The sequence below is a fragment of the Acinetobacter sp. CIP 101934 genome (assembly GCF_000369585.1).
GTDB classification, from domain to species: Bacteria; Pseudomonadota; Gammaproteobacteria; order Pseudomonadales; family Moraxellaceae; genus Acinetobacter; species Acinetobacter schindleri.
This window is the reverse complement of the sequence record NZ_KB850094.1, coordinates 259,477-374,819: the sequence shown is the minus strand read 5'-3', so window position 1 is coordinate 374,819 and position 115,343 is coordinate 259,477. Positions and strand designations below refer to the sequence as shown.

Below are 115,343 nucleotides of genomic sequence, written 5' to 3'. Positions count from 1 at the left end.
AATTGGCAAGCCATCACATGACCATGAACCACAATAGAATACCTTACGGCCCTGATCCAGATGACGTTGCTGTAATTCCTTGTTCAAGGCTACAGTATGCGCATCAACCACTGCGCGGGTCAGTGTCACAGAAGAAATAATTTTCTTAGGATCGATATCAGTCACCGGACGCCAGGTCTGGAATACCGGAGATTTACCTACTAATGTTGGTTCAACCGCATTGAGCCATACCGTGAACTGCTGACGGGTAAACTTGCGGTCCATCATATAGCTTAGTACTGCCCAGTCTTTACGTTTCGGCGGCATCACGCTGGTATCGGTATGAATCACCAATTGCCCCTGCTCAAACTGGAATTTTTTTAATAATTCAATATCTGTTGCAAACTGGTCTTTATCAAGAAATTCCTCGATCTTGTTGGTGGGTGTAGCAACGATGACACGGTCAAATAACTTGGAATAACCCGCCGCATTTTCTACACGGACCTGATCACCCTGCTGTTGTACCAGCGTAGTTGCTGCACCACTGACAATGTCGATGCCTTCAATCAGTTTATCCACCAAGGCTGGTGTACCGCCCTGCATACGTAATAATGCATCGCCATCTGTCAGTTGACGTAGGAAAATCAATAACGGCTTGGCTGGCCATTCACCAATGGTTTTTGGGTTACAGGTACAGATGGTATACAGTACCGGCATCACCGCACCATGCCAGAATACTTCTTCAATATCATTGCGATTAATAAATTCTGCCAGGCTGATATCCTGATTTTTAGATTTAAAGAATTTGTTCAACGCTGTTTTTAGTTGTAATAAACCTTTAACCAGACGCCAGCCATACTGCTGAAGACCTTTACGGTTATTGATAATCGGAAAGTTACCAATCCGGCTACGCGAAGTCGTCAGCCAGGTTTCAGTCCGGTCCTCAAATAACCAGCTGCACGCCATATAAGTGCGTACCGGATAGGTCTTGATCCCCAGATGAGTCGCAAGACTTAGCGTATTTTTCCACAAGTACGGATTCATCACACGCAAAGGAGCATCGACCAATCCACCTTCAAACTCGAGGCTGTGACTGTCCATGCCGCGCCCTTGCAGCGCTTCAAAAATAGTGATGTGATGTCCTGCATCCTGAAGAATTCTGGCTGTAGCCAGTCCGGCCATGCCACTACCAATTACTGCGATATCCAAACTGATCATCCGTCATTGAGAAACTTTTAGAAATTATGTACCAAGCCTGCCGTAATTAGGCTATTAAAATCTTCCAGATTGCATTTTTTTCAGATGGACTAAAGCGCTTGAAAATTCATAATTTTTTACATTTTTAATATAAAAAGTTAACACTGTTTAAATTTATGCTTTTATTAATATTTTTTGTATTTTTATAAAAATTCCCCTTTAAAAACAATATATTTAAATTAACCAATTTTTTAACTTTCGTTTTACAAAAGATACAAGAAGCGCTATAATTTTCTGCATAATAAAATGATAACTTCATCGCCCTCCACAGTGTTGAAGTTATTTAAAAAATCTTATAATCAGAAGAACTTACAGCGCATAACTATTTAAGAGCCTCTGCACTGCAGAGGCTTCTTTCTTTCTGGACTGACATTTTTATTCAGCAGCTACCGGAATTTCTCCAAATTTACCCTGATTAAAATCCTGGAAGGCTTGGACAATTTCTTCCTTGGTATTCATCACAAAAGGACCATAACCTTGAATGGGTTCCTTCAAGGGTTCACCAGTCAAGACTACGAATTTGCTGTCCTGATAAGCCTGAATCTGGATTATAGGATCGCTATCCTGAGCAAATATCACAATAGAACTGTCCAGAACTTTCTGGCCGGCATTCACTACCAGCTCTCCACTCAATAGCACCAGCAAAACATTATGACCGGCAGGTATCTGCAGCATCGTTTCATAATCTGCTTTGAGTTCACCATCCCAGACATTGACCGGACTAAAGGTATGCGCCGGACCATGATGCCCATCAAGTTCACCAGCGATGACCCGGATATGCCCGGCACCTTCATCCATTTCAATCCGGGGAATATCAGTTGCCGTCAGTGCCTGATAACGCGGTATAGTCATTTTGTCTTTGGCAGGTAAATTTACCCACAGCTGGACCATTTCAAACAGACCACCATTCCGGGCAAAGTCTGGAGAATGAAATTCTTCATGCACCACGCCTGCACCTGCAGTCATCCACTGTACATCACCTGCCTGAATCGTACCACCACCACCGCCAGAATCCTTATGCGTTACTCCACCCTGATAGGCGATTGTCACGGTTTCAAAACCACGGTGTGGATGTGAACCGACACCCTGCTGCACCGTAGTCGGATCAAAATGATACGGCGCTGCATAATCCAGCAACAGGAATGGACTGATGACCTGACCAAGACGGTCATAAGAAAATAGATTTTTGATCGGAAATCCATCACCGACCCAATGCATGTGCTGACTACGGTAAACGCCTATGACTTTTTTCATCTTTTACTCCTATCTGAATAGGATAAACATGTATTCATTGTATGCGTTGCGGATAACTATCGATACTAGGCCAATGAAATGCAGTATCCCAAATATAAGACAATACTGGTGTCAGTACTGGTACCCTACAACTGGTTTATACCTTATGTAAAAGCCAGCGTCGGGTGATGAAAAACTGATCGAGCATCTGGTTGAAGGCTTGCTTGCCACAGCCGAAAGTCATCAAGGCTATATGATTTAATTGTCCTTTCATTTTCGAATAACCATAAAAAAATCCAGCGCTGAAGGCTGGATTTTCTTATGGTTGATAAAGATTTGTCGAATTAGATTTTACCTACCAGATCGATTGAAGGAGCAAGAGTCGCTTCGCCTTCTTTCCATTTTGCAGGACATACTTCACCTGGATGAGCATGTACGTACTGAGCTGCTTTTACTTTACGAAGCAGTTCCTGCGCGTCACGACCGATACCACCTGCGTTGATTTCAATGATCTGGATTTTACCATCCGGATCAATCACAAAAGTTCCGCGGTCAGCCAGACCTTCAGCTTCGATCAGCACTTCAAAGTTTTTCGCCAGAGTCCAGGTTGGATCGCCAATCATTGGATACTGGATTTTACCAATCACGTCAGACGTGTCATGCCAAGCTTTATGGGTGAAGTGCGTATCCGTGGATACACCATAGATTTCTACACCTAATTTCTGGAATTCAGTATATTGATCAGCAAGATCGCCTAATTCTGTTGGACAAACAAAAGTGAAGTCAGCAGGATAGAAGAATACAACAGACCATTTGCCTTTCATGTCCTGCTCAGATACTTCAATAAATTGACCATTGTGATAAGCAGTTGCGTTAAATGGCTTAACTTCAGTATTGATTAAACTCATGTGATTTTTTCCTATCAGTTCGCGGGAATTCATTCGATGAACTAAGAATACGCAAAAACCAATAATAGATAAAACCGTAACTTTTTATAAAAACTATCGGTTTTTTAGATTTATAAATTCTATTAATTTTTTACTTATTATCTTTTATTCCAATTTAACTCCAGACCTCTACCGAGAAAAATGCTGTAAAGAATCCCAAACTGACTGCGCCAAAGCAGATACATGTTTTTGCGGAAAATCCTTGACTCGACCTGCCAGCCAGGCACGGCAATAGCTTTCTGTCGCGCCAATTACTAAAGAGGTCAGTAAAGCAGGTGGGACAGCTTGCAGACAAGCGGCATCTGACTGCTGGGCCAGCCATTTCTTTAAATCCTGATTGCGCTGGCTGGTACGCTGTTCAAGATCTTGACGCAAGTCGGAGGTATGTACCACATGATGGGCCGCATAGAGAAAATGGGCAAAATCTGGATAACTGATGACCCAATCAATATAACTTCGGATAATGGCATGAATACCCTGTTCAGCACTTTTCGCTTGGGATAAGGCATCTAAACGTCGGCTGGACTGATCCTTTAAAGCGGCTAGATACAGCGCAGCTACGATCCCATCCTTGTGATGAAAATGATGATAAATTGCGCCAACACTGGTTTCTGCTCGATCCCGAATCATTTCAATTGTCGTTGCAGCTATGCCACTTTGTAAAAATTCCTGTAGCGCACAATTCAGAATTTGACGCTTTAAGGCCAAGCGTCCCCCTGGATAACTCCCTTCCAATACATCCATACCTTGCATTCTCCTTAATGTGCTCGGCACCGTTAATCATTAACTTGTCTATTTTAAACACTTTTCTTGTGAGTCCTGCAAATACAGAATATTATTCTGTATGAGGATCTTATTATTATTCACCTCTTACGCAGGATCGCGATCATGAGCCAGGCTCTAAAAATATGGAAAACCTTTCACAAAAAACCAGGTGGTAAATACATATTTTCCAGATTACTTTGCATAAAAATACCTTATTTCAGCAGTATTTCCCCATTGCTCGAAACGCTTGCTCCGTATTATTGCGAAGTGAGCATGAAGAAACATGCGGCTGTACTCAATCATCTAGATACAATCCATGCGATTGCCATATGCAATCTGGCTGAACTGGCAGCAGGTACCATGACCGATGCCAGCGTCCCCAAAACCCATTCCTGAATTCTAAAAGGTATGCAGGTCGAATATCTTAAAAAAGCAACGACCGATTTAAGAGCCATTGCCACACCTGCAAAGTTAAATGTTGAATGGCATGAAATTGCTGAATACCAGGTTAATGTTGAGGTTCTGGATATGGCACAAGAAACCGTATGCCGTGCCCTCATCACAATGTGGGTATCTCCTAAAAAGAAGAAAACAAATAAACGTGTTTAAAAAAACCCGTCGGATGACGGGCTTTTAAGGATGCTTTTCTGCTTTAAATTTTAATCAAAATGGTAAGTCATCATCCAGGTCTGCTGCAGGCGCTGCAACTGGAGCTGGTGCAGATTTTGGCGCAAAACCGCTTGGGTTATTATTGCCATAGCCATTACCACCCGCAGGTGCATTATTGAAGCCACCTTGCTGTGGTGCATTATAACCTTGTTGACCAGCATTGTTATTGCCATAGCCGCCCTGGTTATTGTTGAAACGTGGCTGTGAAAAACCGCCATTGTCTGACTGTTCACCTTGAGGACGGCCAGAATCCAGCATTTGCATCTGCTCACCACGGATTTCTGTAGTGTAACGCTCTTGACCACTTTGGTCTGTCCACTGACGGGTACGTAGTGAACCTTCGATATAGACTTTAGAACCTTTACGTAGATACTGCTGTGCAATTTCACCTAAACGGTTATGCAGCACAATGCGGTGCCATTCTGTTTGCTCTTTACGCTCACCAGTGTTCTTATCCGTCCACGAATCACTGGTCGCGATAGAGAATTGAGTGAGAGAACCCCCATTCGGGAAAGTTTTTGTTTCAGGATCTCGACCTAAAGTACCTACTAAAATAACCTTATTTACACCACGCATGAGACCTATACTTCCTATTTGTTTCTATATTTTACTTTATAAGAGTTATGCTTAAATGGCTACCTCTTTACCCAACAAGTGCGTTAATTGTTGTCGCGCAGTATCATTAATCTGCTGTTTATCAACCTTGACGTAGGCCACTTGCTGTTCAGGCATCACCACGACTTCTTCAATACCATGAATAGATAAAAGCTGTGAAGTCCATTCATCTGTTTGTCGATTTTCAGGCAGGCTTAAAACCAGGGACGAAAGATAGCGCGGCTGAGCCAGACCAAAACTAATGAGCAGCCAAATTATAGCAACCGCAGTCAAAATACTCCAACCCATGGAAGTATCATTCAGCAACAAAAGTTGTCCGCCTAGCGTACCGCCAAAGAAGGCGCCGAGGAACTGACTGCTGGCATTCACGCCCATCGCTGTTGCCTTGGACTGAATTGGCGCAACCTTGGATAACCACGATGGTAATAAGGCTTCCATTACATTGAAGGCAATAAAGAAGATCCCTAAACCAGTGAGCAGGATATATTTCGATTCAAAGCCAAAAATCAGTACCAATAGGCCAACGATAATTCCCGCAATTGCAGTCAGGAAAATACCACGCATTTTGCGGTATTTTTCCGCCAGAATAATGCTTGGAAAAGCAAAGAACAGACTAATTACGAGTAAGGGCAGATATACCCAGCCATGACTGGCCAAAGGAATATTAGCGAACTCAATCAGTTGCGAAGGCACATAGATAAACATTGCCGTTAATAATAAATGCAGGCTAAACACAGAGACATGCAGGCGATTTAGGTCGCCCATTTTTAGAACTTGTTTCAGCTGGATCAAATACCCCTGCTGAAAATTACGATGATGACGGGTCACTTTTGGCACCATCAGCAGCATCGCAATTGCCGCCAACCCCATTATGGTAGTCACCCAGAACAGCCCTGAAATACCCACTAGACCCGTTAACCAAGGGCCTAAGGTAAATGCCACCACAAAAGATAAGCCGATACTCATGCCCATGGTCGCCATGGCTTTCATGCGGTTTTCTTCACGGGTCACATCGGCAAGCAATGCCATGACCACTGCCGAAACCGCACCGCCGCCCGCAATGGCACGCCCAATAATCACGCCATAGATTGTGTCCGACATGGCGGCAATTGCACCACCCAGAGCAAATAGCAATAACCCGATGACCACCAGCGGTTTGCGACTGAAACGGTCTGCAATCAGGCTAAACGGAATCTGTAGAATGGCCTGAGTCAGACCATAAACCCCCACTGCCAGGCCAATCAGTGCCGGCGTAGCATATTCATATGACTGTCCTGCAACCGAAAATACAGGGATAATCATAAACAACCCCAGCATGCGCAGTGCAAAAATGCTGCTAAGCGCAAAGGTTGAGCGACGTTCTAGGGCATTCATCATAAATTATGGCAGTTCAATTGATGGATCTTCAGGCGAAGATTATAGGACATTCGGCCGGGATGGATGCAGGAATTTTATTTGAAATAAAGATGATGCTGATCTAAAAAATAAAAAAGCGCAACCGAAGCTACGCTTTTCATTCAGGGGCAGCGCTTTATTTGTCTAAAGCTGCCTGACGCTTCTTGTACTGAATCGAGGCAAATACTGCCCAGACAATAAAGGCTACACCGATCAGACCGGTTACCACTTCTGGCACATGCAGACCGGTTCCGCTGGCAATCATAATGAAAGCCAGTGCACCGATGGCATAATGCGCACCATGTTCCAGGTAGATATAAGCATCCAATGTGCCCTGCTCAACCAGATAAATCGTCATTGAACGGACAAAGATCGCACCAATTGCCAGACCAAGCATGATGATGACCACGTCTGAGGTAATCGCAAAGGCACCGATCACGCCATCAAAACTGAATGAGGCATCTAGGACTTCTAGATAGAGGAAACCACCAATACCGGCTTTCACTACACCCGTCGGTACGCCATTTTCATCATGACGAATGGCATTGCCTTCTTCATCGACTTCCGGTTCACCACCGAGCATATGGCTCAGAACCTGCACACCGATATAAATCACGATGCCCCAGATCCCCGCCATAGTCACTGCCAGACGCTTAGCTTCATCGACATTGGCTGCCATAATTAACAAGGCTACCAGTGCGATAAAGACCGACATCGCCGGTACATTGGCCAGATTGGACAGACGGCGTTCCACCCGTCTGAACCAATGCGTGTCTTTTTCTTCATCCAGGAAGAAGTTCAGGAATACCATCAACAGGAAAGCACCACCAAAAGCAGCAATCTCAGGATGATGTGCCATTAAACGTGCTGAATATTCTTTCGGATCATTCAGGGCCAGACGTACTACTTCCATAAAGCCCAGGTCTGCAGTCACTGCAACAATGACCACCGGGAAGATCAAACGCATCCCGAAGACTGCAATCAGAATACCGACTGTCAGGAATAGCATTTTCCAGAAATGATCCCAACCCCGTAGGACTGAGGCATTGACAACCGCGTTATCAAAGGACAACGACACTTCCATAATCGCCAGAATAGCGGTAATGGTCAGCGCTGTGAGCATGGTTTGCAGGCCTGCGTCAGGACCATGGGTATAACCCCAATACGCAGACAAACCAAGACACACGATCGAAAATGCAATCGAGAAACCAAAATGTTTCAACATACACAACGACCTTGGATAAATTAAATAAATGTATGGCTGCGAGAGAGCAGCAATACGAATAGGAAAAGTTAAGCTAATTATGAAACTTTTAGCGCATAAACCAAAGCACTTCCTGAGCTGTTTTATCTTATTTTCTGTTTTTAAAATTTGCCGATCTTTTAAACAGCCCGATCTTTGCTATAGTGCCGCATGGTTTAACTTGAACTGCGAAGGATTTTCAGCATGAGTTTTTCACAAGAGGTATGGCAACGTAATCTCGGACTTTATCAGAAGACCCTGGCCCTGCCCTTTAATCAGCAACTGGCGCAAGGTACTTTAAGCCGCGAAGCCTTTAGTCATTATGTGATTCAGGATGCGCATTATTTACTGGCCTATGGCCGTGCACTGGCCGTGTGTGCCGCCAAAGCTTTTGAAGCGGACGATGTAATTCAGTTTGCCGAGGCAGCCAAAATTGCGATTGTGGTGGAACGTAGCCTGCATGATGGCTTTATGCAGGATTTCGGCATTAGCAAAGAGCAGTTTGAAAATACCCCGCTGACTCTGGCGTGTCATCACTATACCTCTTATCTGACTTCGACCGCCTGGTCAGAAAGCTACCCGGTGGTGCTGGCCTCGTTGCTGCCTTGTTTCTGGATTTATGCCGAAGTTGGTAAAGATATTGTCGACAACTCTGCGCTGAATAATCCGTATCAGGCTTGGGTGAACACCTATTCAGGAGAAGAATTCCACACTGCGGTGCGGAATGTGATTGCGACCGTTGACCGTGTTGCGGCACGTGTCGATGCCGATACACTAGAAAAAATGCATACAGCCTATACCCATGCAGCGCGTCTGGAATGGTTGTTCTGGGACAGCGCATTTGAGCAACGCCAGTGGCCTGGTCTGGATTGATACAAGCTGAATTCAGCCCTGTTCAATACGGGGCTTTTTATTTTTTCTACAAAATTCTAAATAATACAAAATAATTTTAATTTTTATCTTGGATCAAAACTCCGCAATGCTACGCACTCTGTGTTTTTTACAGAGCTTAAATCCATGTTCAAATGCTTTTATTAAAAACAGGGCCAAAATTTTAATCAGAAAAAATACCTCATACATTTTTAACTTATTGCTTTGGTACTGATCTTTTGACCAATCACCGACATAACTTGACGTTTAAAATACTTTTATTTGCACTTGAACATTTTTCATCCGGTATCATATAAGGGTTTTTGATGAATATTCTAGGATCATTGCATGAGCCAAAGCCACATCCGTATTCGAGGCGCACGTACCCATAACCTTAAAAATGTGAACCTTGATATACCACGCGACAAGTTTGTGGTGATTACGGGACTGTCTGGTTCAGGTAAGTCCTCACTGGCATTCGATACCCTGTATGCCGAAGGTCAGCGCCGTTATGTCGAGTCATTGTCTGCCTATGCACGCCAGTTTCTGTCCCAGATGGAAAAACCGGAAGTCGATTCAATAGAAGGCTTAAGTCCGGCCATTGCGATCGAGCAGAAGTCGACCAGCCACAACCCGCGTTCAACCGTGGGGACTATTACTGAAATTTATGACTATCTGCGTCTGCTGTATGCTCGCGTCGGTACACCTTATTGTCCAGAACATGACCTGCCGATGGTCGCGCAAACCGTGAGTGAAATGGTGGATGCGGTAAAAGGCTTGGAAGAAGGTACTGGCCTGATGCTGTTGGCACCTGTCGTACGTGAACGTAAGGGTGAATATTCCGCATTATTTGAACAGTTACAGAGCCAGGGTTTTGTACGCGCCCGTGTGGATGGCGAGATCATGGAAATTGATCCTCCGCCAGAACTGGATAAAAAGAAAAAGCATACCATTGAAGTGGTGGTTGACCGCTTTAAAGTCCGTGATGATCTGGGTAACCGTATTGCCGAGAGCTTTGAAACTGCACTTCGTCTGGGTGGCGATATTGCCATTGTCTCGCGGATGAAAGGCGAACGACCAGATCGTGTTTTCTCAGCCAAACATTCCTGCCCGAAATGTGATCGTGCGGTGGCAGAACTGGAACCACGTCTGTTCTCGTTCAATAATCCATTTGGTGCCTGCCCGGTTTGTGATGGCCTCGGTACGCGTAGCCATTTTAGTGCAGATAAACTGATTCCAAATCCTGAACTGAGTATCAGTCAAGGCGCAATCCGGGGTTGGGACCGTCAGCGTCCATATTATTACAGCATGATCGAAAAGGTCGCCAATCACTTTGGCTATTCGCTGGATACGCCGTGGAATCAGCTCGAAGCCGATGTTAAAAAGAAATTCCTCTATGGTACCGGTCGTGAAAAGATTGACCTGAGTTATATTGACGAACGCGGTCGCCGTCATAATCGTGTGATTGCTTTCGAAGGTGTACTGCCGCATTTGGAACGCCGTTATCGTGAAACTGAAAGCAATTATGTTCGTGATGATCTGGCACAGTACTTGTCCAATGCCGCCTGTGATGCCTGCGATGGTTCACGTCTGAATGAAATTTCACGTAATGTCAAAATTCTGGACAAGACCATTGCTGACATTACCCGCATGTCGATTGGTGACGCCGAAAGCTACTATCAAGGTTTGAATCTTGAAGGTGCCCGCGGTGAAATTGCCGATAAGATTTTTAAGGAAATCCGTGAGCGTCTGCACTTCCTGGTGTCTGTTGGTTTAAATTACCTGAGTCTGTCCCGTTCAGCTGAAACTTTATCTGGTGGTGAAGCACAACGTATCCGTCTGGCTTCTCAGATCGGTGCCGGTCTGATGGGTGTCATGTATGTGCTGGATGAACCCTCGATTGGCCTGCACCAGCGTGATAACGACCGTCTGCTACAAACCTTGGTACGTCTGCGTGATCTTGGTAATACGGTATTGGTCGTTGAACATGATGAAGATGCGATTCGTGCCGCCGATCATATTATTGATATTGGTCCAGGTGCCGGCGTACATGGCGGTCATGTGATTGCTGAAGGAACCTATCAGGAACTTGCTGAACATGAAGATTCCCTGACTGGTAAATATCTGTCTGGCAAGCTGAAAATTGAAGTGCCAAAAAAACGGACCCAACCACCAAAACCGGAAGAACAGATCAGGCTGATGGGTGCAGCAGGCCATAACCTGAAAAATGTCGACCTGACCATTCCATTAGGGGTGATGACCTGTGTCACGGGTGTATCAGGTTCAGGTAAATCGACGTTAATTAACCGCACCTTGTTACCACTAGCAGCAACACAGCTCAATGGTGCGACTACTCAGACCTCAGAGAAATTTGATTCGATCGATGGTCTGCAATTCCTGGATAAAGTTGTAGATATTGATCAGAGTCCGATTGGACGTACACCACGTTCCAACCCAGCGACTTATACCGGTCTGTTTACTCCGATTCGTGAACTGTTTTCACAAACACAGGAAGCCAAGGCACGTGGTTATGCAGCCGGCCGTTTCTCGTTTAATGTGAAAGGTGGTCGCTGTGAGGCCTGCGAAGGCGACGGTATGATCAAGGTGGCCATGCACTTCCTGCCGGATATGTATGTGCCTTGTGATGCCTGTCATGGCAAGCGTTATAACCGTGAAACGCTGGAAGTAAACTACAAAGGCAAGAACATTTCTGATGTACTGGAGATGACTGTTGAAGATGCCATGCATTTCTTCGATGCCATTCCAGTGATTCACCGTCGCTTGGAAACCTTGCATCAGGTTGGCTTAGGTTATATCCGTCTGGGTCAGTCTGCGACAACACTTTCTGGTGGTGAAGCACAGCGGGTGAAACTGGCACGTGAACTGGCCAAACGTGATACCGGCCAAACCCTGTATATTCTGGATGAACCGACGACTGGCCTGCATTTCCATGATATTGCCAAATTGCTAGATATCCTGCATCAGCTCCGTGACAAGGGTAATACCATCGTGGTGATTGAGCATAACCTGGATGTGATTAAGACTGCGGACTGGATCGTGGACTTAGGTCCTGAAGGTGGTTCAGGTGGTGGTATGATTATCGCGGAAGGTACGCCTGAAGAAGTGGCAAAGAGTAAGACTTCGCATACCGCGCGGTTCTTAAAGCCGTTATTGAAATAAGGAATCTCCCCTAGCCCCTCTTTTTAAAAGAGGGTTAGGGCGGATTCTAAAGAATTAGATTTTGCTAAAACGGTGATTTATTCATCGTTTTTTCATTTTAAAAACATGGATATATAAATTAAAAGACATTAAAAATATATGAACTAAACCTCAGCCACTGCATTACGTCCTTGACCTTTAGCCACAAACAAAGCCTTATCCGCTTTGGTAAACAGGCTGATCCAGGACTGCGCACCTATCGCCACCCCCACACTGACCGAGACCTGAATCTGATCACCATTTTCACTTAAAATATAAGCATCCTCTACTTCGCTTCGAATCTTATCGGCAATCTTACGGGCATTATCGAAGTCAATATTTTCAATCAGAACCAGAAACTCATCCCCGCCATAACGTACCAGTAAATCAGAAGTACGGACATTGTCCTTCAGGCACTGCGCCACAAACTGAATGACTTCATCTCCGATAATGTGTCCATGCTGATCGTTCACCTGCTTAAAGTGATCAATATCAATAATCATCAAACACGTCTGACTAAACTGTGAAGGATGTGATTCCAGAAAACGAGTGTATTCCTCCAAGGCGAACCGATTCGCCAGTCCGGTTAAAGGATCGGAATGAGCAATATTTTTAAGCCTAAATTCTAAGGCATCACGTTGCTGCAACATCTGTTGCAACCTTTGAATGGCAGTAAATAAGGATTCAGATTTAGTATGGGCATTCGATGATAAAGCTTTGGTATCACCATTTTCCGAAAGCGTAAACAGAATTTGACGCGCTTCTATCAGCGGCTGAAATACACTTTTACGTGCAAAAATCATCGTTGCAATTGCTGCTCCTAAAGACACAAATGAAAGTAAAACTGTCCAGAGCAATTGCTGCAAATGAGAAGATTTTTCCCGCTCTGCAACCTGATTACTGTACTCAAGCAAATAGCTTTGCAGGTCAACAACGGTAGCAAATTTATCAACCATCGCATTGGTGAGTTCTGTTCCTGTCAAATGATAAGGAACCTGCTGAATGCTCTCTTCCACCAGACTTGAAACGATTGGTAAGCCTTTTTGAATAAATACCGTATCGACAGCATTATGCAACCGGTTGAATTCTTCAGTCTTGTCCTCTTCCGGCTGCAATGTGCCGATTAAATCCCAAAGATAATGGATCCGATATTGGAGTTGCATGGCACGGGTCAGGTTTGCCGCAGGAATCGGTTGGTCGAAAGTCACATAAGCCATGATTATAGAGGCGGCACGCCCTGCCTGATCCCTCAAGTCAGATAAAAATAAAATCTGAGAAATAAAATTATTTTGTGAGGTAGAGGTGGTATTAGAAGCAATTACTACTCCTTTTAGGATAGTGCGACAACTGTCCCAGGCCTTAAACATTGCAGCAATCGCCTGATCAAGTGCTTGAGCATTACGCTGTTCCCAAGGAATTTTTGCATAGCTATCGATGTGTAAACGTCCCTGCTCCAGACTTGGTCGAACCGCACTTTCCAAACGTTGACTTAAATGCGGGAAGCCCACTTGCTGTAATACTTTTGCTGTATGCTCGAACTGCTGATCTACTTCTTTACGGTAAATTTCGAGTTCTTGTTGTCGTTGGTGAATTTCTTCAGGCGTACTGGAAAGGACTTTATTGGCAGGGGCTCTTTCCTTGGAAATTTTATTGGCCAGAATGGCAACTTCTTGCAAGGCATGTAATTCGTCAGAAGTACGCACAGCCTTAAGGTAACTTTGAGTGCTATTCACAATGAGAGGAATGCAAATGAACAGCAGACATAGAATAATGACAGACATTGCGCAATAAAGATGTTTACTGATTTGTTCAGAGCGCAGAGTATTCATTGTCTTAGCGTACGCCCTCAGACTAATAATAAAGTATTTGATTTATGTTAATTATTATACAAAAAATCCATTTCTTCAGAAAGAAAAAAATTCTTTATATTAAATGCTTTTATATAACTTTACTGAACTCAAAAGTCATATAGATCTTAATTTATGTTCTTATATTTAAAGTAAAAATTTTTAATTTCAGCAAATAACCAGCAGATGTATCAAATAGTTTCAAAAAAAATTGAAATTCGTATTGTTTACTGTTTACACATGCAACAATTAAGTGCATAATGCACCGCATTAGGGCGAATTAAATTTTTCCTCAGCAGATATTTTAATTTACCCGCAAATTTTGGCTAAAAAACCCCAATTTTCATTGAAAATTGGGGTTTTTTTTACCTATTTCATTTTTTATATAATATCTCACTAAAGGTAATGCACCATTATGGTGCTTTCATTTCTTTTAAAATATACTTTGATTTGTTTAATATTTATACTTATTGATTAGTCTTTATCCCCCTTCACTCATCTCTACTTAAGTTTCAGGCAAAAAAAAGCCCAACCTTGGGGAAAGCTGGGCCGATAAAACACAAAATTCGTGGAGAATCAGGTCAAATAAAGAATTTAAGTAAATACATTATCTAACTTGATGAATTAATTATCGTAACTTTCATGTAAAATGTAAAGCATATTAAATTAGTTGGATTTGATATTTGTGTGTTTTTTACACAAAATCAGATTTAATTTAAATAAAAAATAAATTTAATGAATTAGAAAAGAATTATTGAATCAATTAAATAAGTGATCTAGGCATTTTTAATCATTTATATGGAGAGGTTTGACTCTATAGAATTGGTTTTTCCAATTCTTATATACATTTGAATTAAATTAAACAATAACTCCCCTATTATAAATGTGAATTTTCACGTGTTTTATATTATTTCTTTTTATTTAGGTAATTATTTGTTCTATCAGTATTTTTTTAAGACTAAGCAGTTGAATAATAAATTCACAATCTTTACAAAAACATAACAATTAGAAAATTCATATTTGTATGATTTTAAAAGATTTATTGACTTAATAAATTGTTACAATACAATTAACCCCTGTTTTACCTCCCTTTTGAAAAACGGTAATAATCATGAAAAAACTAGGTTTAGCCACTGCTTTATTATTAGCGATGACCGGTGCTCAAGCATATCAATTTGAAGTTCAAGGCCAGTCAGAGTACATCGACAATACGGTAAATGACAAAGACTTCACTGGTGCTGTTCAAGGTACTTACTATCTCAAGGACGTTGATGCTTCTAAAGGTCCTTTAGCTGAAGCAGCATTCCTAAACCAAGCTTCTAACGTGTCTTTAGCTTATACATACGGTGAATACGATGTAGCGGCAGATACTCGAGTTTCAGAAGAAGGCGTAAACCAAACTTCTCATACTTTCGGTGCGAAAGGTGAAGCCTACATTCCAACTAAACTTGTTCCAGCATATGCAAGCGCTTCTTATAGCCATACTATTACTGACGGTAAAGATGGCCAAAAGAATGACAATGGCGATCGTTATGCATTAGAAGTGGGTGTATTACCTATTTCTAACTTCCTGGTTGCAATAGGTTATACAAGTGTTGCTGACCAGACTTCTTATGATGCTTTCAACATGTTTAACAATGGTGTTGCCAAAGCTGCTCTTGAGTCATCAACTATTGCCGAAGATCAAGATGCAATTACTGCACGTACTAAATACGTAGGTGCAATCGATGGTACGAATATGTCTATCGGTTTTGAATCTGGTTTAGTTTACGGTGAAGATACTGCTTATAACCTAGGTACAACGCTTTACCTCAACCCTAAACTAAGCGTTGGCGTTTCTTATATGGAATCTAGCTATGCAGGTTCTCCAGACAAAGCTCTAGGTGCAAACGTTAATTACTTCGTTACTCCAGCAGTTTCTGTAGGTGCTAGCTACGTTAATGCTAACTACGAAACTAAAAATGCTAATCTAGATCAAGATGTTGCAACAGATACCCAAACTGTTGGCTTAAATGCTAAATTCCGTTTCTAATTTCCGATTAGATTCTGAATACAGAAAAAGGACACTTTATGTGTCCTTTTTTTCTTGCTCTGATTTTCTATGCGGTAAATGAGAAATATATTGCAGCCCCACCAGTCGAGAGACAATCAGTGCCAGATACATCACGCCAAAGAACATCTGGATCATAGCGAGCATTCTGGCAAATGGACTCACTGGCATGGTATCCGCCAATCCTGTCGCGGACTGCACACTAAAACTCAAGAACAGCAAATCTAACCATGGCTGATAAGCTTGTAGATCTGGATCAGCAAAACTATAGGGAACTAATAACTGACAGATACTATAAAGAAAAGCGAAACCCCAAGCCATCAAAGTAAAGGCTGCGCCTGCCGCAAATAATTCATCTTTGGTCAGGTAACGGTCATGAAACATATAACGCAATAAACCATAGGATGCACTAAAATAAGCACATGCTTCAAAGGCATGGGCGGTAATTAAGACCCAGACTTGTTTCATCCCGAATAAAACCAATGATGAAAAAAATAGCGCACCAACAACGAAACTTAATCCCAGTAAGGTAAATACGGGAGTTTGACGAATGACCCTGGCGATCACCAGTAAAACTAATACGCCTAGTACCCAAGTTGCAGCCCGATAAGGTGCGTATTCATAGCTCAGTACTGACAGGATCAGAATGATGAATTGCAGACAAAGCAGCCATGCAGAAGGCAGGCGCTTAAAGGTCGTCCAGCACATTAACAAAGCTTGCTTCATCTAATCCTTCTTCTTCATGACACGACAATCTGCAGTTTTATTGTTATCTGCTCAAACTTAACATGTAATCATGTCATATGCAGAGCAGTGCTTTGTATCAAAATGATGTATTCATTTAAAAATATAAATCGTTAAATCACATCTAATTTTTTAGTTTATTAATATAGATTTTTACTTCATCCTTTTAGGAGCTAATCATCTATATTTTTATTAAAGAATAAATGAAATTTTTATAAAGGCTCTTCCATAAATCATTTTTTAATCATTAAAAAGAAACTCCCTCATCCTAACCTTCTCCCAGAGGGAGAAGGAACTTTCAAAATTCATTAAATATGAAGATGACGATCATTTTTTGACTTATGAAAGATATCTATTATTTATAAATAAGTTAAGGGATTATATCGTTATAAAATTTTAAGATAAACCGAATAAAAAAGGACACAATATGCATCCTTTTTTATTCGGTTTATTAGGTTAATTAAGCGACAGCACCACTTAGCGCACCCTGCTCAAGAAGTGTAGATGCCGTTCATACTGATCCAAAATATCCTGCAAAAGATCTTCCCGGGTCCATTCCATCACATCATAGTTTTGCCCACCTTCATTGAGGAAGACTTCAGCCTGAAAATATTGTCCTGCATCTTCATCCTGAGATGGCATAAAACTTGGCGGTAAGATCTGGCGTGCAACCACTGCATAAACGAAATTCGCTTCATCCTGATGATCTACTCGTAAGCAAAGCCCCTGCTCTATTTCATCAATGATGACGGCATGATGACGGCGTTGAAACTCTTTCTGAATACTTAAAAATGCCTGTCTGACTTCCGACTGGATATACGCTGTCACTTCCTGTTCATTATGAGCATAATGCATGATGAGCCCCAAACGCTGCTGCCAGCTACGCGGATTATGAATTGCTCGTGGTGTAATTCGGGCTTCTTGTAATGCATGCATTTTGGTGACTTCTAGCCGCAGTGCTTTGATCAGCCCCCAACTAATCACCAACATGATCAAGGTAAAAGGCAAAGCACTCAACATGGTGGCCGATTGCAGTGCAGCCAGGCCACCTGCATATAACAGCACAATTGCCAGTAAAGCCATGATCACTGTCCAGAACAGACGCTGCCAGGTCGGAGACTGATCAGATTTCGCAGTCAGATAATCGGTAACCAGTGCACCAGAGTCAGCCGAAGTGACGAAAAATAACATCACCAAGAATGTGGCGACTACACTCATCACTGCCGAGAAAGGCATCCCCTGCAGAAATTCAAACAGTGCCACAGATGAGTCACGCTGTACTGCCTGCATCAGGTTAATATTCGCTTCATGCAAAATGCTGTAAAGCGCAGCATTGCCCATAAAGCCCATCCAGATCAGGGTAAAGCCGGTTGGAATCAGTAAAACACCCACGATAAATTCGCGAACGGTTCGACCTCGAGATACCCGGGCAATGAACATCCCGACAAATGGTGACCAGGAAATCCACCAGGCCCAGTACATAATGGTCCATCCGCCAATCCAGCCATTAGGCTGATAGGCATACAGATTAAAGGTCATACTGAATAGACCAGACACATACTGTCCGACGTTTTGAATAGTCGTTTGCAGCAGATAAATAGTCGGTCCTGCCAGAAAGACAAAAAGTAATAGTCCCAAAGCCAAAACCAGATTCAGTTCGGATAGGCGCTTAATCCCTTTATCCAGACCAAAAAATACCGAGAGTGAAGCCATCGCACTGACAATAATAATCAGGATGACTTGTACTCCAGTACTTTGCTCAATGCCAAACAGATAGTTCAGACCAGAATTGATCTGTGTTACTCCGAAACCCAAAGTGGTGGCGACACCAAATACGGTTCCAATCGTTGCGAAGATATCGACACCATCCCCGATCGGGCCGTAAATTCGCTTGCCAATTAAAGGATAAAGTGCAGATCGTATTTTCAAGGGCAGCTGATGCCGATAGGCAAAATAAGCCAAGGATAATCCGACCAGTGTATAGATCGCCCAGGCATGGAGTCCCCAGTGAAAGAAGGTCACACGCATGGCCTGCTGTGCCGCCTGAATAGTTTCAGGTTCACCCGATGGCGGAGTGACATAGTGCATTACCGGTTCAGCAACACCGAAGAACATCAGCCCAATGCCCATGCCAGCCGTGAACAGCATGGCAAACCAAGAGGCATTGTTATAATCCGGCGTGCTATGGTCCGGACCAAGCTTAATCTTGCCCATGTCCGATAATGCAACAAAAATCAGCAGAATCAGAAAAATTGCAACAGAGAGTACATAGAACCAGCTAAAAGAGGTCGTCACCCACTGGTTCAGTTGCTGCGTCATCAGTTCAAACGAATTAGGTGCCAGGACCACCATTAAAAGAAATAGTCCAATGATGATGACAGTTGTTAAAAACACACGAGGATTCACATTGGAATACCAGGATGTGGTTCTGGAAGACATATCCACTCCATTTTTGCTTTTTATTAATCAGACCAAATCGGTCCCACATACATTACTCAAAAAGAAAACTTGAATAAAAAAATGTATTTCGATCACATATCGAAACCTAAGCAATATGATAAGTTATTGTTCTTATTCGCTTGGTTGTACTCCTGTGTCCTTCTCGTAACATGTCATAGAAAAGACTTGATCTTCTATTTTTGCCAAAATCTAAAAATCCAGCTATGCAATAAAGGAACAAAAAAATGAACTTCTTCATGAGCGTTGGTATCTACAGGCAATAAAAAAAGTCCCTTGCGGGACTTTTTTTATAGGTGATCAAATCATCTTAGTGATCAGAGGCACCTGAGATACCGATACCTGTTTGTGAACGTACAAACTGTGCATCGAAAGCTTTGCGTTCTGCTTGAGCCTGAGCCGAATTATCCGTCACAGAGAACAACCAGCAGCAGAAGAACGACAATGGCATTGCAAAGATTGCTGGACCATTGAATGGGTTCACTGCAGTTTCTGCAATACCCAGCGTGTCTACCCAAACTGCTTTAGACAGTACGATCAGTACCACTGCAGTTACCAGACCAACGATACCGCCAATCACCGCACCACGAGTGGTCAAGCCTTTCCAGAACATCGACAGAACCAGTACCGGGAAGTTGGCACATGCCGCAACCGAGAATGCCAAACCGACCATGAAGGCAACGTTTTGCTTTTCGAACAGAATACCCAGAATCATCGCGAAGATTGCAAGACCAAGCGTCGCGATCTTAGACATACGCAGTTCAGATTCAGGCGTGGTTTGACCTTTCTTCAATACGTTGGCATACAGGTCATGTGAAATCGCAGAGGCACCTGATAGGGTCAGACCCGCGACTACCGCAAGAATCGTTGCGAACGCAACTGCAGAAATGAAGCCCATGAACAGGTCGCCACCCACTGCATCTGCAAGGTGAACCGCCGCCATGTTGTTACCACCTACAAGCTCTAGCTTGCCAGTGACTGCCATTTTTGCAATATCCAGGAATTGCGGGTTATTCGATACATAGAGAATCGCACCGAAACCAATGATGAAGGTCAACAGGTAGAAATAACCAATAAAGCCTGTCGCAACAACCACTGATTTACGTGCTTCTTTAGCATCTTTTACCGTGAAGAAACGCATCAGAATGTGTGGCAGACCTGCTGTACCAAACATCAATGCAAGACCAAGAGAGATTGCATCGACTGGGTTAGACGCCAAGCTACCTGGACCCATGATTTTAGCTGCATCAGCAAGGTTCAGATCATGTACTTTCGAATAGACACCAATCGCCTGTTCGAACATGTTGGTAAAGCTGAAGCCTACGCCTTTCATGACCATGAATGCCATGAAGGTCGCACCAGATAACAGCATCACTGCTTTAATGATCTGTACCCAAGTGGTTGCCAGCATGCCACCGAACATCACGTAAGCCATCATCAGTAAACCGACAATAACAACTGCAATATTATAGTTCAGACCGAATAGAAGCTTGATCAGCTGACCTGCACCCACCATTTGTGCAATCAGGTAGAACGCTACTACAACCAAGGAGCTTAATGCAGCCAAAGTACGTACCGGTTTTTCCTGTAAGCGGAAAGAGACTACATCTGACAGGTTATATTTACCCAGGTTACGCAGACGTTCTGCTACCAGGAACAATACGATCGGCCAACCCACCATGAAGCCCAGGGAATACAGCAAGCCATCGAAACCAGATAGGAATACCATTGCGGAAATACCCAGGAAGGATGCTGCTGACATATAGTCACCGGCAATTGCCAGACCATTCTGGAAACCAGAGATCCCGCCCCCCGCAGTATAAAAATCTTTGGTATTGGTGGTTTGCTTTGCAGCCCACTTGGTAATAAAAAGTGTTGCCCCGACGAAAATCAGGAACATGATAATCGCAGGCCAGTTGGTTGCCTGCTGTTCAGCTGCCCCTAGGTCAGGTCCAGCAGCTGCCATACCTGAAGCCATTGTAGTTGCAGCAAGGGCGATAAGAGAATTCCATTTCTTCATCTTAATGAGGTCCTTTTTCATGAGCAATTGCTTCTACTTCACGCATTGCTTCTTCAGTCAATTGATCAAGTTTGTTATTGGCAATGTAGGAATACACACCACACAAGATAAACGACAGGACAATAATCCCTAGACCTAACGGTATACCCCAAGTCGTCACACCGCCAGAAACAGAACTCATTAGAAATTCTTTGTTATAACCAACCAAGAGCATGAAACCCACGTATACAAACAACATGATTGCCGTAAGTGTCCAGCTAAGACGACTTTTTTTGGCGACCATTTCCTTGAATTTGGGATTTTGTAGAATCTGTTCTACTTGTCTCTCATCCATAAATATTCTCCTTGCTATGCCCAACCTTAGGCATCCATTTTTTAATTCGAATTATCACCTGTACAAATTAACAAGCTTCATAGGTGGTTGTAATTTAGACTTTGGTCGTTAAAAAATAAGCAATTTGAACGCCTGCGTTCATGATGCTGTATCATAGCCGCATGCTCAGTACACTTCAGGCAATATGAACAGTTGGCTCATCATAGGGGTACTCACCCTCTATATCGCATTACTCTTTGTTTGTGCATTTTTCGGGGAGAAACACGCCAGTCGTCTCAGTACTCGTGGACGCATGCTATTGTTTAGTTTAACTTTAGGTGTCTACTGTTCTTCCTGGACCTTTTACGGAGCAACAGGTGCTGCAGTACGTGAAGGGATTATTTTCCTGCCCATCTACCTCGGCCCGCTGCTCTTTGTCGCGATTGGTTATGACATCTGGCGCCGGTTGGGACGAGTACGTCAGCACCATGCCATTTCCTCGATCGCGGATTTTGTCGCGGCACGTTATGGTAAAAGTGGACCACTGGCTTCACTGGTCACCATTCTGGCAGTCATTGCGATTATTCCCTATCTGGCCTTGCAATTGCGTGCGATTGCCCTAAGTGCATCCGTGATTCTGGAGCCTTCAGCAGGCATCGCCAGCACCACCAATAGTGTACTGTTCCTGACTGGAGTTCTGGCTATCCTGGCCATGATTTTCGGTACGCGACAGATTGCCAATACCGAACAGCATGGCGGTCTGATGCTGGCAGTCGCCTTCGAATCTTTCGTTAAGCTGTTTGCATTACTGGCAGTTGCTGGTTTCTTCATGTTTGCTGCACCAGAAAATTTGTCGCAGATTACGGGTGATATCAAAACCACCTTCCATGAAGTGCAGCTGTTTGGCGTACCAGAAAGTTTCTGGGTACAAACCCTACTCGCGGCATTGGCGATTATCTGTTTGCCGCGTCAGTTCCACGTGGCCGTGGTCGAACTGCGCGATGAAAAGCATATCCGTGGCGCCCGCCGCTGGTTTGCAGTTTATCTGATTCTGACTACCATCGCGATCATTCCAATTGCCAGTTGGGCATTGCATGCGGCACCACATTATCTGGCGATTCCAGACGTAGCAGTCCTGTCTTTGCCTCTAAGCTATAATCAGGACTGGCTGACGCTATTAGCCTTCCTCGGAGGATTCTCGGCATCCACCGGGATGTTATTGGTGTCTTCCGTTGCCCTATCGATCATGCTGAGTAATGACTTGATCATGCCGGCGCTGTGGCGTTTTAACCTGATTTCACGCCATGACAAACGTCTGCCACTGGTACTGAAATTTACCCGACGCATCTCTATCTTAGCTGTAATGCTGATGGGCTTCCTGTTCTTCAATTTCTTTAATGATATTGATCAGCTTTCTATCTTCGGTCTGCTGGCCTTTAGTGCGGTGGCACAGTTTGCCCCTGCCCTAATTGGTGGTCTGTACTGGCGGGGTGGCAGTAAACAGGGTGTCTATGCCGGCTTGCTGACCGGTTTTGCTTTGTGGGCTTATACCTTACTGTTCCCGACCATTCTGCGTAGCCTGCCCGAAACATATCAGCAGTTTAGCCACGACTTTCTCAATTATGGTCCATTGGCACTCAACTGGCTTCGTCCTGAAGCATTACTGGGTTTTGAATCCTTTGATTCCTTGACTCATGGTGTGGTGTGGTCACTCGGTCTCAATTTACTGCTTTACATTTGGGTGTCACGCATCTTCCGTCCAAGTGTGGCAGAGCAGATTCAGGCGGAAAGTTTCTTCTACTATGAAACCAAACCCCTGCCTTCACAGAGTCCAACTACTGAAGTGAGCTATTCTCATCAGGATGTGGCCCGTTTAAAAGTCGGTGACCTGATTACGCTGGCCAAACGCATTACCGGTGAAGAACCCACCACGCGTGCATTCAAGCAATTCTGTACCCAGAATAATGTCGAGCTGAATGAAAATAGCAGTGCCAATGGCATGTGGTGGCGCTTTACCGAGCAATATCTGGCTGGCACGATCGGTGCTGCCTCAGCGCGTACCTTATTGACCACTGCGATGGTAAATAACGGTCTGGCTCTTGGTCAGGTTGCCAACATTCTTGACCAAGCTTCCCAGTGGCAGCGCTTTAACCAGAACCTAATCATGACCATGATCGACCATATGACCCAAGGTGTCAGTGTCGTCGATGAAAACATGTGTCTGGTGGCCTGGAACAATCAGTATCTGAAGCTGTTTGATTATCCAAAAGATATTGTCTATGTTGGTTGCCCTATCGCTGACCTGATTCGTTATAACGCCGAGCGCGGTGAATGTGGGCCGGGTTCGGTCGAAGAACATGTGCGTAAACGGATTCACTGGATGCAGGTTGGTAGTGCACATGAATTCGAGCGGATCCGTAAAGATGGCCGTGTGATTCAGATGCGTGGTAATCCGATTGAAGGCGGTGGTTTTGTTACGACCTTTGCGGATATTACCGCCTTCCGTGAAAATGAAGCCGTACTGGAAGCACGTGTGCGTGATCGTACCCAGCAGCTTGCGGATGCCTTGTCCGAACAGCAATTGGCTCGTGAACAGGCAGACAAGGCGAATATGTCCAAAAGCCGCTTTATTGCAGCAGCCAGTCATGACCTGTTACAGCCGATGCATGCAGCACGTCTGTTCAGTACGGCACTGGAACAAAGTGTGCAAAGCGAAGAAGATCGCAAGACCTTACAGCAGCTGGACCGTGCCTTGTATGGTGCAGAAAGCATGCTTTCTGCCCTGCTGGATATTGCCCGTCTGGAAGGTGGAACGATTCAGCCGAAGCGTCAAGCTTATCCATTGCATGATCTGCTCAGTGATCTGGAATTGCAATTCAAGTCGATTGCAGCCCAGCGTGGCATCAAGTTCAGTGTGCATGATGCGCAGTTCTGGATTGATACTGATCCACAATGGATTCGCCGGATTATCCAGAACTTTGTCAGCAATGCGCTCCGTTATACCGCTAGCGGCAAAGTGATTGTGGGTGTACTGCGCTCCAGCAGCAAACCGAATCATATCCGTATTGGCGTATGGGATACCGGACCGGGTATTGCCGAAGAACAGCGGATCAAGCTGTTCCAGGAATTTGAGCGCTGTGGTCATACCTCTCCGTGGGGTGAACAAGGTTTGGGGCTGGGTCTGGCGATTGTGCAGCGTATGACCAGCATGCTGGACTATCCGGTACACGTCTACTCTGAATATGGCAAAGGCTCCTGCTTCATGATTGAAGTACCGCTCACTGAGGCACCAAAAGTCGTGGCGGCTCCAGTGCAGGCAGTACCGTTGAAATCCAAAGCCTTTAAAGTGCTGTGTCTGGACAATGATGAAACCATTCTGGAAGGTATGTCGACCTTGCTGACCAAATGGGGATATCAGGTATTTAAAGCTACAGAGCCTAAACAGGCACAGGAGATGATTGAACAGGAAAATATTCAGGTCTGGCTGGTGGATCAGCATTTGAATCATGACCAACGCGGCCTGGACTTTATCGTAGATAATCGTAAGCCAAATGTACCGGTTGCCTTGATCACTGCGGATTCTGATCCTGAACTGCCACAGCAGCTTAAGGAACTGAATATTGTGCTGCTGAAAAAACCGCTGAAACCTGCTTCATTACGTTCATGGTTATCGGGTTTAAAAATCTCAGACAGTTAAGTGATTATGGTTTCGATAAGTGCCTGTTTTACCGTTTAAAGCAGGCACTTTTTATATTAAATGTCACAAAAAATTTCAATATTTGCATGATTTTTAAGCGTATGTGCCAAAAATATCAGAATCAGGCTAAAAATCCTTACATCAATTGACCAAAAACATCATTTTAAAAATCGCTATGGCAAAACTTCACCATTCCTGACGTGAACCTGTGTGTACTTGGTTACAATATTGTAAGTTATTATTTTATATAAACTAATATAGGATTAACTTGATTGTTTGAACTTTAGTCGTATTTTTTCATGCCCCTATTTCGCTCTAAAAATATGACTTAGAAACGATCAGTATCTATTCATGCCTATATTCTTCATCCGCATGTCAGCTGATCATTTATTACTGCATAAAGGATGACTAATCATGAGCTTAGACGCTATTACTGAGATCAATCAGAGCCGACAGTTTCATCGTCAATACGGTGCCAATGCCATGCTGCCGGCAATCGACTGGAATAATCTGTTTAAGTACAGCAAACTTGATCCTGCTCAAATTGAAGCGCTAGAAACCCTGTATCAATCTGCAGTTCCTCTCGCCCTACAGGTATTTGATGAGCTGCACTTTGATGTGTTTGAGCCTTTTGCCTATAAACCGCAAGGTCTGGGGCTGTTCGAGCGTCTGGCAGAGCAGGAATCGAAGCTGATTCAGTCTCTGGAAACCGAAGCTGCAGATTTAAGTGAAGATACCCGTCATCAGATCTGGAGCATGTTATTGCGCGGTGGTGCGGTACTGGTATTTAAAGCATGGCTGGCCAAGGTTAAAACTGGTGATGACCAGCTGGACACCTCACAGTTTGATGAACTTTCTGAGCTGCTCTTTATTAAAACCTCACCAATCGAGCTGGCAGAGCGCCTACGCGTCGATCCAAAGTCAGAACAGGATCATATTTTCCTGATGTATGGCAATGATGTTTACCTGGATCGCTTTAACAGCCTGGAAACGGCTGCGCTGTTTGTCGACCTGGGTGTGTATGATGCAGCTTTTCTAAGTCTGCGTGACGACCGTGTTGCTGAATACCTGATGTCAAAAGGCTATGTGACTCAGGAACAGATTGATGAACTGCAATGTGCCTTGAACCCGCTGTTCTGTGCGGACCTTACGCCAAAACAGGACTGTATTGCCTAAAAGCAGATATTCAGACCATAAAAAAAGACCTCTGCGGAGGTCTTTTTTGGCGCTTCGAAAAGCTTAAATTTTCTTTTCTTCAATATTCAGCGCATTGATCGCCAAGACAGCCTGGGTACGGTTCTGTACGCCAAGCTTACGGAAGATCGCCGTCACGTGGGCTTTAATGGTTGCTTCCGATACATCCAGTTCATAAGCAATCTGCTTGTTCAGCAAACCTTCTGCCACCATCATCAATACGCGGAACTGTTGTGGGGTCAAAGACTGAATACGTTCAGCCAGTGCAGTTTCATCAGCCGCACGCGGATCAAAGTTCATGTTGGCTGGGAGATTTGGCGGTAACCAGATTTCGCCTTCCAGTACTTCACGAATCGCTTCACCAATATGGCTTGGATGTGCTGATTTTGGAATATAACCCATCGCACCATGTGCAATAGCACGTTGAATGATGCTAACTTCTTCGTGAGCCGATACCACAATAATTGGAAGCGAAGGATATTGGGCACGGACATGCACCAATGCAGAAAAGCCGGAAGCACCCGGTAAATTCAGATCCAGCAGCACAAGATCAGGTTCAGGACCATTTTCCAGGCGTTCATAAAATTCATTGACTGCTGCAGTTTCATGAATTTGTGCTTGCGGTAAGCTATAACGAACGGCTTGAATTAAAGCATGACGAAACAGTGGATGATCATCAACGATTAAAATATTCATAGGACGTGAGAGAGATCTTGTGCACGGTAGCTTATATTCTACCTGTAGTCGGTAGGTCAGCGATATGCAAGACTGTACAATTTTTAAAAATAATATCCAGTTTCGTTACATAAATTCTAAAATATCGGTATTTCACTAATTATTTAATTCTCATCATTTTTTTGTATATGCATTATTAGCTGACTAGAATTCTTATTCTTATTCAATATAAGTCAAAATATCAATGTATTAGTTGCGATTGGCTTTCCAAAAAGCAAATATTTTAGTTATATCTCAAATTTAGATAACTTTTCAGCTTTTCCTTATTTTACACCCATGAGCGCATTTTGGATTAATAGGCTCATTCCGAGACTAACCCGTTTTTAGGTTCCAAAATGTCAAATCAAGATCTACAAAAGCCGCTCAATATCGTTGCCGTTTCTGGCGGTTTAAATCATCCTTCTAAAACTGAAGCGCTGGTACAAGCGATTATTGATGAGCTGGGTGAAGCCACACCTATCAATGTACATTTCATTAAATTCAGTGAAATTGGTCAGTTACTGGGTGGCGCAATCTACCGTAACCAGTTACCGCAACGCGTTCAGGATGATTTGGCAGCTGTAGAAGCAGCGGATGCACTGATTGTCGGTACTCCAGTTTACCGTGCCTCTTTCACTGGCCTGTTCAAACACTTCTTTGACTTTGTAGAGCAAACGGCACTGGTGGATGTTCCTGTCCTGTTAGCAGCATCCGGTGGCAGTGACCGTCATGCACTGGTGCTTGAACATCAATTACGTCCATTATTCAGCTTCTTTCAGGCACAAACATTACCAATTGGTGTGTACGCAACGGATCGTGACTTCACACCTGAATATACCATTCACAGCGAACTGCTTCGCGCACGTATCACACTGGCTGTCGCACGTGCGTTACCAATCCTGGAATGGGCACCAGCCAAAGGTCAACGTGCTGAAGTGATTAAAGAAAAGTCTCAACAAGCCAACCAGAACCTGGGCATCAATAAACAGATCGAACAGGAAGAAGTACTGCCTTCAGCAGCAGTGCCTAGCCTGGATGCAGCAGAGTCCCGCTTACACAGCAAAAAAGCACCAAAAACTCAAGTTGCTTAATGAATAACTTCTTTAGAGGGTGAGAAGGATGTCAAATAATAAACATATTACTTTTGCATATTGGGTTCCAAATGTGAGCGGTGGTCTGGTGGTGAGTAACATCGAGCAGCGCACCGACTGGAGCTATGACTATAATGTACGTCTGGCACAGACAGCGGAAAAGGCTGGTTTTGACTATGCCCTGACCCAGATCCGTTTTACTGCGGGCTATAATGCAGAAAACCAGCATGAATCAGTCAGTTTTAGCCACGGTATTCTGGCCAAGACTGAACGTTTGAAAGTGATTGCAGCGATTCTACCGGGTCCATGGAAGCCAGCACTAGCAGCTAAACAGCTGGCAACCATCGATCACCTGACCAATGGCCGTATTGCAATTAATGTGGTCAGTGGCTGGTTCCGCGGTGAGTTTGATGCGATTGGTGAAGAATGGCCGGAGCATGATCAGCGCTATGCCCGTTCAGAAGAGTTTATTCGCAGTTTGAAAGGTGTCTGGACTCAAAATCATTTCAGTTTTAATGGCAAGTACTACCAATTTAATGACTATAGCTTGAGTCCAAAACCGCTACAAAAACCGCATATTGAAATTTTCCAGGGAGGCAGCTCCCGCGCTGCACGCGATATGGCTTCACGTGTATCCGACTGGTACTTCACCAATGGCAACACACCTGAAGAACTGAAAAAACAGATTGATGATATCCGGGAAAAGGCCAAAGCCAACAATCACCAGGTGAAAATCGGTGTGAATGCCTTCGTTATTGCGCGTGATACTGAGGAAGAAGCACAAGCTGTACTGCAGGAAATCATTGCTAAGGCCAATGTCCAGGCTGTGAAATCTTTTAGTGATGCAACGCGGGAAGCAGGTGCAGCAACCGCAGAAGGTGAAGGTAACTGGGCCAAGTCTACTTTTGAAGATCTGGTTCAATACAATGACGGCTTCCGTACCAACCTGATTGGTACACCGCAGCAAATTGCTGAACGCATCATCGAACTGAAAAAAGTCGGTGTGGACCTAATTCTGTCTGGCTTCCTGCACTTTATTGAAGAAGTTGAATATTTTGGCCAAAAGGTCTTGCCTTTGGTCCGTGAACTTGAAGCACAACAGGCAACGGCTGTGCAACAAGAAGACGCTGAGCTCGTATAAGTATTCCAACAAATCTCAGCGCTTTCCATTCACTCCCCTAAGGCTCGGCTTAGGGGATTTTTTTATCTGGGCAGAAAACCAGGCAGTACAGTACAACGCTAGCCGGATTCTGTATTCCTCCCTACAATGTGATGCAATTGCAAGAATAGATGTTTTAACTATGTATACCGGTATTGTCCAAGGCCTGGAAAAGGTCGTCGAAATTCGCAAAGGCGATGGCTTTATTACGATCATTGTCAGTGATCAGCAAGGTTTCTTTGCAGATGTATTTATTGGTGCCAGTGTCGCAGTAAATGGTGTATGCCTGACCGTGACCACGATTGACCGTGAACAGCAACAGATTCATTTTGATATTTCTAATGTCACGCTTGAACTCACCACCTTAAAATCGCTTAAAGTCGGTGATGAAGTGAATATTGAACGTTCGGCAAAAGTCGGTACGGAAAATGGCGGTCATAATCTGTACGGGCATATTGAAGGCACAGCTCAGGTCACCCAGATCGAGCGTCGCGGTGAAACCCTGCATATCAACCTACAGATTCCAGCTGGCAATATCAAATACTTTTTCCTGAAAGGTTTTATCGGATTGAATGGCTGCAGCCTGACGGTGAACCGTGTCGATCGTGTCAAAAGTGAGATTTCGATTGACCTGATTCCAGAAACCCTACGCCTAACGACTTGGAAATCTGTTCAGGTTGGTGATGAAGTGAATTATGAAATTGACCAGATGACCCGAACTCTGGTAGATACGCTGGAAAATATCCATCTCGCCAAAGGCTAATACCTTCAGAGCTGATAGTGACAAACTTCAGCTCCTATCACGTTAATATTTCTCTACTATTTCTGTTTGATCAGATTATCTAGAATGCATGGCATCTTATTGATTTAGAAAACTGTCATGCATCTGATCTGGTTCCAGAACGACTTACGCCTTCATGACCACGCTGCCTTATGGCATGCAGCACAAAGCAGGCAATGTCTGGCGCTGGTCATCCTGTCACCTGAACAATGGCAACTGCATCAGGATGCACCGATCAAGATCGACTTCTATCTGCGCCGGCTAAAAATCCTGAAACAGCAGCTAGAAGCATTGAATATCCCTCTTCTGATTTTAAATATTCCGCTCTGGAAAGATATTGCAGAGCAGCTTTTGGCACTGTGCCAGCAATTTCAGATCAGCACCGTGCACTGCAATATCGAAACCGGGCTTAATGAGCAGCAGCGTGATCAGGCTGTCGAGCAATTATTGCAACAGTATCAGATTAGTTGTGAATACTATGAAGATCGTACCCTGTTTCCTTTAGGTTCGATTCGCAATCAGAGCCAGCAGCCTTATCAGGTGTTTAGTGCATTTAAAAAGAAATGCTATGAACGACTGCTTATCGATGTGCCTTCCTGTTATCCAGATATTGAAGCACAGCCTAAGTTACAACTCGATCTTTCTCAGTTTAATTTTAATTTGGATAAATTTTCTGAGGCTTATCGGCCAGAAACAGCCAACCCGTATTGGCCAGTTGAAGATAAACACGCCTTTGAATTACTGAATGAATTTATCGCAGACCGGCTAAAGGATTATAAAACCGATCGGGATTTTCCAGCGATCGGTGGTACCAGCCAGTTATCGCCGTATTTAAATATCGGTATTCTTTCAATCCGGGAGTGTGTGCAGGCTTTATTCACCTCTTCTCAAGGTTATTTCCAGCTTGAAGATGTCGGTCAGCAGACCTGGCTGGATGAACTGCTCTGGCGTGAATTTTACCAGCATACCCTGCACGATTTTCCTAAAGTGTCCAGACATCAGCCATTTAAGGAAAATACCAAGGCGATAGAATGGCGTGATGCTCCAGAAGATTTAGCTGCCTGGCAGCAAGGCCGGACGGGGATTCCGATTGTTGATGCTGGTATGCGCCAGCTGCTGGCAACGGGCTGGATGCATAACCGGGTACGTATGATTACTGCAATGTTTCTGAGCAAAAACCTGTTGATCGACTGGCGGCTGGGCGAAGCCTGGTTTATGCAACATCTGATTGATGGTGACCTAGCTGCTAACAATGGCGGCTGGCAATGGTGTGCCTCGACCGGCATGGATGCAGCACCTTATTTCCGGATTTTTAATCCGGTGAATCAGTCACAGCGTTTCGATCCCAACGGCGACTATATCCGTGAATGGGTTCCAGAACTGGCACATCTGGATGCTAAAACCATTCATGAACCTTATGCCAAAAATCCAGATTTAGGGCTGGATTATCCAAAACCGATTGTCGATTTAAAACAGTCCCGCGTCCGGGCAATCGAAGTATTTAAACAAATTTAAGTCAGAATACTGACCAATAAAAAGCCTCCAAATGGAGGCTTTTTAAAAGATGAATCAAGAATAAAAACTTGGATCAGGCACTTTACCCGTCAGTACCCATTCACCTATTTCCTGATATTTGTAATCCACCGGATCATGCAGGGTCTGGGTGCGTACATTGCGCCAGAAACGGTCCAGATTCAGTTTGGCAGTCGTTGCCCGTGCGCCCATGACCTGGAAAATATTCTGAGTGATATACAGTGAAGTATTGGTTGCGGCAATTTTTGCGGTGGCAATGGCAATAGATACTTCACCACGCTGTTCAGTTGCTAGATCAGGGCCAACATTCCAAGCCTTTTGCAAAGTCTGAATGGCTTTGTTTGCCAATAGACGTACACCTTCTAGCTGTACATAAAAATCGGCAAAATGCTTCTGGGTAAAGGGATCATTGACTGCATTTTCAACCAGTGATTTCGACCAGGCTTTCTGACTTTGTACCGTCTGCTTGGCTACTTCAAAGGCCCCTTCCGCTACACCGAGGAACATATGCACAAAAATCAGCTGGGCAATCAATGGACGCAGGCTAGAATATGGTGTACTCAATGGCCCTGGATTCAATAACAGCTCATCTTTGTGAATTTTCACCTGTTCAAAATGACTGGTACCGCTGTCAGTTTGACGCTGGCCCATATTGTTCCAGTCACCCAGGAAGCTGACGCCTTCACGCTGGGTTGGAATTACGCCAATCAGTAGTTGGCCCTCTTCGTTATAACCTGAACAGAGCAGGATGTCTGAGTCGATTGAACCTGAACAGAAGCTCTTGTCTCCATGGAAGATATATTCTTGGTCAGAAGTTTTACTAACTGTCGTACGGCGATCCAGCGGATTTAAGGTATTGCCCCAGAATAGGTTTTCACGTGCAGTCTGTTCAAACCAGGGACTATATTGTTCCGGCTGTGAGAACAGCTGTACCGTCGCAATCAATAAATGATGAAAGCCATAAACATGTGCCAGTGAACTGTCTACGCGTGCAATTGCCTGAATGGTCTGGAAAATTGTCTGCCAGTCTGCACCCAGCCCGCCATATTGCTTTGGAATAGACAACCCGAGCAAGCCACTGTCACGAATCAGGTCGCGTTGCTGCTTGGGATTGCCCCCCTGTTTATCACGTTCAGCTGCGCTCAGGGCAAACTGATCTGCCAGAGACTGAGCAATATCAAGCGGAGATTGATTCAGGTATTGTTGTCGCACATTCATTCTTTTGTACTCATTTCAGCTATCTACAGCATGCCAGAAGCTTAACAGATCAAACTCGGAGCCCATATCCGAAAGCATGCAGAGCTTATCAGTGATATAAAAATACCGGCTAAAGAAAGCCGGTATTCTCTTGATTTTACAAAAATTTAAGCTGTTCTTTGCACTTCAGCAATCAGGTTATCCACCACCTGTGGTTCAGCTAAAGTTGAAGTATCACCTAAGCTATCCAGTTCATTCGCTGCAATTTTTCTCAAGATCCGGCGCATGATTTTACCAGAGCGAGTTTTCGGTAATGCTGGCGCCCAGTGCAGTGCATCTGGCGTCGCGACTGGTCCAAGAATCTTGCGCACCCAGGCCACCAGTTCAGCACGCAGTTCTTCCGTACTCTCGGTTCCTGCCTGTAAAGTCACGAAAGCACAGATGCCTTGACCTTTAATATCATGCGGCATACCCACGACTGCAGCTTCAGCTACAGACTCATGTGCCACCAGCGCACTTTCAATTTCAGCTGTTCCCAGACGATGACCGGATACATTCAGCACGTCATCGACACGACCGGTAATCCAGTAATAGCCATCTTCATCCCGACGCGCACCATCACCCGTGAAATAGGTGCCCGGATAAGTCGAGAAATACGCCTCGATAAAGCGTTCCGGATCACCCCAGATGGTGCGCATCTGACCTGGCCAGGAATCCTTGATCACCAGATTACCTTCCACGGCACCTTCCATCTCTTTGCCTTCAGCATCAACAATCGCTGGCTGTACACCAAAGAATGGCCGGGTTGCAGAGCCCGGTTTCAGATCGGTTGCACCCGGCAATGGGGTAATCATGAAACCACCGGTTTCGGTTTGCCACCAGGTATCCACGATCGGACAGCGACTTTCACCTACCACACTGTAGTACCAGTTCCAGGCTTCCGGATTAATCGGTTCCCCGACTGAACCGAGCAGGCGCAGGCTGCTGCGGTCACTTTCACGCACAAAGGCATCCCCTTCACGCATCATGGCGCGAATCGCAGTGGGTGCGGTATAGAGAATAGTGACATTGTGTTTGTCCACGATATGCCCGGTGCGTGCCCAGCTTGGATATTGCGGAACCCCTTCAAACATGACTGTGGTGGTACCATTCGACAATGGACCATACAGTACATAGGAATGCCCTGTAATCCAGCCCACATCAGCGGTACACCAGAACACATCATCCTGCTTGATGTCGAAAACTTCACGAAAGCTAGAGTTCACATACGTCAAATAACCACCGGTGGTATGCAGTACCCCTTTTGGCTTGCCTGTTGAGCCTGATGTATACAAAATAAACAGTGGATCTTCTGCATTCATGGGTTCAGGTGGGCAGATCTCATTGACCGTCATGATTTCCATGTGATACCACAGATCCCGACCTTCCTTCATTTCGATCGGATTACCCGTGCGATGCACCACCATGACATGCTCTACTGATTCAGTACCAGCAATTTTCAGGGCTTCATCCACATTGGCTTTCAGTGGAATGGGCTTGCCGCCACGCATACCAGAGTCAGCCGTGATGACCATTTTCGCCTGACTGTCCTCAATACGGCTAGCCAGCGAGTCTGGCGAGAAACCGCCAAATACCACGCAATGTACTGCGCCGATACGGGCACAGGCCAGCATGGCAATCGCAGCTTCAGAGACCATTGGCATGTACAGCACCACACGGTCACCTTTCTTGATGCCGTTCTTTTTCAGAACATTGGCAAAGCGGCAGGTTTCATCATACAGCTCATGAAAAGAGATAATCTTGTGACGGGATGGATGATCGCCTTCCCAGATAATTGCCGGCTTATAAGGATGCTCTTTTAGATGGCGGTCCAGACAGTTGGCACTGACATTCAGCTGGCCATCAGCAAACCATTCGATCTTGAAATTATCTTTGTCGAAGCTGGTGTCTTTAACTTTGGTAAATGGCTTGATCCAGTCAAGGCGCTGGGCTTGCTCGGCCCAAAACTCATCCGGTTCTTCAATAGAGCGCTGATAGCGTTCGAAATATTCAGCCTCGGTGGTCCGTGCGGTTTTTTTAAATTCTGCTGGTACAGGATAGATCTCTTTCATTATTTACTTCCTTGATCTTATTCCCTCTCATCACGAGAGGTTCATGCCACGTTATTGATTGTTTTTTATGCATAGCTCAGTATGAACGGCTTATCTCAAATTGGACAATCATGCTTTGGTCGTATTCTGATCAATTCATTTAAAACATAGGTTTACAGGTGAATCCAATACATTCCTGTCTAGTTTTCGTATCTCACCATTCCGTTTAATCTTATAATGGTGTTGAATTTTTATACTTCCTTACAGGCAAACATGTTTGCCTGTTTTCAATTACTTGAACTGGCTCAGCCCATGAACTCTAAAGATACTTCGCCATTCTTCTCCCGCTCTCCGGCACCTTCCAATGATAATCCGCTATCTCTTGAAGGGCGCTTTGGCCGGCTCAGCTTTATTGGCTGGTACGCTTTCCTGCATATCATTTTTTTCTTTGCTTCGATTGCCCTCAGTCTGGTCAGCGGTATTTTCAGCCTGACCACCTTGTCTCTGGATAATCGGCAGTTTGTTGATGCATTGACTGGTCTGGCTGGCTTGGGCTATCTGCTGTTGGTTGTGTTCTATCTGTATTTCTATATTGTGGTAGTGGCACGCCGCCTGCATGACCTGAATAAATCTGGCTGGCTGATGCTGCTGATGCTAGTGCCGGTGGTTAATATTTTATTTATTTTCTATCTGCTGCTGGCAAGAGGCACAGCAGGACATAACCGCTTTGGTGCACCGCGACCAACTGCAGTCTGGGAAAAAATTCTCGCCTGGCTAATGATACTATTGACCGTGTTAAGTCTATTTGCTGCTAGCAGCATGGTATCCTTTATGATGGGAAGTGGTGAGCTGGAAAGCCCACAGGAAGTGATCCAGCAAGGGACAGAATATTTTTAAGCTTATGTTAAATTTTGCTACCACCCGCAAGGACTATGCAACTTTCTATTAAGTTCAATGTAAAAATCAGGCAAAATAATGCGATTTTTTTATAATCGGGATACTCGTGGCTGAAAAAGACAATGCTCTAAGCCAAGTGACTGAAGGGACCACTGAGCTGTTGCATCAAGCAACTGAAAAAACTGCTCAGACCGTCATTGAGCACACGGCTAAATATAATGATGCGTATTCAACCGTCGATAAATTTATTGAGGCGTTTTGGGAGCGCCTGCCTTATATCTGTATCGCACTGGTAGTTTTCAGTATCTTTTATCTGCTTTCGAAGCTGTTCAAGTTTTTTGTGCGTAAAGCGATTGGTGAACGGAGTTACAGTAAACAGAACCTGGTATTGGTACTTAACCGTGTCGGTACATCTGCAATTATTTTTATTGGCTTCCTGATTGCCATGGTCATTGCTATTCCAGGCTTTACACCCGGGCAGCTGATGAGTGCCTTGGGGATTGGTTCGGTGGCGATCGGTTTCGCTTTCAAGGATATTTTCCAGAACCTGTTGTCCGGCGTGCTGATTCTGCTCGGTGAACCGTTTAAAATTGGCGATGACATTATTGTCTCAGGCATGGAAGGGACGGTAGAAGATATTCAGATCCGTGCAACTTTCCTGCGCTCACCCGATGGCCGCCGTATTGTGATTCCAAATGCAACGGTTTATACCAGTGCCGTGACGGTAAATACGGCTTATCCACGCCGCCGCTGTCAGTTTGTGGTTGGTATTGGCTACGAAGATGATGTACAGAAAGCCAAGAGTATCATTATGGCAATTCTGGACAAGGATCAGTTGATCCTCAGCCAGCCTGCTTTTAATGTTAATGTGACTCAACTGGCTGACTTCTCGATTAATCTGACGGTAACCTGGTGGGTCGACACCCAGGAAAATTCTACAGGTAATTCAATCAGTACCGTTCAGGAACATGTGATTGAAGCCTTCGCGGAACATGGCATTTCAATTCCTTACCCTGTACAGGAAGTAAAAGTGTACCGTGGTGAAAATACTGAAGATGCTTCAGGCCGTGCTAAACAGTCGACCTAAGACATAAGGGATTACTGTTTCAGTACGGATAATACGGTTGCCAAGGCTCACAGCCTGGCAGCCATTTTTTATAAGCAGATCTATTTCATAAGGAATAAAACCACCTTCTGGTCCAATTACCACCGTACACGGATGCTCAATTGCAAAAGGCATTTTGCTTTCAGCATAAGGATGCGCCACATAAGCCGGGCAATCTGTACTAATCAAGGTCGGTAGTACATCTTCTACAAAGGGTTTAAAACGTTTATAGAATTCGATTTTCGGCGCAATCGTATCCCCGGCCTGTTCCAGTCCCAGCTCTATATAATGATCTAACTGTTGTAAAAATGGAGTTTGCCAATAGCTTTTATCCACTCGATAGCTATGCAGCAAAATGATCTTCTCTACCCCAAGTGTCGCCGCATCCATAATTAAACGACGCAACACTTTCGGACGTGGTAAAGCCACAATCAGCGTCACTGGCAACTTCGCAGGCACAGCTTCTTCTTTTAAGGGTTTGAGACGAACTGTTTTTTCTGTAATTTCGATAATTTCCGTAAGATACCGTTTGCCTTCACGGATACCCACTTTAAGCGTATCACCGACTTGAATATCCAGATGCTGTTGCAAATGTTCCAATTGACGTTTGGCACTGATCGCCCAAATCTCAGATTGGGTTTGACGAGGATCAAGCAGGACGATGTTCATAACTAAAAACCAATCAAAAGATTTAATTCAGTAACGCATTGTCTGCACGACAATCATCAGCACAACAATGAGTCATATAGGAATCACAACTCAATATAGGAATAACAACTCGCCATTGGCATTCGTGACAGGTGACATGGATATCACCCGTTTGATTGGGGTACATGGATGTATCCTCAATCAAACAAAAGATTTTTGCTACTTTTCATCTCTGAAAAGTAGGTCATCTCTACAATTAAACTTTTAGTAGTAAACCGATATATGCGAGTGTGGTGCAGTTTTACAAATACTGATCTATTACTGCAATATGCTTGGCAAGCGAACCCTGATTCTGCTGCATAATCTTTTGTGCTGCGGTATTTAAACTTTCTGCCTTGAATGAATCATTGAGAATCTTCAGCAAAGTTGTAGCTGCCTGCTGAACATTCTCTACCACTTCTACAGCTTGAGCTTCAACAAACTCATCGACAATAGTCTGGAAGTTAAAATAATTCTTACCCAGAATCGTAGGCACATTTAGTGCGATCGGCTCCAGAATATTATGTCCACCACCAGGCTCATTTAAAGAACCACCGACATAGCAGACTTGGCTAAGTGCATACCATAGCCACATCTCACCCATTGAATCTGCCAGATAAATCTGAGTATCCGCTTCAATTTTCTGTTCCAAACTACGGCGTTGGGTAGTTAAGTTGAGAGCCTGTGCGGCCTGAAACACGTCATCAAAACGTTCCGGATGACGTGGCACCACAATACACAGTAAGTTTGGATCAGTATCTAGAGCCGGTTTTAATTCGGCCATCAGCTGCTGTTCTTCCGGTGCATGGGTACTGGCCAAGATAATGATCTTACGGCCTTGTAAAGTCCATTCCCGTTTTAACTCACTCGCACGCTCAATAAACTGCTGTGGTGCCGTGATATCAAACTTGATATTACCTAAAATCTGGGTTTTTTTAGTTTCGATGCCTAAATCAATATAACGTTGTTGGGTTGCAAGATCCTGAGCCAATAGCTGCTGCATTGCGTTCAGCATGCCACGGGTTAGCCCTTTGACCTTGGCATAACCTTGAGCTGATTTTTCTGAAAGACGGGCATTCAGTAACAGACAGGGCACCTTATAATTCTTTGCCTGATCAATGAGATTTGGCCAGAGCTCAGTTTCCATTAATAGCAATAATTTCGGCTGATATTTCTGATAAAAATCCTGAATCAGATGTTTTTGATCGGCAGGTAAATAAACTGCCTGGAATAAATTTAAATAGGGTTCTTTAAGAAAAAGAGATTTAGCGCGTGCCTGACCTGTTTTAGTGGTATTCGTCACCAGCACCGGATGGCCTGATTTTAAATAATATTCAATCAGTGGCTGTGCTGCATTGGTCTCTCCAACCGAAACCACATGAAACCAGATGGCATGTTTGTTTTTTGGGGTCTGAAACGGACCAAAACGCTCAAGCAATTCCTGTTGTAGTTGTTCAGGACTTTCCGCACGCTTGCGAATACGTGACTGATATAAAGGCTTGATCAGTGTCAGTGCCGCGTTGTACCAAAAAGGAGTAGCCAAATGTTGCCCCGAAATTGAGTGAATCGGCAAAATATAACAGAGCCACATCGACATGTTAACCGATGTGGCTTATTTTCAGATTATTCTATTGTGCTTAAAACTTTTACTTCTGCCAAAGTCGGGTAATCAATATAACCCTCAGCCGCCTGACTGCCGATCATATTTTCCAGTTTTAGCTCGTTCAGCGGTGCATCTTGCAATAGACGCTCGTATAGGTCCGGATTGGCAATATAGGCCTTACCAAAAGAGACCGCATCTGCTTTACCTGAGGCTAAAAGTTCAATAGCATCCTCACGGCTCAAGCGCATATTAGCAATATACGGCACACTACCTGAACGCTGTTTCATATATTCAGAAATGCTGTCTTCAGCCAGATATTCACGAGTAAAGAAAAACGCGATTTGACGTTTGCCCAGCTGCTCCATTGCATAACCAAATGTTTCACGTGGATCATCATCACCCATGTCATGCTCATCACCACGTGGTGCCAGATGCACACCAACACGATCCGCGCCCCAGACTTCGATCAAGGCATCCACCACTTCCAGCAGGAAACGAGTCCGGTTTTCAACAGAACCACCGTATTGGTCTTCACGCTTATTGGTCTTGGTTTGCAGGAACTGGTCAATCAGATAACCATTGGCGCCATGCAACTCTACCCCATCAAAACCGGCGTCTTTGGCACGAATTGCAGCCTGCTTATATTGCTCGGTAATGGCATGAATTTCTGAGATTTCCAGCGGACGTGGAAGAACATAAGGGCGCTTAGGACGTAACAGGCTGACATGACCGGCCTGTTGTACTGAACTTGCAGATACCGGTGTTTCACCATTTAACAGCTCTGGATCAGAAACACGCCCTACATGCCATAGTTGGGCAACGATTAAACCACCCTTCTCATGTACAGCATTGGTTACCAGTTTCCAGCCTTCGACCTGTGCATCTGTAAATAGCCCAGGTGTATTGCGGTAACCATTGGCTTCTTCAGAAATGACAGTCGCTTCAGAAATGATCAGGCCTGCACTTGCACGTTGGGCATAATACTCAGCCATCATCGCGGTTGGGACACGCTCATCAGTTGCACGACTACGAGTTAAAGGTGCCATGATGACACGGTTTTTTAATTCAAGCGCACCCAGTTTCAGGGGGGTATTTAATTCAGCCATACTGACTCCGACCTCCAGATATGTTTTAGAGGTGTTGTTGTAGATGTTCGATGTACTGCTGAATCAAAGCTTCGTTGCGGGAGAAATATGACCATTGCCCATGTTTGGTGGCGGTAATTAATCCCGCCTGCTGTAACACGGACAAATGATTGGACATGGTGGACTGCGAAACTTGCCCTAATTTTTCAATCTGGCCCGCACAAACACCACGCTGAAAGCCGCCACATTCTTCGGCAGACAGAAACTGCTCTGGTGTTTTTAACCATTCCAGAATTTGCCGGCGTGTGGGATTTGCCAGTGCTTTAAAGATCAGATCAAAGTCCATAGTCACATCACATAGTCGTGCGCAACAAAGCTGATTGCAGCATTTATCCCATTATATCGTATTTTTTCGATTTATATATCGAATATTTTAGATATAAGAGTCACAAACTGTATCTGCCTTGCTACGCAGAGAGTTAAAAGGTCTGCTTACAGGCCTTGTTTCAAGCTTGCTTCAATAAATTTATCCAGATCACCATCCAGAACTGCACCTGTATTTGAGTTTTCAACCCCAGTACGTAAGTCTTTGATGCGTGAGTCATCCAGAACATAAGAACGGATCTGGCTACCCCAACCAATGTCAGACTTCGAGTCTTCTAATGCTTGAGCCGCTTCATTACGTTTGCTCATTTCCAGTTCATAGAGTTTTGCACGTAACTGTTTCCAGGCATGGTCACGGTTGGCATGTTGTGAACGCTGGTTCTGACAGGCCACCACAATACCGGTTGGAATATGGGTCAGACGTACCGCAGAGTCAGTTTTGTTAATGTGCTGACCACCGGCACCCGAGGCACGGTAAGTATCGGTACGGACATCTGAAGGATTGATTTCAATCTCAATATTGTCATCTACTTCAGGCGATACAAATACTGCAGAGAATGAGGTATGACGGCGGTTACCCGAGTCGAATGGTGATTTACGTACTAGACGGTGTACACCTGATTCGGTACGTAACCAGCCATAGGCATACTCACCTTCTACCCGGATCGTAGCAGACTTGATCCCGGCTACATCACCGTCAGACTCTTCCATCACTTCTGCTTTAAAACCATGACGTTCAATCCAGCGCATGTACATACGCAGCAGCATCGATGCCCAGTCTTGTGCTTCTGTACCACCTGAACCTGCCTGAATTTCCACATAGCATGGATTCGGATCCATCGGATTACTGAACATACGACGGAATTCAAGCTTTGCCAGCTCTTCTTCTGCTGTTGTCAATTCTGCCTGAACATCTTCAAGCATGGCTTCTTCATCGGCTTCTACAGCCAGATCAAGCATGGCTTGTGCATCTTCAAGCTGATTCGCCAGACCATCCAGTACATTCAGTACATTCTCAAGCTCACCTTTTTCTTTGGCCATAGCCTGCGCACGGTTCTGATCATTCCAGATGGCTGGATCTTCTAATTCACGGAGAACCTCTTCCAAACGCTCTTTTTTCAGATCGTAGTCAAAGATACCCCCGTAGTGTTTGACCACGTTCGTTCAAGTCTTTTAGCTGGAGTAGATAAGGATTAATTTCCACGTGAATTTCTCTCAATCAATAAGGCATAAATTTTTAGCAGGCAATTATATCACAGTCCTTTCCCGCAGTTTGAACAGGACATCTGTATGATTTCTGCCTGCCATAAATATTTATTTCAATAATTCAACTCAATCAATTTAGCAGTGTTGATTCATCTTCATATAGAGAGAAAATGCATTCAAAATGAATTTTATTAACGAAAAATTTCTAATTTTTTAAAACTCAACCAGTCTATTTCATCATAAATTTTCTGATTATTTATTAATCAAAATCTCTAAAATTCACAATCTTTACATAGTTTTAATAAAACAAAACATTGTTTTTTTTATTTATATTTCAATGAATTAAAATCATAAAATTACACAAAATTACTGTATTGACATTAATGTAACTTTCCCTTGATTGACGATCTGCCGATTTGGGCTAGACTGAAACTGTAACAAAAAATGTATTAAATCCCAGCCAAAATTTCAGAGGGGAGTATCCGCATGAAAAAATTAGCAATCGCTTCAGCACTAATTTCAGCCGTAGCTTTTACGGGTACCGCAGCACATGCTTATCAAGCAGAAATTGGTGCATCAGCAGGCTTAACAGATCCGGACAACGGTAGTTCAAGCGGCTCTTTCGGTGTAGATGGCACTTACTACTTTAATCCTGTACAAACGCGTAATTCACCATTAGCCGAAGCTGCTTTCCTTGATCGTGCAAGTAATGTGAAAGCTGAATACCAATATGATGAAATTGGTGATGCTGAAGCACATCGTTACGGTGTCGGTGCAGAATACTTTGTACCGAATTCAGACTTCTATCTAGGTGGTAAGGTGAGTGGTCATGACTTGCAAGACAATGATGACTTCGATAATGACCTGACGACTTATGCTGCAGAAGTGGGTTACCTTCCAGCACCAGGCTTATTGATTGCTGCTGGTGTGAAAGGATGGGATAACGACCGTGATGACGGTGTAGATCCAACACTTCGTGCAAAATATGTGACTACCTTAAGCAACGGTAAAGACATTAACCTTGAAGCTGGTGCCGCTTTTGGTGATCTTGATGAGTACAACCTGAAAGCTGACTACTTTATCGATAAAACTTTAAGCGTTGGTGCTGACTATCAGAACAATGACGTTATCGACCGTAGTGAATTTGGTGTGAGTGCACGTAAATTCATCAACCAGCAAGTTAGCCTTGAAGGCCGTGTAGGCTTTGGTGAAGCAGGTAATAATGACTACAACAAATTTGGTGTAGCTGCAAAATACCGCTTCTAATCTAAGTTAGACATAGCTTTAATAAAAAAGCCCTTCTTCGGAGGGGCTTTTTTAATGCACCAAAATAAGACCAATGGTCTTGACCATAAGAATAAAAAACATACAATTTGTTACAAGTATAAAATTTCAAGTTTTATCAATAACAACCGAGACTTTTACATGTTAAAAAAAATTGTACTTGTAACTGCCCTGCTGGGTACATTTGGTTTGAGCCATGCTTATCAGACTGAAGTAGGTGGCACTATTGAGATCCTAGACCGCGACCAAGGTGGTTCAGATGTAGGTTTTTCGATTGATGGCACTCATTACTTCAGCCCAGTTCAAATCAAAAATTACCCTTTAAACGAAGCTGCATTCTTAAATCGCGCGAGCAATATAAATGGTGCTTTAAGTTATGTAGATGACTCAGAGACTTTTGGGATTCAAGCAGGTATTGAATACTTTGTTCCAAATTCAGATTTTTACTTGCGCGGTAGTCTTTCTCATTTTGATAATGATTTTGGGGATTTAACCAGTTATAGCGCTGAAGCAGGCTACTTACCAGTTCCTGGTTTATTAGTTGCTTTAGGACTTATCGGCATTTCTGAGGATAATGCAGATGATGAAATTGATCCAACGTTACGTGCGAAATATGTAACTCAAGTTGGAACTTATGATATGAATTTTGAAGCTGGTGCCAGTTTCGGTGACATCGATGCGTATAATTTGGGAGCTGATTTATATCTAGATAAAACCTTTAGTGTAGGTATTGGATATACTGATTCTGACTTAGAAGGTACTGACGTATTTAGTATACGTGCTAAAAAATTCTTTTCTCAGCAATTTAGTTTAGAAGGTGGTATTGCTTTTGGTGACAATGCTGACATCTTCGGTGTACGTGGCGCCTATCGCTTCTAATTAAATATTACAGAGTATAAAAAAACCGCTCTTTTGGGCGGTTTTTTTTATTTACTGTTCCAGATGTGCAATCCGCATCTGCAAACTGACATTGCCATTGAAGACATTTTTGTCCAGTTCATAGACCAGACGTACATTGTCCTGTATTGGGTCAAACTGATATTTGCTGGCTGCATTAAAGGCAATCGCATCCACCACTTGTCCATTTTCCAGCGCCACTCGCAGCTTCAGATGTACCTCTTTAAGCCAGCGATAATCCAATACTTTAAATATGCCTTCAAATATAGGTTGTGGAAATTTCTGTCCCCATGGGCTCAGATTATGCAGAAGATCTACTGTATCAATCTGAAATGCAGAGGCTGGCAGCTCACCATCAGTCCATAACGTTGCAGTAAACAGACTTTCATCCATACTGCCTATTAACTGTTCAAAGGTCTGCTTAAATTCAGCAAAATGTGCTTTTTTAATGGTCAGGCCTGCCGCAGCTGCATGCCCACCAAAGTGACTGACAATATGTGGATTTTGTTCAGCCACCCGCTCAATCGCATCACGGATATGAATCCCCTCAATTGAACGTGCAGAACCCTTGATATGAATGCCATCTGCATCTGCAGCAAAAACAATACTTGGACGATGAAACTGTTCTTTTAAACGTCCAGCGACAATTCCAATCACGCCTTGATGCCAATGCTGTTCAAACATGATCAGGGCAGCTGGCAGCTCCATTTCATCCAGCTGGATTTTTTCCAGTTCAGCCAGCGCCTCCTGCTTGATCTTGCCTTCGACCTGACGGCGCTCGACATTGAGCTGATTCAGCTGTTCTGCGAGTGGATAAGCAGTTGCCAGATCTTTAGCGAGTAGACATTCAATCCCGATATCCATGGTTTCCATACGTCCAGCCGCATTAATGCGCGGACCGAGTACAAAACCGAGATCTTGGGCTTTTAACGTTGCTGCATCCCGCCCTGCGATTTCCAGCAGTGCACTAATCCCTGGACGGCATAAGTGCTGCTGAATCCGCTTCAGCCCAGCATCAACCAAAATACGGTTGTTATAGTCCAGGCTAGCTACATCTGCATAGGTTCCCAGTGCCACCAGATCCAGATAATTGGTGATTACTGTAGAAGACTTACCAAGCTTCTTACGATGGGTAGACAGATTGGCTAATACATAGAAAGCCACGCCTACCCCAGCCAGTGCCTTGCTTGGAAATTCACAACCGAGCTGATTTGGATTGACCACCGCTTCAGCAGCAGGTGTCGGTTTGGTGGTAAGATGGTGATCAGTGATAATCACCTGCATACCATGATCTTGTGCCTGTTTTACCCCGTCATGACTGGAAATACCATTATCCACAGTAATGAGTAGATCAGGGGTAAAACTGGCAAATGCCAGATCAGCAATTGCCGGCGTTAAGCCATAGCCATATTTAAAACGGTCTGGGACCAGATAATTAACATCCGCTCCCATATCACGCAGTGCCAGCAGCATTAATGCCGTACTGGTGGCACCATCGGCATCATAATCACCGACAATCACGATTTTCTGACCTGCATCAATCGCTGCATCGATCAGCTGAATGGCTTCCGGCAAGCCTTTCATGCTCGGTGCCAACAGATACTTGAGTTTCAGCTCAAGCTCCTGCTGCGATTCCACTCCACGGCGTGCCAGAATCTCTGCAATAAAAGACGGTACGTCCTGAAAAGATTCAGGACGGGTCAGTAAAGGGCGCTGCTTGATTTCAAGTTTTGGCATTTATGGCATCAGTCGCTGCAATGTCCAGGCATCGTCATTCTTGGTATAACTCAGACGATCATGCAAACGATTTGGACGTCCTTGCCAGAATTCATAATAATCAGGTACTAAACGGTAACCACCCCAGAATTCTGGCTTATCAAGCTGTTCCTGGTTCGCCATCGTATCATGGTAGTCCCAGAAACGCTGCTGCAGCTCATCACGACTGGCAATCACGCCACTCTGGGGCGTACTGACATGCGCAGCAATCTGACTGTCACGTGGACGCTTATGATAATAATCTGTGGATTCTTCTTTGGAGATTTTAACTACACGCCCAGAAACACGGATTTGTCGTTCCTGCTCCTGCCAGTAAAATAGCAGCTCAGCATAAGGATTTACCTCAAGGTCCATCCCTTTCTGGCTATCATAATTGGTATAGAAAGCATAACCATCTGGAGTCGCCCCACGCAGTAAGACTGTGCGTACATGCGGACGACCTTGCGCATTTGCCGTAGCCAGTGACATGGCATAAGGCTCATGCAGTTGCGCTGCCAGGGCATGGTTAAACCAGAACAAAAACTGTTCATGTGGATCCAGTTTAACCTGATCCTCAAGCAGCTCGCCTTTCTGATAATTCAGACGTAGTTCACTCAGATCTTTAATTAAATCAGTCATTCCATCTCTCTATAATCAGTCAGCAAGTTTAGGCAGCATTGGCACGTACAGCATCTGCCAATGAATGGGCCAGTGTAGTGACTTCATCCAGGTCTTCGCCTTCCACCATAACACGAATAACCGGCTCAGTACCTGACTTACGAATCAGCAAGCGGCCATGGCCTTTCAGCTGTTGTTCTGCTTTTTCAAATTCAGCAGCAAGCGCAGGGACGGCGTACGGATCAAACATGGCGTCCAGACGCACATTGACCAATACGTTCGGTAACAAGCGGAAATCCGCTACCAGTTCATGCAGAGCTTTCTTCTGCTCAACCATCACTGTCAATACTTGTAGCGCAGCAATAATGGCATCACCCGTGGTGCTCTTGTCTAGTGTCAGGATATGACCGGATGGCTCACCGCCAGTGACCCAGCCCTTTTGCTCCAGACCTTGTAATACATAACGGTCACCCACCTTGGCACGCAAGAATGGGACTTGGGCTTTTTCTAGAGCCAATTCCAGCGCCATATTACTCATGAGTGTGCCCACAATTCCTGCTGGCTTATTTTTGGCCTGAGTCGCAAGGATATACAGAATATGGTCACCAGTAATCTGCTCACCGTTTTTGTCGACCATAATGACACGGTCAGCATCTCCATCAAAGGCAATCCCAAGATCAGCCTGATATTCAATGACTGCTTTTTGCAGATTCTCAGGATGAGTTGAGCCACAGTCTTTATTGATATTGAGACCATCAGGATCATCAAACATTGCAATAACTTTTGCGCCCAATTCACGGAACACTGCAGGACCCACGTTATAGGCTGCCCCATTGGCACAATCCACTACAATCGTTAAATCATTCAGATCTAAATGATAAGGGAATGTCGATTTACAGAATTCGATATAACGGCCATTGGCATCTTTGACACGGAAACTTTTACCCAGATTCGCCGTATCTTCAATCACCAGTTCTTTTTCGAGTTCCTGATTAATTTCATCCTGCAAAGTATCTGGCAGTTTTTTGCCCTCACCTGAGAAGAATTTAATCCCGTTATCAAAATACGGATTATGAGAAGCTGAAATAACAATACCCAGACTGGCATGCAGTGCACGGGTCAAATGGGCAATTGCAGGAGTCGGTAATGGACCCAGTAAATGTACATAAACACCTGCTGCGTTCAGGCCCGCCTGCAAGGCAGATTCCAAAATATAGCCTGATAAACGCGTATCTTTCCCCATCACCACCAGCGGTTTATTTTTCTTGCTATATCGCTTGAGTACCTTTCCTGCAGCAAAGCCTAATTTAAGCGCAAACTCAGGCGTAATTGGCAATTCGCCAAACTTGCCACGGATACCATCGGTGCCAAAATAACTCATCGTTGTCTCACTTCTTATTGGGTGATTTCCATCATCCATTTTTACAATGTGTGACACTTTACACCAAAACAAAAAAGCCGTCATTTGTATGACGGCTTTTTTCGAATGAGGGCAGAAAGGAAATTAGCCAACGCGATAATTCGGCGCTTCCTTGGTAATCGTCACGTCATGTACGTGAGATTCAGACATACCTGCAGAAGTGATTTTCACAAACTTCGCATTTTGGCGAAGATCTTCAATCACTGCAGAACCGGTATAACCCATAGATGAACGCAGACCACCCATCATCTGATGCACGATGTTACCCATTGGGCCTTTATAAGGTACACGCCCTTCAATGCCTTCTGGAACCAGTTTCTCGGCACCCGCTTTAGAATCCTGGAAATAACGATCTGCAGAACCTGTTGCTCCAGCCATCGCACCCAATGAGCCCATACCACGGTAAGCTTTATAGTAGCGGCCCTGGAAGAACTCAACTTCACCTGGTGCTTCTTCGGTACCAGCCAACAGTGAACCCACCATGATGGTGCTTGCACCAGCGCCAATCGCTTTTGCCATATCGCCAGAGAAACGGATACCACCATCAGCAATCAATGGAATCTGTTCTTTCAATGCATTCGCAACTGAATCGATTGCAGAGATTTGCGGCATACCAATACCGGCAACAATACGCGTCGTACAGATTGAACCAGGACCGATACCCACTTTAACAGCATCTGCGCCTGCATCAAGTAACGCAAGTGCAGCATCACCTGTTGCAATATTACCGCCAATCACCTGAACTTGTGGGAAGTTCTGTTTTACCCAACGTACACGTTCAATCACACCAGCAGAGTGACCATGTGCAGTATCGACGACAATCACGTCTACACCAGCTTCAACCAATGCTTCAACACGGCTTGGTGTTTCTGCACCCGTACCAACTGCAGCACCCACGCGTAGGCGACCTAAGTCATCTTTACAGCTGTTTGGATAGCTTTCAGCTTTGCGGAAATCTGTAACCGTGATCAAACCTTTCAGTTCTTGCTGTTCATTTACCACCAGAACTTTTTCGATACGGTGTTTTTGCAGTAAGGCCTGGATGTTTTCTTTCGACTCACCTTCACGAACTGTGACCAGACGATCCTGACCTGTCATGATGTTACTGACTGGCTGTTCAAGATTGGTTTCAAAGCGTGTATCACGACCTGTCACGATACCAACCACTTTGCCATCTTTAACAACAGGTACACCGCTAATATTGTTTGCCTGAGTTAAGGCAATCAACTCACGAACGGTAGTTTCTGGGGTAACAATGATTGGATCTTTCACCATACCCGCTTCGAATTTCTTCACACGACGTACTTCAGCAGCCTGTGCAGCAATATCCATGTTCTTGTGCAGAATACCGATACCACCATTTTGCGCCATTGCAATCGCCATACGGGATTCAGTCACCGTATCCATAGCTGCAGACACAAGAGGAATATTCAGGTTAATGCCGCGAGTCAGGCGTGTCTTTAGAGAGACATCTTTTGGGAGAACAGTAGAGTAGGCAGGGAGTAATAGGACATCATCGAAGGTTAACGCGTCTTGAACGATGGTCAACATAACAGTCTCACTGGTAATTTCCGTGCGCCATTATAAACAAATTTAGCTCTAAATTTCATTGCAATTGCAAAATTTATTTTGTCGAAATCTGGACTTAGATCTAATTTAACTGGCTAAATTTATAAATTCGACTATTCAATCAACAGTTTAAATATTCCAACCCAACAAGAAGAATAATTAAGCTTACAAAATCATTTATGCACTTGTTCTTTTCCACAGATAGTGAAATAAAAAACCAATCATTCAGCGATAATACTTTGCCTGTAAATTTGAAGCTCAAGCATGCCAATATTTATATTCAATAAAAAACAGAGCCGAAGCTCTGTTTTTTAAAATCTTGAATTCAAAATTTAACTGACGCGTTCAAAGTTATCGTCATTCTCGGCTTTATCCCGATCGATCTGGATGAATGGAATCATATTATGGGCAATGCGGGCTTTATTACACTGCACATCAGCAACCTGTACTTCCTTACATGAAGTACTGCGTAGCTCATACATACCACAACTGACCTGTTCACCAATCGTACCTTCTAGTGCAACACAGCGTGGGTTTTTCTGATTGGTCCCTGCCATGCACGAATACACCGATGTAACAGGTTCCGTATAGTGCTCTGGCATCGGAATGCCCTCTGCCCAGTAAAACGACACCCTGAAATGGGCGCAACATGCGCCACAACTTAAACATGCATCCTGTGTTGGAACTTGAGACAACATTTTTTATAAATTCTCGTCATCAAAAAGATTTTTTGGAATCCGAAAATATAAAAAATGTTGTTTTTTCACTCAAGTATTTTTTTAATTTTTCCTGTTATTCCGGACAGGTAAATACCGTTTCATCCATTAAGTCAGTGCCACATTCCAGGGTTTCAATCCAGTCCAGGAACTGATTGATCTGCTCTTTGCCCACAAACGGTGTACCGTGCTGTGGCACGATCATTTCTACATCCATGGTACGTACCATTTGCACCCAGAGACGGATCACCTTGTTATTACACATATAACGCTGGTGAAAGCCCTTCATTTTCGGGATATGCGCCGCAAAGTTTTCCAGTGGACGCGAAGCGTCTTCGACCATAGACGCGCCCATATCGCCTGAAAACAGGATTTTTGCAATCGGGTCATAGAATTGGAAATTACCGACTGAATGCAGAAAATGAGCAGGAATTGCCACAATATTGGAATTGCCCAGTTTGATAATCTGGCCATGATCTGGCAGCTCCACCAGACGATCTAACCAGTTACCTTTCATGCGGTCACTCATAAAGGCCGAGTTCAGGTGCGGCAAGAAACGTGCCCAGAGCTTGGACGCGACCACTTTGGCATCGGTATAGACTAACCAGCGCGGCATCGAAGTGATAATGTCTGGATCCTGATGCGAGGCCATGACATAGTCCAGATTGGCCAGACGGGTATACTTGTTCAGTTCCATGGTGAGCGGCACATAAGTCAGGTCACCCCCCGGATCCAGTACTGCCGCACGGTTATTATCAATAATTAAAAACTGGTTGGCCTGAACGCCTTCACCTTTTACCAGGCTGGTAAAACTAATGCACTTGTGGATGCCATCATCGAATAAAACCTGTGATGTGGTACGTTCAAAAGCCATAACTTTCCCCAATTTTATACATTTAAAAATGATTTTTGTGTTGTTGTTAACATATAAGTATTCAGAGAAACTTACAATAAATAAAAATGTCTATATAGCCTTATTTATCAGCATTTTGAGAGCTACTTCACAATAAAAAATCCCAAGTTTTTAGCTCAGGATTTAATATATTATTCTTATGAATTAGAAATAATAATGTTTGAGCAAGGTACCAATACCAATCAACAAGAAGATCAACGCACCAATTTTGTGAATCAAGGCGATTGGCAGGCGGTTTGCCAGCTTATCCCCAATAAAAACTGCCGGTGCGTTGGCAATCATCATACCTATTGTGGTTCCCAGCATTACCCAAAGCACACTGTCAAAACGTGCTGCCAGGGCTACAGTTGCAACTTGGGTTTTGTCACCAATTTCTGCCAGGAAGAATAGGATAAAGGTCGCACCAAACACCCCCAATTTTTGCCATTTATTGATGCTAGAAGATTCATCACCAAGTTCATCCGGAATCAGCATCCAGATCGCCATGGCAATAAAACCAATTGAAACAACCCATAACAACACATCTGGACTGATGACCGTGGTAATCCACTGACCCAATACCGCAGACAAACCGTGGTTAATCAAGGTCGCTAGCAAGATCGCAATAAGAATAGGAACAGGCTTTCTGAATCGCGCGGCAAGCAGCAAGGCAAGCAATTGGGTCTTATCGCCCATTTCGGCAAGTGCTACGACGGCAGTTGAAAGAAGGAATTCGTACATGTGTCTTTCTCTGGCTGGCATGTGCTACCGATGACTTACCCTTCCCGCCAGCCAAAATCTGCAGAATGGTAAATCAAAGGTCTTGCCAACAAAAGAAAGCTTCAAGAAGCTCATTTGGTTCTTTGCTATGATGACCATGTCCGGTTCAGGACAAATATGTTGACCATCACCCTTTCGCTTTGCGCAAAAGGCGGCTACTCCCCAATGAAGTAGGCTCATTATAATCAAGAGTATCCATATTTACAAATCGTAATATAAAAAAACCCTGCCGGAGCAGGGTCTTTCTATTAAAGCATTAATGCATTAGATCAATAGGCTACGAATATCTTTTAACAATTTGCTTAACTTATTGGTGAAGCGTGCCGCATCTGCACCATTAATCACACGATGATCGTATGACAATGACAATGGAAGCATTAAGCGTGGATCAAAGCCCTCACCATTCCAAACCGGTTGCATGGTCGCAGGTGAAATACCCAGGATTGCAACTTGTGGCCAGTTCACAAGTGGGGTAAACGCTGTACCACCAATTGCTCCAAGACTTGAAATCGTGAAGTTTGCACCTTGCAGATCTTTCGGTGAAAGTTTCTTATCACGTGCTTTTTGACCCAGTTCACCCAATTCTTTCGAAATTTGCTTAATGGATTTTTGATCTGGATTACGCAGTACAGGAACCGTCAAACCATCTGGTGTTGCGACTGCAATCCCCATATGGATTTCGTTACGCAACAGGACTGACTTACCGTCATCTGCCAAATGACCTGCAAATTCACGCTCTTCTTTCAGCAGGTGTGCTACTGCCTTGATAATGAATGACATAATGGTCAGGCTTAGACCTTCTTTCTTAAAGTTGCCTTTCAGCTCATTACGCCATGCTTCAAGTTCAGTAATATCGGCCAAGTCGAACTGTGTCACTTGCGGGATGTAATTATTGAGAGACAACTGCGGAATAGAAACCTGCTGCAAACGCGTCAAGGCTTTCTCTTCCACGCCACCAAATGCATCAAAGCTTGGTAGTTTTGGCAAGCCTGCGGGTGCAGCCGCGGCTGGCGCAACTGCAGCAGGTGCCGGTGCAGTCAGACGTGTTTTCACATATGCAAACAGATCTTCTTTCATCAGGCGCGCATGCGGACCAGATGCTTTGACTTCAGCAAGTACCACACCCAGCTCACGTGCAAGCTTACGAACTGCGGGACCGGCATAGACTTTGGCATTGGCAGCGTTCTGCTCTTTGGTGAGCTTGTCTGCATTTTGCGTTTCAGGTGCAGCAGCAGTCTCAGCTTTTGGCGCTGCAGCTGGTACAGGTACAGCTTTAGCTACTGACACTTCTGCTTTTGGAGCCGGAGCTGTCGCAGGTGCTGACTGCCCTGCAGCTTCAATCGTAATCAGTGCAATGCCTTCAGAAACGTTCTGGCCGAGCTCGACATGAATTGACTTGATCACACCTGCAGTCGTGCTTGGCACTTCGACAGTCGCCTTATCCGATTCCACCACGATGATGCTTTGGTCTTTCTCAACCTTGTCACCGACCTGTACCAGAATTTCTGCTACAGCAGCTTTGTCGACACCCAAGTCAGGTACTTTCACTTCCACATCGCCAGCAGGCGCTGCGGGTGCTTGTGTAACTGTTTCAGCTTTGGCTTCAGGTGCTGCTGGTGCAGAAACCTGTTCAGCCGACTCAGGAGCTGCTTGCTGAACCGATGCTGAAGCTGCAGTTTTCACTGTTAGGATAACCACACCTTCTTTAACGGTGTCACCTTCCTTAATTTGTATAGCGTCTACTGTACCATCGACGGTGCTTGGAACTTCAACAGTTGCTTTATCAGACTCTACGACCACGATGCTTTGATCAACCGTGATTTCATCACCGACCCGTACCAGAATTTCACCCACCAGTGCTTTTTCTACACCGATATCTGGCACTTTCACTTCAACAGTCGCAGATGCAGCGCTATTAGCAGCAGGTGCCTGGCTTTGTTTAGCCGCGGTGCCCGGCTGATGTGAAGCCACTTCCTGAAGGATTTCATCATCAGGTAATGAAGTCGCGGTATTTTCCGAAGTTTTATCAGACACATCAGCTTGCTGGGTTTCTACAGCATTGGCATCGTCTTCAGCCTCTAATTCAATGAGTACTGCACCTTCAGATACTTCATCACCCTGGTTAACCAGAATGCTTTTTACCACGCCTGCTGAAGTGCTAGGCACTTCAACAGAGGCTTTGTCAGATTCCAGCAGCACAATACTTTCATCGATGGTAATGGTATCACCCACTTTCACCAGAATTTCAGCAACTGTTGCCTTATCTACACCAATATCAGGAGTCGTAATTTGCATGATTAGTTCTCCTCCTTGTAGTCAGCAACAGCGTGTAGTTCAGGCGTTGCTTGTGGCGCCCATGCAACTGGACGATCAGTATCCAGCTCGAAGCTAGAAATCGCATCTTTCACTAGACGCGCATCTACTTCACCTTCGTCAGCCAGTTTCTTCAATGTAGCAACCACAATATGAGCAGCATCTACACCGAAGTAGCTACGAAGTTTGGCACGTGTATCGGAACGGCCATAACCATCAGTACCCAATGCAACGAATGGGCGGTTGTCTGGAAGGTAGGCACGGATTTGCTCACTATACGCACGCATATGGTCTGTTGCAGAAACAACGATACCGTTTGTGCCACGTAGTTGCTGAGCAACCCAAGACTCTTTGACTTCTTCAGCTAATGGATGTAAACGGTTGTACTCTTCACACGCCATACCATCACGTGCCAGCTCGTTGAAACTAGTTACGCTATATACGTTTGAATGGATTTGATATTCTTCACGCAGGATCTTCGCAGCTTTGATCACTTCACGTAGAATCACACCTGAACCAAGCAACTGGACAGTAGCTTTCTCGTCTTCTTCCAGCAGATACATACCACGTTTGATGCCTTCTTCAACACCTTGTGGCATTGCAGGATGCTCGTAGTTTTCGTTCATTACGGTTAAGTAGTAGAACACACGCTCTTGATTCACGTACATACGCTTCAAGCCATCGTGAACAATCACGGCAAGCTCATAACCAAAGCAAGGGTCATAAGAAATACAGTTTGGAATCGTATTCGCAAGAATATGCGAGTGACCATCCTGGTGCTGTAAGCCTTCACCATTCAATGTAGTACGACCCGCTGTTGCACCCAGCAAGAAGCCTTGTGCTTGCGCATCACCTGCTGCCCATGCAATGTCACCAATACGCTGGAAACCAAACATAGAGTAGTACATGTACATTGGAATCATTGGCAGGTTATTGGTTGAATAACTAGTTGCCAACGCAGCCCAGGCACTCATCGCACCCGCTTCATTAATCCCTTCTTGAAGCATGTGACCGTCTTTTGCTTCACGGTAATGCATCAATTGTTCCTGGTCTTCAGGCGTGTATTTTTGACCATGTGCAGCATAAATGCCCAGCTGACGGAACATACCTTCCAGACCAAATGTACGTGCTTCATCTGGAACGATTGGAACCACGCGGTCTTTGATGGCTTTTTCTTTCAATAATGAAGAAATTAAACGAACCATCACCATGGTGGTTGATTGTTGCTTACCGTTAGAACCTGCAAGTACTGCGTCAAATACCGACAGTTCTGGAATCGCAAGCTGTTCGCTTTCCTTACGACGTGCAGGCAGGTAACCACCGAGCGCCTCACGACGTGCCTTCATGTATTTCAATTCAGGCGAGTTTTCGCTTGGACGGTAGAATGGAACTTCTTCTAACTGCTCATCAGTAAATGGCAAGTTGAAACGGTTACGTACGTATTTCAACGACTCAAGCTGCATTTTCTTGATTTGGTGAGTCTTATTCACCGCTTCAATTTCTTCAGACAGGCCATAGCCTTTCACTGTTTTCGCCAAGATGACGGTTGGCTGACCTGTGGATTTCATTGCCTCTGCATAGGCTGCATATACTTTGAACGGGTCGTGACCACCGCGGTTCAAGTTGTCGATGTCTTCATCGCTTAAACCTTTAACCAGCTCTTCAGCTTCTGGGTATTTACCAAAGAAGTGCGCACGTGTATAAGCACCACCTTTTACTTGATAACGTTGGTAATCGCCGTCTACCGCTTCTTCCATAATCGCTTTTAGAGCGCCAGTTTCATCTTTGGCAAGCAATGGATCCCAATGACGGCCCCAAACCACTTTAATGACGCGCCAGCCTGCACCACGGAATAGCGACTCAAGCTCCTGAATGATCTTGCCGTTACCACGTACCGGACCATCAAGACGCTGCAGGTTACAGTTGACCACCCAAATCAGGTTATCTAACTTTTCACGGCCAGCCAGAGAGATTGCACCGGTACTTTCTGGCTCATCCATCTCGCCATCGCCCAAGTAAGCCCAGACTTTACGATCTTCTTCCTTGATCAAGCCACGGTTCATCAAATACTTTTGAATGTGTGCCTGGTAGATCGACATAATCGGACCCAGACCCATCGATACAGTCGGGAACTGCCAGTAATCCGGCATCAAATATGGATGTGGATAAGAAGGTAAGCCAACGCCATCTACTTCACGACGGAAGTTGTTTAAATGGTCTTCCGTTAAACGACCTTCGAGAAATGAACGTGCATAGATACCCGGAGCACAGTGACCTTGATAATAGATCATGTCACCGCCGAAGCTGTCGCTATTGGCACGGAAGAAGTGATTAAAGCCTACATCATATAATGTTGCGGATGATGCAAAACTGGCCAAGTGGCCACCTAGATCATCGCCAGTTTTGTTCGCGCGAAGAACCATCGCCAGTGCATTCCAGCGGATCAGCGCACGAATACGGCGCTCCATGTCCTGGTCACCCGGCATAGGTGGTTGTTCTTCAACAGAAATCGTGTTTAAGTAAGGAGTATTTAAACGCTGAATGGGAACATGCTTAGCAATCGCGCGCTGATAAAGTTTCTCTAATAAGAAAGCTGCACGCTCAGTGCCCATGTGTTGCAAAACAGAGTCAAAAGCGTCTTGCCATTCTTGAGTTTCTTGCGCGTCTGTATCGCCATAAAACGCCATAATCTACTGTTCCTAAAGATCTACATTAATCGTTTATATGTATCATATTTAGGGCAGTGACAGGTATCGCCCACGCTGAATGCGCGAATGCTGGGGTATTTAGCAGCTAAATACCTATTGATCATTTATTACACAAAGATACAAATCTGAGTCAGTAAAGAATCAAAATTATACATTGCTCATATTTTTTAGTGATAAATTAAGACTTGAAAGCAATAAATCTCCAGTTTCTCTCATTTTAGAAAGAGACCAGAGATTTATTACTTTTAAATATGGATGTGCTTTTTCTGTAGGTGTTATGTACAGGGTAGCTTAAATGACCTGGCAGGCCTTATGGCAGCATGGCAAGATAAGTCGAAGGATTCTTACGCTGACCGTCTTTTACTACTTCATAGTGTAAATGCGGGCCCGTACAGCGACCTGTACATCCTACGTTGGCAATGTGCTCACCTGCTTCTACGCGATCACCCACACGTGCAATCAGACGTGAAGCATGTGCATAACGAGTCAGGTAACCATTACCGTGGTTAATTTCCACGTATTGGCCGTAACCTGTACCCCAACCTGACTTGGTCACAATACCAGGACCCGTCGCATAGATCGGTGTACCGCTTGGTGCAGACATATCCAGACCAGAATGGTTTTCAGCGCGACCATTCATGGTACGACCACCAAAGTCAGAGCTGACACGTTTCAGGTTTGGCAGAGGATGTGCAACTAACCAAGAATATGGAGAAGATGAAAAACTTGAAGAAGATTTAGATGTAGACTTAGAAGCGCCGTATTTTTTCTCAATCGTTGCATTGTTGAGCTCAACTGGCTTCTCACGGAGCTGAACGCTTAATTTGGTTTCAGCAGGGATATAAACATCATCTGATTGTGTATAAGCGCCCTGTGCTAAAGTCCGTGTAAGCTGCTCAAGACGATCGACGGATCCACTTTCCTGATTTAGATCCACTAAATCTGCGAATGCTACAGAAGCAGCTGAACTCGCCAGGGAAAATGCCAACAAAATACGTCGCAAATGCATAAAAAACCTCTCTAAAACTGTTTTAATCGAGTTCCTTGGGTGATCTCTTCCTTGATATCTACCGAAAAGAGCGCATAAGATTAAGGCATAATCATGTAGGAATGATGTATGTCTGAACCTGTCAACGTTTTTCAACAAACAAGAAAACACATAAAAACAGGAAACTTCTCGTTTCTCTCATCACAAGTTGCTGCATGGCAGAAACTTACAAAACTCATTCAACCTTTGTTGCCCCAACCGGAACAGTGGCAGGTTGTCTGCTATCAAAATGGTGTGTTAACGCTTACTGGTGAAAACCAGGCCATGATTTCTCAATTGGCCTACTTACAGAAGCAATACGTTTCACAACTCTCTCAAATTAGCGAATTAAAGGACTTAACCAAACTGCAAGTGTGTTTACGAAATCCATCCAAAACACCTTTGATTACAGAAAAATCCGAAAGAACCTTAAGCCCAGAAACACAGGATATGCTCCGTAGTGCTGCTGACTTTATAAGCGACCCTAAGCTTAGCCAAGCTTTACTACGTTTGGCAAGCAATAAAAAATAACATACAAATCAAATCATGTTGATTTACAATGTAAATTGCGAGAACCAGTTCTCATTCTACATTGTTATAATATAACATACACACTAAAAGACAATGACTTATGTCACATTCACATAAGGAATTGGACAAGTTTCAATGTCATCAAATGTTACAATTTCATAGCTATCCGGATCACTGCTGACATTACGCAAAAGCTGGTTATTTAAGGCATGTCCTGACTTGTAACCGTCGAATTTAGCGATAATCTGGTGACCCATCAGATATAAATCACCGACAGCATCCAAAATCTTGTGACGCACAAATTCATCCGAAAAACGTAGCCCTTCTTCATTGACTACCCCCGTTTCATCCACGCCAATCGCGTTTTCCAGACTTGCACCAAGTGCCAGATTATTGGCTTTGAGATAGTCCAGATCTTTCATAAAGCCAAAGGTACGCGCTTCACTGACTTCATATACAAAGGTTTCAGTAGAGAAGTCGATGGTGGCAGACTGATATTCTTTCTTGAAAGCAGGATGATCAAAGTCAATGGTGAAGTTAAGCTGAAAGCCTTCATGCGGGCTAAAAGCCGCACGCTTATCATCAATAAGCGCTTCTACAGGTTTGATGATTTTAATAAATTTCTTTGGTGCCTGTAGCTCCTGAAGTCCACCCTGCATCAGTAGATAGATAAATGGACCGGCACTGCCGTCCATGATGGGCACTTCAGAAGCTGATACTTCAATAATCAGGTTATCGATGCCCAGACCGGCAATAGCACTCATGACATGCTCAATGGTACCCACTTTGGCATTTTCCTGAACCAGATTCGAGCACATGAAGGCTTCCTGGATCAGCATGGCATTGGCAGGAATGTCAACTGGTGGATTCAGATCGATGCGTCGAAATACAATTCCCCCATCGGCATGGTGTGGCACGAAGTTAATCATGACTTTCTGCCCACTATGAAGACCGATACCGCTCGCTTTCACGACACGTTTCAGGGTACGCTGTTTCAACATGCTTTTATCATCTGTTCATCAACAAAACCGCTATACGTTAGCATATTTAGCCATTGATAAAAAACAAAAAGGTGGCCCTAAAGCCACCTTTTCTGTTGAATCAACGTAAACACATATTGTTACATATTACTTACGTTGTTGATTTTTAAGATAATCCTGAATACTAATTGGCGTTGGACGTGGGCTTGAAACAGACGCAGCCGGCGTCGCTGCCGCACCTGCACCAGTTTGTTGACGCTGAATCGCTGGCACATCATCTTCATCTACTGCAGCCGGGGCTGTTGCAGGACGTGACTGCTGTACATTGGTACGTTTCGCAGGCTCAGCAGCATCTGCCGAGTTACGGGTTAGACCTGTTGCGATTACAGTTACGCTAATTTCATCACGCGCATCTGGATCGAATACGGTACCGTAGAAGACTTGACCTTCATCCAGGTCCACGATCTGGTTCACAACATCGGTAATTTCTTCAATTTCACCGAAGGTTACATCATCACCACCAGTCACGTTAATCAGGATGCCTTTGGCATTCATGATAGTAACGTTATCCAGTAATGGGCTACGAATTGCCTGTTCAGCTGCCTGACGTGCACGGTTTTCACCACGACCAAGACCAACACCCATCATGGCATAACCACGTGTGCTCATCGCTGTTTTCAGATCGGCGAAGTCAAGGTTGATATGACCTGGACGTACCACGAGATCAAAGATACTGCGTACTGCATTTAACAGAACGTCATCCGCCTTCTTGTAAGCATCTTTCATCGAGATGTCACGGAACACTTTTAGCAGGCGCTGGTTTGGAATAATGATCAGGGAATCCACGTGCTGTTCCAGGGCTTGAATACCTTTCTCAGCGGACTGTAAACGGCGTTTACCTTCAAAGTTGAATGGCGTAGTCACGACACCAACTGTCAGGATACCCATTTCTTTGGCAATTTCTGCAACCACTGGTGCTGCACCGGTACCTGTACCGCCGCCCATACCAGCAGTCACGAACACCATATCTGTGCCTTCAAGATGCTGGCGGATCAGTTCACGGCTTTCTTCTGCTGCCGCTTGACCGACTTGTGGATTTGCACCTGCACCTAGACCACGGGTACTTTGTTCGCCCAGCTGAATTTTAAATTCAGCTTCCATGCGATCCAGTGCCTGTTTGTCAGTATTGGCACAGACAAATTTTACACCCTGGATGTCTGATTGCAGCATATGCTGTACAGCATTACCACCCGCACCCCCTACACCAAACACAGTGAAACGGGCTTGACCAATGCTATCGTCTTGATCGTCTTCAAAAAATTCAAATGAGGCCATGACCTATAAAATTCCTAATTTAGTACTGGCAGTCACTAAGCCCGTATACTGCCCTGATCTTAATAAAAAATTGTTTTTAAGAATGCTGCTCCACAACTCAGTTGTCAAGTGCAAGCATTTTTTACTACAACTTCTCAACAATATTCACAATAAATGTCGACTAAAAAATTGACTTCAATGTTTCATTAAAGCCTGACCAAGCACGTTTAACGCGCTGAGTCACCGACAGTTTTTCATTTTCTTCCGATTCTACGATGGTTTCCTGCGCATCACTCTGGCTGAACATCAGCAGACCTGCAGCTGTAGCGTACTGCGAACGGCGCAGCGCTGCCTGATGTGCTTCATCTGCATGTACTGGCGCTGGCGGATTACCCAAATGCGCCGATATACCTAAAGTGCGGCGTACATAGCTGACCATACCTTCAATATGGCTGGCATCACCCGTTAATACCACACCATGGTACAGCCCCTGCATTGCACCACTGTTTTCCAGTTCATCACGCACCAAGCCCAGAATTTCACTATAACGCGCAATAATAATTTCGGTCAGTTCAATCCGGCTAATGGTCTGCGGACCATCAATACCCTGAAACTGGATCATGTGGTCCGGTTTTACCACTTTCAGATCGACACAACCATATAACAGCTTAATACGCTCAGCTTCTTCAGTGGTAGTCTGTAACACGGCTGCGATATCACGTGTTACATGCTCTCCACCACGCTGAATGGTATGGGTAAGTGCCAGACGACCATCCAGATAAACTGCAAGATTTGTGGTTCCGGCACCGATGTCGACCAGACATACGCCATATTCTTTTTCATCTTTCAGCAAGCTGGCTTCAGCAGTGGCCAGACATGATACCACCATGCGCTCTACACCAATATTGGCACCTTTCAGGGCACGGTCAATATTCTGCATGGTGCTAATTGGCAACATCATTAAATGATAATGCCCAGTCATGCTGTGCGCCGACATACGGATCGGATTCAATACCCATTCCGGTGCATCATCCAGCTCAAAACCTAGTGGAACTGCGCTAACCAGGTAATGATCTGAGATCTGATGACTGGCTTTGGCCAGTTCAAGCGCACGCACCACTTCACTGGTGGTAATTGTATGTTCTGTATTGTCAACTGAAGTACGGCCTGAAGCATAAAAGCTTTTCAGCTCCGCACTTGGAATTGAAATCCAGGCTGAATGTACACGGCATTCCGCCATGTCTTCCGCTTCTTGAACGGCATTTTTTATTGCGGTAATGACTTTATCGAGACTTACAATTTTCCCTTTATTCATGCCTCGGTTACGAGCAGTCGCCATCCCAATGACCTGGATATTGTCTGGCGCATGTACCTTACCAATCAAAACTGAAACTTTGTGCGTCCCAATGTCAATCGCAACAACTGAGGGAACAGCTTCATTCATTATTCGTTACTACCATTACCTGTGTTTAATTTATGGCTCTAAGCCTCTATTTTTCAAAGCCGAACATTATGGCTTTACTGTAACGCCGTTCTCAACGCCGGTGTCATTATTCGTTACAATAAAATGACCATTTTGTATCTTTGGTGGAACTGCATTCTTCCACTGAATCGCAAGCCCATTTCTATAGCGCAGATCAATTGAAGAAATTCTAGACCAAACTGGCTTCAAATCGCTATAGGAAAGATGGCTAAGACGTTGCAGCTTGCTCATGGTTTGATCCTGATCCACAATCACGCGTAATCCCGAATCAAACTGCATAAACCATGTCATGCGCTCTGTTAGATATAATTCTTTTAAACGAATGCCATGCGGTGCGAACAGCTGATTAATTTCGTTATAGCGACGCATCATGGTTTTGGCCTGGCTGGCAGGACCATGCAGTAACGGTAATTCAGGATAACTGCGAGGAAGTACTTCAGTAAAAATTTTCCCGCTATCACTGAGCAGACGTCCAGTGCCCCAACGTGCAATTGCATGGTGCGGCATTACTCGTACCCGAATTGCATTCGGCCAGGCACGTGATACCACAACACGATCTACCCAAGATAATTCTAGAGTTTTATCACGGACTGATCTTAAATCCGAGGTAAAATAATTTTCGGTAATAATTGGCGATACATGTTGCAGGATCTGACGTTCTTCTGCCGCCGAACGAGAACCAATCACCTCAAGCTCTGCTACCTGGGCATCGGTCATCACACGATAGAATCCCAGTATTCCTGCAGCAAGTACTACAAACGCCACACACAGCAGTAACCAACCACCTAGATTGGCCATTTTTTCTTTTCGTGTGGGCGGCTTGTCGTGAATTGATGTAATCGCAGCACGTTTGCGGCGCATGGATGCAGGAAGTTGAGCCATATCTTAGTGAGCCACACCGTTCAGAGTTTGTTCCAGAATCGCCACACATAGCGCTTCAAAACTATAGCCTACTGCTGCTGCCGCTTTTGGTACCAAAGAATGACTGGTCATGCCTGGCACCGTGTTTACTTCCAGTAGCCAGAACTTACCGTCCTGATCCTGCATGGCATCAATACGGCCCCAACCGCTAGCACCTACTGCCTGGAAAGCCCGTAAAGCCAAGGCCTGCAGTTCTTTTTCTTCTGTTTCGCTTAGACCGCATGGAATGCCGTACTGTACATCATTACGGTTATATTTGGCTTCATAGTCGTAGAAAGCCACATCTTCTGGTGGTTGCAAACGAATTACCGGAAGTGCCTGACCGTTTAACAAAACAATAGTGAATTCACGGCCGGTAATCCATTTCTCTGCCATCACAATGGCATCATGTTCAGTCGCTTTCGCAATAGCAGTAGCAAAGTCTTCGATTTTCTCAACCTTGCTCATACCAATGCTTGAGCCTTCATGCACTGGCTTGATAATCAGTGGCAAGCCGAGTGCTGCAACGATTTCTTCAGCATTCGAATCTTTGGTCACAATACGGTAAGGTGCTGTCGGCAGTTCAGAACCTTGCCAAACCTGCTTGGTTTTAACCTTGTCCATACCAATCGCTGAACCCTGTACGCCTGTACCGGTATAAGGGATATTCAGCCACTCCAGTGCACCTTGAATCTGGCCATCTTCACCACCACGACCATGCAGCACGATGAAAGTACGATCATAAGCTGTCAGTTCCGTGATGCTACGTTCCTGAGGATCGAAGCCTTCTGCGTTCACCCCAGAACGCAGCAATGCCTCAAGCACTGCCGTACCACTGTCTAGCGAAACCTCACGCTCTGCAGATTTACCACCAAGCAATACGGCAACTTTTCCGAATTTTGAAGCATTTGACACGTTTATATCCTTAAACTTTTAAATCTGGTCAATTCTATCTGAGCCACACACGGCGACTATTTTACATATAGATGATTCTGAGCAAGTTCAATTGAAATTGCACCTACATTACCGGCACCCTGAGTCAGCAGCAGGTCATTTGCTTGTAGCACATTTTTCATGACATTGCTGAGGTTTCCTTCAACCGGATCAACCAGAATCGGCTCTACCTCACCACGCAGACGAATACTGCGTGCCAGAGCACGGCTATCTGCACCAACGATTGGTTTCTCCCCTGCTGAATAAACTTCTAGTAATAACAACTGATCTACCGTGGACAATACATCGACAAAGTCTTCAAAACAGTCACGGGTACGGCTAAAACGGTGCGGCTGGAACATCATTACCAGACGACGGTCTGGATGACTGGCACGTGCCGCCTTGATGGTTGCTTCAACTTCTTTAGGATGGTGACCATAGTCATCCACCAGCTTCACATCACCGCCTTCAAGCTCGAACTGACCTTGCACTTGGAAGCGACGACCAACACCGCTAAAGCTTTCCAAGGCACGGCAAATCGCAGCATCAGAAACGCCTTCATCAGTCGCAATACCAATTGCTGCCAGTGAATTCAGAATATTATGTGCACCCGGCATATTGATCGTAACACGTAGTGGCTCACGATCTTTACGTAATACCGTAAAGTGCGACTGCATGCCATCCTGTTTAATATCAACTGCACGAATGTCATTGTCTTCATTGAAACCATAGCTAAGGAGTGGGCGACCGATCCGCGGCATAATTTCGCGTATATTGGCATCATCACCACATACCACGGCTAGGCCGTAGAACGGAAGTTTTTGCAGGAACTGAACGAAAGTATCTTTCAGCACATCAAAGCTGCCGCCATAAGTATCCATATGATCAGCATCGATATTGGTGACAATGGTCGCCATTGGCTGCAGGTGCAGGAAAGAGGCATCTGATTCATCTGCTTCTGCCACGATATAACGACTGGCACCCAATGCAGCATTCACACCCGTACGATTCAGCAAGCCACCGATCACATAGGTGGGATCAAGATTTTCTTCGGCCAACATACAAGTCACCAGACTGGTGGTTGTCGTTTTACCGTGAGTACCTGCTACTGCAATACCGTGACGGTAGCGCATCAATTCACCCAGCATTTCAGCACGGCGAACCACTGGAATACGCTTTTCAATCGCAGTCTTAATTTCCGGATTTTCAGGATCAATGGCGGTTGAAACCACAATGACATTGGCACCCTGAATATTTTCAGCGGCATGACCGATGTACACCTTAATTCCATTTTCTTCCAGCTGAGCCGTGGTTTTGGACGCTTTAATATCTGAACCAGAGACTTTATAACCCTGGTTTTTCAATACTTCAGCAATACCACACATGCCAGCACCGCCGATCCCCACAAAATGAATGTGTTTGATACGGCGCATTTCTGGCACTTTGATTAATTTTTTCGCTTGGTCAGCTGGAGTTGATGGAGACATAATTTACTCGGTTTACAATTCTTGAATTAAACGAACCACGTGTTGGGTTGCATCTGGTTGAGCCTGCTGGCGTGCTTTTATAGCCATTTCCATAAGAAGCTGGCGATTCAGCATCGGTTCCAGCAGCGCTTTTAGACTGTCTGGGGTCATTGTGGCTTGCGGGCAGATTTTTGCTGCGCCAAGATTCGCCAGGAATCGGGCATTGGCGGTTTGGTGATCATCTACCGCACTTGGTAATGGCACAAAGATTGCGGCCACGCCTGCTGTAGCAATTTCAGTTACGGTCAACGCACCGGCACGGCAGATAATTAAGTCCGCATCGCTATAGGCCTGTGCCATATCTTCAATAAATGGCTGTACTTCAACATTTAAAGTTGCAGGTGCATTAGCATAACGGGCACGCGTCGCATCTGCATGATTTTGACCGCACTGATGAAAAACATTCAATGGGACATTCAGCTGTTTTAAGGCTTCAGGCACACGTTCATTGAGTGCCTGTGCGCCCAGTGAACCCCCGACAATTAAAATACGCAGTGGCTGACCAGCTTTTTCCCGTTCCTGATAACGCCAGGACGGATTGAAAATTTCAGTAATTTCTTTACGTACCGGATTACCTGTAGTGACAATTTTATCTTGGGCCGGAAAAGTATTCGGAAATGCCTGACAGACTTTTTTAGCAATACGGGACAGCTGGGTATTGGTAAAACCGGCTACAGCATTTTGCTCATGAATAATCACAGGAATGCCCAGCATCCGCGCTGCCAGACCACCCGGACCGGCGACATAGCCACCAAAACCGGCTACAGCATCCACCTTCAGCTGCTTCATATACTTCATGGCGCTGAGAGTGGCTTTTAGAATTTTAAACGGTGCCGCCAATTTACGCACGACGCCATTGCCGCGCACACCTTGAATATCAATCTGATAAATTGGAATATTATGGTTTTTTAAGAGTCGGTTTTCCATGCCTGCCGGAGTCGCCAACCAGGACACTTTGATCCCCTGCTGTTCTAAGTCTTTTGCAACGGCTAACGCTGGAAATACATGTCCACCGGTACCTGCGGCCATCATCATGACATGTTTAGGCTGTTTTTGCTGAGCATCGGTCACGGTCTAATTCTTCAATTCTAAAATATAAACAGGATGTGTAATTTAAGTCGTCAATTGTAATCACAATCGCTAAGCCATGAAAGTTTATTTACTTTATTTCAACGAGCGTTTCATTGTTTTTTTTCACACGATTTTAAAGTTTAAACTGTATTTATAATCGGGTCTGCATTTTTATTCAATTTTCAGAAAAAAAACGGATTTTATTAATTGATTTCAATGATTTCTTTTTTATAGATATAAAACAGATTTTATCGCAGGATGAAGCGAAAACATTATTGCACTGATCACTATTTTTCAGACCTAAACTTAGGTCTAAACAGCATGAAATTTATTCTTTTTCTATGTTATTTATATTCTTAATAAATACCATCAATTCTTTAATGAATTGATTTAATAGATAAAGCGATGACAGATGTCAAAAATTTCAGTGCATGACAGCTGGGTGATCCTGGCAGGTTATCTGGCCGCCATTCATGTCGGCAAACTCTCTGCGGTAATTCCAATTTTGCAGCAGGACTTAGGACTCAGTTTTACCCAAGCAGGTTTTTCCCTGTCTCTGGTTCAGGGCGCAGGCATGCTGTTTGCACTCAGTATTGGTGCATTCTCTGAAAAATTTGGTCTAAAACGTTGCCTGATTCTGGCGCTAACGATTCTAGGACTCAGCAGTATTGCCGGACTCTGGATTCAACATGTCGCTGCATTATATTTTTTTCGTTTTACTGAGGGCATCGGCTTCCTGACCATCTCCCTGTGTGCACCAGCCATTCTGAAAAGGATCAGCCGGCCAGAACATCTGAATTTCAAGATGGGATTGTGGAGTTCCTATATGGGTGTAGGGGTGAGTCTAGCCGTTCTGTGTATTCCGATATTGCTGGAATGGCTGCAATGGCAGACTATCTGGGTTTTACTCGGTGGATTGTGTCTGTTGATTGCCTTAATGGTACATCGTTATCTGCATCTTGAACCGCAAGTACCCACCTCTGAAACCGCATCATCATCGGCTACCAGTTCTTCTTTCTGGGAAATTGTTCGGGTCACCATTACTCATCCACCAATTTTATGTCTGGCGGTAATTTTTGCCTGTTATACCAGTCAGTGGCTGACTGTAATCGGCTTTTTACCGAGTATGTATGTCGCGAATCAGATTGATTTAAAAACTGCAGGTATGTTGGCTTCACTGGTCGTGGTTTCCAATCTGGGCGGTACCTTTGGTGCCGGTATGCTGTTGCAACGTGGCTGGCAGCCGAAAACCCTACTCTGGAGTGGTTTTATCAGTATGATGCTGACCAGCTTTCTGGCCTTTGCTGCTCGTTCCTGGTTGATGCTGGAATTACAGGTACTGAGTGCTGTATTGTTTTCACTGATTGGCGGAATTATTCCGACGACTGTTTTTACGATTACCCTGAAATACGCACCTCAGGCCAATGCCGCGGCAGCCAGTGTCGGTCTTGTTCTTCAAGTTTCGGCATTTGCACAGTTTTTTGTCCCGCCACTGAGTGCATCACTGGTTTCTGCGACTGGACAATGGGCCAATATTGCACTGGTTACTGTCTGCCTTTCGGTACTCGGTCTGATGATGAGCAGCTATCTGTTCCGACGGCATGGTAAATAAAAAGAGCCTCAATAGAGGCTCTTTTTATTTATGACTGCAAATCTTAGGCCTGCTTGACCCCTGCTTCCAGCACATCAAACAGGTCATCCGCAATCGAAGTCCCAAACTGGGTATCAATTTCACGGATACAGGTTGGGCTGGTTACGTTAATTTCAGTGACATAGTTACCAATCACATCCAGGCCCACGAAGACCAGACCTTTTTCACGTAAAAATGGGCCAACTTTTGCAGCAATGGCTTTATCATTTTCAGTTAAAGGACGCGCTTCCCCCAGACCACCTGCTGCCAGGTTGCCACGCACTTCACCATTTTGGGGAATACGTGCCAGACAGTAAGGTACCGGTTCACCATTTACCATCAAAATACGTTTATCGCCTTCAACAATTTCTGGAATATAACGCTGTGCCATGATGGGCTGAGTCCCATTATTGGTCAGGATTTCGATAGTCGAACCGATATTTACTCCGTCCTGATACAGACGAAAAATCCCCATTCCCCCCATGCCATCTAAGGGTTTAACAATGACATCACCATGATCTTTAATGAATTCACGTATCAGGCTTTGTTGTGAAGTCACTAAAGTTGGTACTTGCAGTTCCGGGAACTGGGTGGCAAACAGCTTTTCATTACAGTCACGCAGGCTTTGCGGCTTGTTAATGATCCAGGCACCTTCACGTTCGGCCTGTTCCAGGATATAAGTTGCATAGACAAAATTCATGTCAAAAGGTGGGTCTTTACGCATTAATACCACATCATATGCCGCGATGGATTCTTTACGCTTTTCACCTAATTCATAGTAATGATTATAGTCTTCAAACACTTGTAGTGGTGAGATCAAACCAAATGCTTTACCCTGATCAATATACAAATCTTGCTGTAATGCATAACCCAGTTCATGACCACGGCGTGCGGCTGCCCAAAGCATCGCCATAGTTGAATCTTTTTTCAGGTTTACATTTTCGATGGGATCCATCACAACAAGTACGCGCATATTTCTGTGCTCTATTTTCAAAATGAATTTGGCAATCAGTATAGCCGAGATTATTCTTTTGTTTATTCAGATTTTGCATGAGTATGTATGCATTCTTGTGTTAAGGATGAATCTAAAGATGTTGCAAGCTATCGTCGGTTTTCATTTAGATGAAGAAAATCATTGGGTCGCTGAACTGGCCTGTGGACATGGTCAACATGTACGGCATGATCCACCCTGGCAAAACCGTCCCTGGGTCATGGCTGAATCAGGTCGAAGGGAAAAACTGGGCATAGAACTGGACTGCAAAAAATGTGAGGAAACACAGCAGTCCGATAAAGATGATTGATTAGAATAACCCTGACTGCTTATCACAAGCTTTCTAATTTTTTAAATAAATCTTTCAGCTTCTTTGGAATATTTAAGCTATCTGCATTGTTAAGTGGTCCTGTATTATTGCTAAATTCCTGCAGAACTTTTATGCTTAAAAATAATACGCATTCTGCGATTCAAGGTGCTTCGTGCTGCAACGCTTTTTTCAACAGGCCTGGTTTATCCTGCTGATGGTTTTTGCCATCGGCTGGGGCGCTATGTCCGTAGCATCTGCGAACTCCATGCATCTGATCCAAATGCAACAACAGCCTTGTACCAAACAAAGGGTACATGGTGATCAGCACGCCTCACAGATGGCTACCATAGAACATGCAACGCATGCTCCCGCTTCTCAACACTGTGATAATCAAGCTTCGACTCAACAACATGAATGTCTCGATTGCAGCTTTAGTGCCTGCCAAAGCATGATGAGCTGGTTAAATACCGAACCGCAGCCGTTGACTATATTGCACCCCTACGAAGCCAATACTGAACTTTCTTTCCCTTATACTGCCCGTCACCTTAGCGGTTACTGGCAAGATATTCTCCGTCCTCCCAAAGCCTGATCCAAATTTTTAAATATTTTTAATAAATTTCAGGATCAAGTTATGTCTATCAAATTTCGTCACAGCCTGCTTGTAGGCTTATGTGTGATCTCGTCCTCTGCTTTTGCCGCAGTGAAAGAATATCATCTGATTATTGATGAAGGTAAACTCAATCTGACCGGGAAACCTGTGCAGCGTATTACCGTCAATGGTCAGTTCCCGGCTCCGACACTTGAATTTACAGAGGGCGATGAAGCAATTATTCATGTACAGAATAATCTGGATCATCAGGATTCTTCCCTGCACTGGCACGGCCTGTTATTACCCGGCCTGATGGATGGTGTGCCTGGCTTTAACGGATTTCAGGGCATTAAGCCCGGACAGAAGTTTAGCTACCGTTTCAAGGTACGCCAGAATGGTACCTACTGGTATCACGCCCATTCCAAAGGTCAGGAACAGGATGGGCTGTACGGTGCGCTGCTGATTCACCCTAAAAATCGAAATACGATTCCTGCCCATGAAAAAACTGAGCGTGACTATGTGGTGATGCTTTCAGAATTTCATGAACAGAGCAGCCAGTCTATTCAGAATAACCTGAAAAAATCAGCAGATTATTACCAGAACCAGCGTGAAACAGTGGGTGATATTTGGCAGCAGATCAAACGTGATGGTCTTAAGGCAACCTGGTCAGACCGCAAGATGTGGAACCAGATGCGCATGCTCAAAACCGATCTGTCCGATGTCAGCGGCTATACTTTTCTGGTAAATGGCAAAACGCCTGAACAGAACTGGACCGGACCGTTCCAGTCGAATGAAAAAGTGCGTCTACGCTTTATCAATGCCGCAGCCATGTCCTTTTTTGATGTACGTATTCCAAATCTGAAAATGACTGTAGTCAGTGCTGATGGCCAGCCAGTCAAACCGGTCAGTATTGATGAATTCCGCATCGGTGCCGCAGAAACCTATGATGTCATCGTGGAACCAACTGCAGCACACTATCAGATACAGGCGGAATCAATTGACCGTTCCGGCTTTGCCTTAGGCAGCCTGCATGACCAGACACAGGCCATGCCACATCACATCAACCAACCCGCAGCCCGTCCCCGTGCTTTATTAACCATGCAGGATATGGGACATGCTGAACAACACGAAATGCCACAGCATATGCCTGCTGGTCATAGCATGCATTCGGAAAAATCTTCAGATGATGAGCCTGCTCAACACGATCTGCATGCACAGCATTCCATGCCAAAACAAAAACAGCCTGCCAGACCTGTTGAAGGCTGGGCCAATGCGTCCACACCTTTAGGGCATAAAGCCCTGCAGTATCGTGATCTGAAATCCTTATTTCCTCAGCCGGATGTTCGTGAACCGGAATCGGAACTGGTGATCCGCCTCGGCGGCAACATGGAGCGTTACATCTGGACCATCAATGGCAAGAAATATAGCGAAGCTGAACCTTTACAGGTGAAGTATGGTCAGCGTATCCGGCTGAAATTCATCAACGACAGCATGATGGCACATCCAATGCACCTACATGGCATGTTTATGCAGCTGGAAAACGGTCAGCCTGCAGGTGATCTGCCCAACAAGCACACCATTGTGGTGCCACCCGGCAAAACGGTTACCGCGCTACTAACTGCCGATGAACTGGGTGAATGGGCAATTCACTGTCACCTGCTCTATCACATGAGCGCTGGTATGATGAACAAACTGATCGTAGCACAGGTTAATGATGACCACACCAATACCCCGCCTGCTAAACCGCAATCAGCCCAACAACAAGGAGATGCTCATGCACACCATTAAAACAGTGAAGTACTCCCTGTCGTTGGCAGTGACCCTGTTGATGAGTTCTACTGCATTTGCCGAACCAATGCAGCATGATCACACCATGATGCAAGCATCTGTCCCTACTCATGTACATCAACAGCATACAGATATGCAGCCCTCACCGCTTGTTCCTACTGAAAGGATAAAGGAAATTAACCATAAACATGAGCATGGTGGCCAGATTTATACTGTGCTTGAACTGGATCAGCGCTGGCAAACCACGGGACATGGTCAGGGCACATTTCAGTCAGACAATGAACTGAAAATCGGTACGGATGAAAACAGACTGGTACTTAAACTGGAAGCTGAAAAGACTGAGTCCAGACCAGAGGAATACACTGCAAAAATACTGTATAGCCGTATGATTTCAGACTTCTGGGATATGCAGGCCGGTCTGGGTTATCAGGAACATTCGCTTGAAGTGAACCAGCAACATACCATGCAGGAACGCTGGAATGCAGTGCTTGGTTTACATGGTTTGGCACCCTATTTCTTTGAAACTTCGGCTTATCTGGAAGTGGGGCAAGATGACTATGTAGCATTGAATTTTGAGGCTGAACGCGACCTGCTTTTGACTCAAAAACTGATTCTACAGCCTTATATCGAAGTGGCAGCAATCTTAAATGATGCTTCCACTTATACAGAAAAGACTGGACTGCATGAAGCTGCGCTGGGTTTGAATACCCGTTATGAAATAACGAAGCAGGTCATGCCTTATGTTGATATTGCTTACCGTTATGAGCAGGAAAGCCAGTGGGAAAATGATCAGCTCAGCTCAAATTCCGAAAAAGATTGGGTGTATGGGCTTGGGGTGAAGTTTAGATTTTAGCCTCTAACCTATATGTAGTTTATAAAAAAAGGAATTGATCCTGAGGATTTAGGGATCAATTCCTTACATATCAATTCGATATGAGAGTATTATTTCCAAGTCAAGTGCAGGATCCAGATTTCGTTGCTGAACTGCTGTTTTCTGGGCACGTCTTCTTGGCGTAGATTGAGAACGATTACGTTTGTTTTGTTGTTTCAATTCTTTATGCTGCTGTTGAATATGCACCAGCACAGAACCCAAATGTTCATTCTCAACAATCTCGTTGGTTAAGCTGATTTAATTTATCGAGGATGCGGTAATTGATCTTCTTACCTTGGTATTCAATTACAACCGTAGCATCCGGGTATGCTAAAAACTCAAGATATCTGCCAATTAATCTCTGGTTTACTTCTGTATTCTCAGGAGATATACGCATTTGTCATATGTAATGATCAGACTATTCGTGACTCGGCGTGGTTCACGCCAGGTAAAAATATCTTCCAGCTCAGTATCAGATTCCGTTAAAGGTCGATGCAAGTTGTTCTTTCTTAAGTAGAATTCAAGTTAATGTATATCTGACGGTATTAACCACGTATACCACCAATCATGAAAATCAGAGGGAAAAATTGACTCTAAAATAATAATTAATATGCAATACATGGCAATATTTTTCAGCCAAGTGGGTTTAATATAGCGCACTGATTGAGGATAGCGAGTGATTTGCAACCATAAAGTCATGATAAATAATACACTTGCTATACTGGTTTGAATAAAAATTGCAATATTAATACGGGGTAATACATCTTCTGGGCAAGCAAATAAATAATGACCCAATGAAATCCAGTTGGCTAATACAAAACTATGAATTATTGCGAAAGCGTACTCCACTTTACCTGTATAAATTAAATCTACGGCACGATGAGCCATTAAAGCAATCGGTATCCAAAGTAATGCAACAATTTCCCGTGTGAGCCAAGCAGGTTCTGGGTATTGAAAGAAAAAATATACATTATCAAAGAAATGTAAAGCAGCAGCATAAAGTGTAATCCAAATCAAAGCTTTATAGACTTTGAGTAGATTAGAAAGGTCAAACTTATGTTCCATATTTATTATTCTCAAGGATCGTTGTTAAAGTATTCTTTCAAAGGCAGTTACTACATTATCCCAGAGCATTTTTGAGTCACTACGGAAATAGCCCATATGACCAATTTTTGGTAGCGACTTGGTTAAAGGAATATCAATTAACTGAACATCAGCATTTTTATACCCCTGCATAAATGCATTACGTGATTTCGGCATTGCCCATAAATCATCAAGTGCGTTCGCTGCAATGATAGGTGTGGTTACCTTGGTAAACTGTTCTGCTATTTCAGGGACTTGAGGATCATCAAAAAAATAATGTGGAAATTTACACCAGCGCTTCCATTGTTGATACACCCCATAGGGTAAATCTTCACCCATACCTATTAGTGACATTGGAATATAGCCTTTCCACTGAGCCAATGTAGGTAAAACAAGCTCCCACAGTACTTTTATTTTCACTGCTTCAGTTTTTGGCATATAACCATGCCAGCCTGCACCTGTACCAAATATATAAATACACTTAACCTTATGATGATTCGGTAGTAAACCAAAGGCATGTCCACCGAATGAATGACCCACCATAAAAAGAGGTAAATCATCTGCCACAATATCGACCACTGCTGCAAGGTCTAGTGTTGCCCACTCAAGAAAATTGCTATCAAAATTCTTAAAATCAGTAGGTTTAGAACGACCAATTCCACGATAGTCAAAAGTTATGACGTTATAACCCTGTGTAACTACATATTCGGAGAAACGTCGATAAAACGCTTGTGGTACCCCTGTTGCACCCGCAAGAATAATGTTTGCTTTGGGTTTTTTTGCACTGTATTTAATTGCTGCAAGTGGGTAACCGTCTTTCGCGGTAACTATAAAATCATGGTTCATTTTTAATCCAATTATAACAGTTGTTATAGTTGAAATTATGCTAAGTTATAACGAGCGTTATAGCAATTTGTTTTTTAAGCGGAACATAACTAATGAGTTTGCAAGTAAATAAAAATTTAGATCCACGGCAACGGCTTATTTTATCCGCATTGGATTTATTAAGGACACAGGGATTAGCTGCTACAAGTGTGCGAGAAGTTGCGAAACATGCACAAGCCCCACTGGGCTCGACCTATCATTATTTCCCTGGTGGTAAATCGCAAATAGTTAAAGAGGCTTTAATTTTTTCTGGAAATACTGCATTAGAACAACTAGATAAAGCATTGAATCAGCATGGGGTGCGTAAAGGCATCACTGTATTTATTACGTGGTGGGCCGATATGGTGCAAGCTTCTAATTTTGAGGCCGGTTGTCCTTTAATGTCTGTATTAATGGAAACAGGAAGTGATCCAGAGAAAGTACAATATGTTGAAATAGTTAAACAAATACTAAATGTATGGAAACTGCGATTGATACAAGCATTTGAACAAGAAAGTATATGTTTGGAACAATCCAATCAAATCAGTATGAATATTATTGCATCATTAGAGGGAGCTATCTTGTTATGTCGAGCGTGGGGGAATGTAACTCCATTAAAGGCAATAGCCGAACAATTAGATTTAACGATTAAAAGCTTAGTTTAACTTTTTATTGCTTTAGCTCTTTGAATTAGATTATTTGATAACTATCTTAAATTTTGATTGAAGTTATCATTTCTAGTGGTAATTTCTAATTACTATTTTCATTTACAATGTTTAAATTTTCCTAAAATTAACATTATCCACCTTATACGAAATTATATTTTTATTTAATAAAAATCATATACTTAAAATATAATAAAAAGCTCAACTCAAATAAGTTGAGCTTTTTATAGATTTATTACATTCCACGCTTAGTTATTGATCAATGTTCCACACGATCATTAAGTAAAACTGAGGAGTACTTAGATCCCATATTTCAGACGATAGTCTTCCATTTTTGCTAATGCATCTTTATCACCTTTGGCATCCAGATAATCCATCAGGTCTTTCATGGTAATCAGTGCATGCACCGGAATTTCCAGTTCTTTTTGTACTTCCTGAATCGCAGACAGTTCGCCCTGACCTTTTTCCTGACGGTCTAATGCGACCAGCACACCCGCGATTTGCGCACCGGCATTTTTCAAGATGGTGACCACTTCACGAATTGCAGTACCTGCTGTAATCACATCATCAATGATCCAGACTTTTTTACCTTCTACAGCAGCACCAACAAGTACACCGCCTTCACCATGATCTTTGGCTTCTTTGCGGTTAAAGCCCCAAGGCACACTCACGCCATGATTTTGCGATAATGCAACTGCGGTTGCCGCCACAAATGGAATACCTTTATATGCAGGACCAAAGATCACTTCAACATTGTTACATTCAGTCAGTTTTGCTGCATAGCCAGATGCCAGGCCAGTCAACGCTTCGCCATCATTCAGCAAACCTGCGTTGAAAAAATAAGGACTCACACGACCTGATTTTAAAGTAAACTCACCAAATTTAAGCACACCGCGTGATAATGCGAGTTCGATAAAAGCTTGCGGGTTAAACTGAGCTGGCGTTGACATGAGGTGCTCCTAAATCCATTAATTAAGGTAAGACTTGCGCATGATACCAAAGAGTAGCTATCCAGGTGATCAAAAAATTCTTCGTGTCGTTTCAATTAATGTCAACGGCTTACGTTCATCCGTGACCAAAGGTCTGCTGGAGTGGATGGAAAAATCTGACGCAGATGTGATTTGCATGCAAGAAAGCCGGATTACCCATGCGCAGTGGACCGATAAATTTAAACCTGAAGGCTGGTATACACACCTGTTCCCGGCTGAACGTCCAGGTTATGCCGGTACCGCAATTTATAGCCGCCTGCCTTTTGTTTCCCTGACCGATGGTCTGGGCTTTGAACTGGCAGATTCTCAAGGCCGCTTTATTGCTGCCGAATTTGACTTAGGTTTAGAGAAAACAGCACATATCTGTTCGCTGTATCTGCCATCCGGTTCATCGGGTGATGAAGCACAGGCGCGTAAAGATCACTTCTTGGATGAATATAAAAAGATCCTGAAACAATGGCGCGATGAAGATAAATCTATCATTGTATGTGGTGACTACAATATCGTGCATAAACGTATCGACATTAAAAACTGGTCAGGTAACCAGAAAGCCTCTGGTTGCTTGCCACATGAACGTGCTTGGCTGGATCACATCTATGATGAACTGGGCTATGTCGATACTTTCCGTGAAGTACGCAAAGAAGCTGAGCTATACTCATGGTGGTCGAATCGCGGCCAGGCCCGTGCCAAAAACGTAGGCTGGCGGATTGATTATCAAGCCTGTTCACCCGACTGGAAAGAGCGTACCGTAAATGCCTGGGTGTATAAAGATGAATGGTTTAGTGACCATGCTCCAGTAATTATTGACTACAAACTTTAATTCAACAGATAAACTCAGTGAACAATTGTTCACTGAGTTAGTGTTAATCACTTACATAACAAGACGTATTAACAGCTATTTTTAAAGCTAAATACACAGCATTATACTTACACGGCACAAGGACATGTCAGGATGACAGCAAAAGGACAGGAAGCCGTAGGAAGAAATAAAACAGACTACAAGATTTAGCTTGTTTTGCATGGATGTGACATCGGACGTTGAGATGAGACCCGCATAATCAGGATGATTAGATGCGGGTTTTCTCATTTTAGCGCCTCTATTAGCCGCTTCTCATTTCTTTTTATTTCGCGCCTTTATCTTGATTACTATTTTGCACAAATCAGATGTCAATTTCATGACATTCCTGTATCTGCTATGTATCTATTTTTATCTCATTTTTTACTTTGGGTTTTCTTCATAGTCATGGTTGTAATCATTAAATTTCGCTAAGCTACAGTAAAATTTAGATGGGTGATGATCATGTTGAAGATCTATGGAATTAAAAATTGTAATTCAATGAAGAAAGCATTTGATCTGCTGGGTGAACTGGGTTTGAACTATGAGTTTCATGACTATAAAAAACAGGGAGTCGATGCTGAAACTGTAAAGACCTGGCTGGATACATTGGGTCAGGAAGTTGTGCTGAATAAAAAAGGTACCACCTGGCGCAAACTCAGTGAAGAAGAGCAGCAAACCGCCTTGGCAAATGAAGAGAATCTGCTTGCTGCCTTAATGACTCATACCAGTCTGATTAAACGTCCAATTCTGGCAACTGGTTCAGGTTTTATCGCGGGTTTTGATGAGCCTGCCTATCGTGCGCTGAATAATTAAAGCGAACTGATAATAAAGTTCAATATAGCAACCGATTTATAGCTACAAAAAAGCCTGACAATCGTCAGGCTTTAACAGTCTCAGACTCAGAATCAGTTTGCACGAATCCAGGTCTGGTTACGGCCCAGCGCTGCTACACCAATAAAGCCACGTAGTTGCAGCTTCTTACCACCATCAGCCAGGTTACCTTTTAGCTTATAGGTCTTACCTGATTGCGGATCAAGAATCGAACCACTCTCATAGTTGGTACCGCCAACATTTTTCAGACCTTTAACAATGGTCAGGCCTTTCAGAGATTTGTTGTGATATGGACCTTCACATTTCGTGCAGGCATTTTCTTCACCTTTGGTCAAAACCTTCTGAATGCTGGCACTTAAAGTCCCATTGCTTTGTTCAGTAAATTTTACAATCGCCTTTGGCTGATTGGTTTTGTCATCAATTGTTTTCCAGACTGTTCCGTTTAAAGGATCTGCGGCATTCGCCAATGCACTTAAACCCAGTAGTCCTAACATAAGCGCGATTTTTTTCATTTTTGTTTCTTTCCCTAAGTCTGTGAGTAGACCGTTGTAGTATTAATTAAGTCACAACAATTTTTCAATTTCTGGATGTGACTATCTAGTGTAACCTTGTAAATATTGTTGGTAAATAACATACCAGACCAATGAAAACATAAAAAGATGGAAAGAAAATGAAGATTAGTCCCCTTACGAAACAGTTAATTACAGAAACGATTTTAAAGACTTCCATCCGTAAACCCAGCCAGTTTAATCTCCCGCCTGCTGCGCTTAGAAAAGCCCTTGAACAGTTCTGCAAACTTTTTCCTGTTGACAAAAATGTTGAAATACGATCCTTAAAACTGGCAGGCCTGAATGCAGAAGAAATCAAGCCTCAACAAGAAGCCACCCAGCTGATTTTCCATATTCATGGGGGTGCTTTTTATTTGGGTTCAATGAAGACCCATCGTGCTTTTATGAGCCAGATTGCTGCCCGTACCCAGATGCAGGTGCTGCATGTAGATTATCCACTTGCTCCTGAAGCACCTTATCCAGCCGCACTGGATGCCGTTTTCAATGTATATATGCAACTGTTAGATCAAGGCGTGCAAGCCAAAGATATCATTCTCTCTGGAGATTCTTGTGGGGCAAATTTGGCATTGGCGCTAGCCCTAAAAATTCAGAAACTGGAACTCCCTCAGCCCAGTGGTTTGATCCTGCTTTCTCCCTTTGTTGATCTGACCCTGACCAGTGAATCCTTGCGCTACAATCAGGTACATGATGCCCTGTTATCCATTGAAACATTAGAAAGTGGCATTCAATACTATGTACCTTCGTCAATCGAGCATGGCAATCCTGAAGTATCACCTTATTTTGCCGACTTAACTGGTCTGCCACCCATGCATATTCAGGTCGGTTCCAAGGAAATTTTGCTGGATGATGCGCAGCGTCTCCGCGATAAGGCCCTCGCAGCAGGGGTTGAAGTAGAGTTCAAGCTATATACAGGTATGTGGCACAATTTTCAGATGTTTAGCGCCTGGTTTGATGAAGCCCGACAATCTCTGGCTGATTTGGCCGACTTCGCACACCGTCTGGATCAGGACTAAATGCCCAGCTTTTATATTTTTCAATTTTCAGGATGGTGCGGGAAAATTTTCTATTTGGTAAATATTTAAAAAGCCAGACACATCACTGTGACCTGCCCATCCTGTAATCTTTTCGCATGTTACAACGATGTAAATTTCAAACTTTACTAAAATGACCTAGCTGTACAAAATATAACCATTCTCTTTCGCAGTATATTCATGTTATCTTAAGCCCAAGAAATAAAACATTTTATTTATTACGATATTTATAATTTAGAATGGTCATTATAGGATACAGCCTTGTATGAAGCGTATCTCGCCTGCTCTGCAAGCTATTTTCAAGTATAAAATTACCAAGTATCTGGTTGAAGAAGAAGTGGTGATGAATTGGGGGATACTGAAAAAATGTATCCTCATGCTTGTACTTGGCTGTGGTATCCATCTCAGCTGGATGCTTTGGGATATCTTTGTTTTACTCAGTCCTGAATATTGGCAATATGTGGATATAAGCGTGGCAAAAATGCAGATTATCCTCAATAGCCTGTTTTTACTGATTCTGCTTTGCCTGATTTATCCCTGTTATAAATTTCGAAATAACACCCGCATCGAACGTTATCTGCCCTATATCTCAGTTGGCATCTTTGTAGTTTCCCTTTGCCGCGATGCCTATATTATTGGTGTCGTCAGTCCAGTGACTATGATTGCCTATGTGAGCCTGATTACAGTAGGGCTGGTCCTGTTTTCTCGAACGCTGGTATATAGCATGCTGATTCCAGCTTCAATTTTTCTCAGTATTTGCGGTTATTTGAGCTATACCGGTCAGCTTACTTACTCACCACTTTTTACCATTCCAGGCAAACTGTTCTATAACGGTTTCTGGCTGGTATCCATGTTGTATTTTATTCTGCCTATTCTGGCTATCTGTATGATGCTGTTTGAAATCCTGCTCAGCCAGTGGCGACACCGTGAAAAACTGATTCAGCACCTAAGCCAGATTGACCCATTAACCAATCTGTTTAACCGACGTAGTATCAATCAATGTCTGGATAAACTGAATAGCGTGAAACTGGAAAGTTATGCCTTAGTTTTGTTAGATCTGGATCATTTCAAGAGAATTAATGATTACTATGGGCATCATAAAGGTGATGAAACCCTGATCCGGGTGAGTGAGGCACTCACCCAGCTGCTACGTGAAAGTGATGTGGTTGGCCGTTTTGGTGGTGAAGAATTTATTCTGGTTCTGAAAAATTCCAATCTGAAAAAGGCAGCTCAGGTGGCTGAACGCTGCCGTACTGCAATTCAGCAACTGGAAATTTATAGTGATGATGACCAGCGCATTCATGTCACTGCAAGTTTTGGTATTGCCTTGTCCAGTCCAGAACTGCGTCCGCAACAGTTATTGAGTCAGGCAGATAAAGCCCTGTATCAGGCCAAAGCGAGTGGTCGTAATCTGGTTAAAGCCTATAACGCTACACTTGATGGCGGGATGCAACTGCATCATTCGTGATTTAATTGGCTTTTCCATAATTGCACAGTACATAAAATTATTTTATTGCGCTTGAGCAAAACGTTCTATTTGTTCTAATAATTCAGCTTCAGTAAAAGCCCCAGTCAAACGCAAGCCACGAATTTCCTGTTGCTGATCATTCAAGAAGAAATATGTCGGTGGACCCAGAATTTCCCACTGATTTAACAGTGCTTGATGCGTTACATCATAATGACTGAGATCCAGTTTGATCAGAAAATACGGCGCCAAAGCCTGCTGTACCTGAGCTGATTTTAGCACCCGGTGTTCGATGGGCTGACAGGCCACACACCAGTCGGCATAAACATCGACAATAACTCGCTGCCCTTTTGGTACTGTAGCCAGTAACTGCTCAAAATCAGCAGCAGTCGCTGCGATATGCCAAGTCGCCTGTTGCTGAGCAGTTTCAACAAAGAAGCGCTGACTGTGCTGATACTGACTATAAATAATATACGGCACTGCCGTTGCCAAGCAGATAATATACAACCATCGCAGTCCGCTATTTTTCCAGAACAGCCGTGCCAATATGTAGGCCACAAAGCTTAAACCCAGCCCAAGAGAGAGCCACTGTAGTGCTGCTTCTGAAATCAGGGGGCGAATAAAATACAATGCCAGCGCCAGCATGATAAAGGCAAACAGAACCTTAACTTGATTCATCCAATGTCCCGCTCTAGGCAATATACGCGAACCGAGAACACTAGCGAGTAGCAAAGGAGTTCCCATACCAAAGCCTAAGGTAAATAGAAGCAAAGCACCCTGCCACTGACTTTGGGTTTGAGAAATAAATAGTAATGCCCCTGCCAGCGGTGCTGTCATACAAGGACCCACCAACAGTGCTGACACCATGCCCATCATACTGGCACTGACCAGAGTCCCGCCCTGTTGCATGGCTTGAACCTGATCCAGTCGATGTACCAAACGCTGTGGCAACTTGATTTCAAACAGACCAAACAGGTTGAGGGCAAAAGCCACAAATAATAGGCTAAAGGCAATTAAAGTAGCGGGCTGCTGTAGCCAGCGCTGGAAATTTAGTCCGGCAGAAGAAGCAATCAAGCCCAGTACTGCATAGACCAGAGCCATACTGATGACAAAGCATAAGGCAACCATCCAGGCCTGCATTCCGCGTCGATCCCGCACAATCAGTGAGGTCAAGATCGGTAACATTGGCAAGGAACAAGGCGTGAAAGCCAGCAGCATACCTAATCCAAAAAACAGCAACAGGCCATAGCCTAATGAACTTTCTGCCAGTTGTTCAGACCATTTCTGGTCTTTGGCAGCAAAGCTGGAGCCATCCTTATTATCTAATGTACTCACCTCGACAGATTCAGAACTATTATTCAGAATAGTGTTTTGCTGGTCTGATGAATTGCTTAGGTCAAGTAACCGTTTAGAACTGCCTTCTGTAGGCTGATATTGTACCAAGCCGGATAGATCAGTTTTAAATTCAACCGTTTGTGGCGGATAGCAGAGCCGATCTTTGGCACAACCTTGCCAGGTCACCTGATAGGTTTGCAAGGCTTGTGTCGGAATATTGAACTGTAATTGTTGATAGTAAACCTGAGTCTGACCGTAATTATCATCATGCAGGTCTTCAGCGGGTGGCAAATCCAGTTGCATTGTTTGGCCACCCTGCTGAACTTCTACCATATGCTGATAGATATAATAGTTGTCTGGAATTTCCCAGCTCAGTTCCGCCCGCTGCGAACTGCTGGAAATCGCCGTAAATGGAAAAGCCTGATCAGGCGGCAATAAAGGTGCTTGCGCCTGTACTGCACAACTCAGCAGCAGACTCCCGAACAGGATTCGGGAGCCAGATCTACTCCAGGCTTTCAGTTTTTCGGCATCCATGACGACTGGTCAAAACTCCTAGAACAGGAACGCTACGCCCAGACCTGAGGTATAACTCTTATCAGCACCATTCAGATCCACGCCCACGCTGGCATCCAGCTGAACACGATCATTCAGGGCATACATTACGCCTGTACCCAGCCCATATTCATAATCCTGGCTTTCAGCCTTGCGATAAACAAATTCCGAGAAGCCTGACCATTTGTCGGTAATTTTATATTCCAGTGTGGGTACGGCCTGGATGGCCCACTGGTCATCCTGCCACTCATAACGCATGGTAATTGAAGTATTGACCAGATCATTATATTGATAAGCCACAGCTGAACTTAAACTATAAATATCTTCTTCATTACTAAAGCCTTGATTACCTGTCGCAATCAGTATTTCAGCCAGTAAGGCCATTGAAAGTCGCTCATCATCCAGATCAATGGCTTTTTTCAAACCAATACTGACATCACCGAGACCATCATCTTCTGATTTAATGCCATCTATTTTACTTTTAGACCAGGATGGGCCCTGCCAACCCAGTTGTAATTCTAGGCTGTCACTTAAACCGGTACGCAACAACATATCGGCATTGAGTGTGGTGCTATAGTCACTGCCTGATTCAACATAGCTGGCAGAAGGCAGGCCCTGTTCCCAGACTAACTGCCCTACTGGTATCGTCGTCGTGCTAAACCCCGTGCCTGGACGGTCGAAAGCAAAATCTGCAGCAAATACCTGCGCGCTCACACTTGCCAGTACCACAAAACCCAATGTCTTTAATGTTGTCATAGATTGCTACTCTTTCTTTTTAAGTCTTAACCGAGTTCTTTGGACATCTTCGCGCCACGGCTACGCAGCAGTTCCAGTGTCTGCTTTTCTTCTTCCAGTGCTTCTGCCCAGTTAACTTCATCAAAGTCACAGTCAAAGAACAGATCACAGATTGAAGATAGAATCGTCAGGCCGTCTTCATCCCGGGTATTTGGATCGACATTTTCATCCAGTAAACGTTGTACGGCAGGTACACAGGCAGCACTGGCAGCGTCCCAAAGTGGACCATAAATTTCTTCGGCATCCCACAGGTGCAGATTCACTTTGGCTGCAATCAGGGCATCCAGAATATCAAGATGCACTTGAAGCTTCTGTTGTTTTTCTTCGTTAGATAGAACATTGCCTGCTTCATAAGCCTCACAAACTTCTTCCCACCACTTGAACAGACCATCTGACCAGACAGAAATGACCGGGCCTTTTTCCATATCAATAAAATTTGGGTTGAGTCCATCTGCCAGGAGCTTTTTCACCTGATTCAGATCCAGTTCTTCGAGTGCTTGCACAAAAAGCTGTTGTTGCGCAGTTAACATGATGGAGCTCACTTCAATTCGTTTTCGACTATTATGCCGAATAAAGCAGGATTTGTTTTATTCTCATTCGTTTATTTTATCTAAAATTGAAAAAAGCCCCGTAGGGGCCTTTTTCATCTGCAAACTTTTTATTCTTCTATATCTGTAACCGTTTCTTCGGCAAGTTTTAGCGGATTACCACGCACATTGTCTTTTTTCTCAATTACATGTTCCAGGCTGCGTTTTAAACGATCAATGGCCCCACGAATTGCGGTATCAATATTGTGACCATGATGGTTGACCACAATTGGCTTCAAGCCAGCAGGACGTGCTTCGATCATGCAGCGAATATCATCATCGCCACCTTTTGCGGCATTTTCATCACTAAGATGCACGGAGAAATGGGTAATACGCTCACTGTGGCGCTGGAATTCCTGATTTAATTCGGTACGAACGTAAGTAATTAGACGATCACTATTGCGAATATTTTTATCGGTACGGAGTTCAATGTTCATAAAATACCATCCTCAAATCATTGTAACTTTTTAGTGCAGATTTTTTATCTTGGCACGTTTGTAGCTTGCTGTTTTGTATTGCATTTCACTTCTTCAAATCGTTTTGGATTAACCCTCCACATTGAATGATGAACACATTTTTGAGTCTGCAAAACCGTGTCCTTATACCTTGAATATCGGTCCTCTCTTAAAAATATGCAAGTGATATTTTGATTTTTTTAGCAAAAGGACAACCAATAGTGACAACTGCTTACTTACGCGGAAAACAATTGATTGAAACGATACAAAAGCAAGAATATTCACGCGATTTAATTGGCTATCACGGCACTCCCCCACATGCACAGTGGCCCAATGCTGCCCGGATAGCGGTACAGTTTGTATTGAACTATGAAGAAGGCGGTGAAAATCATGTCGAACATGGTGATAGCGGTTCCGAGCAGTTTCTGTCCGAAATCGTGGGTGCTGCCAGTTTTCCGGCAGTACATCGCTCCATGGATTCAATGTATGAATATGGCTCACGTGCTGGTTTTTGGCGTATTCATGAGGAGTTTCAAAAACGTGGCTGGCCTATGACAATTTTTGGAGTCGGTATGGCACTGGCTCGTAATCCTTATATCGTCGAGGCCATTAAGGCGGCTGATTATGATGTGGTCTCACATGGCCAGCGCTGGTTGCATTATCAGGATATGGAGATTGAAACTGAACGTCAGCATATGGATCAGGCCTTAAGTGTGCTGACTGAACTCTTTGGGGAAACGCCAATTGGCTGGTATACCGGACGCGACAGTCCCAATACACGTCAATTATTAGCTGAATTTTCTCAGATTAAATATGACTCTGATTATTATGGTGATGACCTCCCATTTTGGAGCACCTTAACTGAACCAAATGGTCAAAAACGCCCTCATTTGATCATCCCCTATACATTAGAGTGCAATGATATGAAGTTTAGCTCTCCGGGTGGTTTCAATTCAGGTGAGCAATTTTACCAATATTTAAAAGATACCTTCGATGTGCTCTACAGTGAAGGGGAAACTGCACCAAAAATGATGTCAATTGGCATGCACTGTCGCCTACTCGGACGTCCGGGACGCTTCAAAGCCTTGCAGCGCTTTATGGATTATGTACAGAGCCATGACAAAGTATGGGTCTGTCGTCGCAACGATATTGCACAACATTGGTACACCCACCATTTTCCTGCGCACCAGGACTAATCATTCACTAAAGTCCCCTAAAGAGAGCATGCTGCTCTCTTTTTTATTTTGACCTTCTGGTGGACTCGCTTGTCATACGATTGTCGGCACTTTGGCATTGTTATTGCAATTTCCAGTGAGAAACACAGATCACAAAGCTTAAATTATGCAATTAACTGAATTTAACCAGGCATCTGACAGCGATATTGAACTGCTGCTCAAGCAGTGTGTGCATATTGACCGTTGGGCTGAAGAATTAAAGCAGCAGCGACCTTTTACTTCACGCGATGAGCTGCTCGAAGCTGCCAAAAGACAGGCACAGACCTGGACTTGGGAAGAAATTTCCAAGGCGCTCGCAACCCATCCTCGGATTGGTGAAAAGCAGGCACAGACCGCTTTAACCGCCAAAGAAGAAGGTTTTTCCGAGCGAGAACAAGCCGCGATTTCACAAGATGAAGAAACTCAAGCCGCTTTGCTAAAAGGCAATCTGGCCTATGAGAAAAAATTTGATTTCATCTTCCTGATTCGCGCAGCAGGTCGTAGTAGCGAAGAGATTCTGACAGCATTGAATTATCGCCTGGTGAATGACCTAGATACTGAAAAGCATATTGTTCATCAGCAACTTTTAGAAATTGCTTTGTTACGTCTGGCACAGGAGATTGATGCATGATCAGCACCCATATTCTTGATACTCATCTGGGTAAACCTGCAGCCGATGTTGAAGTCAAATTAATGGATGCCACAGGTCAGGTATTGGCGACTGCTAGCACCAATAATGATGGCCGGGTACTGGTGCCGGATTTTGGCTTAGACATTATTAGCACCGGTGACTACAGCATCGAGTTTGCAACCAAAGCCTATTTTGATGTCCAAGGCTTGGCTACATTTTTCCCAAAGGCTGTGATCCATTTCAGCATTTTAGATGCTGCTCAGCATTATCACATTCCATTACTCATCAGCCCTTTTGCTTATTCGACCTATCGCGGTAGTTAAGTTAGCCCGCTCATTATTCAGAATAGAGAAGGATTTTATATGTCAGAACAAGAAAAAACTGTCTCACCCGAACATGAGTTTTTAGGGGTTGGAAAAAGTGCGGCTTATGGCTTGCAGCATGTATTGACCATGTATGGCGGTATTATTGCCCCACCCCTGATTGTGGGTACTGCTGCAGGCCTGAGCGGTATGGAAATCGGTCTGTTGATTGCCGCAGCACTATTTGTGGGTGGTCTAGCAACAATTTTACAGACAGCAGGCGTGAAATATGTCGGTGCTCGCTTGCCTTTGGTACAAGGGGTATCTTTTGCTGGCGTAGCCACTATGGTGGCGATCGTGACCACCGGAGGAGGATTGCAGGCAGTCTATGGCGCTGTAATTGTCTCTGGTCTGATCGGTTTCTTCCTAGCACCCTATTTCTCTAGAATTATCCGGTTTTTCCCACCGGTAGTCACTGGCTGTGTGATCACCATCATTGGTCTGTCCTTACTGCCAGTTGCAGTACGCTGGATGATGGGTGGCAACAAAAATGCTGAAAACTGGGGTAGTGCAGAAAATGTTAGCTTGGCGCTAATGACCTTAGCCATTGTAATTTTGCTGAATTTATCCCGCAATGCCACAGTACGTCGTTTGTCCATTCTGCTATCTATTGTATTAGGAAGCATAATTGCAGGTTTAATCGGCTTTGGTGACTTTTCTAAAGTGGCAGATGGTGCATGGTTACAATTCCCGAGTTTTTTTGCTTTTGGCATGCCCACGTTTGAATTGACAGCCATTCTTTCCATGTTGATTGTGACTTTGGTAATCATGACTGAAACCACGGCTGATATTATTGCAGTTGGTGAAATTGTCGGTACCAAAGTCGATGCTGACCGTATTTCTGATGGCTTGCGTGCGGACATGCTGTCGAGTGCCGCAGCCCCTATCTTCGGTTCGTTTATGCAAAGTGCTTTTGCACAGAATGTTGGACTGGTGGCGATTACTGGAGTTAAGAGCCGTTTTGTTGTGACCGCAGGCGGCATTATTCTGGTGGTACTGGGCTTGCTACCAATTATGGGCCGTTTAATTGCGTCTATTCCCGTACCGGTGCTAGGGGGTGCAGGCTTGGTGTTATTTGGAACAGTTGCAGCCAGCGGTATTCGTACCTTAGCGAAGATTGACTATAACGAGCAAAAGAACCTGATCATTGTAGCAACGTCAATCGCTGCCGGCATGGTGCCTATCATTGATCACAGTTTTTATGCAGATTTTCCAAAATGGGTTCAAACTTTATTCCACTCTGGTATTAGTTCAACCTGTTTAATGGCCATTTTACTGAATATCTTATTCAACCATTTAAACTGGTTTAAGACTAAGAATTTGGCCAATGCTGAACCGGTAGTAGATAGCCACCACTAAACCTGATTAGAAAAGTTGGTCGGAATATTGCATATAAATTTCAGTTACCGATCAATTTTCACTTTATTTTTACTTATTAATCTGTATGCTTTATCTGCTTTCTTGGGGGAGAGATTTTAAATGAAACTTAAACAAATCGTAGCACTTTGTGCATTGGCTTCTACTGCGGCTGTTACTCAAGCAGCACCTATCTGGCAAGACTTTAGCTTAACAGGTCTGTATGGTGAAAACTATGCTGTCCCTTTTGCAGGTGATGACAACAAACAGACCACGATAACTGCTGAATATGCAGCAGGTCTTAAGTATGGCGATTTTTTTGCTTTTGCTGACCGTAGTAATACTGACTTTGGTAATGAAACCTATTTCGAAGTTGCACCACGTTTAAGCCTGGGCGCTGTAACAGGTCAAAAACTTGAATTGGGTCCAATTAAAGACGTTCTTATCGCGACAACTTGGGAAGGCAGCGCTAGCGCTAATACTGACTTTAACAACTACTTATATGGTATTGGTTTTGCACTTGATATTCCATACACAAGTTATGCGAATATCAATTTCTACAAAGCTGACAACGATGACACACCAGATGATTATCAAATGACCATCACTTATGCAGTGCCATTTAAAATCGGTTCTGAAGAATTCCTGGCAGATGCTTTCCTGGATTGGTCAACTGCTGAGAAAAATGGTCACGCAAGTGAATTGAACTGGACATCTCAGTACAAATGGAATGTAGGCAAACACATTTCTCCTGAGACTAAACTTTACCTTGGTATTGAGCATTCTGTCTGGAATAACAAATATGCCATTAAAGGTTTAGATCAACACGATGTCAGCGCTCTTGTGAAGTATCACTTCTAAGAGATGTTATCTTAAGAGCAGAACTTCGGTTCTGCTTTTTTTATTTCTTTAATTTAACTTAATCAGTAGGTAGTTCAATGAGTGCAGTTCAGATCCGTACAGCCAATATAGACGACCTTGAAAGTATCCTTAATATTTATAATCAGGAGATTATCAACGGTACTGCCACCTGGAACCATACTGCGATGGCATGGTCAGATATACAGGCCTGGTTCAAAACCCTTCAAGATCAGAACTATCCGGTACTCGTTGCAGAACATCAGCCTACAGCTAAAGTCATTGGCTATGCCAATTATGATGAGTTCCGTAGTATTCAGGGTTTCTCTAAAACAATTGAACATGCGGTCTTTCTACATCCTGACTACACTGGTCAAGGGATAGGAAAACAGTTGTTATTGCGCTTGATGGAAATTGCCAGCAGGCAGGGCCTGCATATCATGGTGGCAGCAATTGATTCGGAAAATATAGCATCCATTCATTTGCATCAAAAACTTGGCTTTATCCAAACGGGTTATATGCCGCAGGTGGGAGAAAAATTTGGTCAGTGGCGTGATCTGGTCTTGCTTCAGCTGAACCTGGATCAAAATTCACTTTAGATTTTTCTATATTAAAAACTGACTGCAACAAGAAAATACAGAGATAAAAAAAAGGGCTTACGCCCTTCTGCTGATCAATCATTGTTATTATTTTATATGCTTATTATCATGAATTTTCATACAATTTTCAGTCCAAAGGGTTACCGATAATATTGCTAATAATGCCTTTCATAATATGTGGGCCATTTTCACGACGTAATTCTTCATACCATTCCATTGTTACCTCTTTATCTTTCATATGAGTGACATCACAGCGTTTACGCGCACGCAGCACCAGTTCATTCGCACGTTCATTGCGTTTATTCTGATAGCGACGTAATGAGTCCTGTAATCCCAGTGTATTGATCTGAAGTGCACGAGCCAGATAGATTGCATCTTCCATCGCCTGGCAACCGCCTTGACCAATATCCGGCGTTGTACTGTGGGCTGCATCACCGACAATGACGACATTGCCTTTATAAAAATCGGCAAATGGTTCGATGTCATGAATTTCGACACGATTGGTACGCTGCTCATCAATTGCCTCAATCAGCTTTTGAACCTGAGGGCACCAGTCTTTAAAGTATTCTTTGAGTAATGTTTTATATTGGCTACGCACATTCTCCAGCCCTACTGGCAATGGCACATCAAAAAAGAAGTAGAAACGGTTATTTGCAACCGGCATCAGTGAAGCACGTTTGCCCTCACCGACAAAAGTGGTCCATTGATCAGCAGGGGCTAAATCTTCCGATACCTCAACCAGACCATTCCAGTTCACATAACCGGCATATCGACGCGATACAGTTTCACCGAGCACATAAGCGCGGGTCATGGAATGGGTTCCATCGGCACCAACCAGCAAGTCTGTTTGAATTTCTGAACCGTCTGCAAAGCTAACGGTAACCTGTTGTCCATCATCATTGAGCGCCACCATTTTTTTACCGAGATGAATATCAGCATGACCAAATTCATCCATCAGCATATTCTGTAATTCGGCACGAGAGACTGGATATGGACGCTGCCCCACTTCTTCAATCAGCGGATAAAGGCTGAACTGGGTCATAACATCGCCAGTCAGACCATCAACATAAGCCAGATTATCCATCTGCCCGCCCAGTTGGGCGACCTGGTCAGTTAAACCTAAATAATTCAGACATTTCACCCCATTGGACCAGAGAGAAATCGCAGCACCCACGGGCAAAATCTGTTCGGCCTGCTCATAAATGCTGACCTGATGTCCGAACTTCTTTAATGCAATGCCTGTGGTTAAGCCCGCCATCCCGGCGCCAATAATGGTGATATTCATTGTTCCCCCTAAGTTAATAAATGTTGATCCATCTCAGGGAGACAAAGCGAAAAGTGTGCCATTTTTCGAATAGTTTCAAATACCCAGATTCAAGTTGGCACATGCTGTGCATTATTTTTTAAAGTACTGCCTTGTTTTGGGGAGAAAAAAACAGGGCATTGGCTATCTTTAGCCCGTAAAAAATGACAGTTGAATAAATTTAGAATGGAAGATTGATATGGCGACCCTGTTTGCACCTGCTTTTGAAATACCTGCACAGTTACAGCAACTTACTAATCTGGCAGATGAACGTATTGGTGCAAAAGTATTGCAATGTTCAGATGATTTTTTTGCTGAAGCACAGCGCATGCTCCAATTTACAGCACCTATTTTTGTCGAAGATAAGTTCGATGATCATGGCAAATGGATGGATGGTTGGGAAACCCGCCGCAAGCGTCATGCCGGCTATGACTGGGCAATTGTAAAGCTTGGTGTTGCAGGAAAAATTAGTGCACTGGATATTGATACCACTTTTTTTAGTGGCAACTATCCTGCCTCCGCTGCAGTTGAAGCCTGCTATGCACCAGATCAGAACCTGGAGCAGGTTGAATGGCACCAAATTTTACCAAACAGTATATTAGGTCCAAGCCAGCATCATATTTTTCAAATTGCTTCAGAAAACACTTATACCCATTTGCGTTTAAATATCTACCCGGATGGTGGTGTAGCCCGTCTGCGCGTTTATGGAGATGTGCAGATTCAGTTAAAAGACAGCAATGAAACTCTGGATCTGCTGGCACTGGAAAATGGCGGACGTGTGATTGCCTACAGTGATGCGCATTTTGGTCATCCACGTAACCTAATTAACCCAGGCCGTGGCATCAATATGGGCGATGGCTGGGAAACCAAACGTCGCCGTGCTCCAGGTTTTGACTGGTGTATTCTGGCTTTAGGCCAAGCTGGAAAAATTGAAAAAATTGATATTGATACTGCACACTTCAAAGGCAACTATCCAGCAGAAGTCTCTATTCAAGCCGTCTATATAGAAGATGCGACTGATCCGCAACTGATTCCGCAAAGCATGTTCTGGCCTTTCCTGCTTGAAGCCCAGCCCATGCAGATGGATCACGTGCATAGCTTTATCAATGAAATTCTGGTACATGAAAAGATTTCACATATCCGTGTGAATATGATTCCTGATGGCGGTATTAGCCGTATCCGTTTATGGGGAAAGGTAGCTGATTAATGCGATTGACCCTCCCTCTCCACAGGATGGTCAATCGAACAGCTGTTTTAACAGATGGCAGTGGACCTGATCTCAGAATCGGGTTCACTGCCAAACTTATCCCTACCTTCTGACAGATCAAATCCGCTCATTTACTTTCTACTCACATTTTCCTCAAAGTATCCTCCTTGCTTACTTAATATACAGGGATAAAATAGTGAGATTAATCAAGAAAGTCTTGTCATAAAAACACGAGCAAAGGGAATGTAAAAGAATGAAAAATACGATTCAGATTCAGCTATTAACCAGTGAAAACTTTGCTCGTTTTGGTGAAGTCATCAGCTGTCAGGGTAATGACTATTTCCATATCAACGATGCACATACCGAGCGTTATCATGCACTGGTGATGACTGAAATTATGGGAGATGCCAAAGCGGGGATCAGTATTTTTAGAAATATTAAAAGTACTCAAATTCCTTTTGAAATCTCCATGCTGGAACGACATCCGAATGGTTCTCAAGCCTTTATCCCCATGCAGGGACAAAAGTTCCTGATTGTCGTTGCGCCAAGTTTGGATACAGACACTCCGGATCTGTCTCAGCTTTGTGCATTTATTACAGATGGAACTCAAGGGATCAATTACCGGGCAGGTACTTGGCATCATCCCCTGCTGACCCTAGAGGCACCCAGTGATTTTGCCGTGGTTGACCGGATTGGTACCGGACATAATTGCGATGTCTATCAGTTTCCCGAAACTTTCAAAATCGAAGGAAATCTCTTCTAATCACAAGACCAATATTTACTTGAAGTATGCTGTGTGTTTTATTCAGAATAAGAATTAAAACTGAGCAAAACCATGTATAAGTCTTTAGTTGCTATCACCCTGACTGCTTTGAGTCCTCTTTGTTTTTCAGATACCCCCTTTCAACAGGAATTACGAGCTGGCTGTGCCAAGGTCAAAAGCTATGCAGCCACTGGTAAGCAATTCTATGATCAGAAACAGTATGCCAAGGCCGTTGAACAGTTTGAACAACAGGCGGCATGGTCAAGCTTTTGCAGTATGAATGTAGAAGATGGCGGCATTGCTTTTACCGAGCACGCAATGAGTACTGCGTTTAATAATGTTGGCCTGAGTTATGCCAAACTAGGCAAACCGCAATGGGCACGTGCCTGGTTTTCTGTCTATCCTGACGCTAAAAACAGCCAGTTCAACTTGAAACAGCTTCCTGCCCCAAAGCAAAGTTCTCACCTGTCTGGAAAATATGTACGTTACGCGGGTTTTGGGCAATGGAATACTATTGAAGTGAAACGTACTGCAAAGTCCTATGCACTAGAATTTAATGGCTTATATATGGGAATTCGCAGTCTGATTTATGGACCAAATATCGGTGAATTCCAGACCACCATGCCATTTAATCAAACTCAAACCAGCTATCGTGCAAATGACTGTAAAATTAATTTGGATTTTAAATTTGATTCAAAAGTTGGGCAGCAGCTTCATGTAAAAGAAACTAACATCATGAGTTGTGGTTTTGGTCATAATGTGTCGGCGAGTGGAGTTTATTTGAAAGTTGAATAAATCTTCAATTTTATAAAAATTATCATTTAATATACCGCAGACAATAAAAATAGATTAGAGGGAAACGATGGCAAAATTTTTAAATACCAGCGCAACGAATTTCTTCCTGGAAGAGCTGATTAAGAGTGCAAAAGAACGTTTAATCCTGATTAGTCCATACTTGCGTTTGAATGATCGAATTAAAGAATTATTAGAAGATAAAGACCGGCTAAAAATTGATATTCGCATCGTATATGGGAAGAGCGATCTACATCCAGAAGAGATTAAATGGCTGCAAAAACTTGATTATGTCCGTCTTAGTTTCTGTAAGAACCTACATGCTAAATGCTATCTCAATGAGTCTGAATGTATTATCTCAAGCTTAAATCTCTATGAGTTTAGCCAGGTCAATAATAATGAGATGGGCATTTTGGTTCGCAAATACGAAGATGATATTGTCTTTAAAGAAGCCTACGAGGAAGCTCAGCGGATTATACGTATCAGTGAAGAAGTCCGAATTAGTCTAGATGAAGTAAAAAATGAATCTGGTTCTAAAGAAACTGAGATAGATGAAGAAAGTAATACTTTTTCTAGACTTACCACGTCTAAACTCGCTGCAAAGCACAAAATTAAAACAGCTGATTTGCTCGATAAGATGACAGAGAAAGGTTTTTTAAAACTCAATGAAAGTGGTAAACACCTTCTAACTGAGCAAGGAAAAGAAATTGGTGGTGAGTTTAGACCAAGTCAGTATGGCGGCTATTTCCTCTGGAATGAAAATACCGAGATCTAAATAAAAATTTTAAGTCTCCTCTCCTTCTAGGAGAGGGTTAGGGTGAGGTCGTAAATCCTCCAAAGATTCCTATACTAAGGGAAAACTAAGCCACTGCCTGATTCTGACAAGCTGACATGACATGCAATACCGCAGCCGTCCGTGTTTCTACATAGAGCTTTTCAAAGACATGCTCAAGATGCTTGTTCACCGTCCGCGGGCTGAGCTGTAAGATCTCGGCAATATCCCGGTTGGTCTTCCCCATCGTGACCCAATGCATCACTTCTGCTTCACGCGGCGTCAGGTTTGGACAGGCCTGCGCGATTTCCTCTGCGCTCGGCATTTGGGTCTGCTCTTTCAACTGTACCAAGACATGTTTAGAGATATGCCCTGCATACAGTTTGGTGAGCAGGTTAAGCTGTAACTGCTGATGGCCATGACCATACTGACCATGTAGTAAGTGTGCTTGATCTGGCTGCTTGAGCAAGTCCTGTAGCCACTGATTCAAACTGGACTGAAAATGCTGTACATCCACCTGATGATTTTTCAGCAATTCACTGACGATTGGGGTCTGCCAGATAATTTCACCTTCCAGATTCAGCGATAAAATCGCACTGCCTGTTGCATCCAGCATTTGTCGCTGCTGATGCATCAGACGCGCCTGTAACAAATGGGTTTTTACTCGTGCCCGAACTTCATCAATATTTAAAGGCTTGGTGACATAGTCTACCCCACCGACCTGAAAGCCTTTGAGGATATGTTCGGTTTCTGTCAGCCCGGTCATAAAGATCACCGGAATATGTTCAGTCACTGGACTGGCTTTAAGCTGAGTGCAGGTTTCGAAGCCATCCATCTCCGGCATACTGCCATCAAGCAGGATCATGTCAGGCTGAATACGATGCGCAATTTCAATTGCATCAAATCCATTGGTCGCCACAAGTACCTGATAGCCAGCCTGATCTAGGCTCTCATGCAATAGACTTAGATTTTCAGGTATATCATCCACAATCAAAATACTTTCTAACATGCCCACCTTCCCCCTACTTCAGCACATCTGCATGCTCATGAAGTCGCTGAATTGCTCTTTTAAAATCAAATCGTTTTAAATCCTGCTCAATCTGATGCCATATATCGTTATATTGTTCAAAGTGCTGGCCACATTCATGCAGTACATCTTTTGCCCCCCGGATAAAACCAATACTTAAATGCTGTTCCAGCTGAATGACCACCTCTGCCACGCTCAACAATGGAATGGATGGGTTCAATTCATTTCTGCTTTCAACCACAACCGTGGAGATCTGTACTTTCTGGTCAGAAGGCTGTTCTTGTTCTTGTTCTGGCTGCTGCTCATGCTGATGAAGCCAGCTTAAGCCCAGCTTATCGCCAATCTTGTTTAATAATAAATTGAGATCGACCGGTTTTACTAAAAAGTCTTCATTCAATACATCCGTTTCCGGATTAATCATCCGCTCATTGGCATCTGCGGAAATAATAATAATCGGTACATTGGTGATTTTATTCTGACGCAGCAATTTCGCCGTTTCCCAGCCGCCCAGTAAAGGCATGCTCAAATCCATCAGAATCAGATCAGGATTAAATTCTGGTACCTGGCGCAAACAGGCTAAACCTGATTCTGCCTCTTCTAAAATAAAACCTAAGGGTTTAAGAAAATTCAGAACCAGACCACGATCGGTTGCTTCATTATCAACAACCAGTATTTTACGGCGTTCTCCGGTATAACCGGTCACGGTATTAGAGGCAACATCCGCGATCGGATGGATCAGGGATTTAGAAGGTAAATACAATTTGATTTTAAACACTGAACCCTGTTTTAACTGGCTGCTCAGGGTCAGCTCGCCACCGAGAATATCGACTAGGAGCTTCACGATTGGCAGCCCCAAACCCGTGCCGGCAAAACTGCCCTGTACCACATTACGACCACGTTCAAAAGGCTGGAATATCCGCTCAACGTCCGATTCAGCAATACCACAACCCGTATCATGAATTTCAAAATAAGCGGTCTGAAAACGGTAATCGACCTTAAATTTGACTCCCCCCTCCAGGGTAAATTTCAAAGCATTACCCAGCAAATTAATCAGTATCTGTTCCAGACGTTTTTTATCAATACGGACATACTGTGGAATCTTGCTACTGATCTCCACATCAAACTTCAGCTGCTTTTGGGCAAACTGTGGCTCGAATATATGCACGATCTGTTTAAGAAATTTTGGCAGGTCGATATTGGAATTTTCCAAAGAAATCTTGCCAGTTTCAATCCGTGCCAAATCCAGCAGACCATCAATCAGAGAAGTCAGATGCTGACCGCTACGGCTAATCACGCCAAGGGCAGACTCGCCCTGTTCAGACAGTTTTTCCTGTTTCTGCAGTAGCTGGCTATAACCGAGAATACTGTTCAACGGCGTGCGTAATTCATGACTGATACCAATTACATAACGGCTTTTGGCTTCATTGGCTTTTTCTGCCTGAATGCGGGCATCCTGTAACTGGCGATCGGTAATTTTATGCGCTTCAATCTCATCCATCAGCAGTTGGGTCTGGGTATTGCTTTCCAATTGCGCCTGACGTCGACTTTCATCATTCAGCACTAACCACCAGGCGGCTACACACAGTAGCAGGAACAGTACGGCATAGATTTTGACGAACAGCATTGTCAGCGCATCCTGCTGCTGTGACAAAGCGCCCAAGCTGGCAGATTCCTGTAAATAAATCAGGCTCAGACTGACTGCCAGCACCACGCCTAAGACGAAAATCAGCAGGATATACAGACTCAATCGGGTATTAATATATTGTACCCAGTATTTCGGCAGGAACCAGGCTGCAAAAACTCTGAGCTGTGAAGACCAGCGTGCATGCGGCTTACACAGGTCATGACAACGTGCTTCAAGCGTGCAGCACAGAGAACAGATCTGACTGCTATAGGCTGGACAACTGGCCATGTCTGCAGTTTCATAATCATGCTCACAGACTACACAGGTTTGGGTTTCGAGCAGCTCCAACTCAGGCTTTTCTTGACGTGCCAAGTAATATTTACCTTTGGTAAACCAAGCAATTAGCGGTACACATAACATCGCCGTACCGAGTGCAATAAAACCGGCCAAGGATCGGGCAATCTCTCCAAAAACGCCCCAGTAACACAGCATGGATAAGACCGATGCAATGATCAGGCTACCGACTCCAACCGGATTAATGTCATATAAATAGGCTCGTCGAAATTCAATTCCTTTTGGACTCAGTCCCAGTGGTTTACAGATCACCAGATCCGCAACAATGGCACCAATCCAAGCAAGGGCCACATTACTATATAAGCCAAGCACACGCTCCACCGCATGGATTACCCCAAGTTCCATCAATAGCAAGGCGATAAAGATATTGAATACCAGCCAGACTACGCGCCCTGGATGGCTATGCGTTAGACGCGCAAAAAAGTTCGACCAGGCCAATGACCCTGCATAGGCATTGGTAACATTAATCTTGATCTGAGCGATGCAGACAAATAAAACCGTCAGAAATAAAGCAATACCGGGATGATTGACCACCTGTTGATAGGCAATCCAGTACAGATAATTGGGGTTACTCAGTTCAGAATCGGCAACCAGATACTGCATTGCCAGCGCCATAAGTAGCATACCCATGAATATCTTGATAAATCCGCCCAGAATCCAAGCTGGTCCACCTAAAAAGACTGCCCAATTCCATTTACGCTGAATATGTTTTTTATCAGGTAAAAATCGCAGATAATCCGCCTGTTCTCCGATCTGGGTGATCAAGGCAAAGAGCACCGTGCAGGATGCACCAAAAAAAGACAGATTAAAGGCAGCGCTCTGACTTTTTGCGCCCTCAATCAATGCAAGATTGCTGATCAAATCAGGTTGTTTCACCAAGACAAAGCACCATGGTAATAAAAGCAGAAATAACCAGAGTGGTTGGGTGATGGCCTGCACCTTATTGATGAAGCCAATACCTTTGACCACCAATGGCAAAATCACCAGTGCTGAAATCAGGTAGCCAATACTCAGGGGTATCCCTAAGCCTAGCTCCAATGCCAGCGCCATGATGGCGGCTTCAAAGGCGAGAAAGATAAAGGTGAAACTGGCATAAATGACCGAGGTAATGGAGGAGCCAATATAGCCAAATCCGGCACCACGGGTCAGTAAATCAATATCGACATTATAACGGGCAGCATAATAACCAATCGGCCAGCTGGTCAGGAAAATGATAATCGCCACAACCACCAGGGCCCAGAAAGCATTACTAAACCCGTATTGCCAGAGCATGGTGGCTCCAAGTGCCTCCATTGCCAGGAAACTGACGGCTGCAAGCGCCGTGTTGGTCACTGTCCATAGTGACCATTTCCGGACGGATTTAGGCGCATAGCGCAGGGCATAATCTTCAATACTTTCATCGACCACCCAGGTATTGTATTTACGCCGGGTATGAATGACGCGCTGCGGTGCCTGACTGGTCTTGGCTGTTGGGTCCATACAGATTAAATAAAGCTAAATATCTGCTCTTAAAAGCAATAACTATGCCCAGCCTATCAGTATCTAAAAATAATCCGACTGAAGGTTATATACGTAAAGTGACGTATATGCTCATTTTTTAACTCCCCTTAGGCTTAGTTCCATACCAAGCGCAAACCAATGATTAAGCGCATCAGCACATCTAATTCTATAGGGGAACCCGACATGAGCTTGAAATCAAAAGTAAAGACATCTGGATTACTGGCAGGTTTACTTGCTGTTCCATTCCTGCTGGCACCCGCACTGACCAATGCCAGCGTTCCTGCAACAGCAAAGGTCAATACCACCAAACTTAAAGTCGATGACAAGTTTGTGTATGTGGGTCAGTTGCACTCAGCAACCGGCACCATGGCAATTTCTGAAACCGGTTCGATTCAGGCAGAACGTCTGGCCATTGAACAGATCAATAAACAGGGCGGTGTTCTCGGTCGACAAATCAAAATTATTCAGGAAGATGGTGCTTCTGACTGGCCAACCTTTGCAGAAAAAGCACGTAAATTGTCTGAAAAAGACCGTGTTGCTGCAATTTTCGGCTGCTGGACTTCAGCCTCTCGTAAAGCCGTACTGCCGATTATTGAACGCAATAACTCTCTACTTTATTACCCAACCTTCTATGAAGGCTTAGAACAATCTAAAAACGTGATCTACACCGGTCAGGAAGCAACTCAACAGGTACTTGAAGCACTGAACTGGCTGGCAAAAGAGAAAAAAGCCAAAACCTTCTATCTGATTGGTTCTGATTACATCTGGCCACGTACCACCATGAAAATTGCCCGTACCCACATCGAAAAAGTACTGAAAGGTAAAGTGGTTGGTGAAGAATACTATCCATTGGGCCATACACAATTCGGCTCCCTCATCAACAAAACCAAACTGCGTAAACCAGATGCCATCTTTGCAGCAGTTGTGGGCGGTTCGAACGTATCCTTCTACAAACAAATGAAAGCTGCGGGCGTAACAGGCGACAAACAGACACTGCTTACCCTTTCAGTGACTGAAGATGAATTGCTGGGGATTGGCGGCGAAAACATGAAGGGCTTCTACTCTTCAATGAAATATTTCCAAAGCCTGAATAACCCCAATAATGCTGCATTCGTAAAAGCCTTTAAAGCGAAATATGGCCCTAAAGCGGTGGTAGGTGACGTAACACAAGCCGCTTACCTAGGTCCATGGTTATGGAAAGCAGCAGTTGAAAAAGCCGGTAGCTTCGATGTCGCGAAAGTGACTGCCGCATCTAAAGGCCTAGAAATGAAAACTGCACCTGAAGGCTACGTGAAAATTGACCCGAACCACCATTTATGGAGCAAATCACGTATTGGTCAAGTGCAACCAAATGGTCAGTTCAAAGTTGTTTACGAGTCTAAAGGTCTAATCAAACCAAACCCATTCCCTAAAGGTTACTGAGTTAACAGCCACATGATCAGGGGAAGCCATTCTCCTGATCTTTTTATTCCACACAATTTTTTAAAGCTTGGAGGATGATGCGATGGATCTATCATTTGCAGAATTCGGTGCAATATTTGCCATGCAAGGCTTTAATGGTCTCTCTGTGTTCTGTGTGCTGTTATTGATGGCGCTCGGCCTTGCAATTATCTTTGGGCAAATGGGCGTAATTAACATGGCACATGGTGAGTTTCTGACCATTGGTGCATATACGACATTTTTCATTTCCACACTGACTGAAAGTTTTTTCCCTCAACTCCTACCTTACTATTTCCTGATTGCAATCATTGCAGCCTTCCTCACAGCAGGCATTATCGGTTACATGGTGGAACGGCTCATGATCAGCCGGCTCTATCAACGGCCACTCGATACACTTCTTGCAACATGGGGCTTGAGCCTCATCATGCAGCAGTTGTTTCGTTCTATTTTCGGCCCTAAGGAAGTCAGCCCGACTCTACCTGACTGGTTAATGGGTTCTTATCAACCGACGGAAGCCATCGATATTCCAATCAACGGTTTATTCCTGGTGGGCGTCACCCTCTGTGTTACTGCATTTGTCTACTTTCTGATTTACCGTTCACGCTGGGGTTTACAGCTTCGTGCAACCAACCAGAACCGCTTTATGAGTGGTGCTGTCGGGATCAATACCAAACGTGTTGACAGCTTAACCTTTGCCTTGGGTTGTGGGCTTGCAGGTATTGCCGGTGCAGCTTTCACAACCATCGGTTCTACTGGTCCTACAGCCGGTTCGCTGTATATCGTCGATACATTCTTAGTCGTGGTCTTCGGCGGCGCTGCAAGCTTGCTTGGCACCGTTGCCTCTGCATTCAGTATCGCGCAAGCACAATCTATTCTGGAATTCTTCCTTTCTGGTTCTGTCGCTAAAGTCCTCACACTGGCTACAGTCATTATTATCCTGATGCTGCGTCCTCAGGGTCTCTTCTCAATCAAAGTACGTAAATAGGGATTCAGGAGAGATATTATGAAGAATCTAATGAATGCCTTTTTAGGCGGTAAAGAAGGTGCGATTGGTCTGGTGATTCTTGCGGTACTGATCCTGCTGGTCATGCCAATGTTCCTGGATATTTTCCGTCTGAATCTGATGGGTAAATATCTGACTTTTGCTTTTGTCGCAATCGGCCTGGTTCTGTGCTGGGGACACGGTGGTATCTTAAGTTTAGGTCAAGGGATTTTCTTTGGCATTGGCGGCTACTGCATGGCCATGTTCCTGAAACTTGAAGCTTCAGACATGCAATCTACAGCAGCGCAAACCACGCCAGGAATTCCAGACTTTATGGACTGGAACCAGATCACCAGCTTGCCAGGCTTCTGGGAACCTTTCCATAGCTTCGGGTTTACTTTGTTTGCCATCATCATCATTCCAATCTTGCTTGCCTTCATCATCGGTTTCGCGATGTTTACCCGTCGTGTCGGTGATGTGTACTTCTCGATCATCATGCAAGCCATTGTAGCGATCCTGACCATTCTGATTATTGGTCAACAAGGTTTCACTGGCGGCATTAACGGGATTACAGACCTGAAAACCCTGCATGGCTGGGATATCCGTACCGATGAAGCCAAATATGTCCTGTACTACATCAATGCCCTGCTGCTCATTGCAGTGATCATGATCAGCCGTTTTGTCCTCAGTTCTAAACTCGGTCGTCTGCTTTCTGCGATGCGTGACAAAGAAGAACGTGTACGTTTCTCTGGCTATGACGTGGCCATGTATAAAGTCTTCATTTTCTGTTTCGCAGCTGTGGTGTCATCTATTGGTGGTGCGATGTTTACCCTGCAAGTCGGCTTCATGTCACCAACGATTATCGGCATCGTACCTTCGATTGAAATGGTCATTCTGGCTGCAGTCGGTGGTCGTCTGTCACTGATTGGGGCAGTGTATGGTGCCGTTCTGGTGAATCTGGGTAAAACTTACTTCTCTGAAGCCTTTCCTGAAGTATGGTTGTATTTCCTCGGTGCACTGTTCATCGGTGTTGTCATGTTCTTACCGAATGGCTTAGCGGGTCTGTATGAAAAATATGTCCGTCCATTGTTCCTGAAAAAGAAACCGATCGACAGCACTTCGCCACCGCCAAGTAGTGATCCGGATAAAACGATCGATCCAATTGTAGAAGGAGGCGTGAAATGAATAAAGTCGGCATAGAAATGAATAAACCGGTGCTGGTCATTGAAGATCTCACCGTGTCCTTCGACGGTTTCAAGGCAGTCAGTGATCTCAACTTCTATCTGGATAAAAACGAAGTCCATGTGGTGATCGGTCCCAATGGAGCCGGCAAAACCACAGTGCTGGATCTGATCTGCGGCAAGACCAAAGCAACTTCAGGCACGATCAAATTTAATGATATTGAACTGACCAAACTGAAAGAGTTCGACATTGTCCGTAAAGGGGTTGGGCGTAAATTCCAGAACCCGAATATTTATGAAAACCTGTCGGTCTATGACAACCTGGAAATGTCCTTCCCGCGTGGCCGTAATGTCTTTGGTGCGCTGTTCTTCAGACGCACCATAGATGTCGATGAGCGTATTCGTGAAGTTGCTGGCAAGATTTTCCTGACTGACCTGCTGGATACCTCCGCCGGTCTGCTCTCTCATGGCCAGAAGCAGTGGCTGGAAATTGGCATGTTATTGATGCAAGACCCTGAGCTGCTCATGCTGGATGAACCTGTCGCAGGGATGAGTGTGTCGGAGCGTGAGCAGACGGCGCAACTGTTGCGGGAGATTAGCAAAGGACGTTCTGTGCTGGTGATTGAACATGACATGGAATTTGTCAAAACCATTGCGGACAAAGTCACGGTACTGCACCAAGGCAAAATTCTGGCAGCAGGCAAAATGGACGATGTGCAAAATGATCCAAAAGTGATTGAAGTTTATCTGGGACACTAAGGAGGCCACTATGAGCGGATTATTAGAAATTAATGCTTTGTGTTCAGGATATAAACAAAGTCAGGTGATTCACGACCTGGAACTGAAGATCCAGCCGAAGGAAATTGTAGCGATCATGGGCCGTAACGGCATGGGTAAAACCACCCTGTTTAAAACCCTGATTGGTGATATTAAAAATACCAAAGGTGAAATCAAGCTGGATGGCAAGAATCTGGAAAAACTGGATCCTTACCAGCGCGTAGAAAACGGTGTGGCTTATGTGCCGCAGGGCCGGATGATTTTCTCCACCATGTCGGTGCTGGAAAATATTCAGACCGGTTTACCGGCTTCTGCCCATGGCAAAGTACCAGATGACCTGTATGAGCTGTTTCCTGTGCTTTGGGATATGCGCAAACGTAAAGGCGGAAACTTATCGGGTGGGCAACAACAGCAATTAGCAATTGCCCGTGCTCTGGCGACCAACCCTAAAGTGCTTCTGCTGGATGAGCCGACGGAAGGGATTCAGCCTTCAATCATCAAGGACATTGCCAGAACACTGAAAGAGATTCGGGATCAGCGTGATCTGACCATTGTGGTCTCTGAACAGGTGCTGAGTTTCACCATGGCGATGGCAGATCGCTTCCTGGTGATCGATAAGGGCCGCTTTGCTTATGAAAATGTCCGTGAAAATGTCGATGAGACCACCATCAGTAAGTATCTTTCTGTTTAATATTGCTGGTTTAATCTGGCTATAATTTTTCTCCACCTCCCCCGATTCGTCGGGGGATTTTTAATTTCTATTTCACTTAATATCTCAGAATTGTATTTAAATATTTTATTTGATTATTCACATTTAAAATTTTCTTCCAGTCTACGCATCCATATACGCAATTCAACGTATTTTGCTGTAACGCATTTCACGCGACACTCGAATCATAAAGTTGAATCAATAAAAGAGTTGGAGAAATTTGAATGCGTCACGGTGATATCTCAAGCAGCCCAGATACAGTAGGTGTGGCAGTTGTAAACTACAAAATTCCTCGTTTGCACACCAAAGCGGAAGTGCTTGAGAACGCAAAAAAAATTGCTGAAATGTTGAAAGGAATCAAACAGGGTATTCCAGGTATGGACCTGATTGTTTTTCCTGAATACAGCACCATGGGCATTATGTACGACCATGACGAGATGATGGCAACCGCTGCCACCATTCCAGGCGATGAAACCGCGATTTTCTCACAAGCCTGTATTGAAGCCAACGTCTGGGGCGTGTTCTCAATTACCGGTGAACAACATGAGGAACATCCAAACAAGGTGCCTTATAACACCTTAATCCTGATTAATAACAAGGGCGAAATCGTTCAGAAATACCGCAAGATTATCCCATGGTGCCCGATTGAAGGCTGGTGCCCAGGTGATACCACTTATGTGACTGAAGGACCGAAGGGCATCAAGATGTCACTGATCATCTGTGATGACGGTAACTATCCAGAAATCTGGCGTGACTGTGCCATGAAAGGCGCTGAACTGGTCGTGCGTTGCCAAGGCTATATGTACCCGGCTGCAGATCAGCAGATCAACATGGCGAAATGCATGGCATGGGCAAATAACGTTTACGTTGCTGTTGCCAACTGTACCGGTTTTGATGGGGTCTACACCTACTTCGGTCACTCAGCAGTAGTCGGCTTCGACGGCCGTACCTTGGGTGAATGTGGTACGGAAGAAAACGGCATCCAATACGCACAATTGTCACTGCATGAAATTCGTGATGCACGTAAATACGACCAGTCACAAAACCATTTATTTAAATTGCTGCACCGTGGCTATACCGGTGTCTATAACAATGGTGACGGCGATAAAGGCGTTGCGGACTGTCCATTCGACTTCTACAAAACCTGGGTTCTGGATGCTCAAAAAGCGCAAGAGAACGTGGAAAAAATTACCCGCTCTACCATCGGTGTTGCGGAATGCCCAATCGGCAATCTGCCACATGAAGGCCTAGAAAAAGAAGCATCTTAAGTTTGGTCTGAGAGGAGGTATTCGATATGACATTTGCCAGCGACCGCATCAGTGCCAATCAGGAAACCCTGGCCAAACAGCGTTATGAGATGCAGAGCAAAGAACGTATTGCACGTACCTCTCGCTTTAGCTTTGATCCTGAAAAAGTCATGCAGCATGTACGTGGTCATATCATTGGGCAGCGTGCCGCACTGGATGAAATTGAAAACATGCTCTTAACCGTCAAGGCAGATTTTAATGCTCCTACCCGGCCACTGGCAGTCACATTGATGCTAGGACCGACGGGTGTGGGGAAAACTGAAACGGTTCGGCTGATTGCTGAGGCAATCCATGGCAAGCCCGATGCATTCTGCCGGATCGACATGAACACACTGGCACAGGAACATTATGCTGCAGCACTGACAGGTGCCCCTCCAGGCTATGTCGGCTCTAAAGAAGGCAATACCCTGTTTGATGAAGCCCATATTCAGGGCAGTTTTTCCAAGCCAGGTATTGTGCTGTTTGATGAAATTGAAAAAGCCAGTACCGAAGTCATTCGGGGTCTGCTCAACGTTCTGGAAACCGGAACCTTAAAGCTGACCGCGGGTACCAAAGTATTGGATTTCAAAAACTGCATGATCTTTATGACCAGTAACGTCGGCGCCAAAGATGCTCAGGCACGCTTAAGACAGCTGGCCAAGCTTCCCAAGCCTATTCAGAAACTGGCCCGACTGGCCAAACTGGATGACAGCCAGATTACCGAACGCGCCTTGTACAAGAAATTTGATCCTGAATTTTTGAATCGTATTGAACGTATTCTGCAGTATGAAGCGGTTGAAGCTGATTTCGCGCCAACACTGGTCAGTCTGGAAATCGAGAAACTGAATCAGCGACTCCGTAAGCAGAGCCGCACAGTTGAATTTACACCCGCTGCCACCCAGTTTCTGTCTACCGGACACGATGTTCGCTTCGGTGCACGAGGCTTGAGTCGCCGCTTTCGGGTTCTGGTTGAGCCACAACTCGCCAGGTTTTTTATTCAGCATCCAGAAGCCGGTCAAATCATCATTGATTATGACGGCAAAACGATCCAGGTTCAGTCAGTTCCTGTTGAAAGCGTGATCGAAGATCTGCTGTTCATCATGGATGACACGGGCAATAACATCAAAAACTAGCTTTATTCGACCTCAACACAGGGGATAAAACATGCAACATATTAAAATTAAACCGGGGGTTCCGCTGGCAGAACAGGCGGAAATTGGACATAACCGCTGGCATCCGGATTTGCCATTTCTGACTTCGGTAAAACCGGGTGAAGAAATCCTGATTGAAAGTCTGGATTTCCTGGATGCGCAGATTAAGGATACCGATGACATTTCTGATGTCAAAAATGTCGACCTGACCCGTGCCCATCCATTAACCGGACCTTTCTATGTAGAAGGTGCTGAACCAGGTGACTTGCTGGTAATTGACCTGCTCGACATTCAGCCAATTTCAGATGTCGGTTTCTCTGGCGTATTTGCCAAGGAAAATGGCGGTGGCTTCCTGGCTGACTATTTCCCTGAAGCTGACAAAGCCATCTGGGACTTAAAAGGCTTATTTGCGACTTCACGTCATATTCCGGGCGTGCGTATTGCCGGCTTAAAACACCCTGGCTTGATGGGAACTTTGCCATCGCATGATTTGCTAAAGGAATGGAATCGCCGTGAAGCTTTACTGGTTCCTAAAGGTCAGGCTAATCCGCCTGATCCACGTACTGCTGTTCTGCGTGGCGTAACAGGTGCTGAATTCGACCGTATGGCAGCTGAAGCGGCACGTACTGTTCCACCACGTGAACATGGCGGGAATACGGACATTAAAGACCTGGCAGCAGGTAGCCGTATTTACTTCCCTGTCTATCAGAAAGGTGCTGGCTTCTCGATGGGCGACCTGCACTTCTCTCAAGGAGATGGTGAAATCGGTTTCTGTGGCGCGATCGAAATGGACGGTGTTACCCGTGTCGGCTTCGACCTGATCAAAGGTGGTATGGAGAAATATAATATTGATTCTCCAATCTTTGTGCCAAGTAATGTCCGTCCGGCTTATGACCAGTGGCTGACCTTTGAAGGCATCAGCGTTGAAGATGGCGTAAACCATTATCTGGATGCCACTGTGGCATATCGTCAGGCGTGTTTAAAAGCAATCAAATACCTTGAAAACTTCGGCTTTACCGGTTCACAAGCATACATGTTACTGACTGCGGCACCAGTTGAAGGCCGTATTGGCGGTATCGTGGATATTCCAAATTGTGCATGTACCGTATCTCTGCCAACTTCAATTTTTGAACAGAATATCCTGCCTCAGGGTGCGCTGAACGATGATAAGTTCTGGGGGCATAAACGCTAGATTTTACGATTTATTATTGTTTTAGCTTCACAACGGGTAGTCATCCAACCTAAAGCCTTCGGCTACCCGTCTTTTTAATTTGAGGCCTTCATGCTACAGGAGTACAGAAATGCCGTTATATGATTTCCGCTGTGAGCATTGCGAGGGAATTTTTGAACAACGTGTTCCAATTGCCCGTATCTCGACCGATACGATTGAATGTAATTATTGCCAACAGCAGACTTTAGCTAAACCGATGATCACCGGTCATCAGCAAATTAATATGAAAAGCAAATGGCGTCCGGGTTCAGGTGCTGAACAACTTGCAGGGCCTCTGGTAGAAGGACCCGGTACCAATAAAAATAGCGCACGCAGCTCAGTTCTACATAATTGCCGCGGCGTTAACTGTTCTTTATGCGATGTCTAATCTTGATTCATAAAAAATCCCGCTCTGGCGGGATTTTTTTGATTGCTTAAATTCGATAGTTTAAACCACCAGATCTGCCAGATTACCTTTCTGTTCTAACCAGTCTTTACGGTCACTGGCACGTTTTTTCGCCAGTAATTTATCCAGTAAACCTGCCGTATGATGAGCATCATCTAAATCTAGTTGCACCAGACGGCGCGTATTTGGATCAAGTGTGGTTTCACGCAACTGGCTGGCATTCATCTCACCCAAACCTTTGAATCGAGTAATTTGCGGATTCTTGGTTTTGCATTTTTTCAGAATGCTATTTAGCTCGTCTTCATCCAGGGCGTAGTGCACGTCTTTGTTGTCATCAATCCGGAATAAAGGCGGCATTGCAACATATAGATGGCCTTCTTCGACCAGTGTCGGGAAATGTTTCACAAACAGTGCGCACAGCAAGGTCGCAATATGCAGACCATCCGAGTCGGCATCGGCTAGAATACAGATCTTGCCATAGCGCAGTTCAGACAGGTCATCCGAACCCGGATCGACCCCAATGGCAATCGCGATATTATGCACTTCCTGAGATGCTAGAACTTCATCAGAAGACACTTCCCAAGTATTTAAAATCTTACCTCGAATCGGCATGATGGCCTGGAAGTTCTTGTCACGCGCTTGCTTGGCTGAACCGCCTGCAGAATCCCCTTCTACAATAAACAGTTCTGACTGGTCCAGATCATGGCCAACACAATCCGACAGTTTTCCGGGTAGTGTTGGACCCGCGACGATTTTCTTACGTTCTACTTTTTTCGCTGCTTTGAGACGGCGACCGGCTTTGGAAATTGCCATCTCCGCCAGTTGCATGGCGATATCTGAATTCTGATTCAACCATAATGCAAAGGCATCTTTGGCAATATTCTGCACCACCCCGACCGCTTCACGACTCGACAGGCGTTCTTTGGTTTGACCTGAGAATTGCGGTTCCTGGAATTTCAGTGACAGGATATAGTTCACGCCGTCCCAGACATCTTCGGCAGACAGCTTCATGTTACGCGGCAACAGATTACGTAATTCACAGAATTCACGCATCGCATCGGTCACACCCGAACGCAGGCCGTTGACATGAGTACCGCCCTGCGCAGTTGGAATCAGGTTGACGTAGGATTCCTGGATGCTTTCGCCACCTTCAACATTCCAGCAAATGGCAAATTCAGCACTGGCACGTTCGGCATCACCCGTTGCAACAAAAGCGGGTGCTGGGATGATCTCACGATCTTCCAGCTCATCCATCAGATAGTCGACCAGACCATTTTCAAACTGCCAGGTGATCTTCTCGTCATTAATCTGATCGATATAATTGATCTCTAAACCCGCGGCCAGAACAGCTTTGGCTTTAAGATTATGTTTTAAGGCTTTCAGGGCAAATTTTGGTGAATCGAAGTATTTGGCTTCTGGCCAGAACTGCACCGTAGTCCCAGACGCGCGTTTGGGTGCCTTACCTGCCAGTACTTCAAGTGGTGCAACCGGTTCACCATTTTCAAAGGCCATTTTGTACAGGTTACCCTGACGCTGGACGGCCACTTCGACACGGGTCGACAGCGCATTGACCACTGAAATCCCGACACCATGCAGACCACCAGAGAACTGGTAATTATCGGTACTAAACTTGCCACCGGCATGCAGTTTAGTCAGGATGATTTCAATCCCGCTCTGACCATATTCCGGGTGAATATCCACCGGCATACCACGGCCATTGTCTTCGACTGATAACGAGCCATCTTTATAGACTGTCACGGTAATTTTGTTGGCATGTCCAGCCAGTGCCTCATCCACAGCATTGTCAATCACTTCCTGCGCCAGATGGTTTGGACGAGTGGTATCGGTATACATGCCCGGACGACGACGGACCGGGTCCAGACCAGACAGAACTTCAAGAGATTGAGCCGTATATTGAGACACGTTATTCGGTTTCCTTTTTTATGCAGTCCAATAAAAACTGTAACACCAGCGGAATCTTCTCCGCAAAATCATCCATCCCGTGATTGCCATTGGCCTCAGTCATCAGCATCGCCGGAGGATGAGCAGCACTATAATAGCGATGTGCTTCACGATAATCCAAAACTTCATCGCCTTGTTGTAACAGTACCAGTATTTTGTCTGCATCTTGTGCAATTGGCAGTGCTAGTCCTTCCAGCTGGTCAAGATGTGAATCGTCCAGACGCCAGTTCGGATGCACCTGTAACGGCAGCTCATCATCGAACAGTTCGCGGAACAGCTGCCATGGTCGCATGGCCGGATTGATCAGTACAGCCGGCACACTGTACTTGGCGACCAGATGTGTCGCATAAAATCCCCCCAGGCTACTGCCCACCAAGCTTACATTATCCAGTGACTCAATCAGTGCTGACATGTGCTGAATCGTATCCACAGGAGACATGTTCAGATCTGGCAAATGCACCTGAATTTGTGGATTTTTTTCGCAATACTGCCGAAGTAACTGGCCCTTGATCGAGGCAGCGCTGCTTCGAAAGCCGTGTAAGTAAATGACATTCATCAATTATTAATAAAAAACGCCTATATTTTAATCAAAATCTATTTTATATATCAGAGATGGATCATCGTTATCTAATCTGTTTTTGGTGAATTGTCCGACAAAAAACACACCAGTTCTTCACGTTCCTCGGTATTTTAAGAATATTCCCAGAAAAATTAGAAACATCAAAGTTCAGAAGAATTTATACCGCGAACATCTTTAAAAAGAAAGGTCTCAGATATTCGCATTGATGAAAGGAACGGATCCGATGACAAGCTTAACGCCATTGCATGAAACCTATTGCAAGTGGGATCGTACTCCTCCTACCCAGGCAGATGTACTGGAAGGACTTGCTCAGCTTGTTACCATGCGGTTTAATGATGTTGCCCAAGAACTGATCAAGACTATCCAGCGTGAAATCTTATATAGTTTCTTTGGTTTAAGTGAACGTCATTCAGAAAAAATCCAGAACCTGCCTGCCATTGTCCGGCTCTATCAACGTTCCTATGACCTGTTGTTCCACTATGGCAATACCATGGTTGCCCCTGGACTGCGCCGTATCATTACCAAATTTCCACGCCTGCATGACAAGCCGCTGACACCAAGCCTGCATTTTCTGGTAAGTGTATTAAATGGCATTATTGGCGACTATCTGATCAAGCATCAAAATCCGATGGCGTTGCCGATGGTGATTTATGATCATTATACCTCACTACAGCAGGGCGAATTGACGGGTCGAATTACTATCTTCGTGCATGGTTTATGCATGAATCATCTGACCTGGTCCAATCATAAGCATGAAGGCATTGGTGAAAAGCTGCTGACGCAGCGTGATAACAATACCATGTTGTACCTCAACTATAATTCCGGACGCCGTATCTCCGCCAATGGCCGTAGTCTGGCCAATACCCTGCATGACTTGATCACCCGCAATCCCGGCATTACCAGTATTGATCTGATCGGACACAGTATGGGCGGATTAGTTGCTCGTAGTGCCCTGTTCTATGGCAAACAGCATGTCTATGAATGGGTCAATATGGTCGACAATCTGGTCTGCCTCGGCTCACCACATCATGGTGCAGCATTAGAGCGCTTTGGTTTTAGCCTACAGGATAAATTGGGACGCTTCCCGTTTGGAAAGATTATTGGTCATGTGGTGAATATCCGCAGTAATGGCATTCTGGATCTGCGCCACGGCAGTGTTCGGGATGATGACTGGGAACATAATGAAGTCAGAATTGGCCTAATGGATGATAACCGTAAACCGGCACCGATTCCGTCGCATATCCAGACCTATCTGGTGGCCGGTACAATTGAATATGAAAACCGGCATAACCGCACCCGCAATGTGATTGGGGATTATCTGGTCAGTGTCAAAAGTGCGCTCGGTGAACATCCAAACCCGCGTTTTCAGTTGAAAGTTCCAGACTCCCATAAAGCGATTTTCTATGGATTGAACCATTTTGAAATACGGTTTCACCCACAAGTGGCTGAACAGATCGTGCGCTGGTTCTATCCGAGTGTGGAGGACAAAGTCTTTGACCAGATCCATGAATATATGATGGACCTGGAAAGTGTTGAAGGCATTGCGCTGACCTGATTCAGCTATAAAAAAAACCCTCAAATGAGGGCTTTTATTTGCATCAGTATTTATCTCTTAGGCGTTTGACTGGCGCCGTCTGATATTTGCGGAATAACTGCCATAAACTGACCAGCAACAAGATACTGAAAAATACCAGTGACCAGACCGGTAAAGACTGCCCCAGAAAAGTCCAGTCCACTTTGGCACATTCACCTGAACCGCTGAGTACTTGCTGGAACACCGACTTCATTGGCAAGGTTTCCAGCCAGTAATCCAGACCCGGACCACAACTTGGTACTTTATCCGGCGGCAGGTTTTGCAGCCAGACATGACGTCCTGCTACACCTGCGGACCACAAAATACTCAGTGATCCTAAAAAGGCATACAGGCGTTTCATGCCATTTGCTTTCGGATTATGCAAGAAAGCAATGAAAGAAATAATCCCCAGACCAATCAGGCCAATACGCTGAAAAATACACAACGGGCAAGGCTCAAGGCCCTGCACATGTTCTAGATATAATGCAAATGCCATCCCCATCACGGATGCGGCAAATAACGCACCACTCACGAAGCGGTAACCCCATTTCATGGTCGATCCTCTTGTTTTTTATCGAAATTGAGCGAGATATTCAGCAAAGCTGATGCTGCTATCTTGCTCGAGTTCCTGCTGTTGCTGCAAGGACTTTTGTACTAACTCATCAAAATATGTAGTGGTTTTTTTACTGAGCTGATGCGCTTGATAAACCGCAGCATGCTGCTGTGCCAGCACCTGGCCAAAATGCCACATGCCACCCTGCTTACGGATATCGCCCACTACAAGCGCAGAAAGTGTCGCATCGACTTCATCAACACGAATTTGCATGGTCTTCATGGCCGTCGTGTAAAGATTATTGCCATATGCTGCATCCAATAATTCTGCCAGCGGCTGCATGCGCGCCAGATGAACTGCACACCAGTCTTCGATTAGATATTTTTGACCATTTTCCAGAATAGCCGCATTCGGAGCACGACCACGATTGACCACTTCAGCCTGATTCTTTTCGATGATGTCCTGCTCATCGCTCAGCAGTGCCGGGCTGTCCTGCAATAAACAGTACAGTGCAACTACTTCCAGGAAGCCTGCGGTATGTTCATCAATCCCGATCGGACTGTATGGATTGACATCTACTGCACGCAGTTCCACATAGCCAATACCACGATTTTCCAGTGCCTGTGATGGAGTTTCACCGGCTTCTGGCACCTGCTTTGGACGTACCAGACTGTAATATTCATTTTCGATCTGTAGCACATGATCATTGATCTGGATTGGTTGTCCTGCTGCATCTTCAAGGCCCAGACGGGTAAATTGTTTATATGGTGTTTTAACTGCTTTTTGCAGACCTTCCAGATAGTCCTGCAAGTTATTGTAATGAATACCGAGCTGCTTTTGGGCTGAGTTCTGATAACCGAAACGGCCCATGCGCAATGCAGTTGAATATGGGGTATATAAGGTGCCGCGAGTAAGTGGCAACAGCTGATGGTCACGACCGGTCATAAAGCATTGGCACACTGCCGGGCTAGCACCGACCAGGAACATCACCAATGGTGTCAGTCGGATAAAATTACGGATCAGCCCCATATAACGGTGGCTACGGTAATCCTGCAGGCTTAAGTTACGCAGTGATTCATCACTTTCGTTGGCCTGTAGCGCTTCGAAGAAATGATCCGGGAAAGACAGATTATAATGTACGCCCGAAATGGTCTGCATACGGCGACCATAGCGCACACCTAGACCACGACGGTAAAGTGTCTTGAATAAACCAATATTGGAAGAACCGTACTGCGCCAGTGGAATGCTGTCATCGCTGCTGTCGAGCATGCATGGCATCGACATCGGCCACAGCTTTTCTTCATCTTCCAGTTTGCGATGTACGATGGCATGGATATCCATCAGGTAATCCAAAGCGCCACGAATACTGTCTTTTGGCGGAGTAATAAACTCCATCAAGGCTTCAGAATAGTCAGTGGTGATATGCGGATGAGTCAGGGCTGAACCTAGTGCTACAGGATGCGGCCTTTGCGACAGAAAGCCATTACCTTGCATACGCAGGCTTTCTCGCTCAATTCCGCGCAGCATCCCCTTGATGAGCGACGAATCCACCCAAGTTGGTAATACAGCTTGGCTGGTCGATTCAGGTTGACTCATTACAATCTCGCTTAATGGGCTAAACTATTAAAATAAAATCATCATTTTATAGAGTATAACGTGATTTTAGATCCGCACATTACACCCTGCCTGCTTTTCAGGCAAACCATTGATTTTAATTCCGCAAATTTTTAACACAAACTTTCTCTATAAGACATGTGAAATTTGTGATTTTATTAACAAATAAATGCTAATGAATTGTAAACCTTATGAATTATCAAGATATTTTGGACTTCTGGTTTAGTGCCGAAACCCAGCCGAACTGGTTTGCCAAAAGCGACCATTTCGACCAAAGTTTGACTGAGCAATTTTCAGAAATTCTGGAACAGGCAAGTCAGGCTGAATTATGGTCCTGGCGTAAAACTGCCGAAGGCCGTCTGGCAGAAATCATTGTTCTGGACCAGTTTTCTCGCAATATTTTTCGGGGTACTGCACGTGCTTTTGCCCAGGATAGCCTGGCTCTAGCTCTGGCACAGGAAGCCATTAGCCTGGATCTGGACAAGCAGCTCAGTCCGGAACAGCGGGCTTTTTTATATATGCCGTTCATGCACAGTGAATCCAGACTGATTCATGAATATGCCTTCAAACTATTTCA

At 44.4% G+C, this 115,343-nt stretch carries 98 protein-coding genes, 2 pseudogenes and 1 riboswitch (2 of these 101 only partly in view); of the genes and pseudogenes, 46 read left to right on the top strand and 54 right to left on the bottom strand.

Annotated elements, in window-relative coordinates; all coding sequences use genetic code 11:
• The 4 genes from F899_RS02230 to F899_RS02215 form a co-directional block, all read right to left on the bottom strand.
• On the bottom strand, positions 1 to 1,197 hold the 5' portion of the coding sequence (locus tag F899_RS02230; protein WP_005220638.1) for an FAD-dependent oxidoreductase. 111 nt of this gene lie to the left of the window's left edge; only the first 1,197 of its 1,308 coding nucleotides appear in the window; it begins with the start codon at positions 1,195 to 1,197; its stop codon lies beyond the left edge, outside the window.
• Between the two features lie 414 nt (positions 1,198 to 1,611).
• Positions 1,612 to 2,490, bottom strand: a complete 879-nt coding sequence (locus tag F899_RS02225) for a pirin family protein (RefSeq protein ID WP_005220636.1) — start codon at positions 2,488 to 2,490, stop codon at positions 1,612 to 1,614.
• 323 nt (positions 2,491 to 2,813) lie between these two features.
• On the bottom strand, positions 2,814 to 3,377 hold the full coding sequence (ahpC, locus tag F899_RS02220) for an alkyl hydroperoxide reductase subunit C (RefSeq protein WP_005220634.1): 564 nt from the start codon (positions 3,375 to 3,377) through the stop codon (positions 2,814 to 2,816).
• A gap of 168 nt (positions 3,378 to 3,545) precedes the next feature.
• A complete protein-coding gene (locus tag F899_RS02215; RefSeq protein ID WP_005220632.1) occupies positions 3,546 to 4,160 on the bottom strand; it encodes a TetR/AcrR family transcriptional regulator in 615 nt (204 codons plus the stop codon).
• 144 nt (positions 4,161 to 4,304) lie between these two features.
• Between F899_RS02215 and F899_RS02210 the strand changes: the two are divergent.
• Positions 4,305 to 4,790: pseudogene (locus F899_RS02210) on the top strand (hotdog fold domain-containing protein).
• 54 nt (positions 4,791 to 4,844) lie between these two features.
• On the opposite strand, the gene ssb reads toward F899_RS02210, so the two are convergent.
• The 3 genes from ssb to F899_RS02195 all read right to left on the bottom strand — a co-directional run bounded on the left by ssb (position 4,845) and on the right by F899_RS02195 (position 8,085).
• On the bottom strand, positions 4,845 to 5,426 hold the full coding sequence (ssb, locus tag F899_RS02205; RefSeq protein WP_005220626.1) for a single-stranded DNA-binding protein: 582 nt from the start codon (positions 5,424 to 5,426) through the stop codon (positions 4,845 to 4,847).
• A 51-nt stretch (positions 5,427 to 5,477) separates the two neighbouring features.
• Positions 5,478 to 6,842 carry an MFS transporter gene (locus tag F899_RS02200; RefSeq protein ID WP_005220623.1) on the bottom strand — a complete coding sequence of 455 codons (1,365 nt, stop codon included), beginning with the start codon at positions 6,840 to 6,842 and terminating at the stop codon, positions 5,478 to 5,480.
• 154 nt (positions 6,843 to 6,996) lie between these two features.
• Entirely contained in the window at positions 6,997 to 8,085 is a 1,089-nt protein-coding gene (locus tag F899_RS02195) for a DUF475 domain-containing protein (RefSeq protein ID WP_004647275.1), read from the bottom strand.
• A 222-nt stretch (positions 8,086 to 8,307) separates the two neighbouring features.
• Here F899_RS02195 and tenA point away from each other — a divergent pair, with 222 nt between their 5' ends.
• Both tenA and uvrA read left to right on the top strand, forming a co-directional pair.
• Complete coding sequence (gene tenA, locus F899_RS02190) at positions 8,308 to 8,976, top strand: thiaminase II (RefSeq protein ID WP_005220622.1); 669 nt, start codon at positions 8,308 to 8,310, stop codon at positions 8,974 to 8,976.
• A 345-nt stretch (positions 8,977 to 9,321) separates the two neighbouring features.
• Positions 9,322 to 12,153: an excinuclease ABC subunit UvrA gene (uvrA, locus tag F899_RS02185; protein ID WP_005220621.1), complete on the top strand. Its 2,832-nt coding sequence runs from the start codon at positions 9,322 to 9,324 to the stop codon at positions 12,151 to 12,153.
• 143 nt (positions 12,154 to 12,296) lie between these two features.
• Here uvrA and F899_RS02180 read toward each other — a convergent pair whose 3' ends face one another.
• Positions 12,297 to 14,000 (bottom strand): GGDEF domain-containing protein, encoded by a 1,704-nt coding sequence (locus tag F899_RS02180; RefSeq protein ID WP_005220620.1) that lies wholly within the window; start codon positions 13,998 to 14,000, stop codon positions 12,297 to 12,299.
• A 1,129-nt stretch (positions 14,001 to 15,129) separates the two neighbouring features.
• On the opposite strand from F899_RS02180, the gene omp33-36 reads away from it, so the two are divergent.
• A complete protein-coding gene (gene omp33-36, locus F899_RS02175) occupies positions 15,130 to 16,050 on the top strand; it encodes a porin Omp33-36 (protein WP_005220618.1) in 921 nt (306 codons plus the stop codon).
• Between the two features lie 36 nt (positions 16,051 to 16,086).
• Here omp33-36 and F899_RS02170 read toward each other — a convergent pair whose 3' ends face one another.
• From F899_RS02170 to F899_RS02155, 4 genes are all read right to left on the bottom strand, one after another.
• Positions 16,087 to 16,794 (bottom strand): ion channel, encoded by a 708-nt coding sequence (locus F899_RS02170; protein WP_004813684.1) that lies wholly within the window; start codon positions 16,792 to 16,794, stop codon positions 16,087 to 16,089.
• A 495-nt stretch (positions 16,795 to 17,289) separates the two neighbouring features.
• Entirely contained in the window at positions 17,290 to 19,251 is a 1,962-nt protein-coding gene (locus F899_RS02165; RefSeq protein ID WP_005220617.1) for a BCCT family transporter, read from the bottom strand.
• 328 nt (positions 19,252 to 19,579) lie between these two features.
• Positions 19,580 to 21,289 (bottom strand): cation acetate symporter, encoded by a 1,710-nt coding sequence (locus tag F899_RS02160; RefSeq protein ID WP_005220615.1) that lies wholly within the window; start codon positions 21,287 to 21,289, stop codon positions 19,580 to 19,582.
• Position 21,290: 1 nt separating this feature from the next.
• Positions 21,291 to 21,623, bottom strand: a complete 333-nt coding sequence (locus F899_RS02155; RefSeq protein WP_005220613.1) for a DUF485 domain-containing protein — start codon at positions 21,621 to 21,623, stop codon at positions 21,291 to 21,293.
• A 184-nt stretch (positions 21,624 to 21,807) separates the two neighbouring features.
• On the opposite strand from F899_RS02155, the gene F899_RS02150 reads away from it, so the two are divergent.
• The gene (locus F899_RS02150) at positions 21,808 to 25,299 is read left to right on the top strand and encodes a hybrid sensor histidine kinase/response regulator (RefSeq protein WP_005220611.1); all 3,492 of its coding nucleotides are present in this window, start codon (positions 21,808 to 21,810) and stop codon (positions 25,297 to 25,299) included.
• A gap of 414 nt (positions 25,300 to 25,713) precedes the next feature.
• Positions 25,714 to 26,475: a hypothetical protein gene (locus F899_RS02145; protein WP_005220609.1), complete on the top strand. Its 762-nt coding sequence runs from the start codon at positions 25,714 to 25,716 to the stop codon at positions 26,473 to 26,475.
• A 63-nt stretch (positions 26,476 to 26,538) separates the two neighbouring features.
• Here F899_RS02145 and F899_RS02140 read toward each other — a convergent pair whose 3' ends face one another.
• Positions 26,539 to 27,189 (bottom strand): response regulator, encoded by a 651-nt coding sequence (locus tag F899_RS02140; protein ID WP_004813697.1) that lies wholly within the window; start codon positions 27,187 to 27,189, stop codon positions 26,539 to 26,541.
• A 374-nt stretch (positions 27,190 to 27,563) separates the two neighbouring features.
• Here F899_RS02140 and msuE point away from each other — a divergent pair, with 374 nt between their 5' ends.
• From msuE to phrB, 4 genes are all read left to right on the top strand, one after another.
• Positions 27,564 to 28,298 carry an FMN reductase gene (gene msuE, locus F899_RS02135; RefSeq protein WP_004890705.1) on the top strand — a complete coding sequence of 245 codons (735 nt, stop codon included), beginning with the start codon at positions 27,564 to 27,566 and terminating at the stop codon, positions 28,296 to 28,298.
• Positions 28,299 to 28,326: 28 nt separating this feature from the next.
• A complete protein-coding gene (sfnG, locus tag F899_RS02130) occupies positions 28,327 to 29,439 on the top strand; it encodes a dimethylsulfone monooxygenase SfnG (RefSeq protein ID WP_005220607.1) in 1,113 nt (370 codons plus the stop codon).
• 160 nt (positions 29,440 to 29,599) lie between these two features.
• Positions 29,600 to 30,220 (top strand): riboflavin synthase, encoded by a 621-nt coding sequence (locus F899_RS02125; protein ID WP_005220605.1) that lies wholly within the window; start codon positions 29,600 to 29,602, stop codon positions 30,218 to 30,220.
• A gap of 117 nt (positions 30,221 to 30,337) precedes the next feature.
• A complete protein-coding gene (gene phrB, locus F899_RS02120) occupies positions 30,338 to 31,753 on the top strand; it encodes a deoxyribodipyrimidine photo-lyase (RefSeq protein ID WP_005220603.1) in 1,416 nt (471 codons plus the stop codon).
• 54 nt (positions 31,754 to 31,807) lie between these two features.
• Here the strand turns inward: phrB and F899_RS02115 are convergent, their stop codons facing one another.
• Both F899_RS02115 and acs read right to left on the bottom strand, forming a co-directional pair.
• Positions 31,808 to 32,989: an acyl-CoA dehydrogenase family protein gene (locus tag F899_RS02115; protein ID WP_005220601.1), complete on the bottom strand. Its 1,182-nt coding sequence runs from the start codon at positions 32,987 to 32,989 to the stop codon at positions 31,808 to 31,810.
• A 146-nt stretch (positions 32,990 to 33,135) separates the two neighbouring features.
• Positions 33,136 to 35,079, bottom strand: coding sequence for an acetate--CoA ligase (gene acs / locus F899_RS02110; RefSeq protein WP_005220600.1), 1,944 nt, complete (start codon positions 35,077 to 35,079; stop codon positions 33,136 to 33,138).
• A 252-nt stretch (positions 35,080 to 35,331) separates the two neighbouring features.
• Here acs and F899_RS02105 point away from each other — a divergent pair, with 252 nt between their 5' ends.
• Both F899_RS02105 and F899_RS02100 read left to right on the top strand, forming a co-directional pair.
• Positions 35,332 to 35,955 (top strand): DUF805 domain-containing protein, encoded by a 624-nt coding sequence (locus tag F899_RS02105; RefSeq protein WP_005220597.1) that lies wholly within the window; start codon positions 35,332 to 35,334, stop codon positions 35,953 to 35,955.
• A gap of 106 nt (positions 35,956 to 36,061) precedes the next feature.
• Positions 36,062 to 37,042, top strand: coding sequence for a mechanosensitive ion channel family protein (locus F899_RS02100; protein WP_005220594.1), 981 nt, complete (start codon positions 36,062 to 36,064; stop codon positions 37,040 to 37,042).
• Here the strand turns inward: F899_RS02100 and F899_RS02095 are convergent.
• The 5 genes from F899_RS02095 to prfB all read right to left on the bottom strand — a co-directional run bounded on the left by F899_RS02095 (position 37,016) and on the right by prfB (position 42,023).
• A complete protein-coding gene (locus F899_RS02095) occupies positions 37,016 to 37,729 on the bottom strand; it encodes a 16S rRNA (uracil(1498)-N(3))-methyltransferase (protein WP_005220593.1) in 714 nt (237 codons plus the stop codon). The genes F899_RS02100 and F899_RS02095 overlap by 27 nt on opposite strands.
• Before the next feature lie 280 nt (positions 37,730 to 38,009).
• Positions 38,010 to 39,290, bottom strand: a complete 1,281-nt coding sequence (locus F899_RS02090) for a 3-deoxy-D-manno-octulosonic acid transferase (protein WP_034434155.1) — start codon at positions 39,288 to 39,290, stop codon at positions 38,010 to 38,012.
• 80 nt (positions 39,291 to 39,370) lie between these two features.
• Positions 39,371 to 40,456: an alkene reductase gene (locus F899_RS02085; protein WP_005220588.1), complete on the bottom strand. Its 1,086-nt coding sequence runs from the start codon at positions 40,454 to 40,456 to the stop codon at positions 39,371 to 39,373.
• 25 nt (positions 40,457 to 40,481) lie between these two features.
• Positions 40,482 to 40,781 carry an ArsR/SmtB family transcription factor gene (locus tag F899_RS02080; RefSeq protein WP_005180779.1) on the bottom strand — a complete coding sequence of 100 codons (300 nt, stop codon included), beginning with the start codon at positions 40,779 to 40,781 and terminating at the stop codon, positions 40,482 to 40,484.
• A 146-nt stretch (positions 40,782 to 40,927) separates the two neighbouring features.
• A protein-coding gene (gene prfB / locus F899_RS02075; protein ID WP_099046667.1) for a peptide chain release factor 2 occupies positions 40,928 to 42,023 on the bottom strand; the annotation gives its coding sequence in 2 pieces (ribosomal slippage) (positions 40,928 to 41,950 and positions 41,952 to 42,023; 1,095 coding nt in all).
• 488 nt (positions 42,024 to 42,511) lie between these two features.
• On the opposite strand from prfB, the gene F899_RS02070 reads away from it, so the two are divergent.
• On the top strand, positions 42,512 to 43,291 hold the full coding sequence (locus F899_RS02070; RefSeq protein ID WP_005220585.1) for a putative porin: 780 nt from the start codon (positions 42,512 to 42,514) through the stop codon (positions 43,289 to 43,291).
• Between the two features lie 159 nt (positions 43,292 to 43,450).
• Positions 43,451 to 44,188, top strand: coding sequence for a putative porin (locus F899_RS02065; RefSeq protein WP_034433839.1), 738 nt, complete (start codon positions 43,451 to 43,453; stop codon positions 44,186 to 44,188).
• A 51-nt stretch (positions 44,189 to 44,239) separates the two neighbouring features.
• Here F899_RS02065 and recJ read toward each other — a convergent pair whose 3' ends face one another.
• The 10 genes from recJ to F899_RS02010 all read right to left on the bottom strand — a co-directional run bounded on the left by recJ (position 44,240) and on the right by F899_RS02010 (position 57,986).
• Positions 44,240 to 45,943: a single-stranded-DNA-specific exonuclease RecJ gene (gene recJ, locus F899_RS02060; protein WP_005220581.1), complete on the bottom strand. Its 1,704-nt coding sequence runs from the start codon at positions 45,941 to 45,943 to the stop codon at positions 44,240 to 44,242.
• Positions 45,944 to 46,600: a pyridoxamine 5'-phosphate oxidase gene (gene pdxH / locus F899_RS02055; protein WP_005220579.1), complete on the bottom strand. Its 657-nt coding sequence runs from the start codon at positions 46,598 to 46,600 to the stop codon at positions 45,944 to 45,946.
• A 28-nt stretch (positions 46,601 to 46,628) separates the two neighbouring features.
• Positions 46,629 to 47,960, bottom strand: coding sequence for a phosphoglucosamine mutase (gene glmM / locus F899_RS02050; RefSeq protein WP_005220577.1), 1,332 nt, complete (start codon positions 47,958 to 47,960; stop codon positions 46,629 to 46,631).
• 123 nt (positions 47,961 to 48,083) lie between these two features.
• Positions 48,084 to 49,550, bottom strand: a complete 1,467-nt coding sequence (gene guaB / locus F899_RS02045) for an IMP dehydrogenase (protein ID WP_004813737.1) — start codon at positions 49,548 to 49,550, stop codon at positions 48,084 to 48,086.
• A 350-nt stretch (positions 49,551 to 49,900) separates the two neighbouring features.
• Positions 49,901 to 50,266 carry a YkgJ family cysteine cluster protein gene (locus tag F899_RS02040; protein WP_082180213.1) on the bottom strand — a complete coding sequence of 122 codons (366 nt, stop codon included), beginning with the start codon at positions 50,264 to 50,266 and terminating at the stop codon, positions 49,901 to 49,903.
• 94 nt (positions 50,267 to 50,360) lie between these two features.
• A complete protein-coding gene (locus tag F899_RS02035; RefSeq protein ID WP_004813740.1) occupies positions 50,361 to 51,158 on the bottom strand; it encodes an oxygen-binding di-iron domain-containing protein in 798 nt (265 codons plus the stop codon).
• 183 nt (positions 51,159 to 51,341) lie between these two features.
• Entirely contained in the window at positions 51,342 to 51,917 is a 576-nt protein-coding gene (locus F899_RS02030; RefSeq protein WP_005220573.1) for a TMEM165/GDT1 family protein, read from the bottom strand.
• Between the two features lie 72 nt (positions 51,918 to 51,989).
• A riboswitch (yybP-ykoY riboswitch) is annotated at positions 51,990 to 52,132 on the bottom strand.
• Positions 52,133 to 52,220: 88 nt separating this feature from the next.
• On the bottom strand, positions 52,221 to 54,251 hold the full coding sequence (locus F899_RS02020; protein ID WP_005220571.1) for a 2-oxo acid dehydrogenase subunit E2: 2,031 nt from the start codon (positions 54,249 to 54,251) through the stop codon (positions 52,221 to 52,223).
• Between the two features lie 2 nt (positions 54,252 to 54,253).
• Positions 54,254 to 56,956 carry a pyruvate dehydrogenase (acetyl-transferring), homodimeric type gene (gene aceE, locus F899_RS02015; protein ID WP_004890761.1) on the bottom strand — a complete coding sequence of 901 codons (2,703 nt, stop codon included), beginning with the start codon at positions 56,954 to 56,956 and terminating at the stop codon, positions 54,254 to 54,256.
• Positions 56,957 to 57,287: 331 nt separating this feature from the next.
• Positions 57,288 to 57,986 (bottom strand): M23 family metallopeptidase, encoded by a 699-nt coding sequence (locus tag F899_RS02010; protein WP_004813747.1) that lies wholly within the window; start codon positions 57,984 to 57,986, stop codon positions 57,288 to 57,290.
• Positions 57,987 to 58,094: 108 nt separating this feature from the next.
• Between F899_RS02010 and F899_RS02005 the strand changes: the two genes are divergently transcribed.
• Positions 58,095 to 58,535 (top strand): DciA family protein, encoded by a 441-nt coding sequence (locus tag F899_RS02005; RefSeq protein WP_005220567.1) that lies wholly within the window; start codon positions 58,095 to 58,097, stop codon positions 58,533 to 58,535.
• A gap of 98 nt (positions 58,536 to 58,633) precedes the next feature.
• Here F899_RS02005 and lpxC read toward each other — a convergent pair whose 3' ends face one another.
• The 7 genes from lpxC to murG all read right to left on the bottom strand — a co-directional run bounded on the left by lpxC (position 58,634) and on the right by murG (position 66,742).
• On the bottom strand, positions 58,634 to 59,536 hold the full coding sequence (lpxC, locus tag F899_RS02000; RefSeq protein ID WP_004813751.1) for a UDP-3-O-acyl-N-acetylglucosamine deacetylase: 903 nt from the start codon (positions 59,534 to 59,536) through the stop codon (positions 58,634 to 58,636).
• A gap of 126 nt (positions 59,537 to 59,662) precedes the next feature.
• Positions 59,663 to 60,850, bottom strand: a complete 1,188-nt coding sequence (gene ftsZ, locus F899_RS01995; RefSeq protein ID WP_005220565.1) for a cell division protein FtsZ — start codon at positions 60,848 to 60,850, stop codon at positions 59,663 to 59,665.
• 160 nt (positions 60,851 to 61,010) lie between these two features.
• On the bottom strand, positions 61,011 to 62,273 hold the full coding sequence (gene ftsA / locus F899_RS01990) for a cell division protein FtsA (RefSeq protein ID WP_005220562.1): 1,263 nt from the start codon (positions 62,271 to 62,273) through the stop codon (positions 61,011 to 61,013).
• Positions 62,274 to 62,339: 66 nt separating this feature from the next.
• Positions 62,340 to 63,194, bottom strand: coding sequence for a cell division protein FtsQ/DivIB (locus tag F899_RS01985; protein WP_004813757.1), 855 nt, complete (start codon positions 63,192 to 63,194; stop codon positions 62,340 to 62,342).
• A 3-nt stretch (positions 63,195 to 63,197) separates the two neighbouring features.
• Positions 63,198 to 64,127 carry a D-alanine--D-alanine ligase gene (locus F899_RS01980; protein WP_005220560.1) on the bottom strand — a complete coding sequence of 310 codons (930 nt, stop codon included), beginning with the start codon at positions 64,125 to 64,127 and terminating at the stop codon, positions 63,198 to 63,200.
• Positions 64,128 to 64,183: 56 nt separating this feature from the next.
• The gene (murC, locus tag F899_RS01975) at positions 64,184 to 65,632 is read right to left on the bottom strand and encodes a UDP-N-acetylmuramate--L-alanine ligase (protein ID WP_005220558.1); all 1,449 of its coding nucleotides are present in this window, start codon (positions 65,630 to 65,632) and stop codon (positions 64,184 to 64,186) included.
• A gap of 12 nt (positions 65,633 to 65,644) precedes the next feature.
• A complete protein-coding gene (murG, locus tag F899_RS01970; RefSeq protein ID WP_005220556.1) occupies positions 65,645 to 66,742 on the bottom strand; it encodes an undecaprenyldiphospho-muramoylpentapeptide beta-N-acetylglucosaminyltransferase in 1,098 nt (365 codons plus the stop codon).
• A 412-nt stretch (positions 66,743 to 67,154) separates the two neighbouring features.
• Between murG and F899_RS01965 the strand changes: the two genes are divergently transcribed.
• A complete protein-coding gene (locus F899_RS01965; RefSeq protein WP_005220554.1) occupies positions 67,155 to 68,354 on the top strand; it encodes an MFS transporter in 1,200 nt (399 codons plus the stop codon).
• Positions 68,355 to 68,397: 43 nt separating this feature from the next.
• On the opposite strand, the gene gshB is transcribed toward F899_RS01965, so the two are convergent.
• Positions 68,398 to 69,345: a glutathione synthase gene (gene gshB / locus F899_RS01960; RefSeq protein WP_004890785.1), complete on the bottom strand. Its 948-nt coding sequence runs from the start codon at positions 69,343 to 69,345 to the stop codon at positions 68,398 to 68,400.
• Between the two features lie 118 nt (positions 69,346 to 69,463).
• Between gshB and F899_RS01955 the strand changes: the two genes are divergently transcribed.
• The 4 genes from F899_RS01955 (at position 69,464) to F899_RS01940 (ending at position 72,903) form a co-directional block, all read left to right on the top strand.
• On the top strand, positions 69,464 to 69,673 hold the full coding sequence (locus F899_RS01955; protein WP_005220552.1) for a DUF3565 domain-containing protein: 210 nt from the start codon (positions 69,464 to 69,466) through the stop codon (positions 69,671 to 69,673).
• Positions 69,674 to 69,845: 172 nt separating this feature from the next.
• A complete protein-coding gene (locus F899_RS01950) occupies positions 69,846 to 70,262 on the top strand; it encodes a hypothetical protein (protein ID WP_005220550.1) in 417 nt (138 codons plus the stop codon).
• Positions 70,263 to 70,304: 42 nt separating this feature from the next.
• Positions 70,305 to 72,050, top strand: a complete 1,746-nt coding sequence (locus tag F899_RS01945; RefSeq protein WP_005220548.1) for a copper resistance system multicopper oxidase — start codon at positions 70,305 to 70,307, stop codon at positions 72,048 to 72,050.
• Positions 72,037 to 72,903, top strand: a complete 867-nt coding sequence (locus F899_RS01940) for a copper resistance protein B (protein ID WP_005220546.1) — start codon at positions 72,037 to 72,039, stop codon at positions 72,901 to 72,903. The genes F899_RS01945 and F899_RS01940 overlap by 14 nt, the downstream gene beginning before the upstream one ends.
• Before the next feature lie 63 nt (positions 72,904 to 72,966).
• Here the strand turns inward: F899_RS01940 and F899_RS15315 are convergent.
• The 3 genes and pseudogenes from F899_RS15315 to F899_RS01930 form a co-directional block, all read right to left on the bottom strand.
• Positions 72,967 to 73,422 (bottom strand): annotated as a pseudogene (locus F899_RS15315) (ISNCY family transposase); the annotation flags it as partial.
• 24 nt (positions 73,423 to 73,446) lie between these two features.
• Positions 73,447 to 73,986 carry a hypothetical protein gene (locus F899_RS01935; protein WP_005220545.1) on the bottom strand — a complete coding sequence of 180 codons (540 nt, stop codon included), beginning with the start codon at positions 73,984 to 73,986 and terminating at the stop codon, positions 73,447 to 73,449.
• A 24-nt stretch (positions 73,987 to 74,010) separates the two neighbouring features.
• Positions 74,011 to 74,850 (bottom strand): alpha/beta hydrolase family protein, encoded by an 840-nt coding sequence (locus tag F899_RS01930; RefSeq protein WP_005220543.1) that lies wholly within the window; start codon positions 74,848 to 74,850, stop codon positions 74,011 to 74,013.
• Between the two features lie 92 nt (positions 74,851 to 74,942).
• On the opposite strand from F899_RS01930, the gene F899_RS01925 reads away from it, so the two are divergent.
• Positions 74,943 to 75,533, top strand: a complete 591-nt coding sequence (locus tag F899_RS01925; protein WP_005220542.1) for a TetR/AcrR family transcriptional regulator — start codon at positions 74,943 to 74,945, stop codon at positions 75,531 to 75,533.
• Positions 75,534 to 75,832: 299 nt separating this feature from the next.
• Here F899_RS01925 and pyrE read toward each other — a convergent pair whose 3' ends face one another.
• Positions 75,833 to 76,483 (bottom strand): orotate phosphoribosyltransferase, encoded by a 651-nt coding sequence (pyrE, locus tag F899_RS01920; RefSeq protein ID WP_005220541.1) that lies wholly within the window; start codon positions 76,481 to 76,483, stop codon positions 75,833 to 75,835.
• A 40-nt stretch (positions 76,484 to 76,523) separates the two neighbouring features.
• On the opposite strand from pyrE, the gene F899_RS01915 reads away from it, so the two are divergent.
• Complete coding sequence (locus F899_RS01915) at positions 76,524 to 77,342, top strand: exodeoxyribonuclease III (RefSeq protein ID WP_005220540.1); 819 nt, start codon at positions 76,524 to 76,526, stop codon at positions 77,340 to 77,342.
• A gap of 480 nt (positions 77,343 to 77,822) precedes the next feature.
• Positions 77,823 to 78,173 (top strand): Spx/MgsR family RNA polymerase-binding regulatory protein, encoded by a 351-nt coding sequence (locus F899_RS01910; RefSeq protein WP_005220539.1) that lies wholly within the window; start codon positions 77,823 to 77,825, stop codon positions 78,171 to 78,173.
• Positions 78,174 to 78,265: 92 nt separating this feature from the next.
• Here the strand turns inward: F899_RS01910 and F899_RS01905 are convergent, their stop codons facing one another.
• A complete protein-coding gene (locus F899_RS01905) occupies positions 78,266 to 78,703 on the bottom strand; it encodes a DUF2147 domain-containing protein (RefSeq protein WP_004813793.1) in 438 nt (145 codons plus the stop codon).
• A 158-nt stretch (positions 78,704 to 78,861) separates the two neighbouring features.
• Here F899_RS01905 and F899_RS01900 point away from each other — a divergent pair, with 158 nt between their 5' ends.
• Both F899_RS01900 and F899_RS01895 read left to right on the top strand, forming a co-directional pair.
• Positions 78,862 to 79,773 carry an alpha/beta hydrolase gene (locus F899_RS01900; RefSeq protein ID WP_005220538.1) on the top strand — a complete coding sequence of 304 codons (912 nt, stop codon included), beginning with the start codon at positions 78,862 to 78,864 and terminating at the stop codon, positions 79,771 to 79,773.
• A 283-nt stretch (positions 79,774 to 80,056) separates the two neighbouring features.
• The gene (locus F899_RS01895; protein WP_005220537.1) at positions 80,057 to 81,259 is read left to right on the top strand and encodes a GGDEF domain-containing protein; all 1,203 of its coding nucleotides are present in this window, start codon (positions 80,057 to 80,059) and stop codon (positions 81,257 to 81,259) included.
• 42 nt (positions 81,260 to 81,301) lie between these two features.
• On the opposite strand, the gene dsbD is transcribed toward F899_RS01895, so the two are convergent.
• The 4 genes from dsbD to F899_RS01875 form a co-directional block, all read right to left on the bottom strand.
• Positions 81,302 to 83,125, bottom strand: coding sequence for a protein-disulfide reductase DsbD (dsbD, locus tag F899_RS01890; RefSeq protein WP_005220536.1), 1,824 nt, complete (start codon positions 83,123 to 83,125; stop codon positions 81,302 to 81,304).
• Positions 83,126 to 83,143: 18 nt separating this feature from the next.
• Positions 83,144 to 83,899 (bottom strand): transporter, encoded by a 756-nt coding sequence (locus F899_RS01885; protein WP_005220535.1) that lies wholly within the window; start codon positions 83,897 to 83,899, stop codon positions 83,144 to 83,146.
• A 26-nt stretch (positions 83,900 to 83,925) separates the two neighbouring features.
• Positions 83,926 to 84,468, bottom strand: a complete 543-nt coding sequence (locus tag F899_RS01880; protein WP_004890821.1) for an ankyrin repeat domain-containing protein — start codon at positions 84,466 to 84,468, stop codon at positions 83,926 to 83,928.
• A gap of 128 nt (positions 84,469 to 84,596) precedes the next feature.
• Complete coding sequence (locus tag F899_RS01875; RefSeq protein ID WP_004813805.1) at positions 84,597 to 84,962, bottom strand: HPF/RaiA family ribosome-associated protein; 366 nt, start codon at positions 84,960 to 84,962, stop codon at positions 84,597 to 84,599.
• A 239-nt stretch (positions 84,963 to 85,201) separates the two neighbouring features.
• On the opposite strand from F899_RS01875, the gene puuE reads away from it, so the two are divergent.
• The 6 genes from puuE to F899_RS01845 all read left to right on the top strand — a co-directional run bounded on the left by puuE (position 85,202) and on the right by F899_RS01845 (position 90,000).
• Positions 85,202 to 86,176, top strand: coding sequence for an allantoinase PuuE (puuE, locus tag F899_RS01870; protein WP_005220534.1), 975 nt, complete (start codon positions 85,202 to 85,204; stop codon positions 86,174 to 86,176).
• A gap of 145 nt (positions 86,177 to 86,321) precedes the next feature.
• The gene (uraD, locus tag F899_RS01865) at positions 86,322 to 86,825 is read left to right on the top strand and encodes a 2-oxo-4-hydroxy-4-carboxy-5-ureidoimidazoline decarboxylase (protein ID WP_005220533.1); all 504 of its coding nucleotides are present in this window, start codon (positions 86,322 to 86,324) and stop codon (positions 86,823 to 86,825) included.
• Entirely contained in the window at positions 86,822 to 87,148 is a 327-nt protein-coding gene (gene uraH / locus F899_RS01860; RefSeq protein WP_005220531.1) for a hydroxyisourate hydrolase, read from the top strand. Before uraD ends, uraH begins: the two co-directional genes overlap by 4 nt.
• Positions 87,149 to 87,187: 39 nt before the next feature.
• Complete coding sequence (locus tag F899_RS01855) at positions 87,188 to 88,546, top strand: nucleobase:cation symporter-2 family protein (RefSeq protein WP_005220529.1); 1,359 nt, start codon at positions 87,188 to 87,190, stop codon at positions 88,544 to 88,546.
• A 120-nt stretch (positions 88,547 to 88,666) separates the two neighbouring features.
• Positions 88,667 to 89,404 (top strand): outer membrane protein OmpK, encoded by a 738-nt coding sequence (locus F899_RS01850; protein WP_005220527.1) that lies wholly within the window; start codon positions 88,667 to 88,669, stop codon positions 89,402 to 89,404.
• 77 nt (positions 89,405 to 89,481) lie between these two features.
• Entirely contained in the window at positions 89,482 to 90,000 is a 519-nt protein-coding gene (locus F899_RS01845; protein ID WP_005220525.1) for a GNAT family N-acetyltransferase, read from the top strand.
• A gap of 127 nt (positions 90,001 to 90,127) precedes the next feature.
• Here the strand turns inward: F899_RS01845 and hpxO are convergent, their stop codons facing one another.
• Positions 90,128 to 91,285 carry an FAD-dependent urate hydroxylase HpxO gene (gene hpxO / locus F899_RS01840; RefSeq protein WP_005220523.1) on the bottom strand — a complete coding sequence of 386 codons (1,158 nt, stop codon included), beginning with the start codon at positions 91,283 to 91,285 and terminating at the stop codon, positions 90,128 to 90,130.
• A 217-nt stretch (positions 91,286 to 91,502) separates the two neighbouring features.
• Between hpxO and alc the strand changes: the two genes are divergently transcribed.
• From alc to F899_RS01820, 4 genes are all read left to right on the top strand, one after another.
• A complete protein-coding gene (alc, locus tag F899_RS01835) occupies positions 91,503 to 92,510 on the top strand; it encodes an allantoicase (protein ID WP_005220522.1) in 1,008 nt (335 codons plus the stop codon).
• Positions 92,511 to 92,763: 253 nt separating this feature from the next.
• Positions 92,764 to 93,273, top strand: coding sequence for an ureidoglycolate lyase (locus tag F899_RS01830; protein ID WP_004813822.1), 510 nt, complete (start codon positions 92,764 to 92,766; stop codon positions 93,271 to 93,273).
• 72 nt (positions 93,274 to 93,345) lie between these two features.
• A complete protein-coding gene (locus tag F899_RS01825; RefSeq protein WP_005220521.1) occupies positions 93,346 to 94,068 on the top strand; it encodes a hypothetical protein in 723 nt (240 codons plus the stop codon).
• A 67-nt stretch (positions 94,069 to 94,135) separates the two neighbouring features.
• Positions 94,136 to 94,840, top strand: a complete 705-nt coding sequence (locus F899_RS01820; protein WP_004890846.1) for a phospholipase D family protein — start codon at positions 94,136 to 94,138, stop codon at positions 94,838 to 94,840.
• An 85-nt stretch (positions 94,841 to 94,925) separates the two neighbouring features.
• Here F899_RS01820 and F899_RS01815 read toward each other — a convergent pair whose 3' ends face one another.
• Both F899_RS01815 and F899_RS01810 read right to left on the bottom strand, forming a co-directional pair.
• Complete coding sequence (locus F899_RS01815; RefSeq protein WP_005220520.1) at positions 94,926 to 95,846, bottom strand: response regulator; 921 nt, start codon at positions 95,844 to 95,846, stop codon at positions 94,926 to 94,928.
• Positions 95,847 to 95,859: 13 nt separating this feature from the next.
• Positions 95,860 to 99,321 (bottom strand): hybrid sensor histidine kinase/response regulator, encoded by a 3,462-nt coding sequence (locus F899_RS01810; RefSeq protein WP_005220519.1) that lies wholly within the window; start codon positions 99,319 to 99,321, stop codon positions 95,860 to 95,862.
• Between the two features lie 204 nt (positions 99,322 to 99,525).
• On the opposite strand from F899_RS01810, the gene urtA reads away from it, so the two are divergent.
• From urtA to F899_RS01765, 9 genes are all read left to right on the top strand, one after another.
• The gene (urtA, locus tag F899_RS01805) at positions 99,526 to 100,764 is read left to right on the top strand and encodes an urea ABC transporter substrate-binding protein (RefSeq protein ID WP_004813834.1); all 1,239 of its coding nucleotides are present in this window, start codon (positions 99,526 to 99,528) and stop codon (positions 100,762 to 100,764) included.
• Between the two features lie 82 nt (positions 100,765 to 100,846).
• Complete coding sequence (gene urtB / locus F899_RS01800; protein WP_000365952.1) at positions 100,847 to 101,767, top strand: urea ABC transporter permease subunit UrtB; 921 nt, start codon at positions 100,847 to 100,849, stop codon at positions 101,765 to 101,767.
• An 18-nt stretch (positions 101,768 to 101,785) separates the two neighbouring features.
• Complete coding sequence (gene urtC / locus F899_RS01795) at positions 101,786 to 102,949, top strand: urea ABC transporter permease subunit UrtC (RefSeq protein ID WP_004813838.1); 1,164 nt, start codon at positions 101,786 to 101,788, stop codon at positions 102,947 to 102,949.
• Positions 102,946 to 103,704: an urea ABC transporter ATP-binding protein UrtD gene (urtD, locus tag F899_RS01790; protein ID WP_005220518.1), complete on the top strand. Its 759-nt coding sequence runs from the start codon at positions 102,946 to 102,948 to the stop codon at positions 103,702 to 103,704. Before urtC ends, urtD begins: the two co-directional genes overlap by 4 nt.
• Before the next feature lie 10 nt (positions 103,705 to 103,714).
• Positions 103,715 to 104,413, top strand: a complete 699-nt coding sequence (urtE, locus tag F899_RS01785; protein ID WP_004756673.1) for an urea ABC transporter ATP-binding subunit UrtE — start codon at positions 103,715 to 103,717, stop codon at positions 104,411 to 104,413.
• 242 nt (positions 104,414 to 104,655) lie between these two features.
• Complete coding sequence (locus F899_RS01780) at positions 104,656 to 105,699, top strand: aliphatic amidase (RefSeq protein ID WP_004813842.1); 1,044 nt, start codon at positions 104,656 to 104,658, stop codon at positions 105,697 to 105,699.
• A gap of 26 nt (positions 105,700 to 105,725) precedes the next feature.
• Positions 105,726 to 106,850 carry an AAA family ATPase gene (locus tag F899_RS01775; RefSeq protein WP_005220517.1) on the top strand — a complete coding sequence of 375 codons (1,125 nt, stop codon included), beginning with the start codon at positions 105,726 to 105,728 and terminating at the stop codon, positions 106,848 to 106,850.
• A gap of 31 nt (positions 106,851 to 106,881) precedes the next feature.
• Positions 106,882 to 108,060, top strand: a complete 1,179-nt coding sequence (gene fmdA / locus F899_RS01770) for a formamidase (RefSeq protein ID WP_001163819.1) — start codon at positions 106,882 to 106,884, stop codon at positions 108,058 to 108,060.
• Between the two features lie 109 nt (positions 108,061 to 108,169).
• Positions 108,170 to 108,466 (top strand): FmdB family zinc ribbon protein, encoded by a 297-nt coding sequence (locus tag F899_RS01765; RefSeq protein ID WP_004813845.1) that lies wholly within the window; start codon positions 108,170 to 108,172, stop codon positions 108,464 to 108,466.
• A gap of 60 nt (positions 108,467 to 108,526) precedes the next feature.
• Here the strand turns inward: F899_RS01765 and parE are convergent, their stop codons facing one another.
• Complete coding sequence (parE, locus tag F899_RS01760) at positions 108,527 to 110,407, bottom strand: DNA topoisomerase IV subunit B (protein ID WP_004813846.1); 1,881 nt, start codon at positions 110,405 to 110,407, stop codon at positions 108,527 to 108,529.
• A 1-nt stretch (position 110,408) separates the two neighbouring features.
• A complete protein-coding gene (locus F899_RS01755) occupies positions 110,409 to 111,002 on the bottom strand; it encodes a YqiA/YcfP family alpha/beta fold hydrolase (RefSeq protein WP_004813847.1) in 594 nt (197 codons plus the stop codon).
• A 247-nt stretch (positions 111,003 to 111,249) separates the two neighbouring features.
• Between F899_RS01755 and F899_RS01750 the strand changes: the two genes are divergently transcribed.
• Positions 111,250 to 112,581: a PGAP1-like alpha/beta domain-containing protein gene (locus F899_RS01750; protein WP_004813848.1), complete on the top strand. Its 1,332-nt coding sequence runs from the start codon at positions 111,250 to 111,252 to the stop codon at positions 112,579 to 112,581.
• Positions 112,582 to 112,624: 43 nt separating this feature from the next.
• On the opposite strand, the gene F899_RS01745 is transcribed toward F899_RS01750, so the two are convergent.
• Together F899_RS01745 and gshA are read right to left on the bottom strand one after the other, a co-directional pair.
• Positions 112,625 to 113,152, bottom strand: coding sequence for a disulfide bond formation protein B (locus tag F899_RS01745; RefSeq protein WP_004813849.1), 528 nt, complete (start codon positions 113,150 to 113,152; stop codon positions 112,625 to 112,627).
• A gap of 18 nt (positions 113,153 to 113,170) precedes the next feature.
• Entirely contained in the window at positions 113,171 to 114,748 is a 1,578-nt protein-coding gene (gene gshA, locus F899_RS01740) for a glutamate--cysteine ligase (RefSeq protein WP_005220516.1), read from the bottom strand.
• 209 nt (positions 114,749 to 114,957) lie between these two features.
• On the opposite strand from gshA, the gene F899_RS01735 reads away from it, so the two are divergent.
• Positions 114,958 to 115,343: the 5' portion of a DUF924 family protein gene (locus tag F899_RS01735; RefSeq protein WP_004813851.1), read on the top strand. It continues 154 nt past the right edge of the window; the window shows 386 of its 540 coding nt (coding positions 1-386); its start codon is at positions 114,958 to 114,960; its stop codon lies beyond the right edge, outside the window.

Excerpts from the sequence above, each read along its gene's own strand:
- F899_RS02225 (WP_005220636.1), bottom strand. The coding sequence starts at position 2,490 with ATGAAAAAAGTCATAGGCGTTTACCGTAGTCAGCACATGCATTGGGTC.
- ahpC (WP_005220634.1), bottom strand. The coding sequence starts at position 3,377 with ATGAGTTTAATCAATACTGAAGTTAAGCCATTTAACGCAACTGCTTAT.
- F899_RS02215 (WP_005220632.1), bottom strand. The coding sequence starts at position 4,160 with ATGGATGTATTGGAAGGGAGTTATCCAGGGGGACGCTTGGCCTTAAAG.
- ssb (WP_005220626.1), bottom strand. The coding sequence starts at position 5,426 with ATGCGTGGTGTAAATAAGGTTATTTTAGTAGGTACTTTAGGTCGAGAT.
- F899_RS02200 (WP_005220623.1), bottom strand. The coding sequence starts at position 6,842 with ATGATGAATGCCCTAGAACGTCGCTCAACCTTTGCGCTTAGCAGCATT.
- F899_RS02195 (WP_004647275.1), bottom strand. The coding sequence starts at position 8,085 with ATGTTGAAACATTTTGGTTTCTCGATTGCATTTTCGATCGTGTGTCTT.
- tenA (WP_005220622.1), top strand. The coding sequence starts at position 8,308 with ATGAGTTTTTCACAAGAGGTATGGCAACGTAATCTCGGACTTTATCAG.
- uvrA (WP_005220621.1), top strand. The coding sequence starts at position 9,322 with ATGAGCCAAAGCCACATCCGTATTCGAGGCGCACGTACCCATAACCTT.
- F899_RS02180 (WP_005220620.1), bottom strand. The coding sequence starts at position 14,000 with ATGAATACTCTGCGCTCTGAACAAATCAGTAAACATCTTTATTGCGCA.
- omp33-36 (WP_005220618.1), top strand. The coding sequence starts at position 15,130 with ATGAAAAAACTAGGTTTAGCCACTGCTTTATTATTAGCGATGACCGGT.
- F899_RS02170 (WP_004813684.1), bottom strand. The coding sequence starts at position 16,794 with ATGAAGCAAGCTTTGTTAATGTGCTGGACGACCTTTAAGCGCCTGCCT.
- F899_RS02165 (WP_005220617.1), bottom strand. The coding sequence starts at position 19,251 with ATGTCTTCCAGAACCACATCCTGGTATTCCAATGTGAATCCTCGTGTG.
- F899_RS02160 (WP_005220615.1), bottom strand. The coding sequence starts at position 21,289 with ATGAAGAAATGGAATTCTCTTATCGCCCTTGCTGCAACTACAATGGCT.
- F899_RS02155 (WP_005220613.1), bottom strand. The coding sequence starts at position 21,623 with ATGGATGAGAGACAAGTAGAACAGATTCTACAAAATCCCAAATTCAAG.
- F899_RS02150 (WP_005220611.1), top strand. The coding sequence starts at position 21,808 with ATGAACAGTTGGCTCATCATAGGGGTACTCACCCTCTATATCGCATTA.
- F899_RS02145 (WP_005220609.1), top strand. The coding sequence starts at position 25,714 with ATGAGCTTAGACGCTATTACTGAGATCAATCAGAGCCGACAGTTTCAT.
- F899_RS02140 (WP_004813697.1), bottom strand. The coding sequence starts at position 27,189 with ATGAATATTTTAATCGTTGATGATCATCCACTGTTTCGTCATGCTTTA.
- msuE (WP_004890705.1), top strand. The coding sequence starts at position 27,564 with ATGTCAAATCAAGATCTACAAAAGCCGCTCAATATCGTTGCCGTTTCT.
- sfnG (WP_005220607.1), top strand. The coding sequence starts at position 28,327 with ATGTCAAATAATAAACATATTACTTTTGCATATTGGGTTCCAAATGTG.
- F899_RS02125 (WP_005220605.1), top strand. The coding sequence starts at position 29,600 with ATGTATACCGGTATTGTCCAAGGCCTGGAAAAGGTCGTCGAAATTCGC.
- phrB (WP_005220603.1), top strand. The coding sequence starts at position 30,338 with ATGCATCTGATCTGGTTCCAGAACGACTTACGCCTTCATGACCACGCT.
- F899_RS02115 (WP_005220601.1), bottom strand. The coding sequence starts at position 32,989 with ATGAATGTGCGACAACAATACCTGAATCAATCTCCGCTTGATATTGCT.
- acs (WP_005220600.1), bottom strand. The coding sequence starts at position 35,079 with ATGAAAGAGATCTATCCTGTACCAGCAGAATTTAAAAAAACCGCACGG.
- F899_RS02105 (WP_005220597.1), top strand. The coding sequence starts at position 35,332 with ATGTTTGCCTGTTTTCAATTACTTGAACTGGCTCAGCCCATGAACTCT.
- F899_RS02095 (WP_005220593.1), bottom strand. The coding sequence starts at position 37,729 with ATGAACATCGTCCTGCTTGATCCTCGTCAAACCCAATCTGAGATTTGG.
- F899_RS02085 (WP_005220588.1), bottom strand. The coding sequence starts at position 40,456 with ATGGCTGAATTAAATACCCCCCTGAAACTGGGTGCGCTTGAATTAAAA.
- F899_RS02080 (WP_005180779.1), bottom strand. The coding sequence starts at position 40,781 with ATGGACTTTGATCTGATCTTTAAAGCACTGGCAAATCCCACACGCCGG.
- F899_RS02070 (WP_005220585.1), top strand. The coding sequence starts at position 42,512 with ATGAAAAAATTAGCAATCGCTTCAGCACTAATTTCAGCCGTAGCTTTT.
- F899_RS02065 (WP_034433839.1), top strand. The coding sequence starts at position 43,451 with ATGTTAAAAAAAATTGTACTTGTAACTGCCCTGCTGGGTACATTTGGT.
- recJ (WP_005220581.1), bottom strand. The coding sequence starts at position 45,943 with ATGCCAAAACTTGAAATCAAGCAGCGCCCTTTACTGACCCGTCCTGAA.
- pdxH (WP_005220579.1), bottom strand. The coding sequence starts at position 46,600 with ATGACTGATTTAATTAAAGATCTGAGTGAACTACGTCTGAATTATCAG.
- glmM (WP_005220577.1), bottom strand. The coding sequence starts at position 47,960 with ATGAGTTATTTTGGCACCGATGGTATCCGTGGCAAGTTTGGCGAATTG.
- guaB (WP_004813737.1), bottom strand. The coding sequence starts at position 49,550 with ATGTTGACCATCGTTCAAGACGCGTTAACCTTCGATGATGTCCTATTA.
- F899_RS02040 (WP_082180213.1), bottom strand. The coding sequence starts at position 50,266 with ATGTTGTCTCAAGTTCCAACACAGGATGCATGTTTAAGTTGTGGCGCA.
- F899_RS02035 (WP_004813740.1), bottom strand. The coding sequence starts at position 51,158 with ATGGCTTTTGAACGTACCACATCACAGGTTTTATTCGATGATGGCATC.
- F899_RS02030 (WP_005220573.1), bottom strand. The coding sequence starts at position 51,917 with ATGTACGAATTCCTTCTTTCAACTGCCGTCGTAGCACTTGCCGAAATG.
- F899_RS02020 (WP_005220571.1), bottom strand. The coding sequence starts at position 54,251 with ATGCAAATTACGACTCCTGATATTGGTGTAGATAAGGCAACAGTTGCT.
- aceE (WP_004890761.1), bottom strand. The coding sequence starts at position 56,956 with ATGGCGTTTTATGGCGATACAGACGCGCAAGAAACTCAAGAATGGCAA.
- F899_RS02010 (WP_004813747.1), bottom strand. The coding sequence starts at position 57,986 with ATGCATTTGCGACGTATTTTGTTGGCATTTTCCCTGGCGAGTTCAGCT.
- F899_RS02005 (WP_005220567.1), top strand. The coding sequence starts at position 58,095 with ATGTCTGAACCTGTCAACGTTTTTCAACAAACAAGAAAACACATAAAA.
- lpxC (WP_004813751.1), bottom strand. The coding sequence starts at position 59,536 with ATGTTGAAACAGCGTACCCTGAAACGTGTCGTGAAAGCGAGCGGTATC.
- ftsZ (WP_005220565.1), bottom strand. The coding sequence starts at position 60,850 with ATGGCCTCATTTGAATTTTTTGAAGACGATCAAGACGATAGCATTGGT.
- ftsA (WP_005220562.1), bottom strand. The coding sequence starts at position 62,273 with ATGAATGAAGCTGTTCCCTCAGTTGTTGCGATTGACATTGGGACGCAC.
- F899_RS01985 (WP_004813757.1), bottom strand. The coding sequence starts at position 63,194 with ATGGCTCAACTTCCTGCATCCATGCGCCGCAAACGTGCTGCGATTACA.
- murC (WP_005220558.1), bottom strand. The coding sequence starts at position 65,632 with ATGTCTCCATCAACTCCAGCTGACCAAGCGAAAAAATTAATCAAAGTG.
- F899_RS01965 (WP_005220554.1), top strand. The coding sequence starts at position 67,155 with ATGTCAAAAATTTCAGTGCATGACAGCTGGGTGATCCTGGCAGGTTAT.
- gshB (WP_004890785.1), bottom strand. The coding sequence starts at position 69,345 with ATGCGCGTACTTGTTGTGATGGATCCCATCGAAAATGTAAACCTGAAA.
- F899_RS01955 (WP_005220552.1), top strand. The coding sequence starts at position 69,464 with ATGTTGCAAGCTATCGTCGGTTTTCATTTAGATGAAGAAAATCATTGG.
- F899_RS01945 (WP_005220548.1), top strand. The coding sequence starts at position 70,305 with ATGTCTATCAAATTTCGTCACAGCCTGCTTGTAGGCTTATGTGTGATC.
- F899_RS01940 (WP_005220546.1), top strand. The coding sequence starts at position 72,037 with ATGCACACCATTAAAACAGTGAAGTACTCCCTGTCGTTGGCAGTGACC.
- F899_RS01935 (WP_005220545.1), bottom strand. The coding sequence starts at position 73,986 with ATGGAACATAAGTTTGACCTTTCTAATCTACTCAAAGTCTATAAAGCT.
- F899_RS01930 (WP_005220543.1), bottom strand. The coding sequence starts at position 74,850 with ATGAACCATGATTTTATAGTTACCGCGAAAGACGGTTACCCACTTGCA.
- F899_RS01925 (WP_005220542.1), top strand. The coding sequence starts at position 74,943 with ATGAGTTTGCAAGTAAATAAAAATTTAGATCCACGGCAACGGCTTATT.
- pyrE (WP_005220541.1), bottom strand. The coding sequence starts at position 76,483 with ATGTCAACGCCAGCTCAGTTTAACCCGCAAGCTTTTATCGAACTCGCA.
- F899_RS01915 (WP_005220540.1), top strand. The coding sequence starts at position 76,524 with ATGATACCAAAGAGTAGCTATCCAGGTGATCAAAAAATTCTTCGTGTC.
- F899_RS01910 (WP_005220539.1), top strand. The coding sequence starts at position 77,823 with ATGTTGAAGATCTATGGAATTAAAAATTGTAATTCAATGAAGAAAGCA.
- F899_RS01905 (WP_004813793.1), bottom strand. The coding sequence starts at position 78,703 with ATGAAAAAAATCGCGCTTATGTTAGGACTACTGGGTTTAAGTGCATTG.
- F899_RS01900 (WP_005220538.1), top strand. The coding sequence starts at position 78,862 with ATGAAGATTAGTCCCCTTACGAAACAGTTAATTACAGAAACGATTTTA.
- F899_RS01895 (WP_005220537.1), top strand. The coding sequence starts at position 80,057 with ATGAAGCGTATCTCGCCTGCTCTGCAAGCTATTTTCAAGTATAAAATT.
- dsbD (WP_005220536.1), bottom strand. The coding sequence starts at position 83,125 with ATGGATGCCGAAAAACTGAAAGCCTGGAGTAGATCTGGCTCCCGAATC.
- F899_RS01885 (WP_005220535.1), bottom strand. The coding sequence starts at position 83,899 with ATGACAACATTAAAGACATTGGGTTTTGTGGTACTGGCAAGTGTGAGC.
- F899_RS01880 (WP_004890821.1), bottom strand. The coding sequence starts at position 84,468 with ATGTTAACTGCGCAACAACAGCTTTTTGTGCAAGCACTCGAAGAACTG.
- F899_RS01875 (WP_004813805.1), bottom strand. The coding sequence starts at position 84,962 with ATGAACATTGAACTCCGTACCGATAAAAATATTCGCAATAGTGATCGT.
- uraD (WP_005220533.1), top strand. The coding sequence starts at position 86,322 with ATGCAATTAACTGAATTTAACCAGGCATCTGACAGCGATATTGAACTG.
- uraH (WP_005220531.1), top strand. The coding sequence starts at position 86,822 with ATGATCAGCACCCATATTCTTGATACTCATCTGGGTAAACCTGCAGCC.
- F899_RS01855 (WP_005220529.1), top strand. The coding sequence starts at position 87,188 with ATGTCAGAACAAGAAAAAACTGTCTCACCCGAACATGAGTTTTTAGGG.
- F899_RS01850 (WP_005220527.1), top strand. The coding sequence starts at position 88,667 with ATGAAACTTAAACAAATCGTAGCACTTTGTGCATTGGCTTCTACTGCG.
- F899_RS01845 (WP_005220525.1), top strand. The coding sequence starts at position 89,482 with ATGAGTGCAGTTCAGATCCGTACAGCCAATATAGACGACCTTGAAAGT.
- hpxO (WP_005220523.1), bottom strand. The coding sequence starts at position 91,285 with ATGAATATCACCATTATTGGCGCCGGGATGGCGGGCTTAACCACAGGC.
- alc (WP_005220522.1), top strand. The coding sequence starts at position 91,503 with ATGGCGACCCTGTTTGCACCTGCTTTTGAAATACCTGCACAGTTACAG.
- F899_RS01830 (WP_004813822.1), top strand. The coding sequence starts at position 92,764 with ATGAAAAATACGATTCAGATTCAGCTATTAACCAGTGAAAACTTTGCT.
- F899_RS01825 (WP_005220521.1), top strand. The coding sequence starts at position 93,346 with ATGTATAAGTCTTTAGTTGCTATCACCCTGACTGCTTTGAGTCCTCTT.
- F899_RS01820 (WP_004890846.1), top strand. The coding sequence starts at position 94,136 with ATGGCAAAATTTTTAAATACCAGCGCAACGAATTTCTTCCTGGAAGAG.
- F899_RS01815 (WP_005220520.1), bottom strand. The coding sequence starts at position 95,846 with ATGTTAGAAAGTATTTTGATTGTGGATGATATACCTGAAAATCTAAGT.
- F899_RS01810 (WP_005220519.1), bottom strand. The coding sequence starts at position 99,321 with ATGGACCCAACAGCCAAGACCAGTCAGGCACCGCAGCGCGTCATTCAT.
- urtA (WP_004813834.1), top strand. The coding sequence starts at position 99,526 with ATGAGCTTGAAATCAAAAGTAAAGACATCTGGATTACTGGCAGGTTTA.
- urtB (WP_000365952.1), top strand. The coding sequence starts at position 100,847 with ATGGATCTATCATTTGCAGAATTCGGTGCAATATTTGCCATGCAAGGC.
- urtC (WP_004813838.1), top strand. The coding sequence starts at position 101,786 with ATGAAGAATCTAATGAATGCCTTTTTAGGCGGTAAAGAAGGTGCGATT.
- urtD (WP_005220518.1), top strand. The coding sequence starts at position 102,946 with ATGAATAAAGTCGGCATAGAAATGAATAAACCGGTGCTGGTCATTGAA.
- urtE (WP_004756673.1), top strand. The coding sequence starts at position 103,715 with ATGAGCGGATTATTAGAAATTAATGCTTTGTGTTCAGGATATAAACAA.
- F899_RS01780 (WP_004813842.1), top strand. The coding sequence starts at position 104,656 with ATGCGTCACGGTGATATCTCAAGCAGCCCAGATACAGTAGGTGTGGCA.
- F899_RS01775 (WP_005220517.1), top strand. The coding sequence starts at position 105,726 with ATGACATTTGCCAGCGACCGCATCAGTGCCAATCAGGAAACCCTGGCC.
- fmdA (WP_001163819.1), top strand. The coding sequence starts at position 106,882 with ATGCAACATATTAAAATTAAACCGGGGGTTCCGCTGGCAGAACAGGCG.
- F899_RS01765 (WP_004813845.1), top strand. The coding sequence starts at position 108,170 with ATGCCGTTATATGATTTCCGCTGTGAGCATTGCGAGGGAATTTTTGAA.
- F899_RS01755 (WP_004813847.1), bottom strand. The coding sequence starts at position 111,002 with ATGAATGTCATTTACTTACACGGCTTTCGAAGCAGCGCTGCCTCGATC.
- F899_RS01750 (WP_004813848.1), top strand. The coding sequence starts at position 111,250 with ATGACAAGCTTAACGCCATTGCATGAAACCTATTGCAAGTGGGATCGT.
- F899_RS01745 (WP_004813849.1), bottom strand. The coding sequence starts at position 113,152 with ATGAAATGGGGTTACCGCTTCGTGAGTGGTGCGTTATTTGCCGCATCC.
- gshA (WP_005220516.1), bottom strand. The coding sequence starts at position 114,748 with ATGAGTCAACCTGAATCGACCAGCCAAGCTGTATTACCAACTTGGGTG.